106 protein-coding genes, 2 rRNA genes and 1 pseudogene (1 of these 109 running past the window's edge) are annotated in these 115,343 nt (G+C 36.1%); 36 read left to right on the top strand and 73 right to left on the bottom strand.

Annotated features, from left to right (window positions below; genetic code table 11):
* On the top strand, window positions 1-587 hold the final stretch of the coding sequence (locus N9R04_RS06125) for a glutamate-1-semialdehyde 2,1-aminomutase (RefSeq protein WP_262855781.1). 703 nt of this gene lie to the left of the window's left edge; 587 of the gene's 1,290 nt are visible here — the last part of the coding sequence; the start codon falls outside the window, past its left edge; it ends in the stop codon at window positions 585-587.
* Window positions 588-654: 67 nt separating this feature from the next.
* Window positions 655-1,749: an FUSC family protein gene (locus tag N9R04_RS06120; protein WP_262855780.1), complete on the top strand. Its 1,095-nt coding sequence runs from the start codon at window positions 655-657 to the stop codon at window positions 1,747-1,749.
* A 764-nt stretch (window positions 1,750-2,513) separates the two neighbouring features.
* Here N9R04_RS06120 and N9R04_RS06115 read toward each other — a convergent pair.
* The 3 genes from N9R04_RS06115 to mutY all read right to left on the bottom strand — a co-directional run bounded on the left by N9R04_RS06115 (window position 2,514) and on the right by mutY (window position 6,077).
* The gene (locus tag N9R04_RS06115) at window positions 2,514-4,250 is read right to left on the bottom strand and encodes an ABC transporter ATP-binding protein (protein WP_262855779.1); all 1,737 of its coding nucleotides are present in this window, start codon (window positions 4,248-4,250) and stop codon (window positions 2,514-2,516) included.
* Between the two features lie 162 nt (window positions 4,251-4,412).
* Window positions 4,413-4,955, bottom strand: a complete 543-nt coding sequence (ntdP, locus tag N9R04_RS06110) for a nucleoside tri-diphosphate phosphatase (RefSeq protein ID WP_262855778.1) — start codon at window positions 4,953-4,955, stop codon at window positions 4,413-4,415.
* Between the two features lie 66 nt (window positions 4,956-5,021).
* A complete protein-coding gene (mutY, locus tag N9R04_RS06105) occupies window positions 5,022-6,077 on the bottom strand; it encodes an A/G-specific adenine glycosylase (RefSeq protein WP_262855777.1) in 1,056 nt (351 codons plus the stop codon).
* A 132-nt stretch (window positions 6,078-6,209) separates the two neighbouring features.
* On the opposite strand from mutY, the gene N9R04_RS06100 reads away from it, so the two are divergent.
* Window positions 6,210-7,187, top strand: a complete 978-nt coding sequence (locus N9R04_RS06100; RefSeq protein WP_262855776.1) for a metal-dependent hydrolase — start codon at window positions 6,210-6,212, stop codon at window positions 7,185-7,187.
* Window positions 7,188-7,326: 139 nt separating this feature from the next.
* Here the strand turns inward: N9R04_RS06100 and N9R04_RS06095 are convergent, their stop codons facing one another.
* The 7 genes from N9R04_RS06095 to N9R04_RS06065 all read right to left on the bottom strand — a co-directional run bounded on the left by N9R04_RS06095 (window position 7,327) and on the right by N9R04_RS06065 (window position 13,226).
* Entirely contained in the window at window positions 7,327-8,136 is an 810-nt protein-coding gene (locus tag N9R04_RS06095; protein WP_262855774.1) for a hypothetical protein, read from the bottom strand.
* 9 nt (window positions 8,137-8,145) lie between these two features.
* Entirely contained in the window at window positions 8,146-9,678 is a 1,533-nt protein-coding gene (locus N9R04_RS06090) for an ATP-binding cassette domain-containing protein (RefSeq protein ID WP_262855773.1), read from the bottom strand.
* Between the two features lie 14 nt (window positions 9,679-9,692).
* Window positions 9,693-10,007 (bottom strand): YfhH family protein, encoded by a 315-nt coding sequence (locus N9R04_RS06085; RefSeq protein ID WP_262855772.1) that lies wholly within the window; start codon window positions 10,005-10,007, stop codon window positions 9,693-9,695.
* Window positions 9,985-10,803 (bottom strand): recombination regulator RecX, encoded by an 819-nt coding sequence (gene recX / locus N9R04_RS06080; RefSeq protein WP_262855771.1) that lies wholly within the window; start codon window positions 10,801-10,803, stop codon window positions 9,985-9,987. Before recX ends, N9R04_RS06085 begins: the two co-directional genes overlap by 23 nt.
* A gap of 139 nt (window positions 10,804-10,942) precedes the next feature.
* Complete coding sequence (gene sgtB / locus N9R04_RS06075) at window positions 10,943-11,752, bottom strand: monofunctional peptidoglycan glycosyltransferase SgtB (protein WP_262855770.1); 810 nt, start codon at window positions 11,750-11,752, stop codon at window positions 10,943-10,945.
* A 695-nt stretch (window positions 11,753-12,447) separates the two neighbouring features.
* Window positions 12,448-12,966, bottom strand: coding sequence for a type 1 glutamine amidotransferase domain-containing protein (locus N9R04_RS06070; RefSeq protein WP_262855769.1), 519 nt, complete (start codon window positions 12,964-12,966; stop codon window positions 12,448-12,450).
* 98 nt (window positions 12,967-13,064) lie between these two features.
* Window positions 13,065-13,226: an SE1561 family protein gene (locus N9R04_RS06065; RefSeq protein ID WP_262855768.1), complete on the bottom strand. Its 162-nt coding sequence runs from the start codon at window positions 13,224-13,226 to the stop codon at window positions 13,065-13,067.
* Between the two features lie 324 nt (window positions 13,227-13,550).
* On the opposite strand from N9R04_RS06065, the gene yfkAB reads away from it, so the two are divergent.
* The gene (gene yfkAB, locus N9R04_RS06060) at window positions 13,551-14,699 is read left to right on the top strand and encodes a radical SAM/CxCxxxxC motif protein YfkAB (protein WP_262855767.1); all 1,149 of its coding nucleotides are present in this window, start codon (window positions 13,551-13,553) and stop codon (window positions 14,697-14,699) included.
* 71 nt (window positions 14,700-14,770) lie between these two features.
* On the opposite strand, the gene N9R04_RS06055 is transcribed toward yfkAB, so the two are convergent.
* From N9R04_RS06055 to N9R04_RS06045, 3 genes are all read right to left on the bottom strand, one after another.
* Entirely contained in the window at window positions 14,771-15,292 is a 522-nt protein-coding gene (locus N9R04_RS06055; RefSeq protein ID WP_262855766.1) for an acyl-CoA thioesterase, read from the bottom strand.
* A gap of 232 nt (window positions 15,293-15,524) precedes the next feature.
* Window positions 15,525-16,760 (bottom strand): aminopeptidase, encoded by a 1,236-nt coding sequence (locus N9R04_RS06050; RefSeq protein ID WP_262855764.1) that lies wholly within the window; start codon window positions 16,758-16,760, stop codon window positions 15,525-15,527.
* 23 nt (window positions 16,761-16,783) lie between these two features.
* Window positions 16,784-16,984: a DUF1128 family protein gene (locus N9R04_RS06045; protein ID WP_306439828.1), complete on the bottom strand. Its 201-nt coding sequence runs from the start codon at window positions 16,982-16,984 to the stop codon at window positions 16,784-16,786.
* A gap of 132 nt (window positions 16,985-17,116) precedes the next feature.
* Between N9R04_RS06045 and N9R04_RS06040 the strand changes: the two genes are divergently transcribed.
* The 4 genes from N9R04_RS06040 to N9R04_RS06025 all read left to right on the top strand — a co-directional run bounded on the left by N9R04_RS06040 (window position 17,117) and on the right by N9R04_RS06025 (window position 20,566).
* Window positions 17,117-17,581 (top strand): low molecular weight protein-tyrosine-phosphatase, encoded by a 465-nt coding sequence (locus tag N9R04_RS06040; RefSeq protein WP_262855763.1) that lies wholly within the window; start codon window positions 17,117-17,119, stop codon window positions 17,579-17,581.
* 6 nt (window positions 17,582-17,587) lie between these two features.
* The gene (locus N9R04_RS06035) at window positions 17,588-17,869 is read left to right on the top strand and encodes a YtxH domain-containing protein (protein ID WP_262855762.1); all 282 of its coding nucleotides are present in this window, start codon (window positions 17,588-17,590) and stop codon (window positions 17,867-17,869) included.
* A 689-nt stretch (window positions 17,870-18,558) separates the two neighbouring features.
* Window positions 18,559-19,830 carry a YihY/virulence factor BrkB family protein gene (locus N9R04_RS06030; RefSeq protein ID WP_262855760.1) on the top strand — a complete coding sequence of 424 codons (1,272 nt, stop codon included), beginning with the start codon at window positions 18,559-18,561 and terminating at the stop codon, window positions 19,828-19,830.
* A gap of 166 nt (window positions 19,831-19,996) precedes the next feature.
* Window positions 19,997-20,566, top strand: a complete 570-nt coding sequence (locus N9R04_RS06025) for a beta-class carbonic anhydrase (protein ID WP_262855759.1) — start codon at window positions 19,997-19,999, stop codon at window positions 20,564-20,566.
* 438 nt (window positions 20,567-21,004) lie between these two features.
* Here N9R04_RS06025 and vraR read toward each other — a convergent pair whose 3' ends face one another.
* The 5 genes from vraR to map form a co-directional block, all read right to left on the bottom strand.
* The gene (gene vraR, locus N9R04_RS06020; protein WP_262855789.1) at window positions 21,005-21,634 is read right to left on the bottom strand and encodes a response regulator transcription factor VraR; all 630 of its coding nucleotides are present in this window, start codon (window positions 21,632-21,634) and stop codon (window positions 21,005-21,007) included.
* A complete protein-coding gene (gene vraS, locus N9R04_RS06015) occupies window positions 21,624-22,667 on the bottom strand; it encodes a sensor histidine kinase VraS (protein ID WP_262855758.1) in 1,044 nt (347 codons plus the stop codon). Before vraS ends, vraR begins: the two co-directional genes overlap by 11 nt.
* Complete coding sequence (gene vraT / locus N9R04_RS06010; RefSeq protein ID WP_262855757.1) at window positions 22,664-23,365, bottom strand: cell wall-active antibiotics response protein VraT; 702 nt, start codon at window positions 23,363-23,365, stop codon at window positions 22,664-22,666. The genes vraS and vraT overlap by 4 nt, the downstream gene beginning before the upstream one ends.
* Before the next feature lie 99 nt (window positions 23,366-23,464).
* Window positions 23,465-23,845 (bottom strand): hypothetical protein, encoded by a 381-nt coding sequence (locus tag N9R04_RS06005; protein ID WP_262855756.1) that lies wholly within the window; start codon window positions 23,843-23,845, stop codon window positions 23,465-23,467.
* A 136-nt stretch (window positions 23,846-23,981) separates the two neighbouring features.
* Window positions 23,982-24,746 carry a type I methionyl aminopeptidase gene (gene map, locus N9R04_RS06000; RefSeq protein ID WP_262855755.1) on the bottom strand — a complete coding sequence of 255 codons (765 nt, stop codon included), beginning with the start codon at window positions 24,744-24,746 and terminating at the stop codon, window positions 23,982-23,984.
* 144 nt (window positions 24,747-24,890) lie between these two features.
* Between map and N9R04_RS05995 the strand changes: the two genes are divergently transcribed.
* Window positions 24,891-25,880 (top strand): FUSC family protein, encoded by a 990-nt coding sequence (locus N9R04_RS05995; protein WP_262855754.1) that lies wholly within the window; start codon window positions 24,891-24,893, stop codon window positions 25,878-25,880.
* Window positions 25,881-26,551: 671 nt separating this feature from the next.
* Here the strand turns inward: N9R04_RS05995 and gatD are convergent.
* Entirely contained in the window at window positions 26,552-27,271 is a 720-nt protein-coding gene (gatD, locus tag N9R04_RS05990) for a lipid II isoglutaminyl synthase subunit GatD (RefSeq protein ID WP_262855753.1), read from the bottom strand.
* Window positions 27,268-28,584, bottom strand: coding sequence for a lipid II isoglutaminyl synthase subunit MurT (gene murT / locus N9R04_RS05985; protein WP_262855752.1), 1,317 nt, complete (start codon window positions 28,582-28,584; stop codon window positions 27,268-27,270). Before murT ends, gatD begins: the two co-directional genes overlap by 4 nt.
* A 169-nt stretch (window positions 28,585-28,753) precedes the next feature.
* On the opposite strand from murT, the gene N9R04_RS05980 reads away from it, so the two are divergent.
* Entirely contained in the window at window positions 28,754-29,254 is a 501-nt protein-coding gene (locus N9R04_RS05980) for a ferritin (protein WP_262855751.1), read from the top strand.
* A 347-nt stretch (window positions 29,255-29,601) separates the two neighbouring features.
* Entirely contained in the window at window positions 29,602-30,162 is a 561-nt protein-coding gene (locus tag N9R04_RS05975; protein WP_262855750.1) for a 3'-5' exonuclease, read from the top strand.
* A 29-nt stretch (window positions 30,163-30,191) separates the two neighbouring features.
* On the opposite strand, the gene dinB is transcribed toward N9R04_RS05975, so the two are convergent.
* The 19 genes from dinB to N9R04_RS05880 form a co-directional block, all read right to left on the bottom strand.
* Complete coding sequence (gene dinB, locus N9R04_RS05970) at window positions 30,192-31,262, bottom strand: DNA polymerase IV (RefSeq protein WP_262855749.1); 1,071 nt, start codon at window positions 31,260-31,262, stop codon at window positions 30,192-30,194.
* Between the two features lie 489 nt (window positions 31,263-31,751).
* Window positions 31,752-32,297, bottom strand: coding sequence for a DUF3267 domain-containing protein (locus N9R04_RS05965; protein WP_262855748.1), 546 nt, complete (start codon window positions 32,295-32,297; stop codon window positions 31,752-31,754).
* A gap of 350 nt (window positions 32,298-32,647) precedes the next feature.
* On the bottom strand, window positions 32,648-34,009 hold the full coding sequence (rlmD, locus tag N9R04_RS05960) for a 23S rRNA (uracil(1939)-C(5))-methyltransferase RlmD (RefSeq protein WP_262855788.1): 1,362 nt from the start codon (window positions 34,007-34,009) through the stop codon (window positions 32,648-32,650).
* Window positions 34,010-34,083: 74 nt separating this feature from the next.
* Entirely contained in the window at window positions 34,084-35,022 is a 939-nt protein-coding gene (locus tag N9R04_RS05955; protein WP_262855747.1) for a diacylglycerol kinase, read from the bottom strand.
* A gap of 823 nt (window positions 35,023-35,845) precedes the next feature.
* The gene (gene gatB / locus N9R04_RS05950; protein WP_262855746.1) at window positions 35,846-37,273 is read right to left on the bottom strand and encodes an Asp-tRNA(Asn)/Glu-tRNA(Gln) amidotransferase subunit GatB; all 1,428 of its coding nucleotides are present in this window, start codon (window positions 37,271-37,273) and stop codon (window positions 35,846-35,848) included.
* Window positions 37,274-37,284: 11 nt separating this feature from the next.
* Complete coding sequence (gene gatA / locus N9R04_RS05945) at window positions 37,285-38,742, bottom strand: Asp-tRNA(Asn)/Glu-tRNA(Gln) amidotransferase subunit GatA (RefSeq protein WP_262855745.1); 1,458 nt, start codon at window positions 38,740-38,742, stop codon at window positions 37,285-37,287.
* A gap of 1 nt (window position 38,743) precedes the next feature.
* Window positions 38,744-39,046, bottom strand: a complete 303-nt coding sequence (gene gatC, locus N9R04_RS05940; RefSeq protein ID WP_262855744.1) for an Asp-tRNA(Asn)/Glu-tRNA(Gln) amidotransferase subunit GatC — start codon at window positions 39,044-39,046, stop codon at window positions 38,744-38,746.
* Between the two features lie 636 nt (window positions 39,047-39,682).
* Complete coding sequence (locus N9R04_RS05935) at window positions 39,683-41,500, bottom strand: FtsX-like permease family protein (RefSeq protein WP_262855743.1); 1,818 nt, start codon at window positions 41,498-41,500, stop codon at window positions 39,683-39,685.
* Window positions 41,501-41,622: 122 nt separating this feature from the next.
* The gene (locus tag N9R04_RS05930; RefSeq protein ID WP_262855742.1) at window positions 41,623-42,372 is read right to left on the bottom strand and encodes an ABC transporter ATP-binding protein; all 750 of its coding nucleotides are present in this window, start codon (window positions 42,370-42,372) and stop codon (window positions 41,623-41,625) included.
* Between the two features lie 604 nt (window positions 42,373-42,976).
* The gene (locus N9R04_RS05925) at window positions 42,977-44,185 is read right to left on the bottom strand and encodes a CamS family sex pheromone protein (protein ID WP_262855741.1); all 1,209 of its coding nucleotides are present in this window, start codon (window positions 44,183-44,185) and stop codon (window positions 42,977-42,979) included.
* A 12-nt stretch (window positions 44,186-44,197) separates the two neighbouring features.
* Entirely contained in the window at window positions 44,198-46,201 is a 2,004-nt protein-coding gene (ligA, locus tag N9R04_RS05920; protein ID WP_262855740.1) for an NAD-dependent DNA ligase LigA, read from the bottom strand.
* 3 nt (window positions 46,202-46,204) lie between these two features.
* Window positions 46,205-48,403 carry a DNA helicase PcrA gene (gene pcrA, locus N9R04_RS05915; RefSeq protein ID WP_262855739.1) on the bottom strand — a complete coding sequence of 733 codons (2,199 nt, stop codon included), beginning with the start codon at window positions 48,401-48,403 and terminating at the stop codon, window positions 46,205-46,207.
* Complete coding sequence (gene pcrB / locus N9R04_RS05910; protein ID WP_262855738.1) at window positions 48,403-49,095, bottom strand: heptaprenylglyceryl phosphate synthase; 693 nt, start codon at window positions 49,093-49,095, stop codon at window positions 48,403-48,405. The genes pcrA and pcrB overlap by 1 nt, the downstream gene beginning before the upstream one ends.
* Before the next feature lie 123 nt (window positions 49,096-49,218).
* A complete protein-coding gene (locus N9R04_RS05905; RefSeq protein WP_262855737.1) occupies window positions 49,219-49,521 on the bottom strand; it encodes a YerC/YecD family TrpR-related protein in 303 nt (100 codons plus the stop codon).
* Window positions 49,522-49,614: 93 nt separating this feature from the next.
* On the bottom strand, window positions 49,615-50,910 hold the full coding sequence (purB, locus tag N9R04_RS05900) for an adenylosuccinate lyase (RefSeq protein ID WP_262855736.1): 1,296 nt from the start codon (window positions 50,908-50,910) through the stop codon (window positions 49,615-49,617).
* A gap of 422 nt (window positions 50,911-51,332) precedes the next feature.
* Entirely contained in the window at window positions 51,333-51,521 is a 189-nt protein-coding gene (locus tag N9R04_RS05895; protein WP_262855735.1) for an NETI motif-containing protein, read from the bottom strand.
* On the bottom strand, window positions 51,499-52,098 hold the full coding sequence (locus N9R04_RS05890; protein ID WP_262855734.1) for a DUF2179 domain-containing protein: 600 nt from the start codon (window positions 52,096-52,098) through the stop codon (window positions 51,499-51,501). The genes N9R04_RS05895 and N9R04_RS05890 overlap by 23 nt, the downstream gene beginning before the upstream one ends.
* Window positions 52,099-52,191: 93 nt before the next feature.
* Window positions 52,192-53,013 carry an NAD(+) synthase gene (nadE, locus tag N9R04_RS05885; protein WP_262855733.1) on the bottom strand — a complete coding sequence of 274 codons (822 nt, stop codon included), beginning with the start codon at window positions 53,011-53,013 and terminating at the stop codon, window positions 52,192-52,194.
* A complete protein-coding gene (locus N9R04_RS05880; RefSeq protein WP_262855732.1) occupies window positions 53,006-54,487 on the bottom strand; it encodes a nicotinate phosphoribosyltransferase in 1,482 nt (493 codons plus the stop codon). The genes nadE and N9R04_RS05880 overlap by 8 nt, the downstream gene beginning before the upstream one ends.
* A 289-nt stretch (window positions 54,488-54,776) precedes the next feature.
* Between N9R04_RS05880 and N9R04_RS05875 the strand changes: the two genes are divergently transcribed.
* Together N9R04_RS05875 and N9R04_RS05870 are read left to right on the top strand one after the other, a co-directional pair.
* The gene (locus N9R04_RS05875; RefSeq protein ID WP_262855731.1) at window positions 54,777-55,841 is read left to right on the top strand and encodes a nitric oxide synthase oxygenase; all 1,065 of its coding nucleotides are present in this window, start codon (window positions 54,777-54,779) and stop codon (window positions 55,839-55,841) included.
* A 93-nt stretch (window positions 55,842-55,934) separates the two neighbouring features.
* Window positions 55,935-56,738, top strand: coding sequence for a prephenate dehydratase (locus N9R04_RS05870; RefSeq protein ID WP_262855730.1), 804 nt, complete (start codon window positions 55,935-55,937; stop codon window positions 56,736-56,738).
* A 65-nt stretch (window positions 56,739-56,803) separates the two neighbouring features.
* On the opposite strand, the gene N9R04_RS05865 is transcribed toward N9R04_RS05870, so the two are convergent.
* Window positions 56,804-57,889, bottom strand: coding sequence for a glycosyl hydrolase family 28-related protein (locus tag N9R04_RS05865; RefSeq protein ID WP_262855729.1), 1,086 nt, complete (start codon window positions 57,887-57,889; stop codon window positions 56,804-56,806).
* 528 nt (window positions 57,890-58,417) lie between these two features.
* On the opposite strand from N9R04_RS05865, the gene N9R04_RS05860 reads away from it, so the two are divergent.
* The 3 genes from N9R04_RS05860 to N9R04_RS05850 all read left to right on the top strand — a co-directional run bounded on the left by N9R04_RS05860 (window position 58,418) and on the right by N9R04_RS05850 (window position 61,596).
* Entirely contained in the window at window positions 58,418-58,975 is a 558-nt protein-coding gene (locus tag N9R04_RS05860; RefSeq protein ID WP_262855728.1) for a cysteine hydrolase family protein, read from the top strand.
* Between the two features lie 52 nt (window positions 58,976-59,027).
* Window positions 59,028-59,954 carry a manganese-dependent inorganic pyrophosphatase gene (locus tag N9R04_RS05855; RefSeq protein WP_262855727.1) on the top strand — a complete coding sequence of 309 codons (927 nt, stop codon included), beginning with the start codon at window positions 59,028-59,030 and terminating at the stop codon, window positions 59,952-59,954.
* A 262-nt stretch (window positions 59,955-60,216) separates the two neighbouring features.
* Window positions 60,217-61,596, top strand: coding sequence for an aldehyde dehydrogenase (locus tag N9R04_RS05850; protein ID WP_262855726.1), 1,380 nt, complete (start codon window positions 60,217-60,219; stop codon window positions 61,594-61,596).
* A gap of 141 nt (window positions 61,597-61,737) precedes the next feature.
* Here N9R04_RS05850 and pglS read toward each other — a convergent pair whose 3' ends face one another.
* Window positions 61,738-62,784: a 6-phosphogluconolactonase gene (pglS, locus tag N9R04_RS05845; RefSeq protein WP_262855725.1), complete on the bottom strand. Its 1,047-nt coding sequence runs from the start codon at window positions 62,782-62,784 to the stop codon at window positions 61,738-61,740.
* A gap of 165 nt (window positions 62,785-62,949) precedes the next feature.
* Between pglS and N9R04_RS05840 the strand changes: the two genes are divergently transcribed.
* A complete protein-coding gene (locus N9R04_RS05840) occupies window positions 62,950-63,357 on the top strand; it encodes a YolD-like family protein (RefSeq protein WP_262855724.1) in 408 nt (135 codons plus the stop codon).
* 217 nt (window positions 63,358-63,574) lie between these two features.
* Here the strand turns inward: N9R04_RS05840 and N9R04_RS05835 are convergent, their stop codons facing one another.
* Entirely contained in the window at window positions 63,575-63,745 is a 171-nt protein-coding gene (locus tag N9R04_RS05835) for a hypothetical protein (protein WP_262855723.1), read from the bottom strand.
* A gap of 375 nt (window positions 63,746-64,120) precedes the next feature.
* On the opposite strand from N9R04_RS05835, the gene N9R04_RS05830 reads away from it, so the two are divergent.
* Window positions 64,121-65,161: a C45 family autoproteolytic acyltransferase/hydrolase gene (locus tag N9R04_RS05830; protein ID WP_262855722.1), complete on the top strand. Its 1,041-nt coding sequence runs from the start codon at window positions 64,121-64,123 to the stop codon at window positions 65,159-65,161.
* Window positions 65,162-65,252: 91 nt separating this feature from the next.
* Here N9R04_RS05830 and N9R04_RS05825 read toward each other — a convergent pair whose 3' ends face one another.
* The 10 genes from N9R04_RS05825 to N9R04_RS05780 form a co-directional block, all read right to left on the bottom strand.
* Complete coding sequence (locus N9R04_RS05825; RefSeq protein ID WP_262855721.1) at window positions 65,253-66,110, bottom strand: DUF4097 family beta strand repeat-containing protein; 858 nt, start codon at window positions 66,108-66,110, stop codon at window positions 65,253-65,255.
* Window positions 66,107-66,667: a DUF1700 domain-containing protein gene (locus tag N9R04_RS05820; RefSeq protein WP_262855720.1), complete on the bottom strand. Its 561-nt coding sequence runs from the start codon at window positions 66,665-66,667 to the stop codon at window positions 66,107-66,109. Before N9R04_RS05820 ends, N9R04_RS05825 begins: the two co-directional genes overlap by 4 nt.
* Before the next feature lie 238 nt (window positions 66,668-66,905).
* Complete coding sequence (pmtD, locus tag N9R04_RS05815) at window positions 66,906-67,634, bottom strand: phenol-soluble modulin export ABC transporter permease subunit PmtD (RefSeq protein ID WP_262855719.1); 729 nt, start codon at window positions 67,632-67,634, stop codon at window positions 66,906-66,908.
* Window positions 67,634-68,506: a phenol-soluble modulin export ABC transporter ATP-binding protein PmtC gene (gene pmtC / locus N9R04_RS05810; RefSeq protein WP_262855718.1), complete on the bottom strand. Its 873-nt coding sequence runs from the start codon at window positions 68,504-68,506 to the stop codon at window positions 67,634-67,636. The genes pmtD and pmtC overlap by 1 nt, the downstream gene beginning before the upstream one ends.
* Window positions 68,506-69,171 carry a phenol-soluble modulin export ABC transporter permease subunit PmtB gene (gene pmtB, locus N9R04_RS05805; RefSeq protein WP_262855717.1) on the bottom strand — a complete coding sequence of 222 codons (666 nt, stop codon included), beginning with the start codon at window positions 69,169-69,171 and terminating at the stop codon, window positions 68,506-68,508. Before pmtB (N9R04_RS05805) ends, pmtC begins: the two co-directional genes overlap by 1 nt.
* Window positions 69,172-69,846, bottom strand: coding sequence for a phenol-soluble modulin export ABC transporter permease subunit PmtB (gene pmtB / locus N9R04_RS05800; RefSeq protein WP_262855716.1), 675 nt, complete (start codon window positions 69,844-69,846; stop codon window positions 69,172-69,174). It lies immediately after the preceding gene.
* Complete coding sequence (gene pmtA / locus N9R04_RS05795; protein WP_262855715.1) at window positions 69,843-70,742, bottom strand: phenol-soluble modulin export ABC transporter ATP-binding protein PmtA; 900 nt, start codon at window positions 70,740-70,742, stop codon at window positions 69,843-69,845. Before pmtA ends, pmtB (N9R04_RS05800) begins: the two co-directional genes overlap by 4 nt.
* Window positions 70,742-71,119: a PSM export ABC transporter transcriptional regulator PmtR gene (pmtR, locus tag N9R04_RS05790; RefSeq protein WP_262855714.1), complete on the bottom strand. Its 378-nt coding sequence runs from the start codon at window positions 71,117-71,119 to the stop codon at window positions 70,742-70,744. The genes pmtA and pmtR overlap by 1 nt, the downstream gene beginning before the upstream one ends.
* Window positions 71,120-71,719: 600 nt before the next feature.
* Entirely contained in the window at window positions 71,720-71,950 is a 231-nt protein-coding gene (locus N9R04_RS05785) for an SE1626 family protein (RefSeq protein ID WP_262855713.1), read from the bottom strand.
* Between the two features lie 229 nt (window positions 71,951-72,179).
* Entirely contained in the window at window positions 72,180-72,275 is a 96-nt protein-coding gene (locus N9R04_RS05780) for a Trp-rich small protein (RefSeq protein WP_262855712.1), read from the bottom strand.
* A gap of 196 nt (window positions 72,276-72,471) precedes the next feature.
* Between N9R04_RS05780 and N9R04_RS05775 the strand changes: the two genes are divergently transcribed.
* Entirely contained in the window at window positions 72,472-73,758 is a 1,287-nt protein-coding gene (locus N9R04_RS05775; RefSeq protein WP_262855711.1) for an aminotransferase class I/II-fold pyridoxal phosphate-dependent enzyme, read from the top strand.
* Window positions 73,759-73,984: 226 nt separating this feature from the next.
* Here the strand turns inward: N9R04_RS05775 and N9R04_RS05770 are convergent, their stop codons facing one another.
* The 4 genes from N9R04_RS05770 to groES form a co-directional block, all read right to left on the bottom strand.
* The gene (locus N9R04_RS05770) at window positions 73,985-74,449 is read right to left on the bottom strand and encodes a DinB family protein (RefSeq protein ID WP_262855710.1); all 465 of its coding nucleotides are present in this window, start codon (window positions 74,447-74,449) and stop codon (window positions 73,985-73,987) included.
* A 198-nt stretch (window positions 74,450-74,647) separates the two neighbouring features.
* The gene (locus N9R04_RS05765) at window positions 74,648-75,118 is read right to left on the bottom strand and encodes a DinB family protein (RefSeq protein WP_262855709.1); all 471 of its coding nucleotides are present in this window, start codon (window positions 75,116-75,118) and stop codon (window positions 74,648-74,650) included.
* Window positions 75,119-75,339: 221 nt separating this feature from the next.
* Window positions 75,340-76,965: a chaperonin GroEL gene (groL, locus tag N9R04_RS05760; protein ID WP_262855708.1), complete on the bottom strand. Its 1,626-nt coding sequence runs from the start codon at window positions 76,963-76,965 to the stop codon at window positions 75,340-75,342.
* 30 nt (window positions 76,966-76,995) lie between these two features.
* On the bottom strand, window positions 76,996-77,280 hold the full coding sequence (gene groES / locus N9R04_RS05755; RefSeq protein ID WP_262855706.1) for a co-chaperone GroES: 285 nt from the start codon (window positions 77,278-77,280) through the stop codon (window positions 76,996-76,998).
* A 169-nt stretch (window positions 77,281-77,449) separates the two neighbouring features.
* Between groES and mroQ the strand changes: the two genes are divergently transcribed.
* The gene (gene mroQ, locus N9R04_RS05750) at window positions 77,450-78,199 is read left to right on the top strand and encodes an intramembrane glutamic endopeptidase MroQ (RefSeq protein WP_262855705.1); all 750 of its coding nucleotides are present in this window, start codon (window positions 77,450-77,452) and stop codon (window positions 78,197-78,199) included.
* Between the two features lie 464 nt (window positions 78,200-78,663).
* Here the strand turns inward: mroQ and N9R04_RS05745 are convergent.
* The 4 genes and pseudogenes from N9R04_RS05745 to N9R04_RS05730 all read right to left on the bottom strand — a co-directional run bounded on the left by N9R04_RS05745 (window position 78,664) and on the right by N9R04_RS05730 (window position 83,674).
* Window positions 78,664-79,232 (bottom strand): annotated as a pseudogene (locus tag N9R04_RS05745) (recombinase family protein).
* 133 nt (window positions 79,233-79,365) lie between these two features.
* Complete coding sequence (locus N9R04_RS05740) at window positions 79,366-80,475, bottom strand: HEPN domain-containing protein (RefSeq protein ID WP_262855704.1); 1,110 nt, start codon at window positions 80,473-80,475, stop codon at window positions 79,366-79,368.
* A gap of 165 nt (window positions 80,476-80,640) precedes the next feature.
* Window positions 80,641-80,733, bottom strand: a complete 93-nt coding sequence (locus N9R04_RS11545) for a type I toxin-antitoxin system Fst family toxin (protein ID WP_023016171.1) — start codon at window positions 80,731-80,733, stop codon at window positions 80,641-80,643.
* A gap of 847 nt (window positions 80,734-81,580) precedes the next feature.
* Window positions 81,581-83,674, bottom strand: coding sequence for an SdrH family protein (locus tag N9R04_RS05730; protein ID WP_262855703.1), 2,094 nt, complete (start codon window positions 83,672-83,674; stop codon window positions 81,581-81,583).
* A 241-nt stretch (window positions 83,675-83,915) separates the two neighbouring features.
* Between N9R04_RS05730 and N9R04_RS05725 the strand changes: the two genes are divergently transcribed.
* The 5 genes from N9R04_RS05725 to agrA all read left to right on the top strand — a co-directional run bounded on the left by N9R04_RS05725 (window position 83,916) and on the right by agrA (window position 88,201).
* Complete coding sequence (locus N9R04_RS05725; protein ID WP_262855702.1) at window positions 83,916-84,701, top strand: carbon-nitrogen family hydrolase; 786 nt, start codon at window positions 83,916-83,918, stop codon at window positions 84,699-84,701.
* Between the two features lie 737 nt (window positions 84,702-85,438).
* Window positions 85,439-86,008 (top strand): accessory gene regulator AgrB, encoded by a 570-nt coding sequence (locus N9R04_RS05720; RefSeq protein WP_262855701.1) that lies wholly within the window; start codon window positions 85,439-85,441, stop codon window positions 86,006-86,008.
* Window positions 86,009-86,146, top strand: coding sequence for a cyclic lactone autoinducer peptide AgrD (agrD, locus tag N9R04_RS05715; RefSeq protein ID WP_262855700.1), 138 nt, complete (start codon window positions 86,009-86,011; stop codon window positions 86,144-86,146).
* A gap of 40 nt (window positions 86,147-86,186) precedes the next feature.
* The gene (agrC, locus tag N9R04_RS05710; RefSeq protein WP_262855699.1) at window positions 86,187-87,470 is read left to right on the top strand and encodes a quorum-sensing sensor histidine kinase AgrC; all 1,284 of its coding nucleotides are present in this window, start codon (window positions 86,187-86,189) and stop codon (window positions 87,468-87,470) included.
* Between the two features lie 14 nt (window positions 87,471-87,484).
* Window positions 87,485-88,201, top strand: coding sequence for a quorum-sensing response regulator AgrA (gene agrA / locus N9R04_RS05705; protein ID WP_262855698.1), 717 nt, complete (start codon window positions 87,485-87,487; stop codon window positions 88,199-88,201).
* A 258-nt stretch (window positions 88,202-88,459) separates the two neighbouring features.
* On the opposite strand, the gene N9R04_RS05700 is transcribed toward agrA, so the two are convergent.
* The 5 genes from N9R04_RS05700 to N9R04_RS05680 form a co-directional block, all read right to left on the bottom strand.
* A complete protein-coding gene (locus N9R04_RS05700; protein WP_262855697.1) occupies window positions 88,460-88,687 on the bottom strand; it encodes a hypothetical protein in 228 nt (75 codons plus the stop codon).
* Between the two features lie 404 nt (window positions 88,688-89,091).
* On the bottom strand, window positions 89,092-90,585 hold the full coding sequence (locus tag N9R04_RS05695) for a sucrose-6-phosphate hydrolase (RefSeq protein ID WP_262855696.1): 1,494 nt from the start codon (window positions 90,583-90,585) through the stop codon (window positions 89,092-89,094).
* Window positions 90,586-91,612: 1,027 nt separating this feature from the next.
* Entirely contained in the window at window positions 91,613-91,837 is a 225-nt protein-coding gene (locus N9R04_RS05690) for a sulfurtransferase TusA family protein (RefSeq protein ID WP_262855695.1), read from the bottom strand.
* Between the two features lie 17 nt (window positions 91,838-91,854).
* Window positions 91,855-92,952 carry a YeeE/YedE family protein gene (locus N9R04_RS05685; protein ID WP_262855694.1) on the bottom strand — a complete coding sequence of 366 codons (1,098 nt, stop codon included), beginning with the start codon at window positions 92,950-92,952 and terminating at the stop codon, window positions 91,855-91,857.
* 418 nt (window positions 92,953-93,370) lie between these two features.
* The gene (locus tag N9R04_RS05680; RefSeq protein WP_262855693.1) at window positions 93,371-94,015 is read right to left on the bottom strand and encodes a redox-sensing transcriptional repressor Rex; all 645 of its coding nucleotides are present in this window, start codon (window positions 94,013-94,015) and stop codon (window positions 93,371-93,373) included.
* A 216-nt stretch (window positions 94,016-94,231) separates the two neighbouring features.
* On the opposite strand from N9R04_RS05680, the gene N9R04_RS05675 reads away from it, so the two are divergent.
* On the top strand, window positions 94,232-96,160 hold the full coding sequence (locus N9R04_RS05675) for an ABC-F family ATP-binding cassette domain-containing protein (RefSeq protein ID WP_262855692.1): 1,929 nt from the start codon (window positions 94,232-94,234) through the stop codon (window positions 96,158-96,160).
* A gap of 350 nt (window positions 96,161-96,510) precedes the next feature.
* Complete coding sequence (locus tag N9R04_RS05670; protein ID WP_262855691.1) at window positions 96,511-98,136, top strand: MutS-related protein; 1,626 nt, start codon at window positions 96,511-96,513, stop codon at window positions 98,134-98,136.
* 264 nt (window positions 98,137-98,400) lie between these two features.
* On the opposite strand, the gene N9R04_RS05665 is transcribed toward N9R04_RS05670, so the two are convergent.
* The 5 genes from N9R04_RS05665 to tsaE form a co-directional block, all read right to left on the bottom strand.
* A complete protein-coding gene (locus tag N9R04_RS05665; protein ID WP_262855690.1) occupies window positions 98,401-98,823 on the bottom strand; it encodes a VOC family protein in 423 nt (140 codons plus the stop codon).
* Between the two features lie 130 nt (window positions 98,824-98,953).
* Complete coding sequence (gene tsaD, locus N9R04_RS05660) at window positions 98,954-99,967, bottom strand: tRNA (adenosine(37)-N6)-threonylcarbamoyltransferase complex transferase subunit TsaD (RefSeq protein ID WP_262855689.1); 1,014 nt, start codon at window positions 99,965-99,967, stop codon at window positions 98,954-98,956.
* On the bottom strand, window positions 99,964-100,386 hold the full coding sequence (gene rimI / locus N9R04_RS05655) for a ribosomal protein S18-alanine N-acetyltransferase (protein WP_373316346.1): 423 nt from the start codon (window positions 100,384-100,386) through the stop codon (window positions 99,964-99,966). Before rimI ends, tsaD begins: the two co-directional genes overlap by 4 nt.
* An 11-nt stretch (window positions 100,387-100,397) precedes the next feature.
* A complete protein-coding gene (gene tsaB, locus N9R04_RS05650) occupies window positions 100,398-101,063 on the bottom strand; it encodes a tRNA (adenosine(37)-N6)-threonylcarbamoyltransferase complex dimerization subunit type 1 TsaB (protein ID WP_262855687.1) in 666 nt (221 codons plus the stop codon).
* Window positions 101,044-101,505 carry a tRNA (adenosine(37)-N6)-threonylcarbamoyltransferase complex ATPase subunit type 1 TsaE gene (gene tsaE / locus N9R04_RS05645; RefSeq protein ID WP_262855686.1) on the bottom strand — a complete coding sequence of 154 codons (462 nt, stop codon included), beginning with the start codon at window positions 101,503-101,505 and terminating at the stop codon, window positions 101,044-101,046. The genes tsaB and tsaE overlap by 20 nt, the downstream gene beginning before the upstream one ends.
* A gap of 1,102 nt (window positions 101,506-102,607) precedes the next feature.
* Between tsaE and ilvD the strand changes: the two genes are divergently transcribed.
* From ilvD to ilvA, 9 genes are all read left to right on the top strand, one after another.
* Window positions 102,608-104,296 (top strand): dihydroxy-acid dehydratase, encoded by a 1,689-nt coding sequence (gene ilvD, locus N9R04_RS05640; protein WP_262855685.1) that lies wholly within the window; start codon window positions 102,608-102,610, stop codon window positions 104,294-104,296.
* A 124-nt stretch (window positions 104,297-104,420) separates the two neighbouring features.
* Window positions 104,421-106,094: a biosynthetic-type acetolactate synthase large subunit gene (ilvB, locus tag N9R04_RS05635; RefSeq protein WP_262855787.1), complete on the top strand. Its 1,674-nt coding sequence runs from the start codon at window positions 104,421-104,423 to the stop codon at window positions 106,092-106,094.
* On the top strand, window positions 106,091-106,564 hold the full coding sequence (ilvN, locus tag N9R04_RS05630) for an acetolactate synthase small subunit (protein WP_262855684.1): 474 nt from the start codon (window positions 106,091-106,093) through the stop codon (window positions 106,562-106,564). The genes ilvB and ilvN overlap by 4 nt, the downstream gene beginning before the upstream one ends.
* A gap of 32 nt (window positions 106,565-106,596) precedes the next feature.
* Entirely contained in the window at window positions 106,597-107,601 is a 1,005-nt protein-coding gene (ilvC, locus tag N9R04_RS05625; RefSeq protein WP_262855683.1) for a ketol-acid reductoisomerase, read from the top strand.
* Window positions 107,602-107,935: 334 nt separating this feature from the next.
* On the top strand, window positions 107,936-109,480 hold the full coding sequence (locus tag N9R04_RS05620) for a 2-isopropylmalate synthase (RefSeq protein ID WP_373316345.1): 1,545 nt from the start codon (window positions 107,936-107,938) through the stop codon (window positions 109,478-109,480).
* Complete coding sequence (gene leuB / locus N9R04_RS05615; RefSeq protein WP_262855681.1) at window positions 109,477-110,517, top strand: 3-isopropylmalate dehydrogenase; 1,041 nt, start codon at window positions 109,477-109,479, stop codon at window positions 110,515-110,517. The genes N9R04_RS05620 and leuB overlap by 4 nt, the downstream gene beginning before the upstream one ends.
* 16 nt (window positions 110,518-110,533) lie before the next feature.
* Window positions 110,534-111,904: a 3-isopropylmalate dehydratase large subunit gene (gene leuC, locus N9R04_RS05610; RefSeq protein WP_262855679.1), complete on the top strand. Its 1,371-nt coding sequence runs from the start codon at window positions 110,534-110,536 to the stop codon at window positions 111,902-111,904.
* Window positions 111,905-112,489, top strand: a complete 585-nt coding sequence (leuD, locus tag N9R04_RS05605) for a 3-isopropylmalate dehydratase small subunit (protein WP_262855676.1) — start codon at window positions 111,905-111,907, stop codon at window positions 112,487-112,489.
* 17 nt (window positions 112,490-112,506) lie between these two features.
* The gene (gene ilvA / locus N9R04_RS05600) at window positions 112,507-113,769 is read left to right on the top strand and encodes a threonine ammonia-lyase IlvA (RefSeq protein ID WP_262855673.1); all 1,263 of its coding nucleotides are present in this window, start codon (window positions 112,507-112,509) and stop codon (window positions 113,767-113,769) included.
* Between the two features lie 165 nt (window positions 113,770-113,934).
* Here ilvA and N9R04_RS05595 read toward each other — a convergent pair whose 3' ends face one another.
* The 3 genes from N9R04_RS05595 to N9R04_RS05585 all read right to left on the bottom strand — a co-directional run.
* Window positions 113,935-114,066: a hypothetical protein gene (locus N9R04_RS05595; RefSeq protein ID WP_262855669.1), complete on the bottom strand. Its 132-nt coding sequence runs from the start codon at window positions 114,064-114,066 to the stop codon at window positions 113,935-113,937.
* A gap of 920 nt (window positions 114,067-114,986) precedes the next feature.
* Window positions 114,987-115,101 (bottom strand): 5S ribosomal RNA (gene rrf / locus N9R04_RS05590).
* A 69-nt stretch (window positions 115,102-115,170) separates the two neighbouring features.
* Window positions 115,171-115,343 (bottom strand): 23S ribosomal RNA (locus tag N9R04_RS05585); the annotation flags it as partial.

Here is a 115,343-nt window from a genome sequence, read left to right as displayed (position 1 = left end):
GCTTGGTCATCTACGACGAAGTCATAACAGCATTCCGCTTTCACTATGGAGCAGCTCAAGACCTGTACCAAGTTTACCCCGACCTTACTGCATTCGGTAAGATAGTAGGTGGAGGGCTTCCAATAGGCGGCTACGGTGGTCGTCAAGATATCATGGAGCATGTTGCGCCTTTAGGTCCTGCATATCAAGCTGGAACTATGGCTGGTAATCCCCTATCCATGAAAGCAGGTATAGCCCTTCTTGAAGTGCTTGAACAAGATGGTATTTACGAAGAGTTAGCACGATTAGGTAAACGTTTAGAAGATGGTCTAAACGAGCTGATTAATAAACATCAGATCACGGCTACAGTTAATAGAGTTTACGGTGCTTTAACACTTTACTTTACTGATGAAAAAGTGACTAACTATGAGCAAGCTGAAAATTCTGATGGCGAAGCATTCTCTCAATTTTTCAATCTCATGCTAAGACAAGGTATTAATTTAGCTCCATCGAAATTCGAAGCATGGTTCCTAACAACTGAACACACTGATTATGAAATTGATCAAACACTTCAAGCAGCCGACTACGCCTTTAGTCAGATGAAATAATTACTCGTTAGCGTTATAATTCTATTATGAATGCTATTATACACTACGAAGTAAAGGAGCGATTTGATTGAAGTTAGGCGCAAGGATTATAAAAACTGGCATCGCGATTATGCTTGCTTTACTTATCGCTTCTTTCTTACCCAAAGATGCCGGTATTAAAGCGATCGCCGGTGTCAGCGCTGTCGTCGCAATGCAACCTAGTGTGTTTCGCTCTATTAAAACTATCGCTGATCAAGCAATTGGTAACGTTATCGGTGCAACGTTAGCTGTGGCGATGGTATTTATGTTTGGCCAACACATCATTATAATGGGTGTTACTGTCATACTGCTCATTGCTATTCTGTTTCGTTTTAAACTAGCTCATGTAGCAACGCTAGCAAGCGTGACTGCTTTAATAATTATGGGTCAACAAAGTGGTGCATTCTACGTTTCCGCTTTCTATCGCTTTGTACTAGTAATGATTGGGGTTATGAGTTCCTCATTGGTGAATTTAATCTTCTTACCCCCTAAATTCGAATCTAAAATTTATTATAATGCTCTGAATTTAACTTCAGATATCTTTGTTTGGTTTAGACTCGTACTTAATGACACTTCAGAATATCACAATATTAAAGAAGATCGCAGCTTAATTAGTGACCGTTTAACTAAACTTGAAACAACGTATTCGTATTATGAGGAAGAACGACCCTTGACTAGAAAACATGCCTACTCGCAAAACCGTAAAAAAATTCTATTTAAAGAAGTTGTTCGCAGCACCCGAAAAGCTTATGAAGTTTTAAAAAGAATGAACCGATATCAAAATGACTTGCATAATTTGAACAATGAGCTTTTATTACAAATTAAGCTTGAGCTCGACGCCTTAATCACTAATCATGAACAAATATTCATTAGTCTATCTAAAAAAGCTCGCTACGATGCAAGTCAATTAGATAGTCAAATCGAAAATCCACAAAAGAAAAATCTTATAGATGCGTTCTTTACAGAAATTAATAAAAATCCTCATCAGTTAGAATATTCGTATGCTAATATCATGCAAATTATATCCTCTATTGAAGAATACCGTTACACACTCGAACACTTAGATCGCTTAAGAATAAGCTTCTTTTCATATCATAGAAGTGATAATGAGATCGATATCATTGAAGACGACTTTGATTTATAATTGACGAAATATTAATTAACACTACGATTATTCTAGCTTGTAAGAGGTTGAGATAAAAATCCCAGAAAAAATAGCACTCAGATGATTTAATTCATTTCATCTGAGTGTTTCTTCTTAGGAGCGGGACAGAAATCTAATTTGAATAAAATGATTTCGTAGTCCCGCCCCGGCAAGGATGGCTAGAATTGAAAAAAGCTTGATACAAGCGCGTTTTTAAATCAGTCATCTACTGCCGAGATGTTGAAGGGAGCGGGACAGAAATCTAATTTGAACAAAAAGATTTCGTAGTCCCGCCCCGGCAAGGATGACTAGAATTGAAAAAAGCTTGATACAAGCGCATTTTCAAATCAGCCATCTACTGCCAAGATGCTAAAAAGGCTGAGACATTACATTATGTCCCAGCCTCTTTCTCTCTAGTCAAAGATCATTATATCCCAGTTTCTTTGTGTTGGGGCCCACCCCAACTCGCTGTGCTTGTTGAAACTGGTTTACCAGTTTCTCTGTGTTGGGGCCCCTCGCTCAAATCCTAAACGCTTTTGACGCGGCCTCGTCAAGATTCTAAATTCACGAAGCCATAGCTTTATCGATGCTTACCATAGGTGTACTGAATGTAGAGGAAATAGAATAGTTTCCCTACATCACTACTTTCAAACCAATTATGAAATAAAGTAAAACCTCCCGACTGAAAGTCAGCTCTATCATAACTTTCGTTGGGAGGTTTCTTTTTATCCATTAATTCACAAAGTTTAAATCGTTAAAAAGTTTTATAAATCTTGAATATTAAATAAATGTTCATAAGTTCCTTTTTTCTCTAGCAATTCTTGGTGCGTACCTGTTTCTACAATTTCTCCTTCCTCCATGACTACGATCTTATCTGCGTGAGTAATCGTAGAGAGACGGTGAGCTACTATTAAAGTCGTGCGATTTTCGCTTAGAACATTTAAAGCATCTTGGATTATAGCTTCACTTTCTAAGTCAAGCGCACTCGTTGCTTCGTCTAGAATAATAATAGGAGGATTATTTAAGAAAATGCGGGCGATAGAAACGCGTTGCTTCTGACCACCTGATAATTTTACGCCTCGTTCACCAACTTCAGTATCGTACCCATCTGGTAAACGTGTTATAAAATCGTGTGCATTAGCTTTCTTGGCAGCATCGATTATTTCTTCATCAGTAGCATCAGGTTTACCCAGCAATATATTTTCCTTAATGGTATCAGAAAAAAGAACATTATCTTGCTGTACTAGTCCTATTTGATGCCGTAAGCTACCAGTTAAAAACTCTTTTAAATTATATCCATCTATGGATATTTCACCTTTCAACGTATCGTAAAAGCGTGGGATGAGATTAATCAACGTCGATTTACCGCCACCACTCATACCTACGAAAGCCACCGTTTGACCTTGTTCAATATCTAAGTTAATATCTTTGAGAATCATAGACTCATCTTGGTTATACTTGAAGTAAACGTGATCCATATTAATATGGCCGTGTTTAATTTCTATCGGTTGAGCACCTTTTTTATTCTTAATATCGTAGTCCTCATCCATTAATTGAAATATACGGTCCATTGAAGCAAAGCTTTGAGTTAGTGTCGTGAAGGACGATACTAAGCGACGTAAGGGTCCAAATAATTGTTCTAAATACCCGACAAATGCAGCTAATGTACCAACCGTAATCGAGCCATTAATAGCTAAATAAGCACCTACACCGATAACGATTAAAGGCCCTAGATCTGTAACTGTATTAATCGCTGCAAATGAGTTGGCGTTCCATCTCGTGTGGGTAAAGGCACGATGTAAGAAGTGCTTATTATACCTATCAAAGTTCTGTGCTTCATTATCCTCAATGGCAAAGCTTTTTATTACAGACATACCTTGAACTCTTTCGTGTAAGAAACCTTGTACTTCAGCGAGAGCTTGAGATCTCTTACGCGTCAATCTTCTCAATCGACCAAAGAAGAAATATACTGTAAGGATATAGAAAGGGAAAATAAATATGGCAGCAAGCGTTAACTTCACATCAAGTACGAACATAATAGAAAGAGCAATCACGATAGTTACACAATCTAGCCAAATATTCATTAAGCCAGTTAGAATGAAATCTTTCGTCTGTTCAACATCATTGATAACACGCGAAATAATTTGACCTGCTTGATTGTTCGCATAAAATCGTGCACTGAGAGCTTGTAGATGATGATAGAGTTTCTTTCGAATATCATATAAGATTTTATTACTTGTCCATTGTGCTAGGTATTGTCTTAAATATTCAATAGGTGGACGAATAACAACAAAAATAAATAAAGCTATACCTAAAGCTATACCTAACCTGACAAATTTATCATGCGAAGTTAAGCTATGATTATTGATGACGCCATCGATGACATATTTGATTAATAATGGTATAAGCATAGGAATACCAAACTTGATAATACCAATAATAATCGTAGAGATGATTCGCCACCTATAAGGTTTAACAAATTGCAAATATCTACGTATCAATTTACCCCCCACTTTCTAAAATTGAACGAGGCTGAGTTAACTGTCTGAATACAGCCTTCCTCACCCTCGACATACCTCGATCCTAAGTTTTTTAATTAAATCCACAATCACTATTTTACACACTAGTCTACAAATGATTAATCTTTTTGCTCTCAGTGCGATTTAAGAATTACGTATCTTTTTATAACGTTCTCTCCATATCTTAATAAAATCAGGAGCAAAAGGTCCCTTTTTCTGTTCTATCCATTGTTGGAGTATGTCCACATTCCTTCTAAGTATGACATCGATATCATTTGAGTAATTCATCTGTCTCATATGTTGTTCGTATTCATCTTCGTCCAATAAATGATATTTTCCATTTGGATACACTTTGATATCTAAGTCATAATCAATGTATTTAAGCGCTTCCTCATCACAAACGAACGGTGACGACAAATTACAGTAATAATAAACGCCATCTTCTCTGAACATGCAAATGACATTAAACCAATATTCAGAATGAAAATACACAATCGCTGGTTCTCTCGTAATCCAAGTTCGACCATCACTTTCAGTAACTAACGTATGATCATTACCACCTATAACTACGTGATCCGTACCTTTAAGGATAGTAGTTTCAGACCACACTCTGTGTATATTACCATCATGTTTATAACTTTGAATTTTAATATTTTGGCCTTCTTTAGGTATGGTTTCTTTGATCATATTCCACACCACCTTCATTTTTATTACAAAAAGAATTATAACATAACCTATATCATCCTCCGAATATCACTCTCTCCATTTGCGGTCAATTAAAGATTCATATATCTTCGTCATAACAACTGGGAAATTATATAACTCTTTTTCGTCGACATCCATCCATCGCATATTACTTGTAAGCTTCACTTGAGCTTTGTCTATTCGTGCTTTCAACTTAAATACTTTAATGTCCCACGTGAGGTGCGTAAATTGGTGCTTAATACTTTTACAATATTCAAAAGCTAAATTCTCAAATACGTCTACTATGTTTTTCAGCGGATTATCTTTTGATGCTTCGAACATAGGGAATTGCCACATACCGTTTAAAAGTTTTGCTTGACGTTGTTCCACTAAGACTTCATTTTCGTCGTTTTCAATTATGTAAACATGCATTTCTTTAATTTTCTTCTTTACCTTAGTAGGTTTAACCGGTAAATCCATAACAGTCCCTTTTGAAAAAGCTTGACAATGTTCTTGCACTGGACAAAATAAACATAACGGTGCTTTAGGAGTACACACCATTGCACCTAATTCCATCATCGCTTGATTAAATTGTCCTGCTTCAGAGCGAACGAAAGGCTGCAACTCTTCTTCGAACGCTCGACGAGTAGATTGAAGTTTAGTATCACGATAATCGCTATTTAATCTTGACCACACTCTGAACACATTCCCATCAACAGTTGGTAGAGCTAGGTCGAAAGCTATACTCATGACAGCGGCTTGAGTATATGGACCTACCCCTTTCAATGCTCCAAACCTTTCTGGATCCCTCGGTACAATTCCATTATAAGTATGTTCGACTTCCTTAACTGCAGTGTGAAAGTTGCGAGCGCGGCTGTAATATCCTAATCCTTCCCACATCTTCAGGACTTCATCCTCGTTCGCTTGGCTTAAATCTTTAATAGTTGGGAACTGCTTTATAAATCTATGATAGTAATCTCTTACTGTATTAACTTGCGTTTGTTGTAACATCACTTCACTTAACCAAATATAATATGGATTTGTCGTCTCTCTCCAAGGCATTTGCCTTTGATTCTCCTCGAACCAGTGTAATAAATCTTTTTTAAATGTAGTCGGATGTAACATAAATAAATTACTCTCTTTCTATCTATCCTTTATGTTGAATAGTATTACGTAATTTGAATTCGTAGTTATTTCGTATTAGAATTGAATAGCTTATAATATATCTATAATTAATAAACGAAATGAGTGAACCATATGGATACTGCTACTCATATTGCCATGGGAGTAAGTTTAACTGCAATTGCAACCCAAGACCCTTCCATGTCGGAATCGTTTGCTGCGACAGCAACGACTCTTATTGTAGGATCGCTAATACCTGATAGTGATACAGTTATGAAGTTAAAAGATAATGCCACTTATATCGCTAATCATAGAGGCATTACCCACTCTATCCCTTTTACTATACTGTGGCCAATACTTATTGCTCTCTTCATTTTCGTGATTTTTAAGCATGTCGATGTCACACATATTTGGCTATGGGCTCAACTTGCGGTGTTTCTACACGTCTTTGTTGATATATTCAATTCTTATGGCACACAAGCACTAAGGCCGATTACTAATAAATGGATTCAGTTAAGTGTGATTAATACCTTCGATCCAATTATATTTACCATTTTATGTCTCGGTATAGTACTGTGGTTGATCGGACTGCATCCATTTGTTGTGTTCTTTCCAATTATAGGTATTCTGTTTATATATTATATAATTCGCTTTAGAATGCAAGCAATGATTAAGAAACAAGCTTTACGATCTATTCAGCAAGAGCACAATCCTGTAAAGGTCTTCGTCGCACCTACGATGAAATTTATGGAGTGGCGCATAGCGATACAGACAGACGATTACGATTATGTAGGTCGTAGTTATGGTAGAAATATTGTCTTTAGTGATAAGACTAAAAGGGAAACGTTACCGAGTTCTGATTTTATGCAGTATGTGAAGGATGATAAAAATATCAAAACATTCCTCAACTTTTCATCTATTTATCGTTGGCAAGCAACAGAGAAAGCTAACGGTGCTACTGAAATTCGATTAATTGACTTGCGTTATTTGAAAAATGGTCATTATTCTTTTGTCGCCATTGCTAACTTAACTCAAGATAAAGAGATTGACCATTCCTATATCGGTTGGGTCTTCAGTGAAGAAAAACTTCAAAAAAAATTATATGCCAACTGAGAAATTAACAGTAGTTCATCTAAGTGAACATAGCGCAGTCAAGCAATACTCACTCTAAAGGGGAGCGGGACAGAAATCTTTTTATTCAAATTAGATTTCTGTCCCGCTCCCAAATACAATTTGAGCATTCAGTTCTGCTTTATGAGTTAGCATTAGCTTTATTACGAGTATCGACCTTAGTGGTTGTTTCAATATTGTACTTTTGATGAGCAACAAAACGATTTAACGCGTATACGACGACATAACCTACAGCTACTAGGCTTAAAAAATAAATATGATAAGGTATATTGCTAACACTCGTTAAACCTATTACATTTGCTTCAGCAGAACCTTTCACTAAATAACACACAGGATTTAACATCATTAAGTGTGTCCATATAGAAGCATTAGAATTAGGTATATATAAAATAGGTGATAGTATAAATGTTAATACAATGATAACATAAAATATCTTCTCTATATTTTTAGAAATAATAGACAGCAAACCTAAAATACTAGCTACAACATCAATAAATAATATAGACATCAGAGCGTAGAATAATATGCCAAATGATGAATTATCAATATTTATCGAAGTACTAAACATTATAATCGTATTTACAATCCATTGAATTACACTATAAAGCACAGCAATTAGAATTATTTGAAAATAAGGCGACATCTTAAAAGACTTAAAAATAATGTAGTCTTGATTAAAGTTTTTAAATGCTAAATAAATGCCACAAAAAACAAAAGTAAATGTAGAGAACCCTGTTAGACGATAATACCAGCGGGCTTGAACGATCTCAGTTATACCAGTCAATTGGAGTACTATGAGTAAAATGACAAATAATAATAAAACGAGTGCAATGGAAGCTACTATATATTTCCATTGTCTCTTTAGACTAGCTACTGCTTGTGACCATAGATTTGGCAGTGTTTTATAAAAATTTATTAAATGATCAATCATTTAATGCACCTACAATTCTATATATATCCAGTTTTTATTCTTCATATCAGCGATGTAATACCCATCGCCTGATTTGGCAATCCAAATCTTACTACTTATGTGATAATCAGATTTTAATTTTTCCACATTCTTCATTGGGAAAGTAAATCCAGAAAGTTTATTTTCATCATTAAAAATCATTGAAATCGGCTGTTGTGTTACCGGTACCACAAAGCGGTTATCTTTCCCTTTCTCTGGTACTAATGAATCCGTGACTTTATGATGTTGTTGATGTAAATGACTATTAAAGAATTCATAGTAATGACTATAATTTTTACTCATGTATTTCGCAAGTTTATCTCCACTATGCTGTTCATATAAACCACCCGGATCAAAATAACGTATTTCATTTTTAGCAATACTATAACTCTTGCCATCAACTTCGACCCGATAATGATTTGGGCTCTCTCCAGTAATCGTCAAGAAACTATAATGTTGTGCTTGTCTATTCGAAGCATGTTTTAATCCATGCATAGTTATTTTTTTATCTAGAACAAGGCCATATGCAAGTTTATCTTTATAAGCGTGCTCGCTTTGATCCTGAATAGTCGCTTGATCAGTATTGGTAGGAACCGGCATGTTACCCATATTGCCAAATATTAGGACAATCATTAATAACATGGCTATTATGCTCGCTACAAGAATGGTCCAAAAGCGTGTGATGACTGTGGGAGGTTTAGCATGGTTATACCGCTCCACACGCTTAAAATTATATGTAAGCTCAGGCATATGCGTACGGCTTTCTTTCCAATCACGATCGAAGTTCTCTTCCTCTTCTTGGGTAACGATAGAGCGTCTATCTGATTCGTGTTCTTTGAATAAAGGTAAGACTTGCCTTATCGAACCTTCTTTACGCAATTGACCGTGCGAAATCCACGCTAAGTAATTGGTAACTTGCGGTATTCTTTCTAGATCATCATCGATAATAATCATCGTTAAGTTATTATTGATGTACTCGTTACTGAGTTTAATCGCCTCTTCGAAATAATTATCTGAAAGGGACTGAATCACTCTATTAAATATCAACACTTGCGCATGACATGTTCTTGCTATACTGAACAGTAACTGAGCATACAGAGCGTCACTTAACTCACTAACGGTTGTATCCTTTTTATCTTCTAAATGAGCGTATCTCATGATTTGAGAAACTTTATGATCGTTTACTTTAACAGGAAATAGTAAAACATGTTGCTTGATATACGTTTCAACCGTTTCAGTATGTAAATGCTTATCAGCTATATCCGCATAATAAAGATCGCTGCGTAGAATGTATTTACCTTTGTCAGGTTTGATCTCACCCGCTAATATCCGACCGACCAAAGACTTGGATGAGTTTGGCTCTCCAATTATACCTAATGATTCACCTTCATATATATGTAAACTAATATTGTTTAATTCAATAGATTCAGCATCATAATTAAAAGGCAAATACCATTTCTTCGGTTTTTTATTTCTATAATAATGCGTCACATTAAGTAACTTTAAGATTATCGAACTACCCATCCTATTTCATCCTTCTAAATATTTAATAATGCCAAAGGTAACCCTTCCTCAGGCTGATCACTATTAATTCTATATCCCCAAGCAAAGACACCTTTTAAACGTTCTATTTTAAAATATCCCTCAGTTCCATCGTTCAATTTATAAATTCGTCCGAGCTGAATCTTTTCTTGATCTACTAGATAACTCTCTGCAATTATCGTTTTATTAACGTAAACATCATATTCGTTGTAGATACCGTTCATTTCAGCCTTACGCATCTTTTCTTTATACATTTGTATTTCCTGACGTATTTCCTGCTCAGTCATCTCACTCAATTTCTTCTGCGTCATTCTCTATACCACTTTCTTCTAATTTTCTTTTAATTCTATCATAACTATAGCCTTTTCTCATCAAAGCTTCAGTTGTCTTCATAACACATTGATATCCGTCATACTTCTTCTGATATTTAGCATAACTCTTTTCTAACTCTTTTTGTAACAGTTCATCAATTTCAGCTTCATCTTGAGAGAAATCCATCTCTTGAAATGCTAACTCAATGACTTCAAATGTATACCCTTTTTGAACAAGTGATTGCTTAACTTTTGACTTCACTTTAGTAGACGGTCCTTTTTTTTGGCGCTCGATCTTTTCAGCGAGTTGAATGACTTGTTCTAAAGGTTGTTGTTCTTCATATTTTAAAACGTAATCATCTATTATATTGTTCTCTATACCCGCTTGATAAAGCTTCTGTTTATATACTTCGGGTCCTTTATCAGAAGTTTGGATCATGGTATTTTTTAAGCTCTCTGCATAATCTTCATGATCTATTAACTTTTGTTCATAACAAAAGTCAATGACCTTTGCTATAACACTTTCATTTATATCATGTTTTTCTAAATGTTTCACAACTTCTCTTTCAGATCGCTTACGATATGAGATATACGTAATAGCACTATTGATTGCCTGTCTGTATTGCTCATACTCTTGAATGTTTGCCATTTCGCTAGGGCTCAGACTTTGATCTTTTTTCAAATTAAAATGCGCTAGCGTATTGATATCAATCCCCATCTCAAACTCTCCATTGAGATACAGATTGAAGCGCTCGTTATTATTCTTTTGTACTTCAATTTTCGTAATCTTAGGCATGCATATCACTCCACTTTTAAGAATAACTTAATGCAACACGAAATGAAATTAAATAGAATAAAAACAGTTTAAAGTTACCAGGCTCTTTATCTAAACTCTGATAATTTAAACTGTTGTTCGGTTCAACATATGAGACAGACTAACTTACACCTAATTGCTGTAAAGCTTCTTCATATTGATTATCTGAAATATAATTTTGTTGTTTCATTTTTTCTAGATTAACTTTAACTCTATTCTTGAAATTATCACTCATATCATTAATGTTATATACACTAGGAGCATTTATCTTAGAAGCAAGAATAGCACTTTGTAATACCGTTATCTTAGGCAAATTAGCATTATTAACATCGGTTGTAGTGCCGAAGTAATGATTAGCAGCACTTTCAATCGTATACTTGTCGTCGCCAAAATAGATATTATTGATATAAAAACTTAAAATCTCATCTTTACTATACGTTTTCTCCACTCTATGAGCTACGCACAGTTCTTTAACTTTACGAGTGAAGGAACGTTCGTTATCGTAATAGTAATTTTTAACTACTTGTTGGGTTATAGTGCTGCCACCTTGAACGTTATGATCACCGAGTGTGGAGAATAATGCCCTCGACATACCCTTGATATCAAAGCCATGATGAGAATAGAAACGTTCATCTTCCATAGCAATAAAAGCACCCTTCGTATACTCAGGCATGTCTTTAGCAGCAACGTAGGTATGCTTGTCTTCAATAGATTTCAAATCATCCACATTAGCTGATAAAGATAAGTAATACATCAAACCTACAAATAGGCAGCAAATTAGAGTTAAAGTTAAGAGAACTGTTAGTATTAAGCCCTTCCCTTTTTTCTTTCTTTTCGGCTTCCCAATAGGTTGATAGTAAGTATTATATTCTGGTGTCTCTTGCTTAGATTTAGCTGTGTGATTTGGTTTTAGTCTGTCGCTTCTTTTCATGCGCTAGCTCCCTTTTTATTTCTCTTACTATTATATGTGAGTTTAGCAACACTTTAAATCTTTATCTACTATTTATTCAAAAAATCAGTCCTAGGGTGTAGTTAAAAGATTATACCCTAGCAGTTCTGCATTAAGTTTAATGCAGTAGAAGTTAAAAAGTTCGTCAACAAACTTCAATATAAGTTCTCTTAGATTTAGAACGTAATGATGATTTAGTGCCGTTACTGAAGTAACAATTCATTTTAGTTTAATGTTTAAAATTAAAAAAACTTAGCAAGAAAGCTTGGGAGCGGGACAGAAATCTAATTTGAATAAAAAGATTTCTGTCCCGCTCCCTCATAAAGAGATGTAGATAAACGCAGTAGCTATCTAAAATTAACTATGGTGCTAAACTACTTATAAAACTCTAGTCAGCGTGATAGAAACGTTACACTGATATCAATTAAATGAGTGTAACGCTCAACACCTCCCATTTTATCAGTTGCAAAAAAAAGCCAGCACCTGTTCTGCTTGTCATAGCGAAACAACGAAACGACAATAAATAAATCGTCATTCCACTAAACACAAGTTAAACATATCCTCTGTAGAACGAGAGTACCCAGTGCTGGCTTAAATTCTATAACTTAATATTTAAAAATTTAAGGAAAAGCATATATCATTTTAAAAGTTAATATACGTAACTTTAACGGTTAAAATTAATCGTTTAACTGATCAACAATCGCTTTATTGAAGTCATCTAAATCGTCAGGTGTACGACTCGTCACAATATTATTATCTACTACAACAGATTCGTCAACAACTTGCGCACCTGCATTAGATAAATCTTTACGTACGTTTAATACTGCAGTAAGTGTACGACCTTCTAAATCATCAGTATCAATTAATATTTGAGGGCCATGACAGATAGCGAATGCTGGTACATCATTCGTTGTAAAGTATTTAGCAAATGCACCAAAACGTTGTTCAGAGTCACCTCTTAAGTGGTCAGGTGAGAATCCACCAGGTATCAACAATGCGTCATATTTCTCTGCTTTAGCTTCACTAATGCCGCGGTCGACAGTTACTTTAGTACCGTGTTTACCAACTATTTCACTCGCCGCTTCGAATCCAATTACTTCTGTTTCGTGACCAGCTTCTTCAATAGCTTCTTTCGGGCTAGTTAATTCAACATCTTCAAATTCATCTGTTGCAATAATTGCTACTTTTTTAGCCATTACGACATCACCTTTCTCTTAATTATATATAACTATCATAACCGTTTGAAAGAAAGATTAAACGTCTAAGTTTACACAGATACCAGAACATTTTCTTGTTATTTACTAACAGATTTAACCTTTTCCTCTAATTGATCTAACAGACCAATCCATTCGTCAATATCCTCAACATTGACACTATCAGGATCAACACGGTCGATGTCCGCTAGAAATTTCTCTAATCTTGCTTTAATCTGCTCAATAGTTTGATTGTCGTCCATTCTACATTAACTCCTTTATATAGATGTATTCATTTTATCATAACATGTCATTTTTTGAAGTAGTTGTCATAGCTCTATCTTCTACCTCTATCTCACTGAAGTTTTAAATGTGGAATCTGAACTAAAATTTTACTCGCTTCACTATTTAATAACAAACTGTTATGCTATCTAAGGTCCTTAAAGTTTACATATACTACTTTAAATCGTTAAGTTAGCTTTAAATTATAGATAAAGATTTAAGTTATAATGCATCAAGGGACTTAAACAAGAAAATTTCGTCTCTAGTATTATAAAAGAGAGATTACATGAGAAAGAAGGTTTAACATGACGTTATTTGCCGTCAATCAAAAGCAACCCGTATCGATAGATTTTGACCCTTGGGAAGCGTACAACGATATTGAACAACATGGTGCGCTCACATTGAGTAATATAGAGTTCACTACAACTAACTTGTGTAATATGCGCTGTAGTCACTGTGCAGTAGGATATACGCTGCAAACCAAAGACCCTGAATCGCTACCCATGGATTTAATTTATCGTCGGTTGGATGAAGTACCTAATCTCACGACCATGTCTATCACTGGTGGCGAGCCTATGTTTTCTAAGAAATCAATAAAGAACATCGTTAAACCATTGTTAAAATATGCTTATGATCGTGGTATATACGTTCAAATGAATTCGAACCTCACTTTACCACTGGATCGATACCTTGACATTGCTGAATATATAGATGTCATGCATATCTCGCACAATTGGGGCACAATTCAAGAGTTTACCGATGTTGGCTTTGGCGCTATGAAAAAGCAACCACCTCTGAAAGCCAAGCTGAAACTATATCAACAAATGTTAGAGAATGCTGCCACATTATCACACCAAGGCATGTTTATCTCCGCGGAGACGATGCTTAATCAAAGTACGACACCCTACTTAAGTAAAATTCATAACGAGATAGTCCATGATATGAAATGCAGCCGTCATGAAATCCATCCTATGTATCCAGTTGACTTTGCTAGTAAGTTAAACGTCCTCTCTTTAAATGAAATGAAAGACGCTATTCGCTATTTACTTGAAATACGTGATCCTGAAACTTGGATGTTGTTTGGTACGCTACCTTTCTATCCATGTATTGATGATGCCAGCGATCAGGAACTACTACAACAACTTAGAAATGCTAAAAACGTTACAATGAGAAATGATCCAGACGGCCGTAACCGCTTAAACGTAAATGTCTTTACTGGCGATGTGATCGTCACTGACTTTGGTGATGATAATGGCACGCTTTCAAATATTCAAAAAGACAAGTTAACTCAAGTATTTGACCACTGGTTAGCCTCCGCTTCTGCTCAATCATTGAATTGCCATTGTCCCCTATTTAAATGTTTAGGACCTAATATTCTAGTGAAAGATACGTACTATCCTCAGACTGATTTCAAATACAACGAACGCTTGATGCATCACAAATACAACATGTAACTTCATACATTGACTAAAGAGCGAGTATCCTATTAAGTGACACGTTTAGGATAACTCGCTCTTTAAAAAAATTATTCGACGTTTAAAGTCTTAGACAGAAATTCAATTGTTTCTTTACTCTCTTTACGTCTTTCCTTTCTTCTCTTCACCCTTGCAACTGCAGTTTCATGAAACCATTTTTCTATTTCAGTTTCAGGTACTACATCCGGTATTTCAGTAGGCTTACCATCTTCTCCTAGGGCGACAAATGTTAAGAAACTAAGTGCTGCTAAATGACGTTCTCCTTTTAGAATATCTTCCATAATAATTTGTATACATACTTCCATAGAAGAAGAACCCGCATAGGAGACCATAGCCTCATACGTCAGAATATCACCCGTCTTAATGGGTTTAAGAAAGTCTACTGAGTCTGTAGAAGCAGTAACCACAATAGCATTGCTATGGCGCATCGCAGTAATTGCTGCTATTTCATCAATGTTCGCCATCAAAGTACCACCAAATAAAGTTTGCATGTGATTTGTATCTTGTGGGTATACTTGTCTATTTTTAACACTTTTACTTTCAGCCATCGTTTTAACTTTTCTATTTTCCATATAATATTCCCTTCTATAAGGCTGGGACATAATCTAATGTCTCAGCCTTTTTCAGCATTCTGGCAGTAGATGACTGATTTGAAAACGCGCTTGTATCAAGCTTTTTTCAATTCTAGTCATCCTTGCCGGGGCGGGACTACGAAATCTTTATATTCAAATTAGATTTCTGTCCCGCTCCGAGTATCTATGAAATTATATAAATTTTAAAGGCTTCTTCTATTTTAAATAGATTCTACGCCCAGTTACCTTTTTTAAAGATAGGAAGCTCTTCACCCTCTTGAGTTATGCCCGTTATAGTTAAATCAGAACTACCGATCATAAAGTCAACATGCACTAATGAATCGTTCAGACCGCTTTCTACTTTCTCTTGATTGGTCATCTCAGTTCCACCTTCGATATTAAATCCATAAGCAGACCCTAAGGCAATGTGACATGATGCATTCTCATCAAATAGAGTGTTGTAAAACACAGTATTGCGGTTCGATATAGGTGAATCATCGGGCACTAACGCAACTTCACCTAGACGTTTAGCTCCCTCGTCAGTTTCAAGCAAATCTTTAAGTACTGCTTCCCCTTGTTGCGCTTTATAATCGATTACTTCACCATCTTTGAAAGTTAAGGTGAAGCCATCTATAATATTGCCATTATAGCTTAATGGTAATTTATTAGTAACGTAACCATCTACTTTCAGGCGGTGAGGAGCAGTGAACACCTCTTCTGTAGGGATGTTGGCCACGAAAGCTTGGCCTTTAGAAGTATAACTTGTAGCGTCAACCCAAATATGATTGTCAGGTAAACCGATAGTTAAATCAGTACCTTCAGATTGATAGTGAAGTGCTGTTAAATTCTGTTTCTGTAACTTTTCAGCATGGTAACGTAAATTCTGAGTATGCTCTTGCCAATTACTAATTGGGTCGTTACCGTCTACTCTAACAATTTCTAACACTTCATCTATAAATTTCGCGTAGGCTTCTTCCAATCCTAACTCAGGATAAACACGTTGCGCCCACGCTTTAGATGGATAAGCGGCGACACACCACGGAAATTCATTCTTCTGTGTGGCTTCCATATAACCTTTATAGGCTTTTCCATATTCGCGTTGGTAATTAGCTAATTTATCATTATCTATACCATTTAATAAATCAGGATCTTGAGTAATAAGCGCTAAATTAGCAGCATTGCGCTTTAAATAATCCATACGTGCGTCCACGTCATATTGTTTAATAGCATTTTCTTTAAAATAGTCAACTGATTCATTTTCAAAGCGAAGACGAGAGAGCGTGTCATCGCTATAATTAACTCTTACGTCAGATGCACCTCTGCTATAAGCAGCAGCTACAATTTCATGAGTAAGCTCTAAAGCGTCAACACTAGAACGGATAAAAACAGGTTGCCCTTCTTGAACGTTCATTCCTACTTCTACTAATAATTTGGCATATTGCTTTAGCTTATCGTTTAATTTAGACATGGAACATCATCCCCTCTTTAACTCTAATCTCTAAGTTGGCCTAATGAGTCTGCAATTGCAGCAGTTTCACTAGGAGTAAATGAATCTTTCATCGAAACATAATTATAAATATCTTTAATTTCTTCTTGATCGGCATTTTCAAATTTATCAGGATCTATTAAACTTTGATTTACCACATTTAATTTTTGTCTAATTTCTTCAATCATTTCTTTATTTGTTGACATTATCTTTTTCACCTCTTTATCCCAACATTCTATCAAATATTTTAACGTTATTAAACTTCAAATAAATTCTACTTTAGAAAAAGCATAAAAACATATAAAATGATTTTATGACTAACTTTCAGGAGGTATAACATGATTACAGTAGCGTTCGTTTGTCTAGGAAATATTTGTCGGTCACCTATGGCTGAAGCAATCATGCGTCAGCGTCTTAAAGACCGAGGTATCAGTGATATTAAGGTCGAATCTAGAGGCACGGGCAAATGGAATTTAGGTGAAACCCCACATGAAGGCACACAGCAAATACTTAACGAACACAATATTCCGTATGAAGGTATAATTAGTGAATTATTCACTAAAGATGATGACTTTGATTACATCATTGCTATGGATCAAAGTAACGTGAATAATATTCAACAAATTAATCCCCATCTATCAGGTCAATTGTTTAAACTCTTAGAATTTAGTAAGATGGAAGAGACAGATGTACCAGACCCTTTCTATCACAATAACTTTGAAGAGGTTTATAACATGGTACAATCATCATGCGATAACTTAATAGATTTCATCGTGAAAGATGCGAATCTTGGAGAGGAGTAATGCAGTATGAAAAATAAATTAGTACCAGGTATTTTAGTTGGTGCTGTAGTTGGCGGTTTAGCTACACTCGCAGACAAATCTACACGCCAATCAGTACAACAATCATTTAAAGATCTAAAAGAAGGTAAACGTTCATCTCAACCTTCAGTCTTTACTACTATCAAAGACGAAGTGCTTTACTGGAAAGACACGCTTGAAGAAATAAGACGTAAGAATCCAGACTTGGAAAAACAACTTAAAAATGCCAAAGATACTTTAATTGATCGCAAAAATAATCGACTTAACTAATATGCAAAAAAGTCTAATCTAAAGTTCTTGGCCAAATCACAGCCATCCGTAAAGCGGGTGGCTGTGATTTTAGTCGAACATGTTATTTACCAAACTCTCCCCCTAAGTTTATAAATGGTACTGACTAAACTCTTTTAAATGATACCGTCGCGTTAAACTATCATACTACTACTCGATGTTGCTGAATTAATAAGGGTGTCAAAGACTTTATAAGTAACCACTCTACTGTTTGCGAATGACCTATCACCTTCTACTCGCGTCAATGACTAGCTAGGCAGCGAATGAGTAACCTTACTAGCTCTATTAAGGAACATCAATTTAAAGCTTTTAGATCCATTCATTGAATATAAACGTTTATTTTAAATCATCGTAAATTTAATGGTATATACATAATTTATGTTTTAATTCAGTTCATTTAGGTAATTCATATTACTACATTATCGAACAAGATTGGGCAGGACAAAAGTGGTAAGAATTTGAGCAGAACCGAATGATGGGCTAAACTGTGTTTCTAATTGTGTCGAATTATGAGTGTTTATATCGAAAATCTTGCTTGTGGGGCGTCGTTCATCGGTTTTTCCCAGAGGATAGAAACTTTATGTATCAACCTTGTGCTAATATAAACAAAATTACTATTTACCCACAATGCTTTTTAAAGTATATTTATAAAGAATGGGAGGAGGAAGTATATGCACAAAGATAACCCACCAAGACATCAAAAAGTCGATCAAGATCGTACATATATACAACCACAAGAATTTAAATCTAAAGAGGCTAAGAAAGATAATCAGGAGCTATTCGTTTCACGCATAAACAAACCTGCAAAGTATACTAAAGATTCGAATTTCCTTTCTTACCTTATTTACCGCATCGGTAAAGACGATGCATCGGGGATGGCAGCACAACTTTCCTATTATTTCATGCTGTCACTCTTCCCAATGCTCATCTTCTTATTATCAATCGTACCATTAGTCGGTGTTGAACCTTCAACTATTAAAGATATGATTACTGAGCATGTTCCACCTGGCTATTCAAAAGAGGCTTCGGCCATTATCAATGATATAATGAGCAACGCTAGCGGTGGCGTACTCTCAATTGGTTTGATCTTAGCGTTATGGTCAGCTTCTAATGGGATGACTCAGATTATGAATGCTTTCAATGTCGCTTACGATGTGGAAGATAACCGTAACTTTATAGTTAGTAAGTTACTTAGTGTACTGTTCACTCTAGCAATGGTTATCGTTATGCCAATAGCCATCATCTTACCAACCTTTGGACAACAAATAAGTGATCTATTATTTGGCCCATTAGGCCTAGGTAACCAAGTCAAATGGGTATTTAATTTAATACGTATTATTCTACCTATTTTAATCGTCCTTGTGTCTTTCATTATTCTGTACACTTTAGCACCAAATGTTAAGATCAAGCTCTTATCTGTTATTCCAGGGGCTATATTCTCTACCATCGTTTTCTTGGTCGGAAGTTGGTTGTTTGGTTTTTACATCTCAAATTTTGCTAACTATTCAAAAACATATGGTAGTTTAGCAAGTATCATTATTTTAATGCTCTTCTTATACATCGTTGGCTTTATTATAATTATTGGTGCCGAGATTAACGCTATATTCCATCAACGTAAAATTGTAAACGATAAAACACCCGAAGAAAAATCTGTATCTGAAATTGAAAATGGAGAAGGTGCATGTGATCAAGACACTGATAGTGCCTCTAATAGCAACGTTAATGGTGAATCGACATCTTCTCAAACTGTGAAAGCTAATAAATCGCCTAATGACAAAGGTCATGCTCACAATCAACAAGATATTGACTCACAAGCTCCTTCACAGCACGAAAATACGCGAGCAACATCTAAAGATGAAACAAATAAAAACTTAACTAAGAACAACTCAAACGATGAAGATCAACTAGACATAAGCTATGAAGATAGCCCTAATAATAAATAAAGCGTTTATAAAACATTCATTAAAAAAATAAGATATAATAACTGTTAACATAGGTTGGGACATGTAACGCCATCAAACACCGCAAGCTGTATTGTGCTAATAAGTTTGATTGGTATAATCAAGTCTCAACCTATTTTATAAATATTATTCACGATGGAGGTACATGATGTCCTTACTAAATAGTATTCTCGAGTATAACCAATCATTTGTTTCTAATAAAGAATATAAACAATATCAAACGAGTAAAAATCCTAATAAAAAAGCTGTATTATTTACTTGTATGGACACGCGTTTACAAGATTTGGGGACGAAGGCATTAGGATTTAATAATGGTGATTTAAAGGTAGTAAAGAACGCAGGTGCTATTATTACACATCCATATGGTTCCACGATGCGTAGTTTACTAGTAGCTATTTATGCACTAGGCGCAGAAGAAATTATAATTATGGGCCATAAGGATTGCGGTATGGGTTCTATTGATGTAGAGGAAGTTAAAAAAACGATGAAGCAAAGAGGTATTAAAGACGAAACTTTCGAAACGCTGAGTCATTCAGGTATAAATGTTAATCATTTCCTAGAAGGCTTTTCTAACGTGATTGAACGCGTGGAGCATAATATAGATATCGTTTATAACCATCCCCTGTTTGATAAGACCGTTCCAGTACACGGTCTTGTTATCGACCCAGCTACCGGTGAGTTAGAACTAGTACGTGATGGATATAAACTGCAGCAATAAACTCTATCATCGATTGACATAAACTGAGAAATGATAGTTTGCTCAATAAAGTTACCGAAGTTTTTAGCCAGCACTTCTTCGTTATATTGATCTAAAAGCATTCTTTACAAAAAATCAAAATTCTATCTCACTCCCACTGTTTGAGCTTTTAGCTTCCAACAAAGTGCTGGTAGCTATTTATAGGGAGCGGGACAGAAATCTAATTTGAATAAAAAGATTTCTGTCCCGCTCCCCTCTAAGTTTAATTGCATGCCAGCTATTTACAGTCTAATTAACTAGTTATGATAATTCAATTATATACTAAACCACAGATAGAAAAACTGCCCATAAAGCATATCACTTCATCGACAGTCCTATTGATCAAATAACAAAATGTCACTTATCATTGTTGACAACTCATCATCTATGCTTAAATGTATATTATTATCATCCATGACATTATTGGATGAGTTTATGTTGGAATGCATAAATTACAGCTTGTGTTCTATCTTGTACTTCTAATTTACTTAAGATATTACTTACATGTGTTTTCACTGTTTTGATTGTAATATGAGAGGCACTGGCAATTTCCTGGTTGGAATATCCTTTAGCGATTAGAAGCAATATCTCCATCTCTCTTTCAGTGAGCATTTCGTACAGCTCAGCTCGCTGTTTCATACGATTACGCATTTTAACTAGCACTTCCGCTTCAAACACTGATTCCCCGTTATAGGTCTTCCGAATAGCTTCAGCGATATCTTTAGCACTAGTCGTCTTTAAAATATAACTATCTACCCCGGCATCTAATGCTCTATAAACTTCGTTATCTTCAATATAACTCGTTAGCATGAGCACCTTGATGTGAGGTAAATCTTTCTTGATATGAGTCGTAGCTTCAACCCCATCCATATCGTCCATGACTAAATCCATTAATATGAGATCGGGCTGTAACTCATGTGCTTTATCTATAGCCTCTTTACCTGATCCACCTTCACCTACAACTTCGATATCTGATTGAGTGGATAAGTAACTAGAAATTCCAATACGAACCATCTCGTGATCATCCACAAATAATACTTTAACCATTATCTTGTTCCTCCTTATTCAGTGGGGCTTTAACTTCTATTCGTGTACCAGAGTCGGGTAATGAGACGATATGAAAGTTTGCTCCTATTTCTAAAGCGCGTTCTCTCATGTTTTTTAATCCATAGCTTTGTTCAACTTTTTCATCTACGTTAAAGCCTTTACCATCGTCTTGGATGCGAAGTAACAGGTAATCCGTTCTATTGAATAACTCAATAGTCACTTTAGAACCATCTGAGTGACGCAAGGTGTTCGAAATAGCTTCTTGAGTAATTCTAAACAAATGATCTTCAATCCCTTTAGGAACTTCAAAATCTTCAATTTCATGGACAACTTTCATCGGTACTTTTTTCTGTAAATCGATCACTAAATCTTTGATACCTTGCCCTAGAGATTTATCTTTTAAGCCTATCGGTCTCAGATGTAATAATAGCGCTCGCATTTCTAATTGCGAATCTTGAATCATCTTTTCCAACGTCGGAATTTGTTGATCGAGTGGCGACTCTAATTTAGATTCCTTAATAGCTGACAGCATCATGCTCGCAGCGAATAGCTGTTGACTGACTGAGTCATGTAACTCTCTGGCGAGTCTTTGTCGTTCATCCTCAATGATCTTCTTAACTTTTTTATCATTAATATTATAAGATTCATTAGTTAAGTTTTGCGTTTTCATACGCAGTTTATGTACTTCTTGATTTAAGGGAACTAAAGTTTGGTACAACGCAATTGTTTCATTATACAATTCAATATTTTGATCATTTATGCCAACCATTTGCCCCTCGATTGAACGTTCAATTTGATCTTTCAGCCAATGGTTCTGTTGATTAATCTTATACGCTAACACAGAACCTACTACGATGCACAGTAAAATGATTAAAATATTAAGAAATAAGATAACAGGGATGCCGAATATTTGAGTGTAAAACATGCCTTGAAAGTAAATTATATTTACAAATATTTTATCTATAAATAAAAAAGCAATCAGCATGCTATAAACTAAAATTAGCATGGAGCCTATAGCTCTTATGTAGTGATTCACTTATAAATCACCTCGATGTCACCTATAAATGTGGATACATATAAGTTCACCGTATAATTACCACTCTTAGTTTTTTCTAACACTTTAATATTAGTATTTTCAACTTTATAACTTTTTTCATTAATATAAGCATTACCAAAGAATGCAGTATAATGTAAGTGAATATTGTAGTTTAACGGAACGATAACTTGCACTTTACCTATCAAGTGACGTACTACAATGACGTTATTTTCCTTGATATTTGCAGCTTTCGTCATATCTATATCAATTTCACCCATACCGTGTTGTATTTGAAGGTCTTCCCATTTATAGACATAGTGCGGGGTTTTTTGTTGACCGAACCATTTCTGTTTTATCAGTTCTGGGCTTTCTACTTTCTCTTCTGTAGCTTCGATCTTTAAAGGTCTAAATTTATAGATTAAATAACGAATAATCATAACTATTAAGAAGAGAAAAAGAATGATGATGGTGTACTTATTTGAGAGTAAAGTAAACGCTACTAAGAGCACACCTATCCAAAACGCAAGCAACCCTCTAACTTTATGAAAATACAAATAACCTACGTAGACCAAAATACATCCTAATAATAAAACAAGTAAAAAACCTATTTTTTCGAAAAAAATGTAGTAAAAGTTGGCTACGATCATCAACGCAGTGAAAATGATAAGTAACTCCGTTGATATATATTTATGCGTCATATTTAGCCACCTTTCATAACTTATTCCGACACTTTTGCGAGCTCATCATCATTTGTACTTAATACATTTTTATCATTAATATCTTTAATCGCAAATATATTAAACAGCTACACGTAAACAATCGATCATATCAAACTGTGCTTGAGTATTAACTTTCTTCTGCGCTTGCGCTGAAAGATACGATTCAATATTAGCGTATTCAGATTCAATTAAATTTAACGTATTTGTAATGACATCTATCTCTGAACCTTTAATTTCACATGCCGAAATATGGTTTTGATTATCTATCATATCGATATATTTATTCTCTAATGTTACTGTGAGACTGTCAATTAGCTCTTGAACATATTTTCTTTTAACCAGCAAATAATGAATATATCGCTCTATACTATGCAGTTGATTATCAAGTTGTTGCCAATAATCCTCAATACTATTCATAAATATGCGATAACACATTTTTTCCATATAAATCATTAACATTCTCATAGAATCACCTCAGTGGAGAAATGATAACTGTAACTTATACAGCACTTCCTCCAGATTAGATTCTATTATAAAAAATAACCGAAGCCCTTAGAAATAGGCTCCGGAATGATTTATCTTTAAGACTTTAGACTTAATCCTCTTTATCTTCAATCTTCGTTGTTAATACCGGCCCTTCTTTGGTGACAATGACTGTATGCTCTATTTGGGCTACCATACTTTTGTCTGTCGTTTCAAAAGCCCATTCATTCTTGCCTTCTACCACATGACTTGCATTCGTGGAAATAAATGGTTCTACTGCAAGGACCATACCTTCTTTAAGCAGTGTTTTTTCTTTAGGATCATAATAGTTCAATATGTGACTAGGTGCTTCATGTAAAGAACGCCCCACACCATGTCCAGTAAGCGTCTTAATCACTTTCAAATCGTGTTTACGAGCAGTAGCATGCACAGCTTTACCGATTTGACTCAATTTACTGCCTGGTTTAATCTTTGTCATAGCCATTTCAAAGGCTTCTAGTGCTACATCACATACCTTTTGCTTTAATGGATTATCACTCTCACCTACTACAAATGAAATCCCGGTATCAGCGTAGAACCCATTTTTTAAAGCTGAAACATCTATATTAACTAAATCACCCTCGCGAATTCTACGCTTACTTGGTATACCGTGTGCAACCTCTTCATTGACACTAATACACGTTTGACCAGGGAACCCTTCATCATGGATAGGAGCAGAAGTAGCACCATGCTCTTCAAACAAATCTTTAGCTATTTGATCAAGCTCACGTGTTGTTATACCAGGTTTGGTGGCTTCTTGCATTTTGTCTCTAACAAGTGCACATATGTATCCAATTTCTTTTAAACCTTGTAATTCTTCTTCTGTTTTCACTATCATTTTACTAATCCCGTTCCTTTTTCTATTTTATCTTCTATCTTATTATAGCAAACTTTTTTTGATATAATAAATAAGAGTTATTTTGTTACAGTGATTATTTGGTGCACCCTAGACTAATGACATAATTGAGGTAGGAGTTATTTTATGCAAGAAAAATGGTATAAAAATATTATTGGTGCTAGAACGATTAAGACTGGTCTAGCCACTTTCTTAACCGCTTTGATCTGTCTTTCACTACATATGAATCCTATATTTGCTATACTGACAGCAATTGTAACGATTGAACCCACTGCTAAGGCCTCCTTGAAAAAAGGGTATCGTAGATTACCAGCTACAATAATTGGAGTGGTATTTGCAGTAGTATTTACTTACTTATTTGGTGATGACTCTCCATTCTCTTATGCACTGACAGCATTATTTACAATCATGGCTTGCACTAAATTTAATTTACAAGTAGGTACAACTGTCGCAACTCTTACTGCTTTAGCTATGATTCCAGGTATACATGATGAATTTATATACAATTTCTTCTCACGATTGCTCACCGCAATTATAGGTTTAGTGACAGCTGGACTGGTAAACTTTGTAATTTTACCACCTAAATATTACGACCAACTTGATACATTAATTAATAACACGGAGTCAGACATGTATGCACTATACAGTGACCGCGTTCAGCAACTATTAATTGGAAAGTTTAAATCTGAACGCTCTGAACGTGCGCTTGATAAATTGATAGCTCTAAATAATCGTGTAGATACGTTATTAAATTATCAAAAAGATGAATTACGCTACCACAAACATCGAGATCAGGAATGGATACAAGTCAGTCGTATCACTTCGCGGACTCATACGAATCGCTTGTTTATCACTCACTTATCAAACATTATTTTTTTACCTAAAAACGTCAATGTCGTGTTTAATAGCGAAGAACGTTTAGCAATTCTAAAGATATCCCACAGTATTAACCAAATCTTCGCTACTGGACATTTTGAAAGAGAGAAATCTTCGGCTTCAGTATTAAAACGGTCTGTAAAGGGATTAGATGAATTCGATGAGAACCAAATTAAAAGTCATATCATTTATGAGATTTTACTTATCTACCGTATCTTAGATAACCGCTATGCCAAATAATTAGTCGCTGATGATTACCGTAAATTATTAAATTTTAAGTGAACATTTCTACTATAAGAGGTTGAACCAAATCTTTTCTGGGCTCTGGGCAACCGATTAACAGCCTCCTAGAAGCATGACTGTCGACATAAACCCTCACGACCTGACAAAATTCGCAACGCAATTTAGCGCATCGTTCGGTTAAACTCAAATTCTAAACGCTTTTGTCCCGACCTCTACTGACATTTTTTATGCTTGAAACGTGATACTGAAATCATTCTTTATAAAAGAAATGGGAATTCATTATTGCCATTGAACTTTCATTACTTTTTGTAATATCCTTATGAGTTTGGGTTATAAATCCCTAAAAAAACGAGCCTGGGACATAAAGCCCAGATGAAAATAGGGAGCGGGACAGAAATCTATTTTGAACAAAAAAGATTTCTGTCCCGCTCCCTTTCTCTCAAGTCAAAGACCATTACGTCCCATCCTCTTTATGTCAAGGTCCAGCCCTCAGGAGTCTAAATACTCTGTATTAGCATGTAATTCTACATTAAACTATTTTTTTAAAAATAAGGCCATTTGGTAAAATTTAATTAAGTCTATAAGACTAAATTAACGAGGTGCCTTATTTTTTGATAAATTATCTATTTAGAAGAGCGCGAGTACTAACCTATGCTTGTTCGTATAAATCATGATTTTTTAACTCGGTCAATAATCACTCTTTTAGCTGCTTCTTCGGCACTATTATCAATAACTTTCGGTTCAAACGGAATACCTTTGCGCTCACATGCCCTTTCTAACAGATAGTCCGTTATTTCGTGGTTTTTAGGAAGAATAGGTCCGTGAAGATAAGTTCCTAATAAATTCTTATAATGAATACCTTCTTTTTTATCATGATCATTATTACCATATCCATGAGTAACGTCGCCTAAAGTACCGAAAGAATGATGTGTACGCCCCCCATGATTTTCAAAACCTACTATGGTACCAAATGTTTCACTTTCAATTATTATGTCTCCGGTAAGACGTTCCTTTTTAGAAGTTGTATAAAAATCTAATATGCCTAATCCTTCTAATTCAGTGCCATCCGGCGTTATATATTGCTTACCTAAGAATTGATAACCTCCACATACTGTTAATCCAGGCATTCCTGATTCTATCGCTTCTTTAAGAGGTTCTTTGATCTTACTCAGCTCCACAGTAGCAAGGGATTGTTCCCTGTCACTTCCCCCACCTATAAAGAAGATATCGCACAGAGTAAAATCAACATCATCACATTTATTTATATCGACTACTTTGACAGTAATATTGCGCTTCTTTGCACGTTGTTTTAAAGCAATAATATTACCTATATCGCTATAAAGATTTAATTTATCTGGCATAAAATGAAATATAGTTAATTCGTTCATGACTTTTGAGCCTCCTCGAACGAGCGATTTAACTGCTCAAGCATAGGTGCAAGCGATGTATAGTTAGGTACAGCAACAGTATAACTTGGGTATGTCATAGACTTAGCAGTCGCTTTGTAAATATCTTTCTCCACAATAATAGGTACCGTTACTTCAGCTAATTTCAAGCGTAACTGGAGTTCTTCCGCGCGTGTACCAGTCACAATGATAACTTCAATATCTTGTTCAACTAACTTTTCAAAATCAGCATCATATATCCACGATGTGTCACGCCCATCGGCTGCGTTATCATTTAAGCTGATGACGTAGACCTTTTTATGATTTAATTCTTCTCCTACTGACAGACTTGCATTCATGCCTGCTGGATTCTTTGCTAAATTAATCATCGCTTCCTTGTGCCCAGCTTTAAAATATTGCATGCGACCGTTATTAGAGGTATACGTTTCAAAACCTTTTTGAATTGCTTGATGATTAAGCCCTAGCTCGCGTAATACAGAGTATGCTGCCAATGCATTATAGGCATTAAAGTCTCCAGCTATTTTCATATCTAAATTAACATCGTCAATTTGAATATTTAAAAATGGGGTAGTATTGAACGTAGAGATTTCATATTTCGGTTGTTCACGCTTGAAACCACATTCACAGTAATAGTGGCCAATTTGATTGTAATGCACATAATCATACTTTAGTAAACGTCCGCAATTAGGACAGTACTTACTTTCATTCATCGTGCTTTGCTCGAATTCATGAGCATGCGCTTTAACGCCGTAATATACTCTGTCATCGCTTGCTATTTTCAAACGACTAACGAAAGGATCATCTGCGTTAAGTAATAACTTGATACCCTTGTTACTGATAGACTGGGCTATATTATCAACCATAATATCTATTTCTCCGAAACGGTCCATTTGATCACGGAAGAAATTAGTAAACACCATCATCGTTGGAGTTACTTCGTTTAACACGCGGGGGATAGATCCCTCATCAATTTCGATAACTGCAATCTTAGTTTGAGGTGATTGTTGAAGTATAAATGCAGATGTAATCCCTGCAGCCATATTCGCGCCTTCATTGTTATGTATGATATCAATATTATTGGCCTTAAGCGTATGACCAATCAAATTTGAAGTCGTAGTCTTTCCGTTCGTACCACTTATAAATACTACTTCGTCTACATTAGTCGCTAATCGTCTTAATATATTTTTATCAACTCTGCGAGCAACTTGACCAGGGAGATCTGTGCCTCGTTTGCCAGCCATCTTACTCGCTAAACGAGCAAGCTTCGCTAAGTGGATAGCCGTCCATTGTCTCATATTCTTCCTCCTCTATTACCATTAAAATATTATAACATGAGCCCCTTTCAATCCAAACCATTCTCAATTAAAATGAAGTAATTTTTACCCAGATTATAATTATTATAATTTGCAATTGAGAATAGACATGTTATACTACACTTATCAACTACATGGAGGGGTATAAAAAATGTTAAATAAAGATCTTCTAAATGCATTAAATGAACAAATGAACCACGAATACTATGCCGCTCACGCATATATGGCAATGGCAGCATACTGTGATAAAGAATCCTACGAAGGTTTCGCTAACTTCTACATACAACAAGCGAAAGAAGAAAGATATCATGGTAAGAAAATCTATGATTACATCAATGATCGTGGAGAAAAAGCAGAGTTTAGCGCTTTATCTGCACCTACATCTGAGTTCACTAGTATCTTGGAAACTTTTGAAGATGGATTAGCTCAAGAACGAGATGTAACACGTCGTTTCTACAATCTATCTGACTTAGCAAACGAAGCTAAAGATTATGCTACAATCTCATTCCTCAACTGGTTCCTTGATGAACAAGTAGAGGAAGAGGCAATGTTCGAAACTCATATCGACTATCTTAAACGTATTGGTGACGATTGTAATACACTTTACCTATACGAAAAAGAACTTGCTGCTCGCTCTTTTGATGAAGAATAATCATTCTAATTAACCGATTCATTGAGATTAAATAAGCCTCAAAATGATTACCGTTGTCATGATCATTTTGAGGCTCTTATTCTTTATCATTTGAAGTCAACTTATCAGTATAAGCACCCTATCAACGGGAGCGGGACAGAAATCTAATTTGAATAAAAAGATTTCGTAGTCCCACCCCAACTCGCATTGCTGATGGAAACTGATGTACCAGTTTCTCTTTGTTGGGGCCCCCTGCTCAAATCCTAAACGCTTTTGTCCCAACTTCATCAATTAGAGTACTCATTTCGCATCTTTACTATGGTATAATTAGAACTCGTATTCACAATCTACTTTAGGGGGATAAGATATTGTCTAACGAGAACACTTTTATTGCTTTAGATTTTGAAACTGCTAACGGCAAACGTACGAGTATATGTTCAGTTGGCATGGTAAAAGTAGTCAATCATGAAATAGTGGAGACATTTTATACTTTAGTGAACCCCCAGGATTACTTTTCCCAAAAGAATATAGAAGTACATGGCATTCAACAGAGCGATGTGCTGCATGCACCTACATTTCAAACAGTATATCCTTATATGTTGAACTTTATTAATGATCTACCAATAGTTGCACATAATGCTGCTTTTGATACGTCCGTTTTACATGAAAGCATCAAAGCAATCGGAAGACCAACGCCGAAGATCACATATTTCTGCTCATGTATATTAGCTCGACGAACAGTCAATAACTATCGGTATGGACTTAAACATATGATGGCTTATTATGACTTAGACTTCCGTGGCCATCACGATGCTCTTAATGATGCTAAAGCTTGTGCTATGATAACTTACCGCTTGCTCAAGCATTATGATAATTTAGATCACATACTTGATGTTTACGGTAAACTATTAACAGACAAAGATGTTTAGTTCACAAAAAGAACTGATTTAAGTAAGAGTTAAATAAAATCATAAATACTCATGTTCTCGTAAGTAGATCGCTCTAAATTTCCTACCGTGACCCCTACTAATCTAATGGGCACTTCTGGATCTTTTAAATCGGTATAGAGACTATAAGCTATGTTATAAATATCTGTTTCATTTCGTATGGGATCTCTTAAACTCTTCTGCTTTGAAAATGTTTCAAATTTAAAAGTCTTAATTTTTACTGTTACCGTCTTTCCTGATTTTTGAATTCTAGCTAAACGCTCAGCCGTTTTATCACTTAACTCATGTATTTTATGAAGGATTTCTTCATCACTATTAACATCTGTAGCAAATGTACGCTCGGTACCTACTGATTTTCTAACCCGCGTTGATTTTACAGGACTATCATCGATACCTCTCGCTTTATTGTATAGACCATGGCCTCTCTTACCAAATAAATGAATGAGCTCTCTTTCACTTTTATTATACAAATCCTGTCCAGTATAAATGCCATTATCATTCATTTTTTTCTTAGTAGCACTCCCCACACCTCTGAACTCTCCTATATCTAAGTTCATTAAGATATCATGGGCGTTGTGGTAATTAATAACAGTTAAATTATTAGGTTTATTCATGCCACTAGCGAGTTTAGCTAAAAATTTATTATAAGAGACGCCAGCGGAAGCAGTCAGCTGTGTCGTTTGAAAGATCTCTTCTCTTATATATTGGGCTATTCTAGAAGCAGGTAAATCGGGCCTTACGAGATGAGTTATATCTAAATAAGCTTCATCTAGGGAAAGTGGTTCCACAATTTCAGTATAACCCCTAAATATGTTCATAATCTTTTCTGAAGCTTCTTTATATTTATCAAAGTGAGGTGTGATGTAATAACCATCAGGACAGAGTTTATGCGCTTGCGCCATTGGCATAGCCGAATGTACGCCGTATTTACGCGCTTCATATGAAGCTGTTGACACCACCCCTCGACCACTTGCTTTACCTCCTACAATCACAGGTTTCCCTTTAAGTTTAGGTTGGTCTCTCATTTCGACTTGGGCATAAAAATAATCCATGTCTATGTGAATAATTCGCCGCTCTGACATCAATCATCCCCCCTTCACTGCTCAGTGTTATTGACATACAAAATTCCGATTGATGAGAAATAAAGCTTTAGTAAACTTATTTACCAAATCACCTCTCATTAATCGGAATAGATACAAATAGACTCTCTATATAAAACACTAACTATAGATTGTAAACAGTTTAACCGTAAATATACCAGAGGTCGGGACTACGAAATCTTTTTGTTCAAATTAGATTTCTGTCCCGCTCCCGAATCGTGAGAAGTTTCTGTCGACAATCCTGCTTTTGGGACGCCGTTAATCGGTTTCCCAGTGCACAAAAACTTTATGTCTCAACCTCAGAAGCTATATTCTGAATGCGTTAGTCAATAGATTTGTGAGCTTCATTTAGGTTTGAGCGTAATGCTAATGAATTGACTTGAATTTCTGATCGCTCTCTATGCATTTTTAGAAGTGGTTCCTCAAGGTCCTACATGCGTTTTTGTAGACATACGTCAAACTACAAGCGTATTAATCTAACTCCCGTTTCACTTTATCTTCTCGAGTGTAAAAGATCACTCCATCACGATTATCTTCAATGTACTTCACCTTAGCATTCCAAGCGCTTATTATGAAATAGAGATCAACTAAGCAATAACCAACGTGAATACTTGCAATAAAAATAAATGAAGAATAAGGGAAGAACACGAATACTCCTAATAATCCGAGCGAAATGATAATTAACGGTGCAACGAGTATGATTATATATTCCCACTTCTTAAATACCTTATCAGGCACATAACTCGTTATGATACCAAATCGTTTCCTTATGAGAGGACGACGGTCACTAGCGAATAAATGATATAATATAAAATGAATGATTTCATGAATCACTACCATAAATGCTGCACCTATCATTCCAAACAAGATGTTCAAGAAGAAATTTTGCTCATGTATGTGGGTAAATAGATGCGCACCTTTATAACAGACTAGAATACTAATCATAATTACTATGAGTTGTAGTAACATAAAACGTTCTATTGACTTTTTCTCATTAAAGAAATTAAGTTTGACCACTGCATTTCCTCCCGCTCATATAAACAGCTAAAATACCAAACAGACAGTTAATATAGATGGTAGTTATGTTACAAGTATCTTATTAGAAATAGATATTCATATTTTATTGGTTAAGTTAGGACTTGAATGAAGTGGACGCTTTTAAGAGGCTGGAACATAATGTAATGTCTGAGGCTCTTCAACATCTTGGCAGTAGATGACTGATTTGAAAATGCGCTTGTATCAAGCTTTTTTCAATTCTAGTCATCCTTGCCGGGGCGGGACTACGAAATCTTTTTATTCAAATTAGATTTCTGTCCCGCTCCCTTCAATTTGAGTCACCTTAATCATCAACTATATAGATCTCTCATTTATTGTCGAATAAATTGAGCTACTGTCTCTACATGAGTTGTGTGAGGAAACATATCCACCGGCGTGATTTCATTCAAGTTATATTGGCTTGATAATCTCTCCGCGTCACGCTGTTGCGTAGCAGGGTTACATGAAATGTAAATGATCTTTTCAGGTGCTAATTCGAGAAGCGTTTCGATAAACTTCTCATCACAACCTTTACGAGGAGGATCTACCATCACTACGTCAGGCTTAATACCTTCTTTCTTCCATTTTAAAATAATTTCCTCAGCCTTACCACATACAAAAGTAGTATTTTCATATTGGTTTCGAGTCGCATTAATCTTTGCATCTTCAATCGCTTCTGGGACGACTTCTACTCCGTATACATGTTTCGCTTTAGGTGCCATGTAAAGACCAATCGTACCTATCCCACAGTACGTATCAAGCACTGTTTCGTTACCAGTTAAACCTGCATATTCGATCGCCTTGCGATACAGTTTCTCTGTTTGTACTGTATTAATTTGATAAAAGGATTGATCGCTAATCTTAAACTCAACGTTAGATAGTAAATCGTTAATTTGTTGCTTGCCGTAAAGTGTGATTGATTCTTTACCCATAATGACGTTTGAATGAGATTGGTTGATGTTAAGTTTAATGCTTGTAATTTGAGGAAAAGCGTTAGTCAATTTACTGATAAGCTCATCCTGTTGTTTGAACTTATAACCATTGATGACAAATATGATCATCATTTCATTTGTATAGTGACCCGTTCTAATTATGAGATGGCGCAACAGGCCTCTTTTGCGCTGCTCGTTATAAACACTAACATTTAATTGGTCCAACCATTTTTTTACCGCTACCATGACTTTATTCTGAATAGAATCTTGGATAAGGCATTCTTCCATATCAATAATATCGTGACTACGTTGTCTAAAGAATCCTAGCTTAATGTGATCCTGTTTATTTCTGCCTACAGGTAGTTGAGATTTATTCCGATAGTACCACGGATCCTCCATACCTATCACATCTTTTATCGGCGTTTCTTTAAAATTCCCTTTCCGATTGAATAAATTGATGACTTGTGACTTCTTCATGGAAAGTTGCGCCTCATAATTCATATGTTGGAGTTGACAGCCACCACATTTCGAATAATAAATACAAGGTGGTTCCACTCTCTGTTTACTGCTAGTTGTGACCTCAAGCAACTTACCAATCGCAAAGTTTTTCTTTACTTTAATAACTTTATATTGAATTTCTTCGTCAATAAGTGCATAAGGCACAAAGATAGGATAGCGATCAACTTTAACTACACCATGTCCCTCATGCGTTAAATCGATTACTTTACCTTCTCTTATATCGTTTTTCTTTATACTTAACATTTCATTCACTCCATATGAAAAGAGGTTAGGATTTGTTCTATTCACACCTAACCTCACTACATATCTCTTTGGTATTATTTAAGCCGTTGATGCTCGGGTTTATGTTCTAATTCCTCATTGTGAATATCATGGGGTGTAAACACTTCAATATGTCGCTCTAAATTTAAGAAATTGCCTGGTAACTTCCCTCCATACTCACCATCTACATTAAGTTGCATATTATCAAAAGAGGAGATACTTACTGCCTTAACTTTCTTATATATAACTTTAGGATGTTTCGTATGTTCACCTCTAGAAGCAAGTGTCATGATGTGCCCCAGTTCAGCGAGGTTTGCTTTTTCTACAATAATAAGCGTAAAATATCCATCATCGAGTTTAGCATCTGGTACGAGCTTTTCAAAGCCGGCCATAGAATTAGTTAAACCCAGTAAGAATAGTAGCGCTTCTCCTTGAAAGACGTCGTCATCATACTCAATACGAATATCCACTGCTTTCATTTGGGGCAGCATTTCAAAGCCTTTAATATAATAGGCAAATGGTCCAACGATTGACTTGAGTTTACTAGGTGTCTCATAAGAGACCTCAGTCAACTTGCCTCCTGCAGCTAAATTAATAAAGTAACGACTATTCATCTTGCCTATATCTACCTTAGTTGTATGGCCTTCCACAATCACATCCACTGCTCGCATAATTTGGCTAGGTAAATGCAATGCTCGACCGAAATCGTTAACTGTACCCATAGGGATAATACCAAGTTTCGGTCTCTGAGGCTGCTCTGCTATCCCATTAATAACTTCGTTTAATGTGCCGTCACCACCAGCTACGATAAGTAGATCGTAATTTCGGTCAAGTGCCCGCTTAGCTTCTAAAGTAGCATCTCCCGCTTTGCTGGTCGCAAACGCACTTGTTTCATAGCCAGCTTTCTCTAATTTAATCAACACATCAGGCAAAGCGCGTTTGAACATTTCCTTCCCTGATGTCGGATTGTATATAATTCTCGCTCTATTTCTCATTAGGCATACCTCTAATTTTTATACTCATCTTCTATATTAAAGGATTAATATACATCTTAAAAGTATTTAGGCTACATCGCGAGAAGAAAAAGCGTTAAGACTTAACATATTATAAGGGCAGGAATGAATTCATTGACAATCAATTGATTCATCATCCTACCCCGTATCATCGATTTATCCAAATATATTTTTAAGGTTAGCTTGAAATGCAGATTGATACAGAAACCTAATACTTATCTCGTATCTAACCTAGCTAGGTCAATGAACTTTAACGCAGCTTCATAAAGGCTTTGTTAAAAAAATTGTAAAACTACAGCGTTACTTGTATATCATTAGTCACAATATAGAAGAGGTTGAGAGATAAAGCTTTAATGCTCTCTGAAACCGAATAACGGTGTTCCAGATGTTGAAGGGAGCGGGACAGAAATCTAATTTGAATAAAAAAGATTTCGTAGTCCCGCCCCGGCAAGGATGACTAGAATTGAAAAAAGCTTGATACAAGCGCATTTTCAAATCAGTCATCTACTGCCAAAATGCTGAAAGAAGCTGAGACATTACATTATGTCCCAGCCTCATGTTCTCTCTAATAAAAGATCTTTATGTCCCAGTCTCCGGCTTCGCTTTTATAGGGCGGCCCCAACTTGCATAGCTTGTGGAAACTAGTTTAACAGTTTCTCTTTGTTGGGGCCCCACCCCAACTCGCTGTGCTTGTTGAAACTGGTTTACCAGTTTCTCTTTGTTGGGGCCCCCTGCTCAAATCCTCAACGCTTTCATCCCGACCTCTCTATTATCCCTATCATATTTAGTAAGTTATTTATTTAACTTAGCGATTATCTAATTCTTGTTTCAATAATTTATTTACTATTTGTGGATTAGCTTGACCTTTAGAAGCTTTCATGATTTGACCTACGAGGTAGCCCATCGCTTTACCTTTACCATTTTTATAGTCTTCAACAGATTGAGGATTATTATCTAAGGCTTCGTTAACATATTGCTTTAACGTCTCTTCATCTGAAATTTGAACTAAACCTTTCTCTTCCATAATCTGTTTAGCATCTCCACCATTTGCAGCTAGCTCAGGAAAGACTTTTTTAGCTATCTTACTACTCATCGTACCGTCTTCGATTAATTTAATCATTCCGGCTAAATTTTCTGGCGTCAGCTGAGTATCATTTAACTCGACTTGATGTTTATTTAAATACTCATTTACGCCCCCCATTAACCAGTTTGACGTCAACTTAATATCAGCGCCATGTGCCACTGCTCCTTCGAAGAAATCAGACATCTCCTTTGTCAGCGTAAGGACATGTGCATCATACTCTGGCAATTCATATTCCTCTACATATTTTTTCTTCCGCGCATCTGGTAATTCAGGTATAGTCTGACGCACGCGTTCTTTCCATTCTTCATCAACATATAAAGGCACGATATCTGGTTCAGGGAAGTAACGGTAATCATCAGAGCCTTCTTTAACACGCATCAAGATCGTTTTACCTGTCGCCTCATCAAAACGGCGTGTTTCTTGTAGAATTTCACCGCCGTTTAACAGTTCTTCTTCTTGACGTTTTTCTTCATATTCTAACCCTTTTCGAACGTAGTTAAATGAGTTAAGGTTTTTCAACTCAGTTTTAACTCCAAATTCTTCTTGACCATATGGACGCAATGAGATATTCGCATCACAACGTAATGAGCCCTCTTCCATTTTACAATCAGAAACGCCAGTATATTGAATAATGGAACGTAATTTTTCTAAATAGGCATAAGCTTCTTGAGGTGATCGAATATCAGGTTCAGATACAATTTCAATTAACGGTGTACCTTGACGATTCAAATCAACTAGTGAGTACCCTTCTTTGTGAGTTGATTTACCGGCATCTTCCTCCATGTGTAAACGAGTTATACCGATACGACGCGTCTCACCATCCACTTCAATATCAATATGCCCATTCTCACCTATCGGTTGGTCAAACTGAGAAATTTGATAAGCCTTAGGATTATCAGGATAAAAATAATTTTTACGATCGAATTTTGATTCGGTTGCTATATCCATATTTAAAGCCATAGAAGCTCTCATCGCCCAGTCGACAGCTCGTCTGTTAACTACAGGCAACACGCCTGGATAAGCTAAGTCAATGACATTCGTGTTAGAGTTAGGCTCTGCACCAAAGTGCGCTGGTGATGGAGAGAACATTTTAGAATCCGTTTTTAATTCGACGTGGACCTCTAGTCCGATAACTGTTTCAAAATGCATATTTCCACTCCTTAAAGATTTTCATATTCATCGTGTAAGTTAAATTGCGTTTCGTACTGATATGCGACACGATATAACGTTTTTTCATCAAACGGCTTTCCAATAAATTGTAAACCAATTGGGCGCCCATTAGACTTACCACAAGGTACAGAGATACCTGGTAAACCAGCTAAGTTAACTGGTGTAGTTAATAAGTCATTTGCATACATCGTTAGCGGATCATCTATTTCTTCTCCTAGATTAAATGCAGGACCAGGTGTCGTAGGTCCTACTACCACATCATAATCATTAAAGATATTCTCAAAATCTTTCTTAATTAATGTTCTAACTTTTTGCGCTTTCTTATAGAATGCATCATAGTATCCTGAACTCAAAGCGAAAGTACCTAAGTATATACGGCGTTTAACCTCTTTACCGAAACCTTCGCTTCTAGAAAGTTTATATAGCTCCTCTAAAGACTTAGCTTCAGGGGAATGATAACCATATCGAATTCCATCGAATCGTGCTAAGTTTGCTGAAGCCTCAGATGATGCGAGTAAGTAGTAAGATGGAATCCCAAATTTAGTATTAGGTAAGGACACTTCTTCGACAGTAGCCCCTAACTCTTTCAACGTTTCTATTGCTTGGCGTACAGTGTCTTTAGTTTCTTCGCTTACACCTTCACCTAAGTATTCTTTAGGTAAAGCGATCTTCATTCCCTTGATATCTTTACCAATGTCAGAAGTGAAATCTACATCGTCAACAGGGGCACTTGTTGAATCGTGTTCGTCTACGCCTGAAATAGCTTGTAACACTAGTGCATTATCTTTCACATTACGTGTTAAAGGTCCGATTTGATCTAGAGAAGAAGCAAATGCTACTAAACCAAAACGAGAAACACGTCCATATGTAGGTTTAAGGCCAACGATTCCACAGTATGCCGCAGGTTGTCGTATTGAACCACCCGTGTCAGAACCTAAACTAAACGGCACAAGTCCCGCTGCAACTGCTGCTGCAGAACCACCTGATGAACCACCAGGAACAGCACTATGGTCAAATGGATTTAAAGTCTTTTTAAAGTAAGACGTCTCTGTAGAACCACCCATAGCAAACTCATCCATATTTAGTTTACCAATTAATATAGCATTTTCATTTTTCAACTTATTCATAACTGTTGATTCATAAATAGGTACGAAGCCTTCTAACATCTTACTAGCACATGTTGTTTCAACACCTTCAGTAATGATGTTATCTTTAATCCCCATTGGAATACCAAATAGTAACCCTTCCATTTGATCTTGATCTTGGAGCTTGTCTAACTCTTCTGCATGCTTAAGTGCATTCTCTTTATCTAAAGCTAGAAATGATTGAATAGTGGGATCAGTTTCTTCAATAGCTTCATAGATATCCTTTACCACTTGTGACGGCTTAATTTCTTTATTCTGGATCATGTTAATTAAGGTTTCTACTGACTCATAACGAATCGTCATCTCAAGCATCCTCCCCGTTCATCACTGATGGTACCTTAAATTGTCCATCTTCTGTTTCTTTCGCATTTTTTAATGCTATTTCTTGAGGAAGTCCCTCTTTAGCAACATCGTCACGTAAGACGTTCTGTAAATCCAATACGTGATATGTAGGTTCGACATCCTCAGTATGAGCTTCATCTATTTGATTAGCAAAATTCAATATGCTTTCTAGAGATTCTTGCATCTCACTAGTTTCATCTTCACTAATTTCTAAACGTGCTAAATTAGCGATATGTTTAACTTCATCACGTGTCACTTTAGCCATTTAATAAAAGCCTCCTTAATTACTCATTCATTACAAAATTGTACCAAAATTAAGCTTGAAAATCTATGTAACACCATGCTTAAGGTAGGAGTAAACTAAAATTCTATTTTACATATAACTGCCCCACTCATTTAAGACGACCTCAGAGGGAGCGGGACAGAAATCTATTTGAATAAAAAGATTTCGTAGGCCCGCCCCGGCAAGGATGACTAGAATTGATAAAAGCTTGATACAAGCGCATTTTCAAATCAGTCATCTACTGCCAAGATGCTGAAAGAGACTGAGACATTACATTATGTCCCAGTCTCTTCTCTCTCGTCAAAGGCCTTTATGTCCCAGCCTCATGAAGTAACCATGCATCACTTTTCTAAAATCCACAAAAGCTTATCAATAGCTTTGACAAACTCTAGTAGTATGCACAGATCTGATAGTGCAATCAAAAGAGGCCTGCTTCCTATTAAAAGTTCACGATTTAAACATACGAGATAGAGATACTAGTCAACACTTGCTTAAACGTCTAGTGAGAAAGTGCTTGCCGATGATTTTAGTACCTTTATTGAGAATTAGCTGAAATAATAACAATATATTACGGCTGCGTCTTTTCTATTAAATTCAGTTATTCAAACAATAAATATTTCATTCGTCCTCGTTATTTACATTTCTAAAATAAGCATTTGAAGTCAATAAATAAATTAATCCATAAACGACAATAGTTATTCCCATGATAATACTATAATTGACAATATACTCATAGTAGTGCACGCCTACTAATATGGTAAGTAGTTGACTGATTAACTTCGTCGCAAATAATGAGTGCAAACACGTGATTAAAAGAGGCAGACTAAAGATCCAAATAATTTGACGATTGATGACTTGTTTAATTAAAGATTTATCTAGACCCGTAGTTTTCATAATTTGATAATTTCGCTGATCATCATACCCCTCAGAAACTTGCTTATAATACATCATTAAAAAGATACCCACTAGTAAAGTGATACTCACTATAATACCGACAAAAACTAAACCACCATAGATTTCACTTATATTACGGTTGAATTCTTCAATTGAATCTATTGTGAGGGAGTACTTATTTTCTAAGGTAGATTTATGTTGCTCAAAGACGTGTTTGTTTTTGACATTAAATAAGTACTCTACGTTATTGCTTCCTTTAACTTTATCTTTAACTTGTTTAAGTTGAGCTGTATTTTTAACTACAATAAATAAAGCGCGACCACTAGATTGTTCCGAAGTATCATCTACATTTAAATGTTTTACACGTTTTTTCTGTCCTAAAAGTTCAACTTCTGTTAAGCTATCAAAGTCTGGATTAGCACTATATAACCCTATTTGATTACTTTTTAAATTTAATTTCTTACCGTTATAGTGTTCTAATTGATTTTCAGTCACAATTTTAGTAAAAAAAGGAACTGTTTTTTGCTTTTCAGCAGTTAGTTTATTATTATCTAAGAACAAAACCGATCGAAAAGAAAGCAATTTTTGCTTGTAAGTGATTTGAGTATATTTATTACAATCTCTTTCAAAATTGCGTAATCGCTTTTGAATTTGAGATATAGAATGCTCCTGATTATCATACTGAATGTAATAGCCTTGCTGATGCTCTTGAGTTAGCATTTGTGGTAGACCTCTGTAGGTTGACAATGACAACAACGCGGTTACAACTAAAAAGGTGCATAACAAACTAATGCTAGCCAAACTAACGGCATTAGACTTCATACGAGAAAGCAAGTTGGATAAAGTAAAAAAATTGACTTTTTTATAATAAATAGTTGGAATTCTTCTCAAAACCCTTAATATTAATATGCTTAAAGACGTGAAGAGAACATAAGTTGCTACGATAACTAATAGTAATGCTAAAAAGAATAAACCATAGTCGGTATATAGATTAATATTAAGTGCGAGTCCATAGCATAAGACTAATAGCACTGTACCAATAATGCTTAAGATAATGAGAGTAGTGGTAGAGCGTGCTTTTTCTACTGCTTTCCCACTGTGGATGAGCTTCAGTGATGAACGTAGTGTCAGCTGTATACAATTAATTAAATATAAGATTGACATGGCAATGAATAGAATAATAAGTGTGATCACCATTGCACGTATGTTAAACGGATAATCAAACGTATTGAAATGCTGCATTTTCATTAGTTTGTTAAGTAACATGAATAGTAGAATACCAAAGAGATATCCTCCTATGATACTTATTAGAGATGCGATAAGGTATTCAATGATTGTTTCTATAAGTAGGATGAATCGTAAGTGCTTCTTCTCCATGCCTAAAATAATGTTTAACGCAAACTCTTTTCTACGACGTCTCATTACAAATCTATTTGCATAAAGTATAAACACAATAATGAGGACGGAAACAAAGAAGTCCCCTATTCCAGCATAAGCACGAATCACTTCGTTTCGCTCTTGTAAGAATTTATTAAAAAGCAAGGAATAGAGTATGTATTGGAGCGCAAACATACTTGACAGAGAGAGAACAAATGGAAAAATAATCCGCCGTAATGTTATAAAATTTCTTATAGCTAATTTACACATCAAAGATACCTTCAAGGTTATACCTCGCTCTCACTAATCATTGCTAAACTATCAGCAATTCGTTTTTGAAACTGACTCTGGTCTTCTTCGCCTCGATAAATTTCATGATATACTAAACCATCTTTAATAAAAATAACTCTTTTTGCATACGAAGCATCCGTCGTTGAATGTGTTACCATCAATACAGTTTGCCTCTGTTCATTAATTGTTCTAAATAAATTCATTATATTTCGAGAAGTCTTAGAATCCAAAGCACCTGTCGGTTCATCAGCCAATAGCAGACGGGGCTGACTAATGATCGCCCTTGCGATTGCTACGCGCTGTTTTTGCCCTCCAGATATCTCATACGGATACTTTTCAAGAATATTATCGATGCCTAATTCTTTAGTCACTGCGCTTAACCGTCGTGACATTACCTCCATTTTAGTATCAGACAATACGAGCGGTAATAGAATATTATCTTTAATGTTCATCGTATGTAACACGTTAAAGTCTTGGAAGACGAAACCGAGTTGTTCGCGCCTAAATTTCGCTATCTCCTTACCTTTTAATTTAATCGTATCATGATTATTTAGAATAATAGTACCTTCCGTTTGCTTATCAAATGTAGCTATTAAATTAAGAAGTGTAGACTTGCCAGAACCTGATTCGCCCATAATAGCAACAAATTCACCTTCAGCTATCATAAAGTTCATATCTCGTAAAGCTGTAACTTGATTCTTTCGCATACCGTAAACTTTTTTGACATTTTGGATATCAAGTAGCATATCAATCTCAGTCCTTTCTCCCACACTTAACAGTCTAAATCAGAAACTAACACTTAACCTTTATCTACCCTTACAATTTATTTCAATGAGGCTGGGGCATAAAGGTCTTTAACTAGAGAGAAAGAGACTGGGATATAATGTAGTGTCCCAGACCCTTTCAGCATCTTGGCAGTAGATGACTGATTTGAAAATGCGCTTGTTCAAGCTTTTTTCAATTCTAGTCATCCTTGCCGGGGCGGGACTACGAAATCTTTTTATTCAAATTAGATTTCTGTCCCGCTCCCTCTTTCAACATCTTGGCAGTAGATGACTGATTTGAAAATGTGCTTGTATCAAGTTTTTTCAATTCTAGTCATCCTTGCCGGGGCGGGACTCCGAAATCTTTTTATTCAAATTAGATTTCTGTCCCGCTTCTATAAGCACTCCGTGACGCTAAACCGGCAATTAGCTATGAAAAAAGAGGCAGTGACATTACGTGTTGCATATAGATACTAAGATCGTAGTACCTTAAAAGCATTTAAACAATAATTCTCAGCTAACTGATTACTGATTGACACCTGTCCTGTTTAAACGCTCAACGCTTTGTCCTGACCTCTTCAAAGAATTAATTACTATTTTTATAAATATGAACTTTAGGCTCATCGTCATCTTTACTCTTACTAATTAAAGCTTGGGGATTATTGCCATCTTTAATGTGAATCTCGTATTCATCTATATTATCAAAGTACTTTTTAGCTTGTTCAGTTACGTATTGTGTAATACCAATCGTCTCAGCTTTACCATAGTAATCAATTGGCACATCTACTGATAACTGTTTAGCAGTTGTCTTATCAAATTTGACAGTACCTACCGCCTGAGTGAAATTATTGAAATGAGCTTGCAAGTTATTATTAAATTGCTTGAAATTGTTGTTTAAACGTTCATCTTTATCGGCTGCAGTTTCTGAAGGTAGCAGCGCTGACGTTTGATCAATTTCTTTCCATTCATTAATACGCGTCTTCCCTTTCTCTGCCGTAGTTCCAGCCATAAATTCCCCAGGAGTAATCGCATTCTCTCCTGACTGTTTATATAGGGCAAAGTGAATAGGTATATTTTTTAAATCGTTGTTTTCGCGTAAACGAATGAGGATTTCACTTGCCATTTGCTTTCCTTGTTTTTCTACTTTTTTGCTATCGAGCTTTTTACTATACGTTTCACCATTTTTCTTTTTTTGGTAATAATAATTACTATTCATGGCTAATCCAATAGTCATCCCTTTAATTTCTTTGCCTTTTGTATCACCGTTATCATAAAAATCCTGTTCAAGAATATTGGATAAATACGCTGGGGATTTATCAGCGATTTTTTCAGGATCTTTTTCACCTTGATGTGAAGGATTCAAACCTAAATTTTGATCCGCTTTCTTAGATTTACGCTCATCTTTGCTCATCTTTTTAATTTCATCTTTGCTATATTTTGGATCTAAATACGCATTTACAGTATCTTTATCTAGGTACTGCCCATCTTGGTATAGATACTTATCTGTTGGGAAGACTTGCTTACTTAGATCTAGTAGACCACTTTCAAAGTCTTCGCCATTATAACTATTTGCCATATTGTCTTGAAGTAAACCACGCGCTTGACTTTCCTTGAACGGAAGTATCGTACGATAGTTATCTCCTTGTACATCTTTATTTGTTGCAGTTTGTTTAACAGAAGTTGATGGTTGTTTAGACTCGTGTTCATTTTTACTTTGCTCTTTACTAGAATCTTCTTGACCACATGCCGATAATAAGACAATAGTTGAGATGACTAATATGATTGTTCTCTTCATGCTCAATCCCCTTTAATCTTCAATTTCCGCTTGTTTACTTATGAGGTCTTCTTCAGACCAAACTGAGATGCCCAATTTTTCCGCTTTATCAAGCTTAGAGCCAGCGTCTTCTCCTGCTATCACTATGTCAGTCTTTTTAGTTACACTACTCGTTACGTTAGCACCCTGACGTTCTAACCACTCTGATGCCTCTTTTCGTGTCATATTTTGAAGTTTACCTGTCAGCACAATCGTTTTGTTCATAAAATCAGGGTGACCTTCAACTTCAGTTCGTTTGAAGCCTTTATATGACATATTTATATTTTTTTCTTTTAATTTATTTATCAGTGCAATGATATCATCGTTTGCTAAATAAGTAACTACAGATTGAGCAAGCTTATGCCCAAAGTCAGAAATCTCCATGAGCTCTTCTTCTGTTACATTAAATAATTGATCTAATGTACCATACTTTTCAGCTAGAACTTGACTAGCTTTAATTCCTAAGTGTCGAATACCTAAACCAAAGAGCAGATGTTCTACAGAATTTTGTTTAGAATGCTCAATTGCTGCAAGTAGATTGTTAACTTTCTTTGTGCCCATGCGTTCTAAAGGTAACAAGTCGTCTTCTGTTAAATAATAAATATCAGCAATATCCTTAATCACATGATTATCGTATAATTGGCGGATGATCTTTTCACCTAAACCATCGATATTCATGGCCTGACGAGATACAAAGTGAATGAGCCCTTCAACGAGCTGAGCCTGACATTGAGGATTGATACATCTGAGCGCTACCTCTCCCTCAATACGAACAAGCTCATGACCACAACTTGGACAATGCGTTGGCATACGATAAGGCTCTGCATTTTCCGGTCGTCGCTCAAGAATTCTTTTAACGACTTCCGGAATAATATCGCCAGCCTTCTTGATTATTACACTATCGCCAATTCGTATGTCCTTTTCACGAATTAAATCTTCATTGTGTAGGGAAGCGCGCGATACAGTAGTGCCTGCTACACGAACGGGTTCAAGTATTGCGGTCGGAGTCACCGCCCCTGTTCGCCCGATGTTGAGCTCAATATCTTTAAGTGTGGTAACTACTTCTTCTGCTGGAAATTTATAAGCGATAGCCCAGCGAGGAGATTTTTGCGTAAAGCCCATTTCTTGTTGTTGCTTCAAATTATTAACTTTAATGACTATACCATCTATGTCGTAGGGTAAATCCTCTCGCTTTTCGGTCCATTTCTCGATATATTTCAGCACCTCATCTATACTTCCTACCTGCTCTCGCTCTTGATTGGTCTTGTATCCTAAAGCGTCTAGCTCATCTAGTGCTTCACTTTGTGTATCTGCTTTAAAGTTAGTGAAATCATTCACGCTATACAAGAAGACGCTTAATTTACGTTTAGCAGCGAGCTTAGAGTCTAGTTGGCGTAACGAACCTGCAGCAGCGTTGCGTGGGTTTGCAAAAGGTCGTTCGTCATTTCTTTTCTTCTCTTCGTTCAAAGAGAGAAATGATTGACGCGGCATATAAGCTTCTCCACGCACTTCAAACGACAACGGAGAATTTATTTTTAACGGTATAGCATGAATGGTTTTTAGGTTTTCTGTTATATCTTCACCTGTTGTCCCATCGCCACGAGTCAACCCTTGTACAAACTGACCATCTTCGTATTTCAATGAAACAGCTAAACCATCTATTTTGAGTTCACACATATATTCTACATCACCGACCCGCTCACGAATACGTTGATCAAATTTACGCAATTCTACTTCATTAAAAGCGTTACCCAGACTTAGCATCGGTGTATCATGGTTTACCTTTTCAAAAGTGGACTGAGCTTGCCCCCCTACACGTACTGTCGGTGAATCTGAAGCACGGAGTTCAGGATGTTCTTCTTCAATATCGATTAACTCTCTTAGCAGCTTATCGTACTCACTATCCGGTACTGTAGGGTTGTCTTGAACATAATATTCATAACTGTATTGATTTAATAAGCGATGTAGTTCTGCAACTCTATCTTTTAAACGAGCCATGAGTTAATCCTCCTTCTTCTCAATCGGAGCGAATTGTGCTAACAACCGTTTAGGACCCTCGGATTTAAAGATAATATCTAATTCTACCGATCCATTCTTATCGTTAACATGACTTACCATACCTTCTCCCCACGTCTTATGCACTACTTTATCTCCCACATTCCAATCTGATGCAACCTGTTTTTTCTTAGGTGAAACGGTGCGTTTACTATACCCTCTTTTTGAAGTTTTGCGTGAATGATTTCCTAAAGAACTTCCAAATGTACGCTCTTTTTTAGCCATATCTAATAATCCTTCTGGAATCTCATTTAAAAAGCGAGACACCATATTAGATTGTGAATGACCGTATAGCATTCGTGAAGAGGCATGTGTGAGATACAGTTCTTCTTCTGCTCTCGTGAGTGCCACGTAACATATACGGCGCTCCTCTTCCATCTCGTGATCATCGTCGCTTTTGATAGCGCGGATATGAGGGAATATTGATTCTTCCATTCCCATTATAAAGACGATTGGAAACTCTAAACCTTTAGCAGAGTGCATTGTCATTAGTGTTACGCCATTTTCAATTTCCGCTTCATCAATATCAGCTACTAACGATAAGTCCGTTAAGAAATTGATCAGTGATTGCTCTTCTAAAGGTGTTTCTACTTCATAATTCTTAGGTACTGACATAAATTCGTCAATGTTTTCTAATCTACTACGAGATTCTATAGTTTGGGATTTCTCAAGCATAGCTCGATAGCCCGATTTAGTTAGAACTTCTTCCACTATCTCACTTATCTCGAGGAATTCTTGCTCTTTAATAAGGTTATTAATCAGATCATAGAACTTAATACATTCTTGAGTAACTTTCTTAGATAATCCGATAAAATCAACTTCTGCTAACGCGTCGAACATACTTAGATCGTTCTGTTGAGCATATTGTTGTATTTTGTCTACTGACGATGGACCAATTCCTCGCTTAGGAACATTAATGATCCGCTGCAAACTAATGTCATCGTTACTATTAGCGATGATTCGTAAGTAGCTAAGTAAATCTTTTATCTCTTTACGATCATAGAACTTTTGACCGCCAACCATCACATAAGGAATATTCGCTTTCATAAATGTTTCTTCTAAGACACGAGACTGTGCATTTGTACGATAAAGAACAGCCATATCTTTATATTCTTTACCATTTTGACGTTTTTGCATTATTTCTTTAACTACATATTCAGTTTCATCTCGTTCTGTCATCGCTTCATAATAATGGATTTTTTCTCCTTCAGCATTAGCAGTCCAGAGACCTTTAGGCTTACGTTCGGTATTGTTCTTGATAACTTCATTTGCAGCGTTAAGTATCGTTTTAGTTGAGCGGTAATTTTGTTCTAAGAAGATCGTCTTAGCTTCAGGGTAATCTTCCTCAAAAGATAAGATATTTTGTATATCAGCACCACGCCAGCCATAAATTGATTGGTCAGAATCACCAACTACGCAAAGATTTTTAAACTTTTGAGCAAGCATATTGACTAATGTATACTGCGCTTTATTTGTATCTTGATACTCATCTACATGTATGTATTGAAACTTATTTTGATAATAATCAAGGACTTCAGGTACACGTTCAAATAAATGAATAGTGGTCATAATTAAGTCATCAAAATCTAATGCGTCATTTCTAAATAGTTGTCGTTGGTAACCTTTATATACAGTCGCAACCATATTGGAGATATAGTCATTTGCCTCTCGTTCAGCATCGTCAGGTGTTTTCAACTCGTTCTTCAAATTGCTAATAGCTCCCATAAACATGCGAGGTTCAAACTTTTTACTATCAATATTTTCATTTTTCAAGACATCTTTAATCACTGATTTTTGATCAGTAGGATCTAAAATAGTAAAGTTTCTTTCTATCCCTATTCGATCGGCGTCACGACGTAAAACTTTAACGCACATTGAATGGAATGTAGACATCCATATCACCTGTGCTTCCTCACCTACTAGCTTTTCCACACGTTCTTTCATTTCTCGAGCAGCTTTGTTCGTGAACGTTATGGCTAATATATTGTAAGGTGATACGTCCTTTTCTTCTAATAAATATGCGATTCGATGCGTGAGCACGCGTGTCTTACCGGAACCTGCCCCTGCCATTATGAGAAGAGGGCCTTCAGTCGTTCTTACGGCCTGGCTTTGCTCATCGTTCATTTTATCAATTAACGCATTCATTACTTATGAGACTCCTTTACTTTGACAGTTTTTAGTGCTTTTTTAACATCATTATAGATAATATCTCCAACGATTATTGTATCTGCATGCTCTGCCATCTCACTAGCTTCCTCGAGATTTGTTATTCCACCACCGTAGAATAATTGACTCGTAGTGAGTAGGTCAGATACATACTTAACTAAATTTACATCATAATAGGCCCCACTATTTTCTAAATACATCACTGGTAACTTGTACATATTATTTACCATATGAGCATAAGCTTCTAAATCTTCAACAGTTAAATCAGTAGCAGCTGACGTCTTCTTTGCTACTTTACTATCCTTGTTGAGTACTACATAGCCTTCAAATACAACCTCATCATAATCAATAACATGGCCATACTGCTTCAAAGCTTGATGTAAGATACCGTTGTGATAAGTCACGTCTGTACTGTTCAGTACGGTTGGTACAAAGTAGAAATCAAAGCCTGGCATGACGCTCTCTACATTTGATATTTCAAGTACTAGAGGTAAGGGGTAACGCCGAACACGACTCATTAAATGAATGACATTATCTTCAGTGACATTATCGGTGCCACCAATCATAATTGCATCTGTTGCCGACATACATATTGCCTCTAGATCTTCATCACTAATCGCTTTAGCGGGGTCTAACTTAAATATATGCCGCCATTTTGTTATATCATACATCAGAATTTCTCCTTTTCACTTACAATGAATTATAGCATTTTTGCTTCTTTCTTTCTAAATAGTTATGGCTAAAGATAGCATAAATTAAGGACTGAAACTTTATTCATTCCAGCCCTTACATTATTATTCCACTGTATCGATATTCATTCTATCTAATATCATTGAGTAAGCGTCATTACCCCATTGGAGTGAGCGTTTAACTCGTGATATCGTCGCGGTAGATGCCCCAGATTCTTCTTCAATTGTTGCATAGGTATAACCTTGCTTAATCATTTTAGCCACTTGAAGTCGTTGCGATAGAGATTGTAATTCATTTACAGTACACAAGTCATCAAAAAATTGATAACATTCTTCTCTATTTTCTAATGTTAAAATCGCATCAAACAACTCATTAAGTACTTGGCCTCTTATCTTTTCAATTTGCATCTTAAACAACCCCTGTATTTCGATTTTAATCATTTTAACGGACTAACACGTTAAAGTGTAAACACTTTCAGGGTTTTTTTCAAATAATATTATTTATTCTAAGCCAGCACGTTTAAAGATGGTATCTACTTGATTCAAATGATGCTCGGGGTTGAAGCATTCATCGAGATCTTGTTTGGATAATAAATCTGTAATTTTACTATCTTGTTCGACTAGTTCTCTAAATGGTGTCTTAGTTGCCCATGAGTCCATCGCTTTAGGTTGAACTGTATCATAGGCTTCTTCACGTACCATTCCTTTATTGATAAGTGCTAGTAACACACGTTGAGAAAATACTAAACCATACGTCTTATTCATATTCTCTTTCATATTATCTTCATAGATCGTTAAGCGGTCTATAATATTAGTGAAGCGATTGAGCGCATAGTCTAGAGCAATCGTCACGTCTGGCAGCATGACACGTTCGGCTGAAGAGTGAGAAATATCTCTTTCATGCCAAAGTGGGACATTTTCGTAAGCCGTTGTAATATAACCTCTAATTACGCGTGAAATACCCGTAATATTCTCTGAACCAACTGGATTGCGTTTATGAGGCATAGCAGAAGATCCTTTCTGACCTTTAGCAAACGCTTCTTCTACTTCACGTGTTTCTGTTTTTTGTAAGTTTCGTACTTCCACTGCAAATTTCTCTAATGATGTACCTATTAGCGCTAATGTAGCAATGTAGTATGCGTGGCGATCACGTTGTAATGTTTGCGTAGAAACTGGCGCGCAATCTAAACCTAAATTGTCACACACATGGGCTTCAATCTCGGGAGGTATATTGGCGAAAGTACCAACAGCACCACTCATTTTACCTACTTCAATTTCTTCTCTCACACGCTTGAAGCGATCCAAATTTCGCTTCATTTCAGAATACCACAGTGCCATTTTTACTCCGAACGTCGTGGGCTCTGCATGAACACCATGTGTACGCCCCATCATCAGAGTATATTTATATTTCTTCGCTTTGCTTTCTAATACGTCGATAAAACGTTCTAGGTCTTTTTCAATGATGTCGTTAGCTTGCTTGATCACATAGCTTAGAGCCGTATCTACAACATCGGTAGAAGTTAGGCCGTAATGCACCCACTTACGTTCCTCACCTAATGTTTCTGAGACTTGACGTGTAAAGGCAACGACATCGTGTCGCGTCTGTTCCTCTATCTCTTTAGCTCTATCAACATCAACCTTCGCATTTTGACGTATCTTGTCAACATCTTCTTTGGGGATGTAACCTAATTCGCTCCAAGCTTCACATGCTAATATTTCTACTTCTAACCATGCTTCGTAACGATTTTGATCCGTCCAAATACGGGACATTTCTTCTCTAGAGTAACGTTCAATCATCGAATTAACTCCTATCTTAATATTTTAGATTAGCATTTAAATATGTATAATCTGTAGCAAAACAACAAAAAAGTTCGTTTTTTGCCTCTTCATTTACAGTCTACCAAAAATCCCATCAAATGTATAAGGCTTTCTAAAAAATAAATTTCCTGTAATCTTAATAAATAATGTCTTTGATTTAAGTATCTCACTCATCGAGGTTGAGACATAAAGTTTCTGTACTCATGACAACCGATTAACGGACTATTAAAAGCGGGATTGTCAACAGAAACGCTCCCATGTTCCGATTCGCTCAGCTCCTAAACGCTTTTGTTTCGATCCTCCTTAAGCTTAAACGAAGTTAAATATTAAGAAGCGGAAATTCCTACTGTTAAAATAGAAATTTCCGACCACCTTAATATATAACCTAACTCAATTAACATTTAATCTTCTATACGTTTGCCTATAAATTCAATATCTTGTCGTAACACATTAATACTGCCATCTTTTTGCTCTTGATAAACGGGTTTTTCAAAGCGTTTCACTGGCATATAACCCGCTTCTCGCATCCGTTCTAAACATTCTTTTATGGTCTCGCCTTGATTAACTTTAAATTTTTGTTGTTTCTTCATAAATACTTTCCACTTCACCCGTATCATATTGTTTAATCTTTCTACTACGCACACCTCGAGCCCAGAAACCACCGTGAATAGTGCGCGGTTCATAAGCTATTACAAATGCTTTGACATCAATTTGTTTAACTGTCTCGATTAATTTTGTTTCAAACTTTCTTGGAGTAAGTATTTGCATTACAATACGTGCACCATCTCTACCGTAAGCTGTATAATGTGTGACGCCATACCCTAGATCGCGTAGCTGTCTAGGCAAATCTAACTCATGTTCTGCTGAAGTTACATTGATGACAGTGTAACCTAAAGCTAACTTTTCTTCTATTTTCATACCCACTATAATACCTACTGAAAAACCTAAAGCGTATGCTATGATATTTTGTATTTGATCTAAACTAGACATTACCAAACCTAAGCCGACCACATATACAAGTACTTCTAGGAAACTAACTAACGCTGCCATATACCGGTAGCCTTTGAGTGTTAAGATGGTCCTCATCGTTAAACATGTAACGTAGGCTACATTAATGACAAATATGGCTAATATCATCAGCCATGGATTGGACATAATTAATGACATCTATGCATTTTCCTTTCTACCTCTGTAAATAATTTAGGTTATTTTACCAGGTGAAAGAAAAACTGTCACTAAGAATTACTAAAGTTAAGTGAATTAATTCTTGGGCCACGTATAACGTGTGTAAGCCAGTTCACGTTTATGAGCATTGGTTACATAATGTGTTTCAATAATTGATTTAGCCTCACTAGGAACTTGTTTCCCCTCTAAGTAATCATCAATATCCTTATAGGTTACCCCTAATGCTTCTTCATCAGGTAATTGAGGTTTATCATCCTCTAAGTCTGCTGTAGGTACTTTTTCATATAAATGTTGGGGAGCGTTAAGATAAATTAAAAGTTGCTTTCCTTGTCGCTTATCTAAGCCGAACAGAGGTGCAATATCAGCTGCACCATCACCATATTTTGTGAAAAAACCTGTTACATTTTCAGCCGAATGATCAGTTCCGACAACTATACCTGATTGGTTTGATGCTATTGAAAATTGAACTTTCATGCGCTCTCTTGCTTTTTCATTACCACGTTGAAAATCGGTTAAGTTTATACCTGCTTCTTTCAGGGAGCTCACACTTTGATCTACCGCTGGCTTAATATTGACCGTATAAATGTGATCGGGTTGAATAAATTGCAGTGCATCTTCAACTTCATCGGCATCTTGTTGTTTACCATAAGGTAATTTGACCGCTACAAATTCACATTCTCGGTTCTCATTTCTCAATTGTTCTACAGCGATTTGGCACAATTTGCCTGCTAAGGTTGAATCTTGACCTCCAGATATTCCAAGTACTAGTGTTTTGATAAAGCTATGAGATTGAACATAATTTTTAATAAATCGGATGATCTCTTCCGCTTCCTCTTGGGGGTTGATTTCAGGTTTAACTTTCATCTCATTTACGATAATGCTTTGTAGATCACTCATACTCTCCCTCCAATTCTTCCTCCATTTGCTTAACGTGTTCTGTGACTTCATAGATACGTTCATGTTTGTTATGCCAGCAATCCGCACTTAAATCAACAGGATACTCTTGAGGGTTAAGCAAGCGTTTATTCTCTTCCCACAACAATGATAAGTTTTCTTTAAGGTAGTCTTTAGAATCTTGCACATCTGGAATATCGTATACTAGTTTACCATCAATAAAAATATCTTCGTGAAGATCTTTCGCGATAAACGATTTAATAAACTTCATCTTATACGTGTGAACCGGATGGAATAATTTTAGTGGAGATTCTTTATAAGGATCTTCATATGATAATGTAATATAATCTCCTTCTGCTTTATTCGTCTTTTTATTTATTATTCGGTAAACATTCTTCTTACCTGGCGTAGTTACTTTTTCTGCATTATTAGATAACTTAATACGGTCGACGTAATTTCCTTGGTCATCTTCGACAGCTACTAGTTTGTAAACCGCGCCTAATGCTGGCTGATCATATCCTGTAATCAATTTAGTACCTACACCCCAAGCATCGACTCTTGCCCCTTGTGACTTCAGGCTCGTTATCGTACTTTCATCAAGGTCATTTGAGGCAACAATACTAGCATCAGTAAATCCAGCTTCGTCTAACATCTTGCGGGCCTCTTTAGATAAATAAGCAATATCGCCAGAATCTAAACGTATACCTATAAAATTAATTGAATCTCCCAACTCTTTAGCTACTTTGATCGCATTGGGTACGCCAGATTTTAAAGTATGAAAGGTATCTACTAGAAAGACACAATCTTTATGGCGTTCAGCGTATTTTCTAAAAGCAATATCCTCCTCACCATACGTTTGTACCATTGCATGGGCATGGGTACCAGAAACCGGTAAGTCGAATATCTTACCTGCTCTCACATTGCTCGTAGCATCAAACCCGCCTATAAAAGCTGCACGCGCACCCCATATAGCTGCATCAGCTTCTTGGGCACGTCTAGTGCCAAACTCCATCAACGTGTCTTCATTAGCTGCTCGTCTAATACGGCTCGCTTTTGTAGTAATCAGGGTTTGAAAGTTTACGATGTTTAATAACATCGTTTCTATTAACTGTGCTTGAATCAATGGAGCCTCTACTCTAATCAACGGCTCATTACCAAAACACAGCTCGCCCTCACGCATAGCACGTATATTTCCTGTAAAAGTCAGATCCTGTAAATAATTTAAAAAATCATCTTTATAACCAATCTTTTTCAAATACTTTAAATCTTCTTCAGAAAAATGAAAGTTTTGGATGAAATCTATAACTCTAGTCAATCCATTAAAAACTGCATAACCACTGTCAAATGGCATCTTTCTGAAATATAAATCAAAGACCGCATTACGTTCGTGGATACCGTCATTCCAATAAGTTTCAGCCATATTAATTTGATATAAATCATTATGTAAAGTCAGTGTATCATCTTTGAATTCAACCACTCTTATCGCTCCAATCGCCTTTTCCACCAGTTTAACAAATGTTACATCAAGATTCAGTTAACTTATATAAGCTACGCCTAGATAATCGATATTCAGCAACTTATTTATTATAGCTGTCTTCTGATGTTTATCATTTTAACTTCGTCACTCATTTTATCATACTCTCTAAGTCGTCTTTTAAGCTTCAATAATTTAGAATTTTTAATTAAAAGTGAAATTTCATTGAAGAGTATATTATTGCCGATTAAAATATTATATATCGATGTATAATAATGCGTGAGGTGTTGAGATGTATAAAGAGGCAAAAGCTTTTATAGAGCGGATGTATATTGAATGTGATTTAAATAAAGCAGAGATGGAAGAACGTTTAACTCATATTAAAAGAGAAATTGACGCTACAGGCACGTATACCCATACTCAAGATGAGTTAACATTTGGCGCCAAATTAGCGTGGAGAAATTCAAATAGATGTATCGGGCGAGCACATTGGAGATCTCTTAATGTTGTAGATGCACGAGATATTTCAAGCGACACGCAATTCCTCTCTTCCATCGAATCGCACATTAAGGAAGCTACCAATGATGGTAACGTTAAACCCTACATCACTATCTATCATCCCTCCCATCCTCCTCGTATTTATAACAATCAACTTATTAGATACACCGGTTATGAAGACTGTGGAGACCCTATGGAAAAAAGAGTAACCCAACTAGCTCAACATCTAGGATGGCAAGGTAAGCATAGTGATTTTGATATCTTACCACTTATTTATCAAATGCCAGGAGATACTATTAAATATTACAATTACCCGAGCGATCTAATCAAAGAAGTTCCGATTGCGCATCCAAACTATCCCAAATTAGCTCAATTAGGACTAAAATGGTATGCAGTACCTATAATTTCAAACATGGATCTGCAGATAGGTGGTATCACTTACCCTACCGCCCCCTTTAACGGTTGGTATATGGTGACAGAGATAGCTGTACGCAACTTCACTGATAGCTATCGTTACAATTTATTACCTTTAGTAGCCCAAGCGTTTAACTTCAATAGTCTGAAGAACAATACTTTCAATAAAGACCGGGCGCTTGTAGAACTTAATTACGCTGTATACCACTCTTTTAAAGCTAATAAGGTATCGATGGTAGATCATTTAACTGCTGCCAAGCAATTTGAGACGTTTGAACGAACTGAAGCTAAACATAACCGTGAAGTGACTGGTAAATGGTCCTGGTTGGCTCCGCCGCTATCACCTACACTCACGTCGAATTACCATCACGGTTATAAACATGCAATGAAAGATCCCAATTTTTATTATAAGAAGAAAGAGAGTCGAGGTTGCCCGTTTCATTAAACGTATCATCTTCCCCTTGATATAAAGTCCAACATATGGTTTAGTAGTTTAAAATATAACAACTTATCAACTGATAACAAAGGGGATTAAATTATGAATTTGTATTATTTAGGACCTAAGGGTACATTCTCCCATCAAGCAGCACAACGCTACATAACTCATAACCAGGCAACCTTAGTTCCGCAAAAAAACCTATTCGAGGTTATTCAGTCAGTAACCACAGAAGATGGGAGCTTAGGTATAGTTCCTATTGAGAATTCCATCGAAGGTACGATCAATGTGGTCGCTGATGCGCTAGCACTAAACAATGTCTACGCAATTGGAGAGTTGCGGTTAGATATTACTTTTAATTTGTATGGTCTACAAGATAGTGATCTATCAGAAATCACGAAAGTGTACTCAATTGCTCCAGCTATCAGTCAAACGCAAAACTTTATCCACCAACACAAGTTAAATTATGAGTATGTAGATAGCACTGTTGCGGGTTTTAAATTTATCAGCCATGATGTTGGTGTTATCGCTCCTTCAGGAAGTGGTGAGCCTTTAGGTTACCGATCACTTTATGACAACATACAAGATTACCCTCACAATATTACGCGTTTTCTAGTAATTAAAGACGAATTAGTTAATAACAAAGAAGGTACACAGACAATGATGCTTATCACACCTCAAATCGACCAACCAGGAACCTTAGCTAATATACTTAACACCTTTTCCATGCTCAATATCAATCTATCGTGGATAGAATCAAGACCATTAAAAACACAACTGGGAATGTATCGCTTCTTCGTGCAGGCAGAAATGATTGACCAACATCAAATTGACAAAGTAATTAACATCCTAGAAACACTAAATTATAATATAGAATTAATTGGTAGATTTAATCAACTGAACTAAAAAGTTTAACTGCTTTATCAAATACTTTTACTATTGTAAATAAGCAAGATAAAGCAGTCTTTATATTATTGAGTATTTACTTGCTTTACAGAAAGATTGTTTGGACATTTAAGCGTTAAGTTAGAGATATCTTTCAAATATAAACGCTGTTGATGAATATTTTCAAACTGATTCTCTGCAATGAGCACTTGATTATGAGGAACTCCTTCATAACTTTTAATGAGAATGGCCGGATTATCCATCTTACCGATGAATACATTTTTCCAAATGTTTAAATTTTCTCCTGCTTGCACGCTTTGGACTTGACCCTTCATATCAGCTGAATTCTTACCTCTATCTACTCCTAAGTAACGTATACCTCCACAGCACTCATGAAAATAATTATGGTGAAGGTAAGTATTTTTATTTTTTAATAAGGTGATTGCATAAGCTTGAATCTGATCAAAATAATTATGCCGAATGTGTATGTTCTCATAAAACTTATCATAGCGACTTGCATGCGAACCTATCGCTCTATTCCAAGGTTTCATACCTGGTGTCTCTGAGTTTCCAAAGTAACAATGTTCAATTACGACATTTTTAGTTATAGTGCCATCCCAAGTGCTAAATTTAGGAAAGGCTCCCGGTACTTGAATATCCAATTGAACCGCTTCTGAAAACCACCTGCTGTCTTCGTAATCTAGAAAGCCTTTAAAGTTACAATGACTTAGGTGTAATCCATCAATACCACACGCATCGATAGCATGGCCGCCCACAATATCTTTGAAAGTTACATTTTTTATTTGGATGTCTCGAGCATGTCCGATACACAATGCTGTATTGTTATATGGATAATCCTCCCCATTCATATCAAACGTTCCACCAGAAATATAAATATGACTATTACCTTCATATCCATGATAGAACTTATAAGGTTGTCCATTTTTCAGTAACGCATCTTTACCATGTCGCTCTAAGACTGCATTTTTAGAGAGCTGTAAAGTTGTATTCCCATAAATAACTAGCGCTTTAGCTATATGGTAAACACCGTCAGGTACGTAAAGTCGAGTTCCAGGATGTTTTTTGGCATAGTTAAGAGCTCTTTGCATACCTAAAGTATCGAAAAATTTATTTTCCCCTTTTACACCAAAAGTTTTAACATTAATGAACACTGCGTATCTCTCCTTTCACTTCTTTCAATCAATATCTTATAACCGTTTTTCTAAATCACTAACCCTATTTAGAAGCTGGGACATAAAAGTCTTTGACTAGAGAGAAAGAGGCTGGGACATAAATCCCAGCCTCTTCAACATCTCGGCAGTAGATGACTGATTTGAAAATGCGCTTGTATCAAGCTTTTTTCAATTCTAGCCATCCTTGCCGGGGCGGGACTACGAAATCTTTCTATTTAAATTAGATTTCTGTCCCGCTCCCCCTTTTAGCATCTTGGCAGTAGATGAGTGATTTGAAAACGCGCTTGTATCAAGCTTTTTTCAATTCTAGTCATCCTTGCCGGGGCGAGACTACGAAATCTTTTTATTCAAATTAGATTTCTGTCCCCCTCCCTATTTAGCGCTTTATGTTCTAACTAGTACTTCATCTCAACCTTAATTATCATAAATTAGCCAAAACGCATGAAATAGGTTATTCTATGAACAAAACATTATACTTTGAACTAGAGTTCTAGGGGGGGATGTAACATGAATAATAATCGTGCACTCATTATTGTAGATTATTCTAACGACTTTGTAGCTCCAGATGGCGCACTAACTTGTGGTAAACCAGGACGTGAAATAGAACAATTTATAGTTAATCGCATAGAAGAATATAATAATAGCCAAGATGACATATTCTTTACTATGGATTTACATTACGAAGAAGATACTGCTCATCCAGAGAATGACCTATTTCCACCACACAATATAATAGGAACTTCTGGTCGTGAACTCTACGGGCGAGTTAATGATATTTATCAACGCATTCAATACAATGACTTTGTACACTTTCTAGACAAAACACGCTATGATTCTTTTAGCGGCACACCTCTTGATTTAATGTTGCGAGAGCGTAATATTAAAGATATTGAAATTGTAGGCGTATGTACAGATATTTGCGTATTACACACGGCCGTTTCTGCTTATAATCTAAATTACAATTTAACGATTCCTAAAAGAGGAGTCGCTTCATTTGATGAGAATGGACACCAATGGGCGTTAAATCATTTTAGAAATTCCTTGGGTGCAGCAGTAGAACAATAAGCAATAGTCGTGCTAGAATAATAGCAAACCATGTAAGAAGGAGAATCGACAAATGGCAAAAACGTATATTTTTGGTCATAAAAATCCAGATACAGATGCTATTTCATCTGCAATTATAATGGAGGATTTCGAAAAACAAACTGGCAACAACGAGGCGAAGGCTTATCGCCTTGGAGAAATTAGTCCTGAAACTCAATATGCATTAGATCAATTTAACGTCGAAGCACCTGAACTTTTAACTGATCGTCTTGAAGATCAAGATGTTATCTTAGTCGATCACAATGAGTTTCAACAAAGCGCTGATTCTATAGAAGATGCAACGATTAAATATGTGATTGACCACCATCGTATCGCTAACTTCGAAACTGCAGCGCCTCTATACTATCGAGCAGAACCAGTCGGTTGTACGGCCACTATTCTTTATAAAATGTATAAAGAGCGAGGCTTTGAAATCAAACCAGCGATTGCTGGCTTGATGATTTCAGGTATTATTTCTGACAGTTTACTCTTTAAATCTCCAACTTGCACAAGTGAAGACCGTAACGCAGCTGAAGACTTAAAGTCAATAGCTAATGTTGATCTCGAAACATACGGTCTAGAAATGTTAAAAGCTGGCGCTTCTACTTCTGATAAATCAGCAGCTGAGCTCATTGATTTAGATGCAAAATCATTTAATATGGGGAATCATGTGACACGTATTGCTCAAGTTAACACTGTGGATATAGATGAAGTGTTTGAAAGAAAAGAAGAGTTAGAGAATGAAATGAATAAAGTCAGCGCCGACGAACAATACGACGTATTTGTATTGCTAGTGACTGATATCATTAATAGTGATTCTAAACTGTTAGTTACTGGCGCCGATAAAGATAAAGTCGGTGAAGCCTTTAACGTCAAATTAGAAAATGGAACAGCTTTCTTACCTGGCGTTGTATCTCGTAAGAAACAAGTCGTTCCGCCTATCACTGACGCATTAAGTTAACGATCATTACTCTTTTCAAGTGATGTTAAACGAGAACATGTTCAGCGATGATCGATGACAAACACAGTGTCGAGCGTTGAAGTGACTACAAACACCAAATACACTATTTGCCTCAACCTCACATCACTTTTATTTAATAACTTTTGAGAGAGCGGGAATTGAATTTAAACCTTATTTTCAATACCGGCGCTCTCTTTTTAGTAACTAAAGAATCTTAGAGAAAGCTAGTCGCTAATAACTATATCATTTGGGAGGCTTCAAATTGAGTAATATTGAAGCACTATTTAAGGATATTCAACGGTATTTTAATACGCATAGAACAAAAGATATTAAATTTCGCAAGAAACAACTCAAAGCGCTAAGCAAGAGCATTAAGTCTCATGAGAATGAACTTTTAACTGCTCTCGCAGAAGATTTAGGTAAAAATAAAGTAGAGGCTTATACAACTGAAATTGGCTTTACTTTAAAAAGTATTAAAAATGCCAGGAAAGAAATCAAACATTGGTCCAAAAAGAAACAAGTCAATACTCCTCTGTATATGTTTCCAACTAAGAGCTACATCATGAAAGAACCTTATGGAACCGTCCTGATTATCGGTCCATTCAATTATCCATTCCAGCTCGTCATGGAACCGTTAATTGGTGCTATAGCTGCAGGAAATACAGCTATTGTTAAACCTTCAGAATACACTCCTAATGTTTCGCGCGTGATCAATAAAATAATTTCTACAACTTTTGACTCCGCATATATTCACGTAGTCGAAGGTGGTATAGAAACTAACCAAGCATTGCTAGAACAACCATTTGATTATATTTTCTTCACTGGTAGTGAACAAGTGGGGCGTACCGTATATGAAGCTGCAAGTAAGCATTTAACTCCTGTAACACTTGAGTTAGGGGGTAAATCTCCAGTTATAGTCGATGAAACAGCTAACTTAAAGGTCGCTAGTGAACGCATCGCATTTGGTAAATTTATGAATGCCGGTCAAACTTGCGTTGCGCCAGATTATATTCTTGTACAAGAAAAAGTTAAAAGTGACTTTATAAAGGCATTGAAAAAAACGATTCGTGAATTTTATGGCGTCGACCCCTCTCAAAGTCCTGATTATGGCCGTATTGTCAATCAAAAGCACTTTAATCGCTTAAATCACCTTCTACAAGTTCACAAGGCAGAAATCGATTATGGCGGTGAAACAGATACTACTGATCTCTACATCGCTCCGACTATTCTTGATACGATTACACTTGGCTCTAAAGTGATGCAAGAAGAAATCTTCGGCCCTATCCTCCCAATCTTATCCTATGGAGAGTTAGATGAAGCCTTTGATATTATAAAATTCAAACCAAAGCCTCTAAGCTTGTATTTATTTAGTGAAGATGAAAATGTAACCGACAGAGTACTTAATGAGCTTTCTTTTGGTGGGGGCGCTATTAACGACACGGTTATGCAACTTGCTAATCCTCATTTACCTTTTGGAGGCGTCGGTAGATCGGGTATAGGAGCCTATCATGGTAAATACAGTTTTGAAACATTTAGTCATACTAAACCATATATCTTTAAATCAACACGTCTCGAATCTGGGGTTCTCTTCCCTCCATACCGAGGTAAGTTTAAATACATTAAATCTTTCTTCAATAAGTAAAAAGATGGGGAGCGGGACAGAAATCAAATTTGAATAAAAAGATTTCTGACCCGCTCCCTAATGTTATGGAAATTATCCTCTAGTATGTGCTAAAAGCGCTACTAATATATCCCCACTTAATTTTATTTGTATCTTTCCTCTCTACCTCTTCTTCTGTGAGTTAAATTGAACACAAACGCCTTCCGGTGCACTGTGGCTCTGATCTGTTAGCGTTAAACGTCCAGTTTGTTTGTCGCGCTGGAATACAGAAATAACATAATTTTCTTCTTGATGAGCGCAAACTACATAATTGTCTGAGGGACTGATATTGAAATCTCGAGGGAAGTTGCCCCCACTTTTAACAATATCAACTAACTCTATATGTCGCCCTTCATCTTTAATTTCAAAAATAGCAATACTGTCGTGACCACGATTACTAATATAGATAAACTTCTGGTCGTGCGATAAGCGTACCGCAGCTAATTTAGTTTCCTCGTTAAAAGATTCAGGAATCGTAAGATGTCGCTCTATTTCTCTAAATTCGCCATTATCGTACTCCATGACGCTTACTTTATTCGACAATTCGTGAACTACATAAGCTATCTTGCCGTTATCATGAAAAGCGACGTGGCGTGGCCCATCTCCTGGTTCAAAGTCATAAACTGCATGCTCAGAAAGACCCTCCATGCCGAAACGATATGACACAAGTTTATCTGTACCTAGGTCTAGTGCAACTACATATTGATGATCAGGAGTTTCTGTCAACATGTGAACGTGAGGCATGTCTTGGCGTTCTTTCGGTCCTACCTCGTAATTGTGTTTATGCTCGTGCATTAAACCTTCAATATGACCAAATTGAGGGTTTATCTTATAAAGGCGCGCTAAACCTGCCCCATAACAAGCTTCAAATGCAAATTCTCCGTCTGATGATACTTCTACATAACAACCATTACCTTCAGAAACTAAACAATCATTGATAAATTCTAAAGAACCGTCCTCTTTTAATTCATAACTAGCGATGCCGCACTCATCTCCATTACGTGTTACTGCATACAAGAAACGATCATATGTATTGATATACGTTGATGCTTCGACTTCACGTCCAGTCGACACCTCTACAACCTTGCCTAATTCTTCATCTAGTTCAAAGTAATAAATTCCCTTTCCGCTTTTCTTAGTATATGTACCGATATAGCCATTACTTCTCATTATATTCCTCCATTTCGCTCTTTATTCTAATATAACATGTGTCTCTATTCACTTCTTATTTGAAAATCAATTTAAGTAAAAATGATCGATGATAAATTATTTAAAAAGCACTTGCTATATAGCGAACACTTGTTCTATAATAACTATTGAAAGGTGGTTAGTTGAATGATTCCAGAGCAGTATAAGAATGAAACAGATTATCGTAAAATACCTAGAGAATACTTGAGCTCACAGATTCCTCAAGGGCGAGGTATGGTCAAATGGGCTCCGTTCGCCACTCTACCCGAACAGTTCGAACGCATCCATGAATATATATTGGATCAAGATAAGATACAACGACCTACCTTATCAGACGACCAATTGAGTGAGTTAAATTTAAAGATGCATCAAGCGTTACATGATGAGACTCCGGTGTTAATGGAATATTATATGGACGGCGCCATACATTCAATTGAAATATATATACTCGATATCGATATGTTAAACATGTCCCTTAAAGGGCGCAATTACTTCTCTAATGAGTCTTTAACCTTGTCACTGTTTGATATCACTCACATTGAATTGCTCAATTAGAAAAGAGGCTGGGACATAATGGTCTTTGACTAGAGAGAAAAAGAGGCTGGGACATTACATTATGTCTCAGCCTCTTTCAGCATCTCGGCAGTAGATGACTGATTTGAAAACGCGCTTGTATCACGCTTTTTTCAATTCTAGTCATCCTTGCCGGGGCGGGACTACGAAATCTTTTTATTCAAATTAGATTTCTGTCCCGCTCCCTTCATCCAAGTTTTTAATTATTCGCTTCAATATCAGAAATAATTTCCTTAGTTTTATTCTCAATATCTTCAAAGTCTTTCTTGAAAATAAATGCGAATACAACTGCACCAACACCTGCTAACAACGAAAGAGCAAGAATAGTGCCAAACGCAAACTTAAATAATCCTTTAATAAAATTACCCATGTCCATTCACCTCGTGTATAATTTACATTACTAATATTATGATAGCACATTTAAACGTGTCATTAAATATATACCCATTGTAACTCGAGATATGCTTAATATCCTTTGCTTCGATGAGGAATATAGACGACACACTTATAATAATAGTAATTTAGAAACACGATGAATTCATTCAGTACAGCAACATCCATATAAGTTTATTTATTCCACCAAGATCTAAAAAAGTGAATTGAATTACGATAAGCTCTATACATAAAACAACCCCTATCCTAATATTTTATTTTATAATAAACTGTAACAAGTAATATTACAATTAATAGCGAATTACATTGAAATTACAAATAAGTAAATTTAATTTAAATTAGGGGTGATCATGTGCAAGATGTTACTTCCACTGTGATGGCATTTAAAGGTTCTCACTATGATTTAGGTGTAGCCACAGCGCATTGGCTAAAGAAGACTAAAATAATGCAAAATAGAGAGAAAGAATGGAAAAAGCGTACACCACGCTTTGATATAGATATAAAAGAAACTTACACTATTTTTCAAATCTATGCTCCTCAAATATGGGAAGAAATCCAAGGAATGCAGGAGGTACTAAACATTCCAACTAAGCAGATGCTTCTCAACTTTGCACATTACCGCTTCACAGATTTAAAGGACAGCGGCTGTTCAGTTTATTTAGGAGATAACTACTTACTTCGAAATTACGATTATCATCCTGCAACGTATGATGGGCGTTACTTATTATTCCAACCTATTGATGGCGGGTTAGCTCAAATTGGTCCTACTTCTCGCATAACAGGGCGTATGGATGGAATGAACGAGGCCGGACTAGTAATGGGGTATAACTTTATGCATCGTAAGCGTCCCCAAAATGGTTTTGTGTGCTATATGATTGGACGTCTCGTTCTAGAATATTGTAAAGATGTCCCTGAGGCTATTCAATTTCTAAAAGAACTCCCCCATCGAAGTTCATTTAGTTACATTATTATGGACAAAGATTTAAATCATGCCATCGTAGAAGTGTCACCACGATCAGTAGAGGTAAGATTCGATAGAACATGCACAAATCATTTCAAATTGCTCACTCATGAAAATCGCAATTATACGCAAGAATCAAAAGAACGCTTACAACGCGTACTCAAAAATGTTCCTCAGCACGTGGCAGCACAAGAAGCGTTTAAAGTATTTAATAACCCACAATACAATATTTATAGTAAGCTTTTTAAGAGTTGGTCAGGAACTATTCACACTTCTTTATATAAGCCTCAAGAACTGGAAGCCTGGATAGCATTAGGTGAAAATAATATGCCAAGACAATTTAGTTTTAATCATTGGCTTAACAATGACGAAATTAATTTGCAACCACTAGAAGGCAAACTTGATACTGAATTAACTTTTGCAAGTTACTGATAAGTACAATAGTCCTACAGTAAAGAGCATCCTCAGTACAGAAAGACATTTACTGTATGAGGATGCTCTACGATAAAAATCTCAATATTAACTACTTAACATTAATATCTCCATAATAAGTATAAAGTTCTATTTGATTCTTACCATTTCCTATTCGGTAATCCTTAAAGTTTGGATTAGTGATGTGTTCTTTTCCATAAACTGGATTTAACTTTAAAGCTACATTTTTCGGTTTACTTCGATAATTGATATTTATATCACTTTCATCACTTGAAGCTTTAAAATTACAAATAGGTTGCATATTTTTTAAAGTGATATCATCTTTATGATTGATCAAAGCTACATTTTTCAGTAATGTATCTTCAAGATTAAACTCGCCACTATCCACTTTAATCCTACCACCGAGTATGCGACTGTTCTGAATGTTAACATTAGAGATTTCATTTGAATAACGTAATTCATTAATTATAGAAGAATCAATCGCTAGATAAGTTATAGCTTTTGTATTAGGAATAAGTTTCACTTTATTTAAGTGAACGTTTTTAAAATGTATCTTCCCTGATATATTACTTATCTCTAAGTTAGAGTTTACCTGTTTAGGTATAGTAACAACTAGGCAGTTGTCATTTCGCTTAAATGGATTGAAATTCATTCCATATGTATCTTTGCGATTAACTTTTTCTTTGACAGACACCTCTGATTTCTCTTTAGTCACATCAACATATCTTCTTCCTTGATAATCGATTGAGAAGTGTTTTCCTTCTTTAATAATTGTCGTAGTATGGATGTCGTCCTTTAGATTTATACTTAACTTACTAATGTGAGAATCTAAAGGTTTGTGATATTTATTTTCTTTGAAATGAGTTTTATCGACATTAAACCAGGTAAGTGTAGCTGCTACAAAACAAATAGTAAAAAGGATAAAACCCACTATAAAAAACTTTTTCATGACGTGGCTCTCCTTTTAACCTTATCATTATTCCACCGTAGAAATGTGATCACCCATCTATGAAAATACTTCATCAGACCTAAAGCGGTGGCTATCATCATCATCCCTAAACCAATATAGGAGAGTGTAAACAAGTAATTACTTAAAGCCATACTCATGTTATCATTGAGCCATCCATTTAAGATTAATATTAACGGCGATAGCATTAAGATAGCGCCAATGAGGATAGTGATTATAAACAACATGGCAAGCAACAACAGAGGAACTGAAGCAATAATCGATGACAGTAAGCTCACGCTAAATGATGTAGAAATTGCCCTCACCACATTCTTAATTGTCGGTTCAAATTCGGCTCTTTTGATATCGTCTTTAACCATTATTTTTCGCGCTAATGTTTTAGGCGCCTCTAATTCACCAACGATTTGATATTCACTTTTTCCCTTCTTTTCTTCATCAAAAAAATATCTTTCATATTCGAACATTTTTAAATCACGTTTATATTTTGATAAACGATGGAGTTCTTGTTCTAATTCATTAAGAAAAGTTATCTTATCCACGCATAATACCGCCAATTCTAACTAGTGTAGCTAATAATTTAATTAGTTCAGCAAATTTTTTTCGATTGTTTTATTTAAATATAGCATAGGTTTAATTTCGTTTCATCCACTTAATTATAAAAAAGAGAGCGGGAGCGGAACAGAAATCTAATTTGAATAAAAAGATTTCGTAGTCCCGCTCCCGCTCTCTGAAGCAAAGATATCACTTCACACATTTATTGATTTGAACTACTTGGTCTTAAATATCTTTTTTCGCGCCATAGAATAAGTTAACGATAAATAGCACTACAATTGAAGCTGGTGTGATAAACCATTGCCAATGTGTAAATGTTTGATTTGAACTTTGCGTCTTCTTAGTAAGATAAGAGAAAGGAATATATTTTAGAGAATGTTGAATTTTCTCACCAAATTTAGGAATCATTGGTAAAAATGGTTCAGCAAACGGTACCACTAGGATTAAGAATATACCTAAGGTAAAGATAAGCGCTGGTTTAGGAACAATCATCGCTACTAAATATAGCAGTAAACCGTAGAATAAGAAAAAGATGATATAGAACCATAATATATCAACGAATTTATTAAATTTCACGTTATCTCCATCTGTTAAACCTTGAACTATTTGAACGTACACAGTTAATAAAACGGTAAATAATATAGCTATGAGTATGATTGATATAAATTTAGCTATTGTATAACCCAAACGATTTTTCTTTTTATTCATGTAAAGTTGTAACGTCCCTTGAGCCATATCTCTAGTTATCGTTCTAATAACAAAGAGCAATCCTGTAACAGAGAAGAACCAGATAGCCATTCCAATAAGCATGTCTCCATCTATTTTATGGGTTTGATTGACTACCAAACAAGTAATTAATACTTGAGGGGCGATTGTTAACAATAAAGCAATATAAGTTAGTGGGCTTTTAACAATACTGTATAAGTCATATTTCACTAATTGTAATACATTCATTATTTATCACCTCTCTGATTAATATTAAAGTAAGTATCACGAAGAGAACTTTTGCGTGTTTCAATGTATTTAGGGAATACATTTTTCTCTGCTAGCTCTTTCAATAATGGTTGGTAATCTCTTTGCACTTTTAAGATAATTTCTCCGCTTTCTTTATGAGATTGAGCCACTTTATATTTTTCAGTTAGCAATTCTAAAGCAACGCCAAAGTCATTTGGATCTAAAGATAGAACTGTATGGTCTGTTGAAGCGCCTTCTTTCATATTGACATCTTGTACAAAATGTCCATCGCGTAGAAAGACCGCGCGATCACATATTAATTCTATATCTTCTAATTTATGGCTAGAAATCAATATTTTCATTTCTAATTCTTGAACTAAAGACTGGATCGTTTTAAGAACATCTATGGAACCATCAGGGTCCATACCATTCGTAGGTTCATCTAATATTAAGAATTTAGGTTTATTCATGAGCGAAACTGCAATAGCTAATTTTTGTTTCATACCCATTGAATACTTTTTAACCTTTTTCTTAATATAAGGACGCATACCAAAGGCATCGATAATCTTATCAGTATACGCTTTATCAAAGCCATTCCCTAGCACTTGTGCAAATTGTTTTAAATTATAAAGTCCAGTTTTATTACTGTAAAGTTTAGGGTTTTCAATGAGATAACCTATCTTATTGTTCTTACCAAGTTTAATATCTCCCTCATAATTCGCGATATTTCCATTCATGACTTTCATTAAAGTCGTTTTACCTACACCATTCTTACCAATTAGACCGACAATTTGACTTTGCTTAAAGTCAAAATCGATACTATCTAAGACTACATTGTCGCCATATTTTTTTGTGACATTTTGTAATTGCATCAAATTCCTCCTTTATCTATCTTTTTAAGTTGAATTAAGTAATTTCCTAACATCATTACAGTTCCTACAACCAGATAAGTAAAGTTAAACCACGGGTTGAATGTGAAGGTGACATACATTTCTCCAAACAAAACTCTACGGACACCAATATAAATGACTGAAATACTTAATGGAATTAATAAACACATTATAAGTAAAAAACCGAAATAATTAATATTCTCACTTTTCTCTTCACTACATGTTCTAAATACGATTGCAATAGTAAAAAAGTTTATAGCTATATAGGAGAAAGGTATCGTATAACCTAAACCAAACTTGATATACGGAATAGTATATATAGTTAGAACGATAGCTCCAAAAAGAGTGAAAATTAACATTGTTAGGTAATTCGCATTTAGTAATTGCTTTTTCGAGACGGGTAAACTTTTAAAGTATAAACTCGCATGATTACCTAGTTTATCATGAACTCTATATATATGAGCTGAATCTTTAATAGATAGCACGTAGTACAGTGCTACCAAAAAAGGTGTAATTGTTTTTCCAAGTTGACTTAAAATTTCGCTTGATGGGGTTAAAAATAGCAATGGCGATAACAAAGCTAACACTAAATAAATACTGAGTGTCGTTTTTCTTAACGCCAAATTTCTAATAACTAAGCGCTTCAACTAACCCACCCCCTGACAGTGCTCGTCCGAAATTTTCTTTCGCTGGATAAAATAATTGATCAGAGACCAAATTAAACTAATAATAAAAACTATTATTGAAATAAAATAAAGATCATTAATAAAATAATCATAACTATAGTGTTCTATGCCATGTAAGAAGACCATCTTAATTAATGCATAGGTAAGTATTAATAGATTTAAACCTATATTCATAGTAACAATATAAGCGATATAGCTAATATTCTCTCTTTTAACTTCTGTATACCTCTTGAACGCAAGTGGAAGACTCATCAAATTAATACTTGAGTACATTAATAAAGTAACTACACAGTATTCGTCATCCCCTACTTTAAAGAGACCTAGTACTATTAATCCTATCAGAGTAAAGAACACCATCGTTATATAGTTCGCATTTAAATGATCTAATTTACTTACAGGTAAACTTGCTTGAAGATAGTAGGAATTCTTACCTAACTTACTATGAACACGAAACATATGACCTGAATCCTTTACAGATAGAATGGTTAAAAAAGTAACTAGTACTTGCGTAAAGTAATAAGGCAAACTGTCTTTGTGTATAGTAAAGAGCGTTAATGGCCACAATAGCATCATTACGAAATGCATGATCACCGTTACTTTTCTTAACCTAATATTACGAAGGATTAACTGTTTCATAGGACATCGTTCCCATATGATTCATGAGAGTTACTTTTCAAAACAGTACCTTTGCCCAAGTAAATCATAAGTTCTTCTATCGTCGGTTCATCGATCATAACTTTATTACCAAATAGTTCTTCGAAAACATGAGCTTCTTGAGTTAAGGCAGTATATCCTGTACGTGCTTCTTCACAGTATACTGTCAAGGATTTGAGCTCTTCATCTAGTGTTTCACTTTCACCTCTAACAATTTTATAGCTATTAAGAATTTCATTTAGATAATCATTGAGAATAATCTTTCCATCTTTTAAATAAACAAGATAATCAGCAATTTTTTCTAAATCCGAAATAATATGCGTAGAGATAAATACAGTCTTGTTTTCATTAAGCAGTTCCTCTTGGATGATATTCAACACTTCATTTCTAACTATAGGATCAAGTCCAGCAGTTGGCTCATCGAGAATAAATAATTCTGCTTCATGACTAAATGCTAAAGCAATATTAAGTTTCATCTTCATCCCAGTTGATAATGTTTTAATCTTGGCTTTGTAAGGCAAATCAAATTTCTTTAAATAATCATGGAAGGTATCGTGATTCCAATTTTTATAAAATGGTGCAATCATCTTTTCAGCTTTTTTAATCGTCCATTTTTCGTTCAGATATAATTCAGAATATACAAAGCCTATCTTCTCTTTAATATTTATTTCATCTTGCCTCATGAATTGATCAAATAGTCTAATTGAACCTGATTGAGGTGTTAATAAATTCATTATCAACCGAACGAGTGTTGTCTTTCCAGAACCGTTAGCCCCTATAAACCCAGTTACAAAACCTTGAGGTACTTCAAATGAAATATCTTTAAGATCCAAACGTTTATTTTTGTAACTTACGTTGTTCACTTCAATCGCATTCATCATTCTTCCTCCTCATATATCATAGAAAGAATTTCAACCAATTCAGATAAAGGCATTCCAATTGTCTTGGCTTCTTTCGACATTGATTTAGCTAAAGATTCGATAACTATAAATTGTTTTTCTTTTAAGATATTACTATCTTGTTCTTTAACAAATGTACCTTTACCGCGAATTGTATAGACAAAACCGTCCTTCTCAAGATCTTCATATGCGCGTTTAGTGGTGATCACACTCACACTTAAATCTTGAGCTAATTCTCTCATAGAAGGAAGATGTTCCCCTGGAGCAACAATCCCCTTTAAGATGTTTTCTTTCATTTGTTGCTTAATCTGCTCATAAATCGGTTGTTCACTATTATTTCTCAAAAGTATCTTCATGAACGACCTCCCCTCAACTGTATATAATTATCATACACACTATATACAATATTGTAAACCTTTTAAGCAAAATTCCTTCAAAAAGTTTATTTTATCCCTTCCATCTGTATATATGCACTATACACACCGGAGTAAAATCACTGGGAGCGGGACAGAAATCTATTTTGAATAAAAAGATTTCGTAGTCCCGCCCCGGCAAAGATGACTAGAATTGAAAAAAGCTTGATACAAGCGCATTTTCAAATCAGTCATCTACTGCCAAGATGTTGAAAGAGGGAGCGGGACAGAAATCTATTTTGAATAAAAAAGATTTCGTAGTCCCGCCCCGGCAAGGATGGCTAGAATTGAAAAAAGCTTGATACAAGCGCGTTTTCAAATCAGCCATCTACTGCCGAGATGTTGAAGAGGCTGGGATTTATCTCCCAGCCTCTTTCTCTCTAGTCAAAGACCATTAGGTCCCAGTTTCTCTTTGTTGGGTCCCACCCCAACTTGCTGTGCTTGTTGAAACTGGTTTATCAGTTTCTCTGTGTTGGGGCCCCCTGCTCAAATCCTAAACGCTTTTGTCCAGGTCGCGTTTAAATCTTGAAGTCTCGATATAAATTACTTTTTCTTTCGATGCTGTTCTTTTTTACGCATTTGTTCTTTTTTACGCATTTGTTCTTTTAACTTTCTCCTATCATTACTTCGATTAATAAAGGCACAGATCATAAACATAATCGCTGCAATTAATAATTTAACACCCGTACTTTCATGACCGGTAGCTTGCAGATAATAACCGACTAGAAAAAGGATAATAGCTAATGTCACAAATATCTTCGTCAAATGTTTCATTGTTTCACCTCAAATATACTCAGTATATCAAATTCACAATAGATTTACTAAACCGATTCTATATGATCAAGGATTAAATAGAGCACTCAGTTTCTGTTATGCCTACATTTCTGATTCGTAAAAGTCTTGATGTATATTTTCACTAATGCTAAAATTAAGTTGTCCACGAATTATACTACACAACCCCAAGTCAGCCGCAACCTGACTTGGGGTTTTCGTGTAAGGCCACCTATTTATCTTTCCATTTATCCTCTAACCAGAGGCGAAAGATAACGAGTATGCCACCAGATAATAAAGTTAGAATAAATTGTTGCCACCACTCCATTATACTACACCTCCATTAATCATTTAGTACTCCATGAATACGCGATGGCCTATAGCTATTCTAACATAAAAACAGAACATTTGTTCGCTTTTTGTTAAAACTACTTCCTAAAGTCATTAGAATACTTTAACTTTACAGCGTTTCAAGATAAACTGATAGATGTAATATGAATAAGATGAAGAGAGGTTGAACAACGATGAACCCTTTAGCTTTAGATTTAAATGAACAGCTATCCAAAGCTCAACCGCAAGTAGCTGACATGTTATCCGATCTAGGTAAATTAATGTACTATCCTAAGGGTATATTGTCGCAATCAGCTGAAGCTAAGAAAACGAAGTATAATGCAACTATCGGTATGGCTACTTACAGTGATAGAAAGATGTATGCTGATAGTTTGTACAATGCGTTTAATGAACTTGAACCCGATGACATCTTTCCATATGCCCCTCCTCAAGGTTTAGAGGAATTAAGAGATTTATGGAAAGATAAAGTTCAACGTGATAACCCTGAGCTTAACCCTAATGATTATTCACGCCCAATAGTGACTAACGCGCTTACTCATGGTCTGTCGTTAGTTGGCGATATGTTCGTTGATACTAATGATACTATCCTTTTACCTAACCATAATTGGGGTAACTACAAACTTATATTTAGTACTCGACATAGTGCTCAAATTGAAACTTATCCTATTTTTGATGATAATGGTAATTTCACCACTCAAGGTTTAGTAGAAGCTTTAGATCGTAGTAATCAAGAAAAAATATTTTTAATTCTAAATTATCCGAACAACCCTACAGGCTATACACCTAATAAGGATGAAGTTAAAGAAATTGTGAACGCTATAGATAGGCTTAGTAAACGAGGCACTAATGTCATCGCGGTAGTAGATGATGCGTATTTCGGCTTATTCTATGAAGATGTCTACCCTTATTCACTCTTTACAGCACTCACTCAATTAGATTCTGAGCATGTGTTACCTATTCGCTTAGACGGGGCTACGAAAGAACTATTTGCATGGGGGTTCCGTGTCGGTTTCATCACTTTTGGTATAAGTGATCAAAAAGCTCAAGAAGTGCTAGAAGCTAAAATTAAAGGATTAATACGTAGTAACATTTCAAGCGGTCCTATGCCTACTCAGAGTATTGTGAAGCATGTACTAGAGAACAAAGATCAACTTGATCGAGAATTGCAACGTAATTTCGAAACACTTAAAGCGAGATATGAAGTTACGAAAGATCTCGTGTACCAAGATCAATATCAATCTTGTTGGCAACCTTATGACTTTAACTCTGGCTACTTTATGGCTCTACAAGTTAAAGGTGTGGATGCAGAGGAATTACGTGTGCATCTCATTAATAAGTATTCCATCGGTGTCGTAGCTTTAAATGATAAGGATATACGTATTGCTTTCAGTTGTGTTGAGAAAGAAGATCTTCAGTATGTATTTGATTCGATAGCGCAAGCAATCAACGATTTACAATAACTTTAAATCGCATCATAAAAGAGGCTGGGACATAATGGTCTTTGACGAGAGAGAAAGAGGCTGGGACATAATGCAATGTCCCAGCCTCTTTAACATCTCGGCAGTAGATGACTGATTTGAAAATGCGCTTGTATCAAGCTTTTTTCAATTCTAGTCATCCTTGCCGGGGCGGGACTACGAAATCTTTTTATTCAAATTAGATTTCTGTCCCGCTCCCTTTTAGTTTCTAAATTTGTTTCAAAACGCGCGTCATTTCTTCAATTTTACCATTATGAAGTGGTACATGGCAGGCATTTAAAACTAATAACTCACCTAATGTTTCACAGCCCACAATTGGCTCTTGCAGCTCGGTTTCTAATTGCTGACTTTCAAGATTACGCACACGTTCAGGCAACGTCTTAATATGCTTAAATATTTCCTCAATATCAGGGACTTCAACATCGCCCCAATCTGCAGGTTTAGTACCATAGCCAAATAAATTATTATACAAAGCTATATCCACTTCGTTCTGTTCTACAGTAGAGAGTGCAAATTCAAAAACCGTTAAGAGATGACCATATTGCCAATGCAAGTTATTAGGAAAATAGTCGCTCTCTTTATCTAATACTGAGGCAACGTTCCATTGCTCATACCCTTTAATTAAGTGATCAATACCAAAATCAATAGCATCAATTAATGTATCTCTAGGCATAATAATCTCTCCTCTACTTACTAATTTGTTACTCGTTTGATGTTTACCCTTAAGTTGGAGAGCTATTCAGCTAAGGTTTTTCTATCTGTTTCTCAACGTAGCTCATTAAAAATATGATTCAACTGCTATAGTCAGTGTTTCCCGTCTTAATCTCGCTTGTCAGTTTATCAACAGCTTACCTAGTCAATATCCTTATTATCACTTTACGTTTTCAATCATCGATTTCAGCATTACAATCTGACCAAAATGTCGATTGATATGCAACATGGCAAAATGTATTGATTGCTCAAAAGTATCCATACGTAAATTAATATTTTTAAGCATTATAGGCTCATCTCTTTCCGCCTCTACTTGATCGTCTAAAATATTTAAAATGGTATCAAATTGATTACCTAATAACACTTTTAATTCTTTAAAAGAGGGCTCGTTTCCATCAAAATCTTTTGGAGAAGTACCCCAGAGAAAGTATTTAGAAATAGTTTGTTTTAAAGCATTTTCGCCATTAACTTTTTCAAAAAACAAGAAGTCATTTAATAATATAATATGTCCTAACTGCCATTTAATATTATTGTTAGCAATTTCTGGTTGAAATATAGCTTTTTCTTCATCAATATTAGTTATATGCTGTTTTAGCAACTTATATGTGGTTTCTATTTGTTCTCTAATCATATTAGCACCCCATCGATAAATTATTTTCTCTTTTTCAGTTGATTAGAATAGTAATATAAAAAGGAAAATTTAACGCAGAGATATTTACGTATCTGCGTGGAATAACATAAAAGGACTTCTCCTGAATAGTATCATTCCGAGAAGTCCTTTGAAAGGAATTATATTTATTTATACTATGCTTTGACTCAATTCACTTCGAAGGAGCAAGCGTGTACCAAAGATTACATCATACCAGGTACGCCGCCGCCCATGCCTGCTTGACTATCATTATCTTCTTTCTCAGGGATATCAGCGACTACCGCTTCTGTTGTAAGGAACATTGCAGCAACACTTGCAGCGTGTTGTAAAGCTGAACGAGTAACTTTCGTAGGATCTACAATACCTGCATCTATCATGTTGACCCATTCATCATCAGCTGCGTTGAAACCAACACCAACATCAGCATTTTTAAGTCGTTCGACAATAATTGAGCCTTCAAGCCCGGCATTTTCTGCTATTTGACGTACAGGTGCTTCTAATGCTTTTAATACTAGATTAACTCCTGTAGCCACATCTCCTTCTGCCTCTATTTCTGCGATCTTGTCATAGATATTCATATAGGCTGTACCGCCACCTGCTACAATACCCTCTTCAACCGCAGCTCTAGTAGAATTTAAAGCATCCTCGATTCGTAGTTTACGTTCCTTGAGTTCAGTCTCGCTAGCTGCACCAACTTTGATCACTGCTACGCCGCCAGCTAGCTTAGCTAAACGTTCTTGAAGTTTTTCTTTATCAAACTCTGATTCAGTTTCTTCCATACGCGTTTTAATTTGATTTACGCGTGCATCAATGTCTGCTTCATCTCCATCACCGTCTACGATAGTGGTATGATCTTTTGTAATTTCAGCTTTATTAGCTGTACCTAACATATCCATCGTAGCGTCTTTTAAATCTAAACCTAGGTCATCAGTAATCACTTGTGCGCCAGTTAAGATAGCTAAGTCTTCTAACATCGCTTTGCGGCGATCACCGAATCCAGGAGCTTTAACAGCTACAGCAGTGAAAGTACCACGCATACGGTTAAGTACGATATTTGTCAGTGCATCACCTTCAACCTCATCTGCAATGATAAGAATTGGTCGATTAGATTGAACGACTTGTTCAAGTAATGGTAGAACATCTTGGAATGATGATATCTTCTTATCTGTAATTAAAACATACGGACGTTCTAACTCTGCTACCATTTTATCAGAATCAGTTACCATATATGGTGATTGATAACCACGGTCGAATTGCATACCTTCAACAACCTCAAGTTCAGTATTGAAGCCGTTTGATTCCTCGATCGTAATAACCCCGTCATTACCTACTTTATCCATCGCTTCAGAAATGTATTTACCTATTTCTTCATCGGCTGCAGAAATAGAACCTACTTGAGCAATTTCATTTTTGTTTTCAACTTTTTGCGAAATGTCATGTAATGCTTGCGTAGCTACCTCGACCGCTTTATCAATTCCTTGTCTGATACCCACTGGGTTAGCACCACTTGTAACGTTCTTAAGCCCTTCTTGAATCATCGCTTGAGCTAACACAGTAGCAGTTGTCGTACCGTCACCAGCTATTTCATTCGTTTTGTTTGCTACTTCTTGTACAAGTTTAGCCCCCATGTTTTCATAAGGGTCTTCTAGTTCAATTTCTTTAGCTATAGTCACACCATCGTTAGTAATTAGTGGTGAAGTATAAGATTTATCTAATACAACATTACGCCCTTTAGGGCCAATTGTTACTTTTACTGCATTTGCTAATTTATCTACTCCACGCAACATAGATTGACGCGCGTCTTCAGAAAATTTTAAGTCTTTAGCCATATAATTTGACCTCCATATACGGATTATTTTTTATTCAATGATTGCTAATATATCTTCTTCATTTAGTATTAAATATTTTTGATCGTCTCGTTTTACTTCAGTACCAGCATATTCTTGAAAGACGACTTTATCGCCTTTTTTAACTTGTGGTTCTGCTCTGTTGCCGTCATTTAGAAGTTTACCAGAGCCTACTGCTACGATTTCACCTTCATTCGACTTCTCTTTAGCACTGTCAGTTAAGACAATACCACTTTTTGTTGTTTGTTCTTGTTCAATTTTTTTGATTACAACACGGTTTCCTATTGGTTTTAACATGCTGTCTTCCTCCTCAATTTAGGAAAATTTAGCACTTAGATGAAATGAGTGCTAACATACTTTTATAATAATCAAAGTTGGTCAATATTTCAAGCTTTATACTCATCTATTTTGTTTCAAGACCACTTTTACGATAAAATGAATTATATCTTAGAAACGGAGGCTTATCATGTCACGAATACTAGTTTCAATCTTAACTATTGTGATATATTTACTTGCACAATTTGGTCCGATGATCATTAAAAGTCTTGGGTTTTTAGATAATAATAATGCTCAAGCTACAGTATCGATGAGTTTATACATACAGGTCATCGGCTTTATAATCGCTGCCATACTCATTATCTTTCTAAATTATTTCATCAAAAATCCTTTAAAGCTTGAGCGACCACCTCGTGAGGAAAAGCGTTATGTTATTTTATGGGCAGTAGTTGGCTATGTCTTTGTCATGGTTATGCAAATGATAGTCAATTTAATTAATGTAAAATTATTAGGAGGACCTCAGAGTAGTCCAAATACTGAAAAACTAATGATGATCGCACGTAAATTCCCTATTTTTATCATCTTAATTTCCTGTGTAGGTCCGATGCTAGAAGAATATGTCTTTAGAAAGGTTATCTTTGGAGAAATTTACAATCTGTTTTCTAGTCAATATAAGAAGCTAGCCTTCATCATTGCAGCTATTGTAAGTTCATCCATATTCTCTGTTGCGCATAGCGATCCATCCCATTTCTTAACGTACTTCTTTATGGGTATAATCCTTGCTGGATTTTATGTTTATACTAAACGCATTTGGGTTTCAATCTTTATCCACATGGCAATGAACGCTTCAGTAGTGATCATGCAAGTCGTTATTGGTCCTGAAAAGATTAAACAAATGACTGAGTCTACCTCTTTTATTCTTAATTTCATTTTTCATTAACTTTCCTGCTATATTCACTTAATGTAATGAAATAGGAGGTTGACACATAAACCTAAAAAAAGAGGGAGCGGGACAGAAATCTAATTTGAATAAAAAAGATTTCGTAGTCCCGCCCCGGCAAGGATGACTAGAATTGAAAAAAGCTTGATACAAGCGCATTTTCAAATCAGTCATCTACTGCCAAGATGCTGAAAGAGGGAGCGGGACAGAAATCTAATTTTAAAAAAAGATTTCGTTGTCCCGCCCCGGCAAAGATGACTAGAATTGAAAAAAGCTTGATACAAGCGCATTTTCAAATCAGTCATCTACTGCCAAGATGCTGAAAGAGGCTGAGACATTACATTATGTCCCAGCCTCTTTCTCTCTCGTCAAAGACCATTATGTCCCAGCCTCATAAACTGTAAAATTTTTTATTTATATCGTTAATATATTAAATTATTATCACTTTTAATCCTATAAACAGCCTACCTTGTTATATTCACTTCTTTCGCAATTTTACTAATTGCTTGGCCTTCTCCTAACATTTCTACAACTCGATGATAAATAATGCGTTTTTGAAGATCCTTTGCATTAGGTGAGTATAACAATGAGCGTCCTTTATATACACCTTTTTCTTTCGCAACTTGAATCCCTTGTGCTTGCCTACGTTTACTTTCTATTCTTTCTTGCTCTGAAACCATTGCTAAAATTTGGATAATTAAGTCTTTCATAAATTTATCTAATAATGGATTGCCAATCACTTCATTCATCATAGGTTAACTGGTAATCATCAATTGAACTTCTTTATCTTTTAAATAATTAACTGTATTAATCGCTTCATCATAATTACGTTCTAAACGATCAAGCGATTCCACTACAAACCGATCCCCCATCCTCACAAAGTTAAGTGCTTCTTGAAACATCGGTCTGTTTTCAATAGACTTACCAGATTGTTTTTCTGTGAAATTTTTTCAACACCAAACGTTTTTAAATTTTCAAATTGTCTTTCTAAATTTTGATCAAGCGATGATACTTTTGCATAACCTATAATCATTCATCTTCACTCCACAATTAATATACATTCTAATCATGCTTTTTAGTTACTATAAATTCAACAATTTTACTTGTATGATTAGGGTGTACTCTAAACGTACAATATATGTAATCTCTTTATCCTAATTTTATATTTATTTGTATTTTTCTTTTATACTTTCCATATTAATATTTTCATTATGAATATTATACATATTAAATTCTTTAGAAAAATCGCTCATCATTGCATTTTTCATATTAAATACTAATAGTCTAATTATATCATTTACTATAGCTTGGAATTTTAACGCCTCGTCTTTACTATAAGATAGACCTTCATGAACAATTTTATTTCTCATAGGATAATAGTTATCAATATATTGGTTTATGCAATTTTCAATCTGATGAGAATTATTTAAATTTAATTTTCTTACTATTTTTAATAATTGGTCCTTAATAATATTTCTGTAGCCACATGCAAGCTTATTGCTAATTTTTTCATCACTTAGCTGTTGGTCTAATTTATAATATCTCTCTAAAAACTTTGTAATAAAAACTTCTAATGCAGTCTGAATTTGTATAATTGCTACATTGTAATCAGCCTTATAAATTGCTCTTTCACCTTTTCTCATAGCTATTACATATATATTACTAGGATGATTAGTGAAAATTTGATAGTTTTGCTTAATAGTTAATAATTCACTTTTTTTCAATTCTGAATATTGATCTTCTTCTATTTTACCCGGTTCATTTATAAGAAAAAGACTCATATCTTTTATCTCACCTTCCATACTGTATATGACATAATATGGAATACTTAATATATCACCAAGAGACAGTTGAAAAACATTGTGGTACTGATACTTCACACTGATAATTTTAATGAAATTATTAAGGGTATTAAATTGGTTATTAAAAACTTCAGTTAAAACTCTAGTTTTTTTAGACTCTCTAGAAGTAGATCCAGATTTTACTCTTTTAAACTGATTTTTATTAATAACTGAAGTGATTTCAATATATGTTTGTCTCTCTCTTTTAATGTTATCGTTTTCAAAAATATTGTGTTCTCTATGAATGAATTTCATAAATGTATTTTCTTCAGCTATAAAGTCAATATTTTCAATTTCTTTTATGGGCATTCTAAAAGGTAATAAGTATTTAAATGTTATCAATTGCCTTTTTTTGCTTCCTCTAAAACTTTTTTTTGTATAAATTTCATTTTTCAACATTTTAAATTCTTCTTTTATCTTAACTTTATCCAACATGTATTTCTCCTTTCTACATTTAAAAGTATTTATTTAAAACATAACTTTGCATTCTTCTCCACTATGATGTTATACTGTATTTAACAAAGAGAGTTCCATAGGTACACCAATCCCCTCACTACCGGAAATAGTGAGGGGATTTTTTGGTGCAGCTATGTCGCCTTATTACTTGTTACGATTGTTTAGCCAAAACGTGAAAATCGCAACAATGCATCCTGAAATCACAGGTGCAATTATACTAACAAAGAGAATTGCCATAGGTCTCACCCCCTTCCATAGTAACTTCGCCTATGGAAGTTAAGGCGACTCTATTATTATACCATCTGTATCTTCTGAAGCGTATGTACTTCCGATAAGTTGAATTATGTTAAATCAAACAAAAGACTTAAATACTGATTTAACAAGCTCTTTGTCGAATAGGAGTGGTTATTGAAAACCAGAGGAGGCTGGGACATAATGGTCTTTGACTAGAGAGAAAGAGGCTGGGACATAAATCCCAGCCTCTTCAACATCTCGGCAGTAGATGACTGATTTGAAAACGCGCTTGTATCAAGCTTTTTTCAATTCTAGTCATCTTTGCCGGGGCGGGACAACGAAATCTTTTTTTAAAATTAGATTTCTGTCCCGCTCCCTCTTTCAGCATCTTGGCAGTAGACGACTGATTTGAAAACGCGCTTGTATCAAGCTTTTTTTCAATTCTAGTCATCCTTGCCGGGGCGGGACTACGAAATCTTTTTTATTCAAATTAGATTTCTGTCCCGTTCCCAATATTAAACATAAGCGCATTATCTCCTTAATTTTAAGTGGTTAAGTACTTTTAATTAAAGAGATAATTGCGCTCTTTTTGTATTAAAAATAGGACCGGTTGAAGTCGCCAGTCCTATTTAGTATACACCCCTTATTCCTCATTTCGTATTGAATGATTATGCTTTCCTAGGGCGCCGTTTCAACCTGACTCCACTGGAAATACTCGTAAAAACTGAATCAGTTCCTTTGACTGTGAGCTGAGAATTACGTAAGTTTTTACGAAAACCATTAACTTTTTCAGTTACTAAAACATCATGGTCTTATCATCCTCTATATTAGTTACCTTCATGATGAACAGTTACTTTTTTTGAAATTCGGGTTTACGAAGTTTATAAATATAACCTACAACTGTACCTAAGAAAATAAGGACAATAATAGTGATTAACGAAATCATAGTTCTTTTATATTTAAGTTCATCGTTATTACCCTGATTCTCTTTATCTGTGTTAGTCATGGTCTCATTTTTGTTCTGTTGGTATTCAAATTGACTTTTACTATCCCCTTCAGTTTCATGAGGCTTCTTTAAATCTGGCATCGAACCGATAGACCCCGTGATTAACGCTAATACTTGTTGATCTAAATTCTTATAATAATGCGAGGCTTTTAAGGGATTAAAATATTGAAATTTAAAGTAGTTCGTTTGTTTTTGTAACGTATCTAGATAATGATTATCTGCGAAATTACGCTTTTTAATAATACTACTAAGTTGATTATTACTAACACTATTTTCGTTACGATGAAGTGCTTTAACTTGATCAACTACGAAAGGATTATATTTTATTGAGCCGGTAGCCATCTGTTTAAAACGTTGAAACACCGAATTATGACTTTCCTTGTTATTATATAAATTTTTAACGCCTCTAACCGTTTCTCGTTGATTGTTAGTCGTTTGACTCCCCGCATGATAGTTATCATGAGAAGTACTATGATTAAATGACGGAATAGGTAGCTGATAGTGATGATCACCTAAATTCGAGTTCACTGTGGACAGATGACCGTCGTTTTCAATTTGTTGGTTATTAGACACGTTTGGTCTTTGTCTTTTAGGTATTGAGTGACTTTGTTGGGGTTGATGTTGACCTTTATTATTTACACTAGAGCTGCCTCCTGGATAGTGCGGTGAGCTTCCACCACTTGGAGGTGTTGCTTGTCCACTCCCATCTGGGGTATGGCTAGGATTTGAATGTTTGCTTGGTTGAGGTTGAGGTGTTGCGCCTCCTTGGTTGTGTCCTTGGCCGTCACTAGAACCACTGCTCGGCTGTTTCCCATCATGGCCTCCTTGGGACCCTCCACTTGGAGTACCACTTCCTCCTTGACCTTGATCATCTGAAGAAGACGAACCTCCTTGATCATGTCCTTGGCCATCACTAGAACCGCCGCTCGGCTGTTTCCCATCATGGCCTCCTTGGGACCCTCCACTTGGAGTACCACTTCCTCCTTGGCCTTCGTCATCTGAAGAAGATGAACCTCCTTGATCGTCTCCTTGGCCATCACTAGAGCCGCCACTTGGATGCTTTCCATCATGTTGTCCTTGTGATCCACTATTTTGGTCATCGCTAGTATCTCCATTTGAGTGCTTGTCATTTTGTTCGCCTTGAGATCCTCCACTCGGATCACCACTTCCTCCTTGGCCTTCGTCGTCTGAAGAAGATGAACCTCCTTGATCGTCTCCTTGGCCATCACTAGAGCCGCCGCTTGGATGCTTTCCATCATGTTGTCCTTGTGATCCACTATTTTGGTCATCGCTAGTATCTCCATTTGAGTGCTTGTCATTTTGTTCGCCTTGAGATCCTCCACTCGGATCATCACTTCCTCCTTGACCTTGGTCATCTGAAGAAGATGAACCTCCTTGATCGTCTCCATGGCCATCACTAGAGCCGCCACTTGGATGCTTTCCATCATGTTGTCCTTGTGATCCACTATTTTGGTCATCGCTAGTATCTCCATCTGGGCGCTTACCGTCTTGGCCGCTTTGAGAATTATCACTCGGACGGTCGCTTCTTGCTTGGCTTTCATTACCGGAAGAAGATAACTTTTCTTGATCCTGATCACGTTTATTTACACCAGACGGCTTATGGTCTCTTTGATCTGTTTGGTCTAAACTATTATCTCTTGAATAATCATCCGTTCGCTGTTTAAGCGTCTCATTTAAACCGCTATCATGAGCTGATGAAACTTTATTAGAACTACTATGAGCTAACAAATTATTTTTCTTCATTATATTAGAATTATCATTCATATTTTTATTAGCTGAAAAAGTCTCGCTTTTTTGCTTAGCTGTTAGTGAAGTGTCCTCAAGTTGTGTAGCATGAAGGGGTTTCGGAAATAAAGAAGCGCTTATTGTGAAAAACAGACCAGTAGTTACTAGTTTTCTAGTAAACTTAGTAGTCAACCTCGCTCACCTCCTCTTATTTTATTCATTTCGATACTTTCTCTCACTAATAATTTAACATATTTAACATTGTAGATAGTACTGTTTGATTATCTAATTTTAAAATTAACTTTTTTGTAAAAAATTTGTAATAAGAAGTGTGTTATTATAAATATATCTTTTATATAAGTTGATTATTTTGAAAACGCTATCATCATTTAGTATAGTGATTATAATTACTTAAATAAAAGGATTGATTACAGTGAGATTACTTGTGCTACAATTTAAAATCGTCCCTGCCAATGTTCAAGAGAATGAAGATCATATATACAGATTGTTTAAACAACATGTAACTGAAAAAATTGATTGTGTAGTCTTACCAGAAATGTGGAACAACGGTTATGCTTTAGAAGATTTAAGTGAATTAGCTGATAAAAACGCCGTACGAAGCACGCAATTTATAAGAGACTTGGCAATAAAATATCAAGTTGATATTATAGCAGGCTCAATATCTAATAAAAAAGATAATGGTATTTACAACACGGCTTTTGCAGTTAATAACAATGGGGAGATCATCAATAGTTACGATAAAGTTCACCTCGTTCCAATGTTAAATGAGCCTGAGTTTTTAAATTCAGGACAAGAAGTCCCATCTCAATTTTATCTTTCAAATAACGCTCAAGCGACCCAAATCATCTGTTACGATTTACGCTTTCCTGAATTGCTGCGTTACCCAGCGAGAAATGGTGCACAGATTGCTTTTTATGTAGCACAATGGCCAGAAGCTAGAAAGTCTCACTGGAGATCACTTATACAAGCACGTGCTATAGAGAATGATATGTTTGTCGTTGGTTGCAATAGTTGCGGCGATGATGGAGAAACAGTATATGCAGGTCATTCAATGGTAGTTAATCCTAATGGAGAAATCATTTCTGAACTAACGCATGAAGAGGGAAATATTGAATTAGATTTAGATTTAAACGAAGTTACTCATCAAAGAAGAGCCATTCCAGTATTTGAAAATTTGAGAAAAGAGTTATATAAATAAGCTTATTGCACTTACAATACTCGCTATTCACAACAAAGGGAAAGCCGTGAGCTTGGGAGGGACTCACGGCTTGATTATTAAGGGAATGTTTTACAGTTATTTTTCTTTATCTATTTTTGGGGATGTTATTAATTATGAAAAAATTTAGTGAATTTACCGATTAATATAATGATAAATTGAATGATGTTACGATAGCTTACATGTTAATACTTTGCCTCTACTCTAAGCAAAATAATGACACTTAATTTGAGACTGAGTAACACTGCAGTCTTAATAGGGATTAATGATTGCTTATTTAGTGAACTTCTTAACAGTTTCTGCGATTAATTTAACAAATTTAGTTACTGTTTCTGTGATATCTTTAGCCATAATCAAGTACCTCCTTGTTAAATATTCAAAGAAATGATATCGTTCAATTTTCAACTATACGAAGAGCCAGTTACATCATTGAACGAAAGTCTTGAACCTCAATTGCGTAAATTAACTTTACCAATGTGAGAAATTCAAGTGACTTTGTATCACCTCTTTGTGATACATCTTTATTAAAACACGGTTACAACCCTATGAGTCGTATAATCCCTAACTCATTATTTTTCGTTCTAAACTGTTATCAAAATTATGTTAGAATCGAGGGATCATCGTATTCATAAACAGTTGAGAATTGAATATGAACAGTTAAGCATCTATTTCCACAGTTCTTATTTTAATTCTTATAATTGAAGTAAGGAGAAAACGCTATGATTAAATTAATAGATGATGGCATTGATAGATTTTCAAAGTACTTAACCAATAGGAATGATTTGGATCACATTACCTACTTAAAACTAAAATTAGGGATACAAACTTTGATTAACAATATTTTAAAAGGTATTGTTGTTTACAGTATTTCTATATTTAGTGGTTTATTCTTCTACACATTAACTGTTCATTTATCCTTTGTTTTAATTAAAACATTTGCTCACGGCGCTCACGCTAAATCAGCGTTACAGTGTCACCTACTCAACTTCTGTTTATTCATCGTTATGCCATGGTTAATCGTTTATAATAACATAAATTATGCGATACTATTGGCCTTTAGTGCCCTGAGCTTTATTTTCTTATCACTTTACGCTCCTGCTGCCACACTTAAACAACCCGTCCCATCTAGCAAACGAAAATCGAAAAAATTAATTTCATTAATCTTAGCCATATTATTGATATTTCTCTCTATCAATTTAAATGAACCTTTTAATAAATTAATTTTATTAGGTATTATTTTCATAGGATTTTCTCAGCTACCTATTTTTTTAACTAAGGAGGAAAACTAAATGGCTCTTCTGAATTATTTCATACATTTATTTATAAAAGTTTGTACTTATATAGGCGATAAAGCAATTGTGTGTGTATGTCAGTCTTGGTTTGATGAACCCGAGGTTCCCGAAGAATTACAAAAAATTAAACAATAAATGACATGTTTTAATTAATTACTAGAAAGTGTGTAGTATTATGTTAGATAATATTATCGGTGGTTTACAAATTCTTGATTTATTCCTACTTTTATCTATAGTTAACAAAATTAAATTTTATTTAAAAAATGTCTTATTTGTTTTAGGAACTTTAGTAGTCTCAATTGTACTTTTAAACTTTTTTGGTAGAGAAAGTTTTTTTATATTAATACCCATCATTATTTTCTTCGCTTATATAGAAAGAAAAATTATTGGAGTTCTCTCAATAATCTTATGTTCCATTATAAGTTATATATCTAATATCACTGCTATATGGTTATTATGGGCAACTCACCATTTAAATAATCAAGACGGCTTAGTTTATTCGATTGCATATATTAGTCTATACATTATCGTTTCGATTTTACTTGCTGCATTATGTAGTTTATTTACTAGACAACTATCTTCTTCTTTCTTATCTGATAATAAATCTTACTTAGTAATAGTTTGTATAGTTTTATTTATTATATTTATAGTACTATTTTATTTTTTACCAGATAATCTTGATACTTTCTTCAAATTTAAAATAGTAGCTATCGTAAGTGCTGTGCTTATTATTTCACTTTCTATCATACTTGTTAGCATCACCTTTGTTTACGTGCGCGATATGCAGTATAAGAAAAATATTAAAGAGATTGATAATTATTATAAATACACTTTAAAAATAGAAGAAATTAACCAAGATATGCGGAAATTTAGACACGATTACATTAATATCTTGTCTACTATGTCAGAGTTTATTAGAGAAGATGATATGGCGGGTTTAAGAAAGTATTTTAATGAAGAGATTGTACCTATGAAGGGCACGTTATACACGAAATCACTAAAAATTAATGGATTAGAGAACTTTCACGTTCGTGAAATTAAAGGGTTACTCACAACGAAAATACTCCAAGCCCAAGAGAAGAATGTTCCTATTAGTATTGAAGTTCCCGAAGTAATTGAGAAGATAAATCTTAAAGCCTTTCAACTTTCTCGTATCATAGGTATCATATTAGACAATGCTATCGAAGCTTCAGAGCAGCTTGAAGACCCTCTCATTAGAGTCGGTTTTATTCAACAGAGTAATTCTGTTACATTTATAGTAATGAATAAATGTAAACCAGATATGCCCCGGGTACACAAGTTATTTGAGGAAAACTTCTCTACTAAAGGGAATAATCGTGGTTTAGGTTTATCTACTTTAAAAGAAATTGCTAATGATAATGAAAATATTCTTCTTGATACAACTATTGAAAACGGCTTTTTCATTCAAAAAGTAGAAATATTAGATTTTGAGCCTTAAGGATGTGACTTGAATTGAAAATTTTCATTTGTGAAGATGATCAAAGGCAACGAGAAAGTATTGAATCTATCATCAATAATTACATTATGATTGAAGAAAAGCCTATGACCGTGGACTTATCCACCGGTGACCCTTATGAGATTCTCGAACGCTCTAAAGAAATCAATGATATTGGTTGTTACTTTCTAGATATCCAACTCGAAGCGGATATGAACGGTATTAAACTTGCAAGTGAAATACGTAAACACGATCCTATAGGTAACATCATATTTGTTACGAGTCATAGTGAGTTAACTTATCTTACTTTCGTCTATAAAGTTTCTGCTATGGATTTTATCTTTAAAGATGAACCTGATGAACTTCAAAAACGTATTATTGATTGTTTAGAGACTTCAGAGGCACGTTTAAAGTTACTTAGTAAGGAAAGCAATGTTGAAACGATTGAACTTAAACGCGGAAGTAATTCCGTTTACGTACAGTACAATGACGTGATGTTCTTTGAATCGTCTTCAAAATCTCATCGTCTAATCGCTCACCTTGATAATAGACAAATTGAATTCTACGGTAACTTGAAGGAGTTAAGTCAACTCGACGATCGTTTCTTTAGATGTCATAACAGTTTTGTGGTTAACAGGTTTAATATTGAATCCATTGATTCCAAAACGCGTACGGTTTACTTTAAAAATGGCGAGGAATGTTATGCCTCTGTTAGAAATGTTAAAAAGATTTAATGATAATATTTCAAACAGCTTAAGTGGCTCTGCGATTTAATACCGAGCCCACTTAAGCTTTAACATTGTTTATACTCTTTTAAGCTTTTCTCCTGCTCATACTTCCTCTACATAAAATAGACGTTTAAAATTGAGTATACTTGTCTTACCTTCTAACCCTATGAGTACATCACTTATTACTCCTGAGTAACTAGTACCCATGCTGGCAACTTAAATACTAATACGTAATCTCTGCTCTCTTTTAACCTTGAATAACTCCTATAAACTTTGTTTACCCTCAAGTAATAAATGTAAAGTAAGAACTCCTAGTAACGCGTCACCGAAACCGGGAGCGGGATAGAAATCTAATTTGAATAAAAAGATTTCGTAGTCCCGCTCCCTTTTAGGTCGTGTCGAGCCGTCTACTAAGCTAGTACTTATCCTGCAGCCATCTTGAGCATTGAGAACAGCTTCAGTTTCTCCATTGAAATCTTGCGATAAGATCACTTTTCATTAGAAAATAGCTTACTGCTTTTTTCGGGAAATCTCGTCCCACTTCCTGTATGACATTGTTTTATATCTTCAGCTGTCCCAATATCTTTGGAGAGAGTTTGTAATAGGATGAGAAAGCTAAGCTCCTTCTTTGTCCGACTCTCAATGACTCGTGCTATCATAGCTTTCCTTGTCCGTTAAGTGTGATGGATTCCGACCTTTATATGACTTAAGTTTTACTAAGAAGTTCACTGATAACACTCTACCTAATTGAGGAACCAGCTCTGCATGACCTCAAGGTATCATCACAGAAAAGGTGTCATTGCATGGAGACCTTCTAAATGATGAGTAAAACTTCTTTATTTTTAATAAAGGTCTCTAAAATTCGGAGTGAAATCAGAGATGTATCCTCGACAGTATTAACCCTCCTGCTGTGCGTCACTGCTCAACTCATATTTAGTGAATTTGAGATAAACTTGTCCTGATTCAGTGGAAGCTTTTATACCATTAGAAGCTTTACTAGGAAAAATGCGTGATGATAAGACTCGTTCTCCGTCGTTACAGAAGATTTCAATACTAGATGTATCAACAAATATGTGAAGTTGTGTTAACGGGTTAACAAGACGAGTTGTTCTATTCGTAACTTCTACTGGTTTAGGTAAAGCTCCACTTTCTGAGCGATCTAACGAAAGGTGTTGAGTGTGCGTATTGTACGAAATTAATGTAGATTCATCCTTTGATGTACGTAATTCAAAGTATAACTCAGTTGCTTCATTATCTAATATATCTATAATAAGTTCGTACTGCGTGCCATCATAAGGCATTAATTGCCGCTCAAATTTATTCGCATAACCTAACGCTGTTTCTTTATTTCTGCGTAATTTTTTTAACTGTGGTATAGGTCGTTGCTTTAATTGTCCTTCTTCGATATTGAGAATACGCGGGAGCGTTAAACAATGGGCCCACCCCTCATCGTCAGTAGGATAAGTTGTAGCTGGCATTCCCATCCAACCGATGAGGACACGATTTCCGCTTTCATCTACAAAGGTTTGTGGTGCGTAAAAGTCATATCCATGATCAAGTTCGTTAAACTCTCCATGATTAAAGCTTAATTGTTCAATATCAAATTGTCCTATAACGTACCCTGATTGATAAGACTTGCGACCACGTTCTCCATCTGGTCCAGTTCTTTGTGAGCAGAAAAGAAGCACATCATGTCCATCTAAGTCAAAGTAGTCGGGACATTCCCACAGAGATCCAAAGTGGTCAAGCTGCGTCTTTACTTCCCCTAAGAATTGCCAGTTGACTATATCTTCCGTTCGATATAATAACAAACGACCTCTATAGTCGATATTTTGCGCGCCTAGTATAGCATAGTAACTATTGTCTTTCTGAAATACTTTTGGATCTCTCAACTGGTCTGTATAACCCGTGGGTGCTCCAGAAATAACAGGTTTAGGAAATTTATTTATACTTCCTTTGGAATCCATCTTAGCCAGCATCTGTGAAGGGTTCCGCTTCCACTCTTTATCTCGGTGATTACCTGTATACATATAATATAGTTCGCCGTTGTATTGAAACGCGCTGCCACTAAACGCACCATGGCTATCATACTCCGAATCAGGTTGAATTAAAGGGCCTTGTGGCTCAAAATGCACAAGATCTTTACTAGTATAATTAAACCAATACTTTAAACCATGAACTGCACCTAATGGAAACCACTGATGTGACACGTAATATGTTCCTTGATAAAAAGTGAGACCACTAGGGTGATTTAACAGTCCTGTTTCTGGCTGAATATGATAAGTTTGACGATAAGCTGATGAAGCTACTTGCTCCTTTAAAGCTTCTAGAGTAACTGGAGTTACATCATCTAAAGATTGATAACGTTCTTCTCTTGACCACGTATTCATATATTTGCCTCCTATAATCATTCAATAATTGAAGTACCTACTTCATCAATAGTAACGGGTCCGTGCATGTATAGAGAGGTCGCGACAAAAGCATTTGGGATTTGAGCAGGGGGCCCAAGCAAAGAGAAACTGGTAAAACAGTTTCAACAAGCACAGCAAGTTGGGGTGGGCCCAAACTGGTAAACCAGTTTCCTCAAGTACTGTGAGTTGGGGTGGTGCCCCAACAAAGAGAAATTGGAACATAAAGGTTTTTGACTAGAGAGAAAGAGGCTGGGAGATAAATCCACGCCTCTTCAACATCTCGGCAGTAGATGACTGATTTGAAATTGCGCTTGTATCAAGCTTTTTTCAATTCTAGTCATCCTTGCCGGGGCGGGACTACGAAATCTTTTTATTCAAATTAGATTTCTGTCCCGCTCCCTCTTTCAGCATCTCGGCAGTAGATGACTGATTTGAAATTGCGCTTGTATCAAGCTTTTTCAATTCTAGTCATCCTTGCCGGAGCGGGACTACGAAATCTTTTTTGTTCAAATTAGATTTCTGTCCCGCTCCCATAAAGCGCAAGATAATTTAACCTAGTTCCATTTGCTCTAGCAATTCTGTTACATAGCTCTTAAACAAATATAAATTAATTAAGTTGATCAATAGTTCCCTGTTTTTAGCTACGCCGTCTCTAGTTTGGTAACTCGTCGACTCATTGTTAGAGTATCGTGAAATGGTTCTCTAGATACACAAGTCAAATCTGCAATACATCTAATATTTTCTTTAACTATACACTCTTGTCAATAGACTCATTTTAATGATCAGTGCTTATTTTACCATAAGGCCCGTGTGAGCCACACTATTAATCTACCAAATAATTTACTTGAAAAGTCATTGATCTTTAAACACTTATAATTATTTTCTCGTTAGTACAGTGACTAAGCTTTATCTTATCACAGGCAAACTCTAACTAGAAGCGCGCATAACTAAAGGGTTTGACTTGAAGATGAGTTACTTCAGTTCAAACCCTTTCCTATTCTGATATTTAGGCTTTTTGAATTGTAATCGTCCAGGAAGCGTCATCAATCTGTTCGTAGTTTGTTACAGGATAGCCTTGCTCAGCTGCCCAGTTGGGAATTGCTTCTGTAGCTTGAGTACAGTCAAAATCTATTTTAAGCTTGTCACCTGAATCTAAAGTTTCCATTTTCTTTTGCGCTTCAATCAGTGGGAATGGACAAACCATCCCGACAGTACCTAATTCATGTAACACGGTACAATCTCCCTTCATTAAATTGTTTGTGTTTCTTTAACGCGTGAATTTTTGCTTGAGTATTGAGTCTTTGTTTGAACCTTTTTCATAGGTCTAATAAAGATAAAGTAGCTCATAAACCATGTACCTAAGATCATCGAACCTAGAGCCACCCACCCTTTCCAAGAAAACATAGCTGTTTCTACTAAGCCATTACCTATAGAGCAACCGCCAGCTACAGAGGCACCAAAGCCCATCAACACACCACCTAGAGCACTGTTACGTAGCGTTTTCTTATCTGGTAAGCGCCATTTAAATTCCCGTGAACCTTTGGCAGCGACATAGGAACCAATGAATATACCCAACACTAACATGACGCCCCAATCGATAAACTGTAAATTACCAGTCATCAAGAACTGGACGAGGTTGGCAGAAGGTGTTGTAATACCTAAACCATGCATACGTCCTGTAAGTTCACTCAACGGCCACGCTAGTAGAGCAACTAAACCTACACCTATCGCTGCTACAAATGGATGATAGCGTTTTTCAAAAAGGTAATGTCTTATGCCTGAATATTTCTGTTTTAATTTAGGCACCGCCATTTTAGGTTTTGGTTTACGCAGAGTCTTAATGACAAAGAAAACTGTGATCGCTACTAGTATTAGCGCCCATATATAGGGCGGTATTCCTGTGGTTTCAGCCATATCTGATTTAATTTGGGTAGGTTGATTGATTCTCGTCATAACCGGAAGCAAGATACCAAATTTTGTAATCGCTGCTCCAAAACCATAAGCAAATAACGCTATCCAACTCCCTATTAAACCTTCACCTGCACGATACCACGTACCAGTCGCACAACCTCCAGCAAGGACTATACCTACACCAAAGATAAAGGAACCGATGATAGTGCCAACTAGTGGGAAAGCTCCATGTGGAATTTGTACTATCCCTATAGCTTGTAAAATCATTAAGCCAATACTTTGTACTGCAATAGCAATTAATAATGCATAAAACATTTTATTATTCTTCTGTACATACATGTCTCGAAACCCACCTGCGAGACAGAATCGCGTGCGTTGCATAACGAAACCAAGCAGTATCCCAACTATAACACCTGTTAATATTAGCCAGTTCATAATTTCACTCCTTATTAATCCGATTAAACTAATAAGATTAATAATAATACTTAGTGAAATAAAATGCAAGAACATAATGGCAATATTCTAAGGGTAAAACTATCATTTTAATTTAGACTAAATTGGTCAGTAATTAAGGGGACTACCTTCTAAAGAAATAAAATTAAAAAAATGAGCAGTAGCTGGTTAATGACTTGTTCTCTCACTATTCATTTTTTATAGTATGCTATCTATTCGCGAGGAAGACTGTGGGAGTGTTGACAATTAACTAGCGAGCTCTAGTCCATCAGTCTGTACACAGCTCAATTATTAAATAATAACTACTTCAACTATAGAATTCTGAATTATTTGGATATTGATTATAAAAAAATATCGAGACAAACAATTAATTCTCAACGTTAGTCTCGACTATACTCTATTAACTGTGACTTTGATAATTTTTCATAAAGAAAAGTAAAGATTGCAACTCAATGCCTAAATCTATATGATGGACCTGTACATCGCTGGGCGTTTCTATGCGCGCAGGGGTGAAATTCAATATACCGTTTACACCTGCTTCAACAAGTTGATCTGTAACCTGTTGAGCAACGCTTTCAGGAGTGGTGAGAATAACTACCTCTATCCCCTGTTGAGATAGAACTGAGCGTATTGCATCAGTATGCTTAACATCGACTTTACCAATCTCTTCCCCAATGACTTCTGGTCTAATATCGAAAGCTTCAGTAATCGTCATTTCATCATGAATAGAAAAGTTATAAGTCAACAGCGCCTTTCCTAAATTACCTACACCGACAAGCGCTATCTTAATATCTTGATTTTCACTTATTTCGCTCTTAAAGAAGTTGAGTAAGCTATCTATGTTATAACCATACCCTTTCTTTCCAAGTTCCCCAAAATATGAGAAATCTCTACGAATCGTAGCGGAATCAATATTAAGTCCTTCGCTTATCATCTTAGAATTTACACGATCTATACCCTTTGCTTTCAAAGTATTAACGAATCTATAATATAAAGGCAACCGCTTCAAAGTCGCACGAGGAATCTTATCGCTATGAATAGCCATGATGGCTTTCCTCCTATATAATTAGTATCTCTAATTCTTGAACACACTAAACCTGAGTATCAGATTGTTTTTTAGCGCTATAGAAAATGATAAATAAATACCTATTTAACAATCACAACGGTATTATACATGAATGATTGATAAAAATAAACTTAGCTTATTTGTTCAGAGACTTAATTGCTGTACAATAATGTATTGAGCGAGGTGCATAATACGATGATTTTATTACAACTCAATCAAATTACAAAATCATTCGATGGTGAAGACATCTTTAATGATGTTAATTTCGAAGTTAAGAATGGTGAGCGGATTGGTATCGTAGGTCGCAATGGTGCTGGTAAATCTACATTAATGAAAATTATTGCGGGAGTTGAGGACTACGATAGTGGCCATATTTCTAAAGTAAAAGATTTAAAACTAGGCTACCTCACACAACAAATGACACTAAATACTAATGAAACTGTCTTTGAAGCAATGTCTAAACCATTTGGATATTTAATGGATCTTGAAAAGAAGATGAAGGCTGAAACAGAATGGTTAGCTCAACACGCCGATAACTATGAAAGTGATGATTACCAACATCATATAGCCAATTACGAAAGATTATCTAATGAATTTGAAGAAAAAGAAGGCTATCAATACCAAAGTAAGATAAAAACCGTGTTACATGGACTATCTTTTAAAGAGGAAGATTTCAATCGTCCAATAAACGATTTCAGTGGTGGTCAAAAAACTCGGCTATCGCTTGCGCAAATGCTATTAAATGAACCCGACTTGTTACTCCTCGACGAGCCGACTAACCATCTTGATATGGAGACTACAGAATGGTTAGAGAATTACCTCAAGTTCTTTAAAGGCGCAATTGTCCTCATTAGCCATGACCGTTATTTTTTAGATAAAATAGTTAACCAAATTTATGATGTTGCGCTCGGTGAAGTGAAACACTATTACGGAAACTATAAACAATTCATAGAGCAACGCGATAAATATTACCAACGTCGTTTGCAAGAATACGAAGATCAGCAAGCAGAGATTCAACGATTAGAGAACTACGTGGATAAAAATATCGCTAGAGCTTCCACCAGTGGAATGGCGAAGAGTCGCCGTAAGATGCTAGAAAAGATTGAACGCATAGACAAGCCTATGCTAGATGCGCGTAGTGCGAATATACAGTTTCATTTCTCACGTAATACAGGTAATGATGTCTTTCATATTCGCGACTTAGAAATCGGCTATCACGATTCACCTATCACTGAGCCTATAAATCTCGACGTCTTCAAAGGTGATCATATAGCAGTTATAGGAAGGAACGGTATAGGTAAATCAACCTTTATTAAAACGATTGCTGGCAAATTGACACCACTTAATGGTGAGATCACATCTGGTGCAAACTTAAAGATCGGTTATTATGATCAAAAGCAAGCAGAGTTTCGATCTAATCAAACGATCTTAGATTACGTATGGGACCAATATCCAACTATGCCTGAGAAAGATATCAGAGCTGTATTAGGCCGCTTCTTATTCGTTCAAGAAGAAGTAAAAAAAGTTATCAATGATCTGTCGGGTGGAGAGAAAGCGCGATTGCAACTTGCTCTCCTCATGCTAGAACGCAATAACATCTTAATATTAGACGAACCAACTAACCATCTCGATATCGATTCTAAAGAAATGTTGGAACAGGCACTAGCAGGATTTGAAGGAACTATTATATTCGTTTCCCATGACCGATATTTTATCGACCAACTTGCTAATAAGGTCTTTGATTTAGATTCTCAAGGCGGTAATCTCTATCTCGGAAACTATCAATACTATATTGAAAAGCTAGAAGAAAAAATAGCTTTACAAGAAAAAGAGGCTGACCATCAAACAACTCAGAGTTCATCAGTGAGTCAAACCAACGATTACGTTAATCAAAAGCAGCGTAAAAAAGAATTACGCCAAATTGAACGTCAAATCGAAACCTATGAAATGCGTATCACAGAGTGTGAACAAAGTATTCACGATATCGATCAACAATTAACACAACCTGAGATCTTTAATAACCCACAAAAATCACAAGACTTAGTTAACCAAAAATTAGATATCGAACAAACGTTAGAACAAGCTATGACGGAATGGGAAAAATTACAGGATAAGTTAAATTAATATTTACTTTTTAAGTGATGAGCGAGTAACAATTTTTACTTTCTCATCCTCTTTTTTTACTTTTTTCACTTAATTTTATACACAGCTAAAAGTGTTATATTCGTAGATATCCACAAAGTTATCCCAATTATCCACAAGTAAATTGTAACTACATTTTCTTTTATTTTCGACTTACTCACTTATATCCACATCATCATACACGACTTATCCACAATTTGTGCACTTTTTGTTGATAAGTACGCATGTTCCCCCTTGACATTTTCTATTCAAATTAAGACACTCACCCTCATTTGTGATCTAAATATAAACATGCCATACTAGATTTATGCAAATAGAAAGGAGAAAAATGCATGCCAGTAATCTTGTGGGTATATATTTCTGTACTTTTCGGTTACATCTTAGTGGCCACATTCGTCAGTTTACTTTTAAAACTCATAGAACAACTTAGTTTAAAAAAAGATATTAAATCCTTATGGCGCCGCCGCAAACGACTAGAACAATTCATTCGGCCTAATCATGTGTATGAGCGGTTATTCTCAAAGGATAAATCACAGTACGAACATTATGAATACATAGATGATAAAACGTGGTCCGATCTCAATTTAGATGAAGTGTATCAGCAACTCAACTATAATTTCACATCTATCGGAGAAATGCGTTTATACGCTTCCTTAAGAGGTATGGATACTGTTAAAAATGAGCGATTAATACAAGACATTAAAGAACGCTCACAATTCAGAGAAAAAATTTCACTTTATCTTGCTATGATAGGTAAAGCAGTCTATCCGCTTTACCCTGATCAAGTGCATCCACTGTCTCGTAACATATTTAAATGGTTAAGCCCCTTCTACCCGCTCATAGGGTTTGTGATCATGTTTATGTCAGCTAAACTAGGTGGGCTCTTAACCTTACTCGCCATTATATTAAATGTCTATCTTTCCACAGGTCAAAACCGAGATAAGATGAAAAATAATGAGGACTCTGCTTTCTATACGGTAGGGGTGATTAAACAAGCCAATAGAATTGCACATCTAGCAGAGTCTCCTCGACTAAATATAGACCTTAATCACTTTAAAATAGTTAAGTATTTTGGGTGGCTCATTGGTGGAATAGGTAGCAAAAGTGAAGCAGCACTTTTCATAGGTATCATTAAATCCATGTTCAATTTAGATTATTTCCTTTACTTTTTACTACAACGCAGCTTTATGAAACATGAAGATGAAATTATGGCAGCTTATAACTATTTATCTTACATCGACAATCACTATGCGGTAGCGCTCTGGAGAGAAACCCTCACACAAGAAATAAGACCGGAAGTTACAGAGTGTAAAAATATTAAATTTAGAGGGGTTGTTCATCCATTGCTTGCCGAAGCGGTGCCTAACGATCTTAGCATTCAATCCCACATCCTACTCACGGGTTCAAATGCTTCAGGTAAATCCACATTTATGAAAGCTGTGGCGCTTAATTTAATATTAGCTCAATCCGTCAACACCGCGCTAGCTGAGCAATTCACTTATAAACCTGGCAGTGTCTATACCTCAATGGCTAATCAAGATGACGTACTTACAGGCGACAGCTATTTCATGGCTGAAATTAAGGCCATACGCCGTTTGTTTAAGCTATCACATGCAGACTATTGCTATTGCTTTATTGATGAAATATTTAAAGGTACGAATACTACTGAAAGAATAGCTGCTTCAGAATCGGTGCTCAACTATTTAGGAGAACGTAATAATTACCGAGTTCTTGCAGCCACACACGATATTGAGCTTGCTACATGGCTACATCCACTTTACGCAAATTATCATTTCAATGAAGTCATCCAGGATAAAGAAATTTACTTTGATTATAAGATTAAACCAGGTAAAGCGAATACACGCAACGCTATAGAACTTCTCCGTATCACACAGTTCCCAGAAACTATTTATAAACAAGCTCTTAAAAATACAACGAAACTGGAAAGTAACTCATAAAGCTAATCTATGATGACTCACATAAAGACTACAGCAATAGAAATAGACCCTTACTCACTAGTTTGATTTATAGTAAAAAAAGGCCGACTACTGATGTGTTAAGAACCTACACATCGAGTAGTCAGCCTTTTCATTTATCTTAATCTCCAGCTTTTCTACGAGGTTGGGAGCGGGACAGAAATCTAATTTGAATAAAATGATTTCGTAGTCTCGACCTCCTCTAAATTTAAACTTACCTAACTATTCCTTTGGTACACCTTACAGTTATTCTGCATTAATCATCCACGTCACACCAAAGGGATCATTGAAAATACCATATAATTTAGACCATTCCGTTTCACCAAGTGGTATTGATGCTTCACATCCTCCTTCTATGGCTTTACCGTAGAAATCAATAGCTCGCTGTCTTTCTCTTTCGTCATTATAATTAAAGGTGAATGCAACGATAGCCCCACTATTATCAATCTTTTTATTTTTATAAGTATCACTGCAATAGAAAGTTTCACCCATTATTTCAAAAGTTGCGTTTAAAGTAAAATCTTTATCCATTTTATATTCCTCTGGCATATGCTCGAAGCGTGCATCATCGCCACCCACTCGTTGAATATTTGTTGCGCCTAAATATCTTTCATAAAAATTAAGCGCTGCTAAACTATTCTCAAAGTTAAAGTATTGAATCGCTTTCATCTATGACAACTCCTTTATTATAGCTTATTCACTTATACCCATTACATTAAACTATTAATAAAATAATCGTTAAAACTATATCAGAGTTCAGCCGGCAGGAGGTACAAGAACAAGCAACTTAACTATCGCACTACTCCTCTATATCAATGCTACTTCGCCCATTCAAACTCATGTCTGCTCTAACCCCAGCTTCGAATAAATAGAATCCAACAGCAGCTATCATCGCTGCGTTATCAGTACATAGCTGGGGATGAGGTATTGAGAGTTTAATGTCGCGTATTTCGCATGCTTCTGTAAGTTGTTCACGTAACCCGCGATTACTTGCTACTCCTCCAGCTACTATTAAATGATTCACATCATATGCTTCACACGCTCGTACAGCTTTACCTACTAATACTTCAACTACGCTGTCTTGAAAACTTCGCGCAATGTTTGCTCGATTTACATCTTCACCTTTTTGATTCAAGTTGTGCTTTTTGTTTATTACAGCACTTTTCAATCCACTAAAACTAAAATCATAGGTATCCTTTTCTAACAATACACGAGGAAAATCATACGTGTCCTGACCTTCACTTGCTAACGCATCTACTTTCGGCCCTCCAGGATAACCTAAACCAATTGTCCGCGCTACTTTATCATATGCTTCTCCAACTGCATCGTCACGCGTCTCTCCGAGAATTTCAAAGTCAAGATGATCCTTCATGTAAATGAGTTCAGTATGACCGCCTGAAACGATAAGAGAGATTAGAGGAAATTCAAGTGGTTCTTCTAAATTATTTGCATAAATATGACCGGCAATATGATTCACAGGTATTAAAGGCTTATCGTAAGCAAATGCTAGTGCTTTAGCAGCATTTATTCCTACGAGCAACGCACCTATAAGCCCCGGCCCTTCTGTTACTGCGATGGCGTCTATCTTCTCCATTTGTATACCTGCAGTATTTAAAGCTTCTTCTATAGTAGGTATGATTCCCTCGACATGGTGCCGGCTCGCAACTTCAGGTACTACGCCACCAAATCGTTTGTGACTCTCAATTTGACTGAGCACAATATTAGCGAGAATTTCGGTCCCGTCTTTAACAACGCTAACACTGGTTTCGTCACAACTTGATTCAATTCCTAAAATATATCTATTTATTGTCATCTTAAAGTCACCCACATTACCATAGCATCTTCACCTTCACCATAATAATTTTTTCTTTTTCCGCCATACTTAAACCCTAAATTCTTATAGACGTGCTGTGCAATCGTGTTGTCTACACGCACTTCCAGGCTCATAGTATCACATTTAGTCTGCGCATATTGCATAGCATAGCGTAGTAGTAGCTGTCCTAATCCGCATCCTCGCTTCTCTTTTTTAATAGCAATTGTTGTAATCTGTGCTTGATCTATTACTAGCCATAAACCTACATAACCTACAATTGTATTATCGAATTCTATGACAAAATAATAAGCGAAATTATTTTTTAGTATTTCATGATAAAAAGCATCAATCGTCCACGAGCTATCATTAAAGCTTTCTCTCTCTATATCAAATACCTGAGGAACATCATCTGCGCACATGAGTCTAATATTTAACGCTTGCTGTGTTGATTGTTCCAATTTCTTTCTGCCTCAGATAGTTTGAGATAATTAGGAGTAAACGTCTTAATATCTGCAGATTCAGCTATTAATGTGCGCATTGAAGAAGCTTTAGGTAACATCTCCAGAACTTCTCCGTTTAAGAAATCTTTTAACTTCACCGCGTCTATGCCGACAAATAAGAATTCTTCATCTAAATTATTTAAATAACGGTTCAAATCATTGATGGTTATATATTGTTCTTCAAATACTACTTCTAGAGTATCTCCTTGCTTTTTAAACACTCCAGCATAAACCGCTTCTCGTCTAGCATCGAAGATAGGCACCAGTAATTGCTTATCTATGTTTTTAACAGTAGCAGCAAGCGCTTTTAAAGAAGAAACTCCATATAACTCTGCGTTTACACTATAAGCTAATGTCTTAGCCACGGTAACTCCGATTCGTAAACCTGTATAAGAGCCTGGTCCTTCAGCAACTACTATTCGATCTATCGCTCGTTTCTCAACATGCGAGCGTTCTATAACTTTCTGCACTGCAGGCATTAATTGTACTGAATGATTTACTTTCTTATCATTGTTAACTTCAGCTAATACCTCATCATCTTGCATCAATGCTACAGAAAGCGGTTGGTTAGACGTATCAATGAGTAGATAATTCATTTTCGACATCCTCCTTTAATGACTCAAATCTAGCTCCGGAGGCTTTCAGCTTAATAAAGCGTTTCTCCCCTTCTTCAACTCGTATATAAATATCTAAGTGTTCAGCTGGCAGAAGATCTGCGATAAATTCACTCCACTCTATAACAGTCACAGCTTGATCCTCAAAGTATTCATCAAACCCTAAATCTTCCTCACTATCTTCCAATCTATAACAATCCATATGGTGAAACTTTAAGTTTGTACCTCGATATGATTTGATAATATTAAAAGTTGGTGAGTTGATATTTCTTTTAACACCTAAATATTTACCAATCATTTGACTTAAAGTTGTTTTTCCTGCTCCCAAATTACCGTGAAGTAAGACGAGATCTTTAGGTTTAAATTTAGAAGTTAAAGATTTTGCAAAATCGTTCATTTCTTCTAGATTATTGATTTCAATCATGGCTAATCTCCTCGTTCATGACTAACTTTATAAATCTATTCATTATGTAACCTCTTTATTTTAACAAATTTAAAGCTCTCTGACTTCTATTCAATTCGCTTTACTTGCTAGAACAGCGTTAATCAATTGAGTGAGGTCATTCGGATTAAAGGTTAGCAATACGTAAATGATTCACGCATTAAGAAAGCGACTAATAATGACTAAACTACATAGCCTCTCTAAAGCCTTAACAAGCGAGAGATGCGCGTTATTTCATTTGATGGGAGCGGGACAGAAATCTATTTTGTATACAAAGATTTCGTAGTCCCGCCCCGGCAAGGATGACTAGAATTGAAAAAAGCTTGATACAAGCGCGTTTTCAAATCAGTCGTCTACTGCCGAGATGTTGAAGGGAGCGGGGCAGAAATCTATTTTTGTATATAAAGATTTCGTAGTCCCGCCCCGGCAAGGATGACTAGAATTGAAAAAAGCTTGATACAAGCGCATTTTCAAATCAGTCATCTACTGCCGAGATGTTGAAGGGAGCGGGACAGAAATCTAATTTGAATAAAAAAGATTTCGTAGTCCCGCCCCGGCAAGGATGACTAGAATTGAAAAAAGCTTGGTACAAGCGCGTTTTCAAATCAGTCATCTACTGCCAAGATGCTGAAAGAGCCTGAGACATTACATTATGTCCCAGGCTCCTATTTTTTTCTAAGATTTATCTCCCAGCCCCTTTTCTCTCTAGTCAAAGACCTTTACGTCCCAGCCACAATAAATATAGATTTGCCGTTGACCCAACATCAGTTTAATATTTTGTAAGAAAATTCTAAAATTCATATTGACAACTCTTCTAAGTTATAGTAAATTTTATTTAACAAATTTTTAGACAATTAGTAAAAATCACAAAACCATTCAATGAAAGGAGTATATTAAAATGACTAATATGACAAAACAGCAAACACCGACAACAGAAAATATTTTAGTCATTTTATTATGCTGATGGGCTGGAACATTAGTACATTCTAATGTTTAAGTCCTATTTCAAGTTGAATGGGACTTAACAGCGTCCCAATTTTATAATTGGGACGCTTTTTATTTTTCAACTACTGGGGGAATTGAAATGAGAAGTGACATGATCAAGAAAGGAGATCATCAAGCACCGGCACGTAGTCTATTACACGCTACTGGAGCATTAAACGAACCTACAGATATGAATAAGCCATTTGTAGCGATCTGTAATTCTTACATAGATATCGTCCCTGGGCATGTTCATTTAAGAGAATTAGGAGATATTGCTAAAGAAGCTATTCGAGAAGCGGGCGCTATTCCTTTTGAATTTAACACTATAGGTGTCGATGATGGTATTGCCATGGGGCACATCGGAATGCGTTATTCTTTGCCTTCAAGAGAGATCATCGCAGACGCAGCTGAAACGGTGATTAATGCGCACTGGTTTGACGGTGTCTTCTACATACCGAATTGCGACAAGATCACGCCAGGTATGCTACTAGCTGCAGTTAGGACTAATGTACCGGCAGTCTTTTGCTCTGGTGGACCTATGAAAGCTGGCCTTTCTTCGCAAGGTAAGGCTTTAACTTTATCATCGATGTTTGAAGCGGTCGGAGCTTTCAAAGATGGATCAATCACTAAAGAGGAATTTCTAGATATGGAACAAAATGCTTGTCCTACTTGTGGCTCTTGTTCAGGCATGTTTACTGCAAATTCTATGAACTGTTTAATGGAAATCTTAGGTGTAGCCCTACCCTATAACGGTACAGCACTAGCAGTGAGTGAACAACGACGCGAAATGATCCGTCAAGCTGCTTTTCGTTTAGTTGAAAATATTAAAAATGATATTAAACCTCGAGATATTATCACTAAAGAAGCAATTGACGACGCTTTCGCTTTAGATATGGCTATGGGAGGTTCTACAAATACAGTACTTCATACGTTAGCTATTGCAAATGAAGCAGGTATAGATTATGACCTGACTCGCATCAACGAAATTGCTAAGAAAACACCATACTTATCTAAGATCGCTCCTAGTTCTTCGTATTCCATGCATGATGTGCATAATGCTGGAGGCGTCCCTGCAATCATCAATGAACTGTTAAAGAAAGACGGCGTCTTACATCCAGATAGAATCACAATAACTGGCCAAACGATTAGAGAAAATAACATAGATAAAGAAATTACAAATGACAAAGTCATTCGTAAACTTGACAACCCTTATGATAAAGAGGGGGGGTTATCGATCTTATACGGTAATCTCGCACCAAAAGGAGCTGTCATTAAAGTAGGTGGCGTCGATCCGTCTATTAAAGTATTCACAGGTCGTGCTCGATGCTTTAACTCACATGATGAAGCTGTAGAAGCTATCGACAACCATACTGTCCGACAAGGCGATGTTGTAGTTATACGTTATGAAGGTCCAAAGGGTGGCCCAGGTATGCCTGAAATGTTAGCACCCACTTCTTCGATCGTCGGAAGAGGTCTAGGTAAAGATGTAGCACTCATTACAGATGGACGCTTTTCTGGTGCCACAAGAGGTATTGCAGTAGGTCATATATCACCAGAAGCCGCTTCAGGAGGACCCATAGCATTGCTTAGAGATGGGGATGAAATAACGATAGACCTCACTCAACGTACTCTGAATGTAGATGTATCAGACGATGAACTATTGAAACGCAAACGTGAAATTGCACCTTTCAAAGCTAAAGTGAAAACAGGTTACCTTGCACGTTACACAGCGCTAGTTACCAGTGCAAACACAGGTGGCATCATGCAGGTTCCAGAAGACTTAATATAAGGAGTGATGCAACATGACAGAAAGTACCAAAACGAAGAATAAAGACAAAACTTTAAATTTAAAGAAAGTTGATGCTTCAGGGACGCAATCCCCCCGTGACCTGAAAAAAGATAAAGTTAAAAAAATGAACACTGGTTCTGCTTTACTAGTCGAAGCTTTAGTACATGAGCAAGCAGACTTCATATTCGGTTATCCTGGGGGCGCTGTCCTCCCCCTTTATGATACGTTTTACGACGGGCGAATAAAGCATATCCTAGCACGACATGAACAAGGGGCAATACATGCAGCTGAAGGCTACGCTAAAGTCTCAGGCAAACCAGGCGTGGTAGTTGTAACAAGTGGCCCAGGAGCAACTAACACTATCACAGGTATTGCTGATGCGTATAGCGATTCTATTCCGCTCGTGGTTTTCACTGGACAAGTTGCATCCCCAGTGATCGGTAAAGATGCGTTCCAAGAAGCGGACTTACTTTCAATGACTACTCCTATTACCAAACATAATTACCAAATTAAAAACGTTGATGATATACCTAGAGTTATACATGAAGCCTTTTATATCGCGAACTCTGGACGTAAAGGACCAGTTGTCATCGACTTTCCTAAAGATATGGGTGTCTTTACTACAGACGCAGAGGTCACTGATGCTTTAGATTTACCTGGCTATGAAGTAGCACATCAACCTAGTTTTGACGAAATTCAAAAGTTGCGTGATTATCTTAAATCTGCCAAGCGTCCTCTCATCTTAGCTGGAGCTGGTGTACATCACGCTGAAGCAAACGAGTTATTAACAGAATTTGCGCGTCGCCATGAGTTACCTGTAGTCAATACGCTTTTAGGGCTAGGCTCAGTTCCTTATGAGTATCCGCTATTCCTAGGTATGGGAGGAATGCACGGATCATATGCTAGTAACATGGCTATACAAGAATGTGATTTGTTAATTAATTTTGGTAGTCGTTTTGACGATCGCTTAGCTAGTAAACCGGATGATTTTGCCAAAAATGCGAAAATTGTGCATATTGATATCGATTCCTCTGAAATTGATAAAATTATCCAAACAGATTTAGGAATAGTAGCGGATGTAGGTGCTACGTTAGAACAATTACTTCGCTATGATAGTTATACATTTAAACACACTGATTGGAATGAAAGATGTAAATTAAATAAGCGCAAACATCCTTTTAAATACGACAGAGAAGATCAAAGCTTCATTAAACCGCAACAAGCCATTCAATATATCGGTAAATTAACGAAAGGTGAAGCTATTGTAACGACTGATGTAGGACAACACCAAATGTGGGTAGCGCAATTCTATCCATTTAAACATCGTAATCAGCTCGTTACGAGCGGTGGTTTAGGCACTATGGGATATGGCATTCCTGCAGCTATTGGTGCTAAGCTAGCTCATCCTGATCAAACTGTTGTCGCAGTAGTAGGTGATGGCGGTTTCCAAATGACTAACCAAGAGATGGCTATCTTAAATGAATACGGTATCGATATTAAAATCGTACTCATCAATAACGGGACTTTAGGAATGGTTAAACAATGGCAAGACAAATTCTTTAATCAACGTTTCTCTCACTCAGTATTCAAAGATCAACCTGATTTTAGAAAATTGTCAGAGGCATATAGGGTGAAGAGTTTCTTATTAGAGGATCCCGATAAGCTATACCAAGAATTAGAAGAAGCTTTAAATTACCAGGGTTCAGCATTAATAGAAATTCGCATCTCCCCAGCAGAGCCCGTTCAACCTATGGTACCAAGCGGCAAAGCTAATCATGAAATGGAGGGGCTCGAATGAGACGTACATTTAGAACTAAAGTGAGAGATAAAGCAGGAACACTTAACCGTTTAACCAGTATATTCGTTCGTCGTCAATTTAATATCGTTTCCCTATCAGCAGTACCTACACTTGAACCGGGAATTACTGAGATAACATTTGTGGCTTCAATACCAGACAATAATACGCTTAGGACTTTAATTCAACAGTTAAAGAAGCAAATAAATGTGATCACAGTTGAAGATATCACTGATACGAATACCTATAACCGTGAGCTTGTTCTAGTCAAGCTTCAAAAACCTGAACGAGAAAGTCAGTTACAGGCAGTTATTAAACCTTATGATGCACTGGTGTCAATCTTGCATACCGAACAAGACTACATTTATCTACAAGCATGTGGTCCACGTTATACCATGAATAATTTGCTAGATGACCTAACATCATTAAACATTATCCAAGTTTCTAGAACTGGTTCGGCTGGAATTATTTAATTTTATTTTACTTAATATTGGAGGAATTATTTATGACAACTGTTTATTACGATCAAGATGTAACTCAAGATGCTTTACAAGGTAGAAAAATCGCTATTATCGGTTATGGATCTCAAGGACATGCACACGCCCAGAACTTAAAAGATAATGGCTACGATGTAATTATCGGAATTCGTCCAGGAAAATCTCATGATAAGGCTAAAAAAGATGGATTTGAAGTCTTTACAGTTGATGAAGCGGCTAAACAAGCTGATGTCATTATGATATTACTGCCGGATGAAATTCAAGGCGGTGTTTATGAAAACGAAATACAACCTCATCTAAATGAGAACGACGCACTCGCTTTTGCACACGGATTTAACATCCACTTTAACGTTATTCAACCACCGTCAAATGTAGATGTCTTCCTCGTAGCTCCTAAAGGTCCCGGACATCTTGTGCGTAGAACGTTTGTTGAGGGTAGTGCAGTCCCTTCCCTATTCGCTGTTCAACAAGACGCTAGTGGGAAAGCTCGTGAGTTAGCTCTGAGCTATGCTAAAGGTATCGGTGCTACTCGTGCCGGAGTTATTGAAACGTCATATAAAGAAGAAACTGAAACTGATTTATTTGGGGAACAAGCAGTACTTTGTGGTGGCGTAACGCACCTTATTCAAGCAGGCTTTGAAACTCTAGTAGAAGCTGGCTATCAACCTGAAATAGCCTATTTCGAAGTTCTACATGAAATGAAACTGATCGTTGACCTCATGTATGAAGGTGGCATGGAGAACATGCGCTATTCAATTTCTAACACAGCTGAATTCGGTGACTATGTTTCAGGACCACGCGTGATTACTCCTGATGTTAAAAAGAATATGAAAGATATTTTAACAGATATACAAAATGGACAATTTAGTGATCGATTTATTAAAGATAATGAAAACAACTTTGCAGAGTTCTTGAAATTACGTGAGGAACAACATGGACATCAAATCGAATCAGTTGGTAGAGAATTGCGTGAATTGATGCCATTCATCAAATCGAAAAGTATTGAAAAATAATTTTTAAATGAAGTAGTTATTAAAGGTATGTTGAAAGGGCGACAAGGGGCTCGGACTTCGATGGTACAGTTGTTGTAACTAATGCTCACTAAATCGCTGTACTGTCGTCGTCAATCTAATAAGGTCACGAGTAATTAACTTATTAGAAACATAAAGCTATGCGGGGTAGCACGAGCGATATCGATTCGCTTTCTGTGTTAATCCCGCTCCCCTATTAAATTATAATGAAATCCACACTTTAAAATACAGAATATTTCAAATTATAAAACATATAATTTTATCACACTTTTTAGCAATCTAAATACTTATATTGAGGAGATGAGAACTATTGACTATTTCAGCTAGTACAGATCATATTCAAATACTTGATACCACTCTTAGAGATGGAGAACAAACACCAGGTGTTAGCTTTAGCTTTGATGAAAGAATTAAAATAGCACAACAATTAGAGCGCTGGGGAGTGGACGTGATTGAAGCCGGTTTCCCTGCTTCAAGTCCTGGAAGTTTCGAGTCAGTTAAAGCTATTTCACAAATATTAACTCAAACTGCCGTCAGTGGTTTAGCGCGCTGTGTAAAAAAAGACATAGATGCAGTTTATGAAGCGACGAAACACGCTGCTATGCCGAGAATTCACGTCTTTGTAGCAACAAGCCCTATTCACCTTGAAGCTAAATTGAAATTAACACAAGAAGAAGTGTTAGCAACAATTCACGAACATGTTACCTATGCAAGAAATTATTTTGATATAGTTCAATTCTCTCCAGAGGATGCTACGCGTACTGAGTTAGACTTTCTTGTCAAGTGTGTTCAGACAGCTGTAGATGCAGGCGCAAGCGTAATTAATATACCTGATACAGTCGGCTTCACTTACCCTTCAGAATATGGAAATATCTTTAGAGTATTACAAGAAAGTATAAACACAGATCGTGAAATAGTTTATAGCGCCCATTGTCATGACGACTTAGGTTTAGCTGTAGCCAATAGCATGGCAGCAATTGAAAATGGCGCCAATAGAATAGAAGGAACAATTAATGGAATTGGTGAGCGAGCTGGGAATACGGCGTTGGAAGAGGTTGTGTTAGGTCTACATGTCAGACAAGACCACTATAAAAGAACTTCGCGCATTAAATTAAAAGAAACGAAGCAAACTTCTGACTTAATTTCACGATACGCAGGCCTTCGAGTACCTAAGAATAAAGCGATTGTCGGACAAAATGCTTTCAGTCATGAATCAGGTATCCATCAAGATGGAGTGCTTAAAAATCCTGAAACATATGAAATTATGACGCCACAATTAGTAGGTGTGAAAAGTACTGAACTTCCACTTGGCAAGCTTTCAGGTAAGCATGCTTTTAAAGATAAATTGAAAAATCTAGGCTATGATATTTCACCTGATGAACAAGCAATACTATTCAAACAGTTTAAATCTATAGCTGATAAAAAGAAATCAATAACAGACAGAGATATTCACGCACTTATCCTAGGTTCAGAACATGAACTAAACGCCCCTTACCAAGTTGAACAACTCCAAGTCCAATTTGTATCTAATGGTTTACAAAGTGCAGTTGTACTGATCAAAGATAAAGATGGCCATACGTATAAAGATTCAAGTATAGGAAGTGGCTCAATTGTAGCGATTTACAATGCTGTAGATCGTATATTCAATCAAACTACAGAACTCCTCGATTATAGTATCGATGCGGTAACTGAAGGTACAGATTCACAAGCAGAAGTACACGTCCATTTGAAAGTGAATCATACTGAAGCCACAGGTGTAGGTATTGATCACGATATTTTACTTGCTTCAGCTAAAGCCTATGTTGAAGCTCACGCTAAAGCTGGCGTTGAAATTAACGAGCAAAAAGGTGTGAGCTCATGAGCTATCATATTGTAACGTTGCCTGGAGATGGAATTGGCCCTGAAATTATGTCAGGTACAGTAAAAGTGCTCAAACATCTAAGTAATCGATTTCAGTTCTCTTATACTCTAAAATCGTACGACATTGGTGGAATTGCAATAGATAAACACAATGATCCTTTACCTGAGAGGACTTTAAACGCTTGTCATTCAGCAGATGCGATCCTTCTTGGAGCTGTAGGTGGACCACAATGGACCGATGCATCGATCAGACCTGAACAGGGTTTATTACAACTACGTAAAGAATTGAATTTATTTGCAAATATACGCCCTACTACAGTGACGCACGAAACCAGCCACCTTTCACCTATTAAAGAAGAACGAGTGAAAAATACGAACTTCGTGATTGTTAGAGAATTAACTAGCGGGCTCTATTTCGGGGAGCCCAAATACTTCAATGACGACAAAGCTCTAGATTCATTAACTTATACTAAAGAGGAAATTACGCGAATTGCTCACGTCGCTTTTCAATTAGCACAAACTCGAAACCGTAAATTAACCTCAGTTGACAAAGAAAATGTTCTAGCTTCAAGCAAATTATGGCGCTCGGTCATCAATGAAGTGGGACAATCCTATCCAGATGTAGAGCTTGAGCATTTGCTAGTCGATGCGTGTGCTATGCATTTAGTTACTCACCCTTCACGCTTCGACGTAATTTTAACTGAGAATATGTTCGGGGACATCTTGAGCGATGAAGCTTCAGTCATACCTGGCTCTCTAGGTTTATCCCCTTCTGCTAGTTTCGGTAGTAACGGGCCTAAACTCTATGAACCAATTCATGGCTCAGCGCCGGATATTGCTAATCAAAATATAGCTAACCCATTCGGTATGCTACTTTCTTTAGCAATGTGCCTACGTGAAAGCTTTAATGAGACTGCAGCGGCCTCTCATCTTGAAACATCTATTTTTAAGCTTATTAAAGAGAAGAAGACAACACGTGATCTCGGCGGAAAATATACGACCGATGAAGTCATAAATCATTTACTAGAATATATTTAGAAGGAGGAGAAGACTAATGGCTCAAACGCTTTTTGATAAGGTATGGAATAAACACGTCCTAGCTGGGAACGAGGGTGATCCCCAATTACTATATATAGATTTACACCTCATACACGAAGTTACTTCTCCTCAAGCATTTGAAGGATTAAGACTTCAGAACAGACAATTGAGAAGGCCTGATCTTACGTTTGCGACATTAGATCACAATGTCCCAACAGAAGATATCTTTAATATTAAAGATGACATTGCAAATAAACAAATAACGACGCTACAGCGTAATGCAGCTGAGTTTGGTGTGCGCCTCTTTGATATAGGATCAGATGAACAAGGAATCGTACATATGGTAGGTCCCGAAACAGGTTTAACTCAACCCGGGAAGACGATCGTGTGTGGGGATTCTCATACTGCCACTCATGGTGCATTTGGTGCAATTGCTTTCGGTATTGGTACGAGTGAAGTTGAACATGTCTTTGCAACTCAGACACTTTGGCAAACTAAACCGAAAAACTTAAAAATTAATGTGACTGGAGAACTCCCAACTGGTGTGTATGCTAAAGATATTATCCTCCACCTCATCAACCAACATGGCGTCGATTTTGGTACAGGGTATGCTTTAGAATTCTGCGGTAATACGATTAAACAGTTGTCTATGGATGCGCGTATGACTATATGTAATATGGCAATAGAGGCTGGTGCAAAATATGGTTTAATCGCACCTGACGAGACGACATTTGAATATGTGAAAGGACGTCCTTACGCTGCGAATTATGATTTAGATATCGATGGATGGCGTGAACTTTACAGTGATTCGACTGCACACTTCGATAAAGAAATTCAACTCGATGTGAGTCATCTTGAACCACAAGTAACGTGGGGTACGAGTCCAGAGATGGGCGTAAGTTTCAACACCCCATTTCCTGAGATTAAAAGTGTTAATGATGAGCGTGCTTATAATTATATGGGTCTTAAACCTGGGCAAAAAGCTGCAGATATCGATCTCGGTTACGTCTTCCTAGGTTCATGTACGAATGCACGTCTATCTGATTTAATTGAGGCGAGTCATATTGTTAAAGGAAAGCAAGTTCATCCTCGTATAACTGCTATAGTGGTACCGGGCTCAAGAACTGTTAAAAATGAAGCGGAGCAATTAGGTTTAGATAAAATATTTAAAGAAGCGGGATTTGAATGGCGTGAGCCTGGATGCTCAATGTGTTTAGGTATGAATCCTGATCAAGTCCCCGCCGGAGTACACTGTGCTTCTACTAGCAACCGTAATTTTGAAGGTCGCCAGGGTAAGGGAGCTCGAACTCATCTTGTCTCTCCAGCTATGGCTGCTGCGGCGGCAATTAATGGGAAATTTGTCGATGTTAGAAAGGTGGTCGTTTAGTTGGAAATAAAACCTATTACTAAATATACAGGTAAAATTGTACCATTGTTTCACGATAACATAGACACGGATCAAATTATCCCTAAATCTCATCTTAAACGTATCTCTAAGACAGGTTTCGGACCTTTTGCTTTCGATGAATGGCGCTATCTCAACGACGGCACAGAAAATCCAGACTTTAATCCTAATAAGCCTCAATATAAAGGAGCCTCTATTTTGATTACGGGTGATAATTTTGGATGTGGCTCAAGTCGTGAACACGCTGCGTGGGCTCTCAAAGATTACGGCTTTCATATTATTATTGCTGGTAGTTTCAGTGATATTTTCTATATGAATTGTACTAAAAACGCGATGTTACCCATCGTTTTAGATCAAGAAGCACGTGAGCATCTCGCTCAATTTGATGAAATCACTATCGACCTTCCTGATCAAACTGTATCAAGTAGAGAGCGTACGTTTACTTTCAATATTGAAGAGACATGGAAGAATAAATTGGTAAACGGTTTAGACGATATAGCAGTAACCTTACAGTATGAAGATAAAATTCTAGCTTATGAAGAAGCTTTAACTAGAAGTAAATATTAATTGAAAGGTGAAGGTACATGAAAGATACAGTGGTAGCAAGAGATATAGAAGAAGCTTATTTAACACTTAAGAATGTGGTTAAAGAAACACCACTTCAAAAGGATCACTACTTATCTTTAAAATACGATTGTAATGTTTATTTAAAGAGAGAAGATCTGCAATGGGTTCGTTCATTTAAACTAAGAGGAGCTTATAATGCAATCGCTGCATTAACTGAGAGCGAACGTCAACGAGGTATCACTTGTGCTAGTGCAGGAAATCACGCTCAAGGGGTTGCTTATACTGCTAATAAGTTAAACCTTTCTGCAACGATATTTATGCCAGTGACGACGCCTTTACAAAAGATTGACCAAGTTAAATTTTTTGGCGGCGCTCATACTGAAGTGATCTTAACTGGAGATACATTTGATGATTGCTTAAAGGAAGCATTACTTTATACTGAGGAACATTCTAAAAACTTTATTGATCCATTTAACAATATCAATACGATATCCGGGCAAGGTACGATCGCATTAGAAGCATTAAACCAAGCTAAAGACGACAGTGTCAACTTTGATTACCTATTTGCTGCTATAGGTGGCGGAGGGCTCATCTCAGGTATTGGAACATACTTTAAAGCCCATTCGCCTCACACCGAAATTATCGGGGTAGAACCAGCTGGAGCAAGTAGTATGTACACTTCGGTGGTTAAGGAAGATAAGGTCGTTACCCTACCCAATATCGATAAATTTGTTGATGGAGCTTCAGTAGCTCGCGTAGGTGATATAACCTTTAATATTGCTAAAAAAGTAGTTAGTGATTACGTGCAAATTGATGAAGGTGAAGTATGTTCTACAATTTTAGATATGTACACTAAACAAGCTATTATCGTTGAGCCTGCTGGTGCTTTAAGTGTGTCAGCTCTTGAACACTACAAAGCAAACATTAAAGGAAAAACGGTGCTTTGCGTGATTAGTGGTGGTAATAATGATATTAACAGAATGAAAGAAATTGAAGAAAGATCATTATTATTTGAAGAGATGAAACACTACTTCATCCTTAATTTCCCACAACGACCTGGTGTTCTGAAAGAATTTGTTAATAACGTTCTAGGACCAAATGATGATATCACTAAATTTGAGTATTTAAAAAAATCTTCGCAGAACACTGGGACTGTAATTATAGGAATTCAGCTCAATGACCATGCGGATTTAAACCAACTTAAGCAAAATGTTAATCAGTTTGATCCATTAAATATTTATATTAATGAGAATAAGATGCTCTATTCTTTATTAATATAATTGACACTACAACTTCTTAGTAGAGATAGATATAAAACTTTATTTCACAATTTATATCTATCTCTTTCTCTCGTAAAAAACGCGTTCTTCCAGATTGAAGGTTTTTGACTTCCTTAATAATAGTTCCAACAGCCCCAACCCGCATTGTTTGCGGAAACTGATTACTCAGTTTCTCTGTGTTGGGGCCACCCCAACTCGCATTGCTTGTAGAAACTGATTACTCAGTTTCTCTCTGTTGGGGCCCCGCCCCAACTTACTTACCACGAGTAAGCTCGTTTCGTCTTTCGCTTGTCTCATCGATCCTAGGCATGTCGACTTCGATAAAGCTAATTTTCAGAAGTTAAGGGAGCGGGACAGAAATCTAATTTGAATAAAAAGATTTCGTAGTCCCGCCCCGGCAAGGATGACTAGAATTGAAAAAAGCTTGATACAAGCGCATTTTCAATTCAGTCATCTACTGCCAAGATGCTGAAGGGAGCGGGACAGAAATCTATTTTGAATAAAAAGATTTCGTAGTCTCGCCCCGGCAAGGATGACTAGAATTGAAAAAAGCTTGATACAAGCGCATTTTCAAATCAGTCATCTACTGCCAAGATGTTGAAGAGGCTGGGATTTATGTCCCAGCCTCCCTTTCGGGCTCAATTGTCTGGCAACGTCCTACTCTTGCGGAACGTAAGTCTGCTACCATCGGCGCTAAGGAGCTTCTTTATCTTGTCATCCATGGCTATTATCTTCTTCGACTACTCTCCTTCCTCACTCACTTACCCCGAGTAAGCTCGTTTCGTCTTTCGCTTGTCTCATCGATCCTAGGCATGTTGACCTCGATAAAGCTAATTTTCAAAAGTTAAGCTCCTCCTCTATAAAAAAAGAGCCCTTTCGGGCTCAATTGCCTGGCAACGTCCTACTCTTGCGGAACGTAAGTCTGCTACCATCGGCGCTAAGGAGCTTCTTTATCTCTCGTAAAAAACGCGTTCTTACGGATTGAAGGTTTTTGACTTCTTCAATAACAGTTCCAACAGCCCCAACTCGCATTGCTTGTAGAAACTGTTTACTCAGTTTCTCTGTGTTGGGGCCCCTTTCCTCACTCACTTACCCCGAGTAAGCTCGTTTCGTCTTTCGCTTGTCTCATCGATCCTAGGCATGTTGACCTCGATAAAGCTAATTTTCAGAAGTTAAGCTCCTCCTCTATAAAAAAAAGAGCCCTTTCGGGCTCAATTGCCTGGCAACGTCCTACTCTTGCGGAACGTAAGTCCGACTACCATCGGCGCTAAGGAGCTTAACTTCTGTGTTCGGCATGGGAACAGGTGTGACCTCCTTGCCATCGTCACCAGACAACAAATGTAATTGCTACATTCAAAACTAGATAGTAAGTAAAAGTATCAACCAAGTCAAAACGTCTATTTGATTAAGTCTTCGATCGATTAGTATTCGTCAGCTCCACGTGTCGCCACGCTTCCACCTCGAACCTATTGACCTCATCATCTTTGAGGGATCTTATAACCGAAGTTGGGAAATCTCATCTCGAGGGGGGCTTCATGCTTAGATGCTTTCAGCACTTATCCCGTCCATACATA

This window comes from Staphylococcus marylandisciuri, from assembly GCF_025519785.1.
Classification (GTDB): domain Bacteria; phylum Bacillota; class Bacilli; order Staphylococcales; family Staphylococcaceae; genus Staphylococcus; species Staphylococcus marylandisciuri.
The sequence above is the reverse complement of the archived record's forward strand: the minus strand, read 5'-3'. Positions and strand labels throughout refer to the sequence as shown.

What these genes read in the sequence shown, in the direction of transcription:
- ntdP (WP_262855778.1), bottom strand. Translation starts at nt 4,955, where the DNA reads ATGATCAAAGAAACCATACCTAAAGAAGGCCAAAATATTAAAATTCAA.
- mutY (WP_262855777.1), bottom strand. Translation starts at nt 6,077, where the DNA reads ATGTTACATCCGACTACATTTAAAAAAGATTTATTACACTGGTTCGAG.
- N9R04_RS06100 (WP_262855776.1), top strand. Translation starts at nt 6,210, where the DNA reads ATGGATACTGCTACTCATATTGCCATGGGAGTAAGTTTAACTGCAATT.
- N9R04_RS06095 (WP_262855774.1), bottom strand. Translation starts at nt 8,136, where the DNA reads ATGATTGATCATTTAATAAATTTTTATAAAACACTGCCAAATCTATGG.
- N9R04_RS06090 (WP_262855773.1), bottom strand. Translation starts at nt 9,678, where the DNA reads ATGGGTAGTTCGATAATCTTAAAGTTACTTAATGTGACGCATTATTAT.
- N9R04_RS06085 (WP_262855772.1), bottom strand. Translation starts at nt 10,007, where the DNA reads ATGACGCAGAAGAAATTGAGTGAGATGACTGAGCAGGAAATACGTCAG.
- recX (WP_262855771.1), bottom strand. Translation starts at nt 10,803, where the DNA reads ATGCCTAAGATTACGAAAATTGAAGTACAAAAGAATAATAACGAGCGC.
- sgtB (WP_262855770.1), bottom strand. Translation starts at nt 11,752, where the DNA reads ATGAAAAGAAGCGACAGACTAAAACCAAATCACACAGCTAAATCTAAG.
- N9R04_RS06070 (WP_262855769.1), bottom strand. Translation starts at nt 12,966, where the DNA reads ATGGCTAAAAAAGTAGCAATTATTGCAACAGATGAATTTGAAGATGTT.
- N9R04_RS06065 (WP_262855768.1), bottom strand. Translation starts at nt 13,226, where the DNA reads ATGGACGACAATCAAACTATTGAGCAGATTAAAGCAAGATTAGAGAAA.
- yfkAB (WP_262855767.1), top strand. Translation starts at nt 13,551, where the DNA reads ATGACGTTATTTGCCGTCAATCAAAAGCAACCCGTATCGATAGATTTT.
- N9R04_RS06055 (WP_262855766.1), bottom strand. Translation starts at nt 15,292, where the DNA reads ATGGAAAATAGAAAAGTTAAAACGATGGCTGAAAGTAAAAGTGTTAAA.
- N9R04_RS06050 (WP_262855764.1), bottom strand. Translation starts at nt 16,760, where the DNA reads ATGTCTAAATTAAACGATAAGCTAAAGCAATATGCCAAATTATTAGTA.
- N9R04_RS06045 (WP_306439828.1), bottom strand. Translation starts at nt 16,984, where the DNA reads ATGTCAACAAATAAAGAAATGATTGAAGAAATTAGACAAAAATTAAAT.
- N9R04_RS06040 (WP_262855763.1), top strand. Translation starts at nt 17,117, where the DNA reads ATGATTACAGTAGCGTTCGTTTGTCTAGGAAATATTTGTCGGTCACCT.
- N9R04_RS06035 (WP_262855762.1), top strand. Translation starts at nt 17,588, where the DNA reads ATGAAAAATAAATTAGTACCAGGTATTTTAGTTGGTGCTGTAGTTGGC.
- N9R04_RS06030 (WP_262855760.1), top strand. Translation starts at nt 18,559, where the DNA reads ATGCACAAAGATAACCCACCAAGACATCAAAAAGTCGATCAAGATCGT.
- N9R04_RS06025 (WP_262855759.1), top strand. Translation starts at nt 19,997, where the DNA reads ATGTCCTTACTAAATAGTATTCTCGAGTATAACCAATCATTTGTTTCT.
- vraT (WP_262855757.1), bottom strand. Translation starts at nt 23,365, where the DNA reads ATGACGCATAAATATATATCAACGGAGTTACTTATCATTTTCACTGCG.
- N9R04_RS06005 (WP_262855756.1), bottom strand. Translation starts at nt 23,845, where the DNA reads ATGTTAATGATTTATATGGAAAAAATGTGTTATCGCATATTTATGAAT.
- map (WP_262855755.1), bottom strand. Translation starts at nt 24,746, where the DNA reads ATGATAGTGAAAACAGAAGAAGAATTACAAGGTTTAAAAGAAATTGGA.
- N9R04_RS05995 (WP_262855754.1), top strand. Translation starts at nt 24,891, where the DNA reads ATGCAAGAAAAATGGTATAAAAATATTATTGGTGCTAGAACGATTAAG.
- gatD (WP_262855753.1), bottom strand. Translation starts at nt 27,271, where the DNA reads ATGAACGAATTAACTATATTTCATTTTATGCCAGATAAATTAAATCTT.
- murT (WP_262855752.1), bottom strand. Translation starts at nt 28,584, where the DNA reads ATGAGACAATGGACGGCTATCCACTTAGCGAAGCTTGCTCGTTTAGCG.
- N9R04_RS05980 (WP_262855751.1), top strand. Translation starts at nt 28,754, where the DNA reads ATGTTAAATAAAGATCTTCTAAATGCATTAAATGAACAAATGAACCAC.
- dinB (WP_262855749.1), bottom strand. Translation starts at nt 31,262, where the DNA reads ATGTCAGAGCGGCGAATTATTCACATAGACATGGATTATTTTTATGCC.
- rlmD (WP_262855788.1), bottom strand. Translation starts at nt 34,009, where the DNA reads ATGTTAAGTATAAAGAAAAACGATATAAGAGAAGGTAAAGTAATCGAT.
- N9R04_RS05955 (WP_262855747.1), bottom strand. Translation starts at nt 35,022, where the DNA reads ATGAGAAATAGAGCGAGAATTATATACAATCCGACATCAGGGAAGGAA.
- gatB (WP_262855746.1), bottom strand. Translation starts at nt 37,273, where the DNA reads ATGCATTTTGAAACAGTTATCGGACTAGAGGTCCACGTCGAATTAAAA.
- gatA (WP_262855745.1), bottom strand. Translation starts at nt 38,742, where the DNA reads ATGACGATTCGTTATGAGTCAGTAGAAACCTTAATTAACATGATCCAG.
- gatC (WP_262855744.1), bottom strand. Translation starts at nt 39,046, where the DNA reads ATGGCTAAAGTGACACGTGATGAAGTTAAACATATCGCTAATTTAGCA.
- N9R04_RS05930 (WP_262855742.1), bottom strand. Translation starts at nt 42,372, where the DNA reads ATGCTACTTGATATCCAAAATGTCAAAAAAGTTTACGGTATGCGAAAG.
- N9R04_RS05925 (WP_262855741.1), bottom strand. Translation starts at nt 44,185, where the DNA reads ATGAAGAGAACAATCATATTAGTCATCTCAACTATTGTCTTATTATCG.
- ligA (WP_262855740.1), bottom strand. Translation starts at nt 46,201, where the DNA reads ATGGCTCGTTTAAAAGATAGAGTTGCAGAACTACATCGCTTATTAAAT.
- pcrA (WP_262855739.1), bottom strand. Translation starts at nt 48,403, where the DNA reads ATGAATGCGTTAATTGATAAAATGAACGATGAGCAAAGCCAGGCCGTA.
- pcrB (WP_262855738.1), bottom strand. Translation starts at nt 49,095, where the DNA reads ATGTATGATATAACAAAATGGCGGCATATATTTAAGTTAGACCCCGCT.
- N9R04_RS05905 (WP_262855737.1), bottom strand. Translation starts at nt 49,521, where the DNA reads ATGCAAATTGAAAAGATAAGAGGCCAAGTACTTAATGAGTTGTTTGAT.
- purB (WP_262855736.1), bottom strand. Translation starts at nt 50,910, where the DNA reads ATGATTGAACGTTACTCTAGAGAAGAAATGTCCCGTATTTGGACGGAT.
- N9R04_RS05895 (WP_262855735.1), bottom strand. Translation starts at nt 51,521, where the DNA reads ATGAAGAAACAACAAAAATTTAAAGTTAATCAAGGCGAGACCATAAAA.
- N9R04_RS05890 (WP_262855734.1), bottom strand. Translation starts at nt 52,098, where the DNA reads ATGTCATTAATTATGTCCAATCCATGGCTGATGATATTAGCCATATTT.
- nadE (WP_262855733.1), bottom strand. Translation starts at nt 53,013, where the DNA reads ATGAGTGATCTACAAAGCATTATCGTAAATGAGATGAAAGTTAAACCT.
- N9R04_RS05875 (WP_262855731.1), top strand. Translation starts at nt 54,777, where the DNA reads ATGTATAAAGAGGCAAAAGCTTTTATAGAGCGGATGTATATTGAATGT.
- N9R04_RS05870 (WP_262855730.1), top strand. Translation starts at nt 55,935, where the DNA reads ATGAATTTGTATTATTTAGGACCTAAGGGTACATTCTCCCATCAAGCA.
- N9R04_RS05860 (WP_262855728.1), top strand. Translation starts at nt 58,418, where the DNA reads ATGAATAATAATCGTGCACTCATTATTGTAGATTATTCTAACGACTTT.
- N9R04_RS05855 (WP_262855727.1), top strand. Translation starts at nt 59,028, where the DNA reads ATGGCAAAAACGTATATTTTTGGTCATAAAAATCCAGATACAGATGCT.
- pglS (WP_262855725.1), bottom strand. Translation starts at nt 62,784, where the DNA reads ATGAGAAGTAATGGCTATATCGGTACATATACTAAGAAAAGCGGAAAG.
- N9R04_RS05840 (WP_262855724.1), top strand. Translation starts at nt 62,950, where the DNA reads ATGATTCCAGAGCAGTATAAGAATGAAACAGATTATCGTAAAATACCT.
- N9R04_RS05835 (WP_262855723.1), bottom strand. Translation starts at nt 63,745, where the DNA reads ATGGGTAATTTTATTAAAGGATTATTTAAGTTTGCGTTTGGCACTATT.
- N9R04_RS05825 (WP_262855721.1), bottom strand. Translation starts at nt 66,110, where the DNA reads ATGAAAAAGTTTTTTATAGTGGGTTTTATCCTTTTTACTATTTGTTTT.
- pmtD (WP_262855719.1), bottom strand. Translation starts at nt 67,634, where the DNA reads ATGAATGTATTACAATTAGTGAAATATGACTTATACAGTATTGTTAAA.
- pmtC (WP_262855718.1), bottom strand. Translation starts at nt 68,506, where the DNA reads ATGCAATTACAAAATGTCACAAAAAAATATGGCGACAATGTAGTCTTA.
- pmtB (WP_262855716.1), bottom strand. Translation starts at nt 69,846, where the DNA reads ATGAAACAGTTAATCCTTCGTAATATTAGGTTAAGAAAAGTAACGGTG.
- pmtA (WP_262855715.1), bottom strand. Translation starts at nt 70,742, where the DNA reads ATGAATGCGATTGAAGTGAACAACGTAAGTTACAAAAATAAACGTTTG.
- pmtR (WP_262855714.1), bottom strand. Translation starts at nt 71,119, where the DNA reads ATGAAGATACTTTTGAGAAATAATAGTGAACAACCGATTTATGAGCAG.
- N9R04_RS05785 (WP_262855713.1), bottom strand. Translation starts at nt 71,950, where the DNA reads ATGAAACATTTGACGAAGATATTTGTGACATTAGCTATTATCCTTTTT.
- N9R04_RS05780 (WP_262855712.1), bottom strand. Translation starts at nt 72,275, where the DNA reads ATGGAGTGGTGGCAACAATTTATTCTAACTTTATTATCTGGTGGCATA.
- N9R04_RS05775 (WP_262855711.1), top strand. Translation starts at nt 72,472, where the DNA reads ATGAACCCTTTAGCTTTAGATTTAAATGAACAGCTATCCAAAGCTCAA.
- N9R04_RS05770 (WP_262855710.1), bottom strand. Translation starts at nt 74,449, where the DNA reads ATGCCTAGAGATACATTAATTGATGCTATTGATTTTGGTATTGATCAC.
- N9R04_RS05765 (WP_262855709.1), bottom strand. Translation starts at nt 75,118, where the DNA reads ATGATTAGAGAACAAATAGAAACCACATATAAGTTGCTAAAACAGCAT.
- groL (WP_262855708.1), bottom strand. Translation starts at nt 76,965, where the DNA reads ATGGCTAAAGACTTAAAATTTTCTGAAGACGCGCGTCAATCTATGTTG.
- groES (WP_262855706.1), bottom strand. Translation starts at nt 77,280, where the DNA reads ATGTTAAAACCAATAGGAAACCGTGTTGTAATCAAAAAAATTGAACAA.
- mroQ (WP_262855705.1), top strand. Translation starts at nt 77,450, where the DNA reads ATGTCACGAATACTAGTTTCAATCTTAACTATTGTGATATATTTACTT.
- N9R04_RS05740 (WP_262855704.1), bottom strand. Translation starts at nt 80,475, where the DNA reads ATGTTGGATAAAGTTAAGATAAAAGAAGAATTTAAAATGTTGAAAAAT.
- N9R04_RS11545 (WP_023016171.1), bottom strand. Translation starts at nt 80,733, where the DNA reads ATGGCAATTCTCTTTGTTAGTATAATTGCACCTGTGATTTCAGGATGC.
- N9R04_RS05720 (WP_262855701.1), top strand. Translation starts at nt 85,439, where the DNA reads ATGATTAAATTAATAGATGATGGCATTGATAGATTTTCAAAGTACTTA.
- agrD (WP_262855700.1), top strand. Translation starts at nt 86,009, where the DNA reads ATGGCTCTTCTGAATTATTTCATACATTTATTTATAAAAGTTTGTACT.
- agrC (WP_262855699.1), top strand. Translation starts at nt 86,187, where the DNA reads ATGTTAGATAATATTATCGGTGGTTTACAAATTCTTGATTTATTCCTA.
- N9R04_RS05695 (WP_262855696.1), bottom strand. Translation starts at nt 90,585, where the DNA reads ATGAATACGTGGTCAAGAGAAGAACGTTATCAATCTTTAGATGATGTA.
- N9R04_RS05685 (WP_262855694.1), bottom strand. Translation starts at nt 92,952, where the DNA reads ATGAACTGGCTAATATTAACAGGTGTTATAGTTGGGATACTGCTTGGT.
- N9R04_RS05680 (WP_262855693.1), bottom strand. Translation starts at nt 94,015, where the DNA reads ATGGCTATTCATAGCGATAAGATTCCTCGTGCGACTTTGAAGCGGTTG.
- N9R04_RS05675 (WP_262855692.1), top strand. Translation starts at nt 94,232, where the DNA reads ATGATTTTATTACAACTCAATCAAATTACAAAATCATTCGATGGTGAA.
- N9R04_RS05670 (WP_262855691.1), top strand. Translation starts at nt 96,511, where the DNA reads ATGCCAGTAATCTTGTGGGTATATATTTCTGTACTTTTCGGTTACATC.
- N9R04_RS05665 (WP_262855690.1), bottom strand. Translation starts at nt 98,823, where the DNA reads ATGAAAGCGATTCAATACTTTAACTTTGAGAATAGTTTAGCAGCGCTT.
- tsaD (WP_262855689.1), bottom strand. Translation starts at nt 99,967, where the DNA reads ATGACAATAAATAGATATATTTTAGGAATTGAATCAAGTTGTGACGAA.
- rimI (WP_373316346.1), bottom strand. Translation starts at nt 100,386, where the DNA reads ATGTGCGCAGATGATGTTCCTCAGGTATTTGATATAGAGAGAGAAAGC.
- tsaB (WP_262855687.1), bottom strand. Translation starts at nt 101,063, where the DNA reads ATGAATTATCTACTCATTGATACGTCTAACCAACCGCTTTCTGTAGCA.
- tsaE (WP_262855686.1), bottom strand. Translation starts at nt 101,505, where the DNA reads ATGATTGAAATCAATAATCTAGAAGAAATGAACGATTTTGCAAAATCT.
- ilvD (WP_262855685.1), top strand. Translation starts at nt 102,608, where the DNA reads ATGAGAAGTGACATGATCAAGAAAGGAGATCATCAAGCACCGGCACGT.
- ilvB (WP_262855787.1), top strand. Translation starts at nt 104,421, where the DNA reads ATGAACACTGGTTCTGCTTTACTAGTCGAAGCTTTAGTACATGAGCAA.
- ilvN (WP_262855684.1), top strand. Translation starts at nt 106,091, where the DNA reads ATGAGACGTACATTTAGAACTAAAGTGAGAGATAAAGCAGGAACACTT.
- ilvC (WP_262855683.1), top strand. Translation starts at nt 106,597, where the DNA reads ATGACAACTGTTTATTACGATCAAGATGTAACTCAAGATGCTTTACAA.
- leuB (WP_262855681.1), top strand. Translation starts at nt 109,477, where the DNA reads ATGAGCTATCATATTGTAACGTTGCCTGGAGATGGAATTGGCCCTGAA.
- leuC (WP_262855679.1), top strand. Translation starts at nt 110,534, where the DNA reads ATGGCTCAAACGCTTTTTGATAAGGTATGGAATAAACACGTCCTAGCT.
- ilvA (WP_262855673.1), top strand. Translation starts at nt 112,507, where the DNA reads ATGAAAGATACAGTGGTAGCAAGAGATATAGAAGAAGCTTATTTAACA.
- N9R04_RS05595 (WP_262855669.1), bottom strand. Translation starts at nt 114,066, where the DNA reads ATGAGACAAGCGAAAGACGAAACGAGCTTACTCGTGGTAAGTAAGTTG.